This window comes from Dickeya sp. CFBP 2040 (assembly GCF_012273755.1).
Classification (GTDB): domain Bacteria; phylum Pseudomonadota; class Gammaproteobacteria; order Enterobacterales; family Enterobacteriaceae; genus Dickeya; species Dickeya poaceiphila.
Window position 1 is genome coordinate 1 of record NZ_JAAVXH010000087.1, and the last position, 115,343, is coordinate 115,343.

99 protein-coding genes (1 of these 99 running past the window's edge) are annotated in these 115,343 nt (G+C 54.4%); 38 read left to right on the forward strand and 61 right to left on the reverse strand.

All coding sequences use genetic code 11. From position 1 onward, the window contains the following. Nucleotides 1-208 precede the first annotated feature (208 nt). Entirely contained in the window at nt 209-775 is a 567-nt protein-coding gene (gene gmhB / locus Dpoa2040_RS11770) for a D-glycero-beta-D-manno-heptose 1,7-bisphosphate 7-phosphatase (protein WP_042872420.1), read from the reverse strand. A gap of 179 nt (nt 776-954) precedes the next feature. Between gmhB and metN the strand changes: the two genes are divergently transcribed. From metN to proS, 6 genes are all read left to right on the forward strand, one after another. Next, a complete protein-coding gene (gene metN / locus Dpoa2040_RS11775; RefSeq protein WP_168641362.1) occupies nt 955-1,986 on the forward strand; it encodes a methionine ABC transporter ATP-binding protein MetN in 1,032 nt (343 codons plus the stop codon). Continuing rightward, nucleotides 1,979-2,632, forward strand: coding sequence for a methionine ABC transporter permease MetI (locus tag Dpoa2040_RS11780; protein ID WP_168641363.1), 654 nt, complete (start codon nt 1,979-1,981; stop codon nt 2,630-2,632). The genes metN and Dpoa2040_RS11780 overlap by 8 nt, the downstream gene beginning before the upstream one ends. A 71-nt stretch (nt 2,633-2,703) precedes the next feature. Then, nucleotides 2,704-3,519 carry a MetQ/NlpA family lipoprotein gene (locus Dpoa2040_RS11785; RefSeq protein ID WP_042872429.1) on the forward strand — a complete coding sequence of 272 codons (816 nt, stop codon included), beginning with the start codon at nt 2,704-2,706 and terminating at the stop codon, nt 3,517-3,519. Between the two features lie 114 nt (nt 3,520-3,633). Beyond that, entirely contained in the window at nt 3,634-4,041 is a 408-nt protein-coding gene (rcsF, locus tag Dpoa2040_RS11790) for an Rcs stress response system protein RcsF (RefSeq protein WP_042872431.1), read from the forward strand. After that, nucleotides 4,038-4,745 (forward strand): tRNA (N6-threonylcarbamoyladenosine(37)-N6)-methyltransferase TrmO, encoded by a 708-nt coding sequence (gene tsaA / locus Dpoa2040_RS11795; protein WP_042872433.1) that lies wholly within the window; start codon nt 4,038-4,040, stop codon nt 4,743-4,745. Before rcsF ends, tsaA begins: the two co-directional genes overlap by 4 nt. A 116-nt stretch (nt 4,746-4,861) precedes the next feature. Further along, nucleotides 4,862-6,580: a proline--tRNA ligase gene (proS, locus tag Dpoa2040_RS11800; protein ID WP_168641364.1), complete on the forward strand. Its 1,719-nt coding sequence runs from the start codon at nt 4,862-4,864 to the stop codon at nt 6,578-6,580. A gap of 77 nt (nt 6,581-6,657) precedes the next feature. Here proS and rpoS read toward each other — a convergent pair whose 3' ends face one another. The 15 genes from rpoS to cysJ all read right to left on the reverse strand — a co-directional run bounded on the left by rpoS (nt 6,658) and on the right by cysJ (nt 22,297). Then, nucleotides 6,658-7,650, reverse strand: a complete 993-nt coding sequence (gene rpoS, locus Dpoa2040_RS11805; protein ID WP_168641365.1) for an RNA polymerase sigma factor RpoS — start codon at nt 7,648-7,650, stop codon at nt 6,658-6,660. A gap of 53 nt (nt 7,651-7,703) precedes the next feature. Next, entirely contained in the window at nt 7,704-8,951 is a 1,248-nt protein-coding gene (nlpD, locus tag Dpoa2040_RS11810) for a murein hydrolase activator NlpD (protein ID WP_168641366.1), read from the reverse strand. Between the two features lie 321 nt (nt 8,952-9,272). Next, nucleotides 9,273-9,899, reverse strand: coding sequence for a protein-L-isoaspartate(D-aspartate) O-methyltransferase (locus Dpoa2040_RS11815; RefSeq protein WP_146411078.1), 627 nt, complete (start codon nt 9,897-9,899; stop codon nt 9,273-9,275). Nucleotides 9,900-10,018: 119 nt separating this feature from the next. Beyond that, nucleotides 10,019-11,071, reverse strand: a complete 1,053-nt coding sequence (truD, locus tag Dpoa2040_RS11820; RefSeq protein ID WP_042872443.1) for a tRNA pseudouridine(13) synthase TruD — start codon at nt 11,069-11,071, stop codon at nt 10,019-10,021. Beyond that, complete coding sequence (gene ispF, locus Dpoa2040_RS11825; RefSeq protein WP_168641367.1) at nt 11,065-11,562, reverse strand: 2-C-methyl-D-erythritol 2,4-cyclodiphosphate synthase; 498 nt, start codon at nt 11,560-11,562, stop codon at nt 11,065-11,067. Before ispF ends, truD begins: the two co-directional genes overlap by 7 nt. Before the next feature lie 3 nt (nt 11,563-11,565). After that, on the reverse strand, nt 11,566-12,294 hold the full coding sequence (ispD, locus tag Dpoa2040_RS11830; RefSeq protein ID WP_042872448.1) for a 2-C-methyl-D-erythritol 4-phosphate cytidylyltransferase: 729 nt from the start codon (nt 12,292-12,294) through the stop codon (nt 11,566-11,568). A 2-nt stretch (nt 12,295-12,296) separates the two neighbouring features. Then, nucleotides 12,297-12,650 carry a cell division protein FtsB gene (gene ftsB, locus Dpoa2040_RS11835; RefSeq protein ID WP_042872450.1) on the reverse strand — a complete coding sequence of 118 codons (354 nt, stop codon included), beginning with the start codon at nt 12,648-12,650 and terminating at the stop codon, nt 12,297-12,299. A 197-nt stretch (nt 12,651-12,847) separates the two neighbouring features. Further along, nucleotides 12,848-13,192, reverse strand: coding sequence for a DUF3561 family protein (locus Dpoa2040_RS11840; protein WP_042872452.1), 345 nt, complete (start codon nt 13,190-13,192; stop codon nt 12,848-12,850). A 119-nt stretch (nt 13,193-13,311) separates the two neighbouring features. After that, nucleotides 13,312-13,926: an adenylyl-sulfate kinase gene (gene cysC, locus Dpoa2040_RS11845; protein ID WP_168641368.1), complete on the reverse strand. Its 615-nt coding sequence runs from the start codon at nt 13,924-13,926 to the stop codon at nt 13,312-13,314. Nucleotide 13,927: 1 nt separating this feature from the next. Then, entirely contained in the window at nt 13,928-15,355 is a 1,428-nt protein-coding gene (gene cysN, locus Dpoa2040_RS11850) for a sulfate adenylyltransferase subunit CysN (RefSeq protein ID WP_042872456.1), read from the reverse strand. Between the two features lie 11 nt (nt 15,356-15,366). Next, nucleotides 15,367-16,275, reverse strand: a complete 909-nt coding sequence (cysD, locus tag Dpoa2040_RS11855; RefSeq protein ID WP_042872458.1) for a sulfate adenylyltransferase subunit CysD — start codon at nt 16,273-16,275, stop codon at nt 15,367-15,369. A gap of 10 nt (nt 16,276-16,285) precedes the next feature. Next, entirely contained in the window at nt 16,286-17,707 is a 1,422-nt protein-coding gene (gene cysG, locus Dpoa2040_RS11860) for a siroheme synthase CysG (RefSeq protein WP_168641369.1), read from the reverse strand. Nucleotides 17,708-18,035: 328 nt separating this feature from the next. Next, on the reverse strand, nt 18,036-18,770 hold the full coding sequence (locus Dpoa2040_RS11865; RefSeq protein ID WP_168641370.1) for a phosphoadenylyl-sulfate reductase: 735 nt from the start codon (nt 18,768-18,770) through the stop codon (nt 18,036-18,038). 12 nt (nt 18,771-18,782) lie between these two features. Then, nucleotides 18,783-20,498 carry an assimilatory sulfite reductase (NADPH) hemoprotein subunit gene (gene cysI / locus Dpoa2040_RS11870; RefSeq protein ID WP_168641371.1) on the reverse strand — a complete coding sequence of 572 codons (1,716 nt, stop codon included), beginning with the start codon at nt 20,496-20,498 and terminating at the stop codon, nt 18,783-18,785. Further along, nucleotides 20,498-22,297, reverse strand: a complete 1,800-nt coding sequence (cysJ, locus tag Dpoa2040_RS11875; protein ID WP_168641372.1) for an NADPH-dependent assimilatory sulfite reductase flavoprotein subunit — start codon at nt 22,295-22,297, stop codon at nt 20,498-20,500. Before cysJ ends, cysI begins: the two co-directional genes overlap by 1 nt. Nucleotides 22,298-22,808: 511 nt before the next feature. Here cysJ and queD point away from each other — a divergent pair. Continuing rightward, the gene (gene queD, locus Dpoa2040_RS11880; RefSeq protein ID WP_168641373.1) at nt 22,809-23,204 is read left to right on the forward strand and encodes a 6-carboxytetrahydropterin synthase QueD; all 396 of its coding nucleotides are present in this window, start codon (nt 22,809-22,811) and stop codon (nt 23,202-23,204) included. Nucleotides 23,205-23,212: 8 nt separating this feature from the next. On the opposite strand, the gene queE is transcribed toward queD, so the two are convergent. Beyond that, nucleotides 23,213-23,884: a 7-carboxy-7-deazaguanine synthase QueE gene (queE, locus tag Dpoa2040_RS11885; RefSeq protein WP_168641374.1), complete on the reverse strand. Its 672-nt coding sequence runs from the start codon at nt 23,882-23,884 to the stop codon at nt 23,213-23,215. Nucleotides 23,885-24,061: 177 nt separating this feature from the next. Between queE and Dpoa2040_RS11890 the strand changes: the two genes are divergently transcribed. Continuing rightward, complete coding sequence (locus Dpoa2040_RS11890; protein WP_168641375.1) at nt 24,062-25,036, forward strand: MBL fold metallo-hydrolase; 975 nt, start codon at nt 24,062-24,064, stop codon at nt 25,034-25,036. Between the two features lie 179 nt (nt 25,037-25,215). Here Dpoa2040_RS11890 and eno read toward each other — a convergent pair whose 3' ends face one another. The 5 genes from eno to rlmD form a co-directional block, all read right to left on the reverse strand. Next, the gene (eno, locus tag Dpoa2040_RS11895) at nt 25,216-26,517 is read right to left on the reverse strand and encodes a phosphopyruvate hydratase (RefSeq protein WP_168641376.1); all 1,302 of its coding nucleotides are present in this window, start codon (nt 26,515-26,517) and stop codon (nt 25,216-25,218) included. A gap of 98 nt (nt 26,518-26,615) precedes the next feature. After that, the gene (pyrG, locus tag Dpoa2040_RS11900) at nt 26,616-28,253 is read right to left on the reverse strand and encodes a glutamine hydrolyzing CTP synthase (RefSeq protein WP_042872479.1); all 1,638 of its coding nucleotides are present in this window, start codon (nt 28,251-28,253) and stop codon (nt 26,616-26,618) included. Nucleotides 28,254-28,479: 226 nt separating this feature from the next. Continuing rightward, nucleotides 28,480-29,277 carry a nucleoside triphosphate pyrophosphohydrolase gene (gene mazG / locus Dpoa2040_RS11905; protein ID WP_210423918.1) on the reverse strand — a complete coding sequence of 266 codons (798 nt, stop codon included), beginning with the start codon at nt 29,275-29,277 and terminating at the stop codon, nt 28,480-28,482. A 109-nt stretch (nt 29,278-29,386) separates the two neighbouring features. Beyond that, nucleotides 29,387-31,624 carry a GTP diphosphokinase gene (gene relA / locus Dpoa2040_RS11910; protein ID WP_168641377.1) on the reverse strand — a complete coding sequence of 746 codons (2,238 nt, stop codon included), beginning with the start codon at nt 31,622-31,624 and terminating at the stop codon, nt 29,387-29,389. Nucleotides 31,625-31,633: 9 nt separating this feature from the next. Next, nucleotides 31,634-32,968 (reverse strand): 23S rRNA (uracil(1939)-C(5))-methyltransferase RlmD, encoded by a 1,335-nt coding sequence (gene rlmD, locus Dpoa2040_RS11915; RefSeq protein WP_168641378.1) that lies wholly within the window; start codon nt 32,966-32,968, stop codon nt 31,634-31,636. Nucleotides 32,969-33,028: 60 nt separating this feature from the next. On the opposite strand from rlmD, the gene barA reads away from it, so the two are divergent. Beyond that, entirely contained in the window at nt 33,029-35,788 is a 2,760-nt protein-coding gene (barA, locus tag Dpoa2040_RS11920; protein ID WP_168641379.1) for a two-component sensor histidine kinase BarA, read from the forward strand. Nucleotides 35,789-35,974: 186 nt separating this feature from the next. Here the strand turns inward: barA and Dpoa2040_RS11925 are convergent, their stop codons facing one another. The 6 genes from Dpoa2040_RS11925 to Dpoa2040_RS11950 form a co-directional block, all read right to left on the reverse strand. Beyond that, nucleotides 35,975-37,117 carry a glycerate kinase gene (locus Dpoa2040_RS11925; protein WP_168641380.1) on the reverse strand — a complete coding sequence of 381 codons (1,143 nt, stop codon included), beginning with the start codon at nt 37,115-37,117 and terminating at the stop codon, nt 35,975-35,977. A gap of 104 nt (nt 37,118-37,221) precedes the next feature. Next, on the reverse strand, nt 37,222-38,112 hold the full coding sequence (garR, locus tag Dpoa2040_RS11930; RefSeq protein ID WP_168641576.1) for a 2-hydroxy-3-oxopropionate reductase: 891 nt from the start codon (nt 38,110-38,112) through the stop codon (nt 37,222-37,224). Nucleotides 38,113-38,180: 68 nt separating this feature from the next. Further along, a complete protein-coding gene (gene garL, locus Dpoa2040_RS11935; RefSeq protein ID WP_168641381.1) occupies nt 38,181-38,951 on the reverse strand; it encodes a 2-dehydro-3-deoxyglucarate aldolase in 771 nt (256 codons plus the stop codon). 86 nt (nt 38,952-39,037) lie between these two features. Further along, a complete protein-coding gene (gene gudD, locus Dpoa2040_RS11940) occupies nt 39,038-40,378 on the reverse strand; it encodes a glucarate dehydratase (RefSeq protein ID WP_042872494.1) in 1,341 nt (446 codons plus the stop codon). A 15-nt stretch (nt 40,379-40,393) separates the two neighbouring features. After that, the gene (locus tag Dpoa2040_RS11945; protein WP_168641382.1) at nt 40,394-41,755 is read right to left on the reverse strand and encodes an enolase C-terminal domain-like protein; all 1,362 of its coding nucleotides are present in this window, start codon (nt 41,753-41,755) and stop codon (nt 40,394-40,396) included. Between the two features lie 20 nt (nt 41,756-41,775). Beyond that, entirely contained in the window at nt 41,776-43,128 is a 1,353-nt protein-coding gene (locus Dpoa2040_RS11950) for an MFS transporter (protein WP_146411075.1), read from the reverse strand. Between the two features lie 592 nt (nt 43,129-43,720). Between Dpoa2040_RS11950 and garD the strand changes: the two genes are divergently transcribed. The 4 genes from garD (at nt 43,721) to Dpoa2040_RS11970 (ending at nt 48,841) form a co-directional block, all read left to right on the forward strand. Continuing rightward, complete coding sequence (gene garD / locus Dpoa2040_RS11955; RefSeq protein ID WP_168641383.1) at nt 43,721-45,310, forward strand: galactarate dehydratase; 1,590 nt, start codon at nt 43,721-43,723, stop codon at nt 45,308-45,310. A gap of 863 nt (nt 45,311-46,173) precedes the next feature. Then, nucleotides 46,174-47,709 (forward strand): PAS domain-containing methyl-accepting chemotaxis protein, encoded by a 1,536-nt coding sequence (locus tag Dpoa2040_RS11960; RefSeq protein WP_168641384.1) that lies wholly within the window; start codon nt 46,174-46,176, stop codon nt 47,707-47,709. 159 nt (nt 47,710-47,868) lie between these two features. Further along, entirely contained in the window at nt 47,869-48,201 is a 333-nt protein-coding gene (locus tag Dpoa2040_RS11965; protein WP_042872503.1) for a FlxA-like family protein, read from the forward strand. A 277-nt stretch (nt 48,202-48,478) separates the two neighbouring features. Next, entirely contained in the window at nt 48,479-48,841 is a 363-nt protein-coding gene (locus Dpoa2040_RS11970; protein ID WP_168641385.1) for a FlxA-like family protein, read from the forward strand. 140 nt (nt 48,842-48,981) lie between these two features. Here the strand turns inward: Dpoa2040_RS11970 and Dpoa2040_RS11975 are convergent, their stop codons facing one another. The 5 genes from Dpoa2040_RS11975 to Dpoa2040_RS11995 all read right to left on the reverse strand — a co-directional run bounded on the left by Dpoa2040_RS11975 (nt 48,982) and on the right by Dpoa2040_RS11995 (nt 57,084). Beyond that, nucleotides 48,982-49,203 (reverse strand): DUF3820 family protein, encoded by a 222-nt coding sequence (locus tag Dpoa2040_RS11975; protein WP_042872507.1) that lies wholly within the window; start codon nt 49,201-49,203, stop codon nt 48,982-48,984. A gap of 5 nt (nt 49,204-49,208) precedes the next feature. Further along, on the reverse strand, nt 49,209-51,260 hold the full coding sequence (gene ligA / locus Dpoa2040_RS11980) for an NAD-dependent DNA ligase LigA (RefSeq protein WP_168641386.1): 2,052 nt from the start codon (nt 51,258-51,260) through the stop codon (nt 49,209-49,211). An 11-nt stretch (nt 51,261-51,271) separates the two neighbouring features. Then, nucleotides 51,272-52,699, reverse strand: coding sequence for a bifunctional D-glycero-beta-D-manno-heptose-7-phosphate kinase/D-glycero-beta-D-manno-heptose 1-phosphate adenylyltransferase HldE (gene hldE / locus Dpoa2040_RS11985; protein ID WP_042872509.1), 1,428 nt, complete (start codon nt 52,697-52,699; stop codon nt 51,272-51,274). A 102-nt stretch (nt 52,700-52,801) separates the two neighbouring features. Next, a complete protein-coding gene (glnE, locus tag Dpoa2040_RS11990; protein ID WP_168641387.1) occupies nt 52,802-55,651 on the reverse strand; it encodes a bifunctional [glutamate--ammonia ligase]-adenylyl-L-tyrosine phosphorylase/[glutamate--ammonia-ligase] adenylyltransferase in 2,850 nt (949 codons plus the stop codon). A 101-nt stretch (nt 55,652-55,752) separates the two neighbouring features. Next, entirely contained in the window at nt 55,753-57,084 is a 1,332-nt protein-coding gene (locus Dpoa2040_RS11995; protein WP_168641388.1) for an inorganic triphosphatase, read from the reverse strand. A gap of 316 nt (nt 57,085-57,400) precedes the next feature. On the opposite strand from Dpoa2040_RS11995, the gene Dpoa2040_RS12000 reads away from it, so the two are divergent. Together Dpoa2040_RS12000 and Dpoa2040_RS12005 are read left to right on the forward strand one after the other, a co-directional pair. Beyond that, the gene (locus tag Dpoa2040_RS12000; RefSeq protein ID WP_168641389.1) at nt 57,401-58,021 is read left to right on the forward strand and encodes a TIGR04211 family SH3 domain-containing protein; all 621 of its coding nucleotides are present in this window, start codon (nt 57,401-57,403) and stop codon (nt 58,019-58,021) included. A gap of 195 nt (nt 58,022-58,216) precedes the next feature. Then, nucleotides 58,217-59,458 (forward strand): multifunctional CCA addition/repair protein, encoded by a 1,242-nt coding sequence (locus Dpoa2040_RS12005; RefSeq protein WP_042872519.1) that lies wholly within the window; start codon nt 58,217-58,219, stop codon nt 59,456-59,458. 47 nt (nt 59,459-59,505) lie between these two features. On the opposite strand, the gene bacA is transcribed toward Dpoa2040_RS12005, so the two are convergent. Together bacA and folB are read right to left on the reverse strand one after the other, a co-directional pair. Beyond that, nucleotides 59,506-60,327, reverse strand: coding sequence for an undecaprenyl-diphosphate phosphatase (gene bacA / locus Dpoa2040_RS12010; protein WP_042872520.1), 822 nt, complete (start codon nt 60,325-60,327; stop codon nt 59,506-59,508). 166 nt (nt 60,328-60,493) lie between these two features. Further along, a complete protein-coding gene (gene folB, locus Dpoa2040_RS12015) occupies nt 60,494-60,856 on the reverse strand; it encodes a bifunctional dihydroneopterin aldolase/7,8-dihydroneopterin epimerase (protein ID WP_042872523.1) in 363 nt (120 codons plus the stop codon). A gap of 107 nt (nt 60,857-60,963) precedes the next feature. On the opposite strand from folB, the gene plsY reads away from it, so the two are divergent. Together plsY and ppa are read left to right on the forward strand one after the other, a co-directional pair. Beyond that, complete coding sequence (plsY, locus tag Dpoa2040_RS12020; RefSeq protein WP_168641390.1) at nt 60,964-61,605, forward strand: glycerol-3-phosphate 1-O-acyltransferase PlsY; 642 nt, start codon at nt 60,964-60,966, stop codon at nt 61,603-61,605. A 253-nt stretch (nt 61,606-61,858) separates the two neighbouring features. Further along, nucleotides 61,859-62,389, forward strand: coding sequence for an inorganic diphosphatase (gene ppa / locus Dpoa2040_RS12025; RefSeq protein ID WP_042872528.1), 531 nt, complete (start codon nt 61,859-61,861; stop codon nt 62,387-62,389). Nucleotides 62,390-62,635: 246 nt separating this feature from the next. On the opposite strand, the gene Dpoa2040_RS12030 is transcribed toward ppa, so the two are convergent. The 3 genes from Dpoa2040_RS12030 to Dpoa2040_RS12040 are packed head-to-tail and all read right to left on the reverse strand — an operon-like array spanning nt 62,636 to nt 68,474. Beyond that, nucleotides 62,636-62,983: a gamma-glutamylcyclotransferase gene (locus Dpoa2040_RS12030; protein ID WP_168641391.1), complete on the reverse strand. Its 348-nt coding sequence runs from the start codon at nt 62,981-62,983 to the stop codon at nt 62,636-62,638. Nucleotides 62,984-62,985: 2 nt separating this feature from the next. After that, on the reverse strand, nt 62,986-66,744 hold the full coding sequence (locus Dpoa2040_RS12035; RefSeq protein WP_168641392.1) for a translocation/assembly module TamB domain-containing protein: 3,759 nt from the start codon (nt 66,742-66,744) through the stop codon (nt 62,986-62,988). Further along, complete coding sequence (locus Dpoa2040_RS12040) at nt 66,741-68,474, reverse strand: autotransporter assembly complex family protein (RefSeq protein ID WP_227983183.1); 1,734 nt, start codon at nt 68,472-68,474, stop codon at nt 66,741-66,743. Before Dpoa2040_RS12040 ends, Dpoa2040_RS12035 begins: the two co-directional genes overlap by 4 nt. Before the next feature lie 414 nt (nt 68,475-68,888). On the opposite strand from Dpoa2040_RS12040, the gene msrA reads away from it, so the two are divergent. Together msrA and Dpoa2040_RS12050 are read left to right on the forward strand one after the other, a co-directional pair. Next, entirely contained in the window at nt 68,889-69,524 is a 636-nt protein-coding gene (msrA, locus tag Dpoa2040_RS12045; RefSeq protein ID WP_042874057.1) for a peptide-methionine (S)-S-oxide reductase MsrA, read from the forward strand. A 159-nt stretch (nt 69,525-69,683) separates the two neighbouring features. After that, nucleotides 69,684-71,000: a hemolysin family protein gene (locus Dpoa2040_RS12050; RefSeq protein WP_168641393.1), complete on the forward strand. Its 1,317-nt coding sequence runs from the start codon at nt 69,684-69,686 to the stop codon at nt 70,998-71,000. Nucleotides 71,001-71,074: 74 nt separating this feature from the next. Here the strand turns inward: Dpoa2040_RS12050 and Dpoa2040_RS12055 are convergent, their stop codons facing one another. Both Dpoa2040_RS12055 and cysQ read right to left on the reverse strand, forming a co-directional pair. Next, nucleotides 71,075-71,281, reverse strand: a complete 207-nt coding sequence (locus Dpoa2040_RS12055) for a DUF1107 domain-containing protein (RefSeq protein ID WP_042872568.1) — start codon at nt 71,279-71,281, stop codon at nt 71,075-71,077. A gap of 458 nt (nt 71,282-71,739) precedes the next feature. Next, on the reverse strand, nt 71,740-72,480 hold the full coding sequence (gene cysQ, locus Dpoa2040_RS12060; RefSeq protein WP_042872571.1) for a 3'(2'),5'-bisphosphate nucleotidase CysQ: 741 nt from the start codon (nt 72,478-72,480) through the stop codon (nt 71,740-71,742). A gap of 200 nt (nt 72,481-72,680) precedes the next feature. Between cysQ and Dpoa2040_RS12065 the strand changes: the two genes are divergently transcribed. Then, entirely contained in the window at nt 72,681-74,627 is a 1,947-nt protein-coding gene (locus Dpoa2040_RS12065) for a bifunctional 2',3'-cyclic-nucleotide 2'-phosphodiesterase/3'-nucleotidase (RefSeq protein ID WP_168641394.1), read from the forward strand. A gap of 64 nt (nt 74,628-74,691) precedes the next feature. Here Dpoa2040_RS12065 and Dpoa2040_RS12070 read toward each other — a convergent pair whose 3' ends face one another. Further along, a complete protein-coding gene (locus Dpoa2040_RS12070) occupies nt 74,692-75,045 on the reverse strand; it encodes a DUF2502 domain-containing protein (RefSeq protein WP_168641395.1) in 354 nt (117 codons plus the stop codon). Between the two features lie 316 nt (nt 75,046-75,361). Beyond that, nucleotides 75,362-75,982 carry an FKBP-type peptidyl-prolyl cis-trans isomerase gene (gene fklB / locus Dpoa2040_RS12075; protein ID WP_042872577.1) on the reverse strand — a complete coding sequence of 207 codons (621 nt, stop codon included), beginning with the start codon at nt 75,980-75,982 and terminating at the stop codon, nt 75,362-75,364. Nucleotides 75,983-76,250: 268 nt separating this feature from the next. Between fklB and Dpoa2040_RS12080 the strand changes: the two genes are divergently transcribed. Then, nucleotides 76,251-76,958 (forward strand): OapA family protein, encoded by a 708-nt coding sequence (locus tag Dpoa2040_RS12080; RefSeq protein ID WP_168641396.1) that lies wholly within the window; start codon nt 76,251-76,253, stop codon nt 76,956-76,958. Here the strand turns inward: Dpoa2040_RS12080 and Dpoa2040_RS12085 are convergent. Further along, entirely contained in the window at nt 76,942-77,313 is a 372-nt protein-coding gene (locus Dpoa2040_RS12085) for a DUF488 domain-containing protein (protein WP_168641397.1), read from the reverse strand. The genes Dpoa2040_RS12080 and Dpoa2040_RS12085 overlap by 17 nt on opposite strands. A 231-nt stretch (nt 77,314-77,544) precedes the next feature. Between Dpoa2040_RS12085 and Dpoa2040_RS12090 the strand changes: the two genes are divergently transcribed. Together Dpoa2040_RS12090 and Dpoa2040_RS12095 are read left to right on the forward strand one after the other, a co-directional pair. Then, nucleotides 77,545-78,480 carry a dihydrodipicolinate synthase family protein gene (locus Dpoa2040_RS12090; protein ID WP_042872582.1) on the forward strand — a complete coding sequence of 312 codons (936 nt, stop codon included), beginning with the start codon at nt 77,545-77,547 and terminating at the stop codon, nt 78,478-78,480. A gap of 345 nt (nt 78,481-78,825) precedes the next feature. Then, nucleotides 78,826-79,872 carry a LacI family DNA-binding transcriptional regulator gene (locus tag Dpoa2040_RS12095; RefSeq protein WP_042872583.1) on the forward strand — a complete coding sequence of 349 codons (1,047 nt, stop codon included), beginning with the start codon at nt 78,826-78,828 and terminating at the stop codon, nt 79,870-79,872. 53 nt (nt 79,873-79,925) lie between these two features. Here the strand turns inward: Dpoa2040_RS12095 and Dpoa2040_RS12100 are convergent, their stop codons facing one another. From Dpoa2040_RS12100 to yjfP, 7 genes are all read right to left on the reverse strand, one after another. Next, nucleotides 79,926-81,830 (reverse strand): methyl-accepting chemotaxis protein, encoded by a 1,905-nt coding sequence (locus tag Dpoa2040_RS12100; RefSeq protein WP_168641398.1) that lies wholly within the window; start codon nt 81,828-81,830, stop codon nt 79,926-79,928. Nucleotides 81,831-82,278: 448 nt separating this feature from the next. Continuing rightward, nucleotides 82,279-83,691, reverse strand: coding sequence for an MFS transporter (locus Dpoa2040_RS12105; protein WP_246867293.1), 1,413 nt, complete (start codon nt 83,689-83,691; stop codon nt 82,279-82,281). 769 nt (nt 83,692-84,460) lie between these two features. Next, nucleotides 84,461-84,910, reverse strand: coding sequence for a 50S ribosomal protein L9 (gene rplI / locus Dpoa2040_RS12110; RefSeq protein ID WP_042872585.1), 450 nt, complete (start codon nt 84,908-84,910; stop codon nt 84,461-84,463). 41 nt (nt 84,911-84,951) lie between these two features. Next, nucleotides 84,952-85,179 carry a 30S ribosomal protein S18 gene (gene rpsR / locus Dpoa2040_RS12115; protein ID WP_000135199.1) on the reverse strand — a complete coding sequence of 76 codons (228 nt, stop codon included), beginning with the start codon at nt 85,177-85,179 and terminating at the stop codon, nt 84,952-84,954. 4 nt (nt 85,180-85,183) lie between these two features. Next, nucleotides 85,184-85,504 carry a primosomal replication protein N gene (priB, locus tag Dpoa2040_RS12120; RefSeq protein WP_168641399.1) on the reverse strand — a complete coding sequence of 107 codons (321 nt, stop codon included), beginning with the start codon at nt 85,502-85,504 and terminating at the stop codon, nt 85,184-85,186. Nucleotides 85,505-85,509: 5 nt separating this feature from the next. Then, nucleotides 85,510-85,902, reverse strand: coding sequence for a 30S ribosomal protein S6 (gene rpsF, locus Dpoa2040_RS12125; RefSeq protein WP_042872586.1), 393 nt, complete (start codon nt 85,900-85,902; stop codon nt 85,510-85,512). Between the two features lie 206 nt (nt 85,903-86,108). Beyond that, nucleotides 86,109-86,858, reverse strand: a complete 750-nt coding sequence (gene yjfP, locus Dpoa2040_RS12130) for an esterase (RefSeq protein WP_168641400.1) — start codon at nt 86,856-86,858, stop codon at nt 86,109-86,111. Nucleotides 86,859-87,024: 166 nt separating this feature from the next. Between yjfP and Dpoa2040_RS12135 the strand changes: the two genes are divergently transcribed. The 3 genes from Dpoa2040_RS12135 (at nt 87,025) to Dpoa2040_RS12145 (ending at nt 89,813) form a co-directional block, all read left to right on the forward strand. Continuing rightward, nucleotides 87,025-88,965, forward strand: a complete 1,941-nt coding sequence (locus Dpoa2040_RS12135) for a methyl-accepting chemotaxis protein (protein WP_168641401.1) — start codon at nt 87,025-87,027, stop codon at nt 88,963-88,965. Between the two features lie 154 nt (nt 88,966-89,119). Next, on the forward strand, nt 89,120-89,488 hold the full coding sequence (bsmA, locus tag Dpoa2040_RS12140; protein ID WP_168641402.1) for a biofilm peroxide resistance protein BsmA: 369 nt from the start codon (nt 89,120-89,122) through the stop codon (nt 89,486-89,488). 49 nt (nt 89,489-89,537) lie between these two features. Beyond that, nucleotides 89,538-89,813, forward strand: a complete 276-nt coding sequence (locus Dpoa2040_RS12145) for a hypothetical protein (protein WP_042872589.1) — start codon at nt 89,538-89,540, stop codon at nt 89,811-89,813. Between the two features lie 130 nt (nt 89,814-89,943). Here Dpoa2040_RS12145 and rlmB read toward each other — a convergent pair whose 3' ends face one another. The 3 genes from rlmB to nsrR form a co-directional block, all read right to left on the reverse strand. Then, nucleotides 89,944-90,678, reverse strand: a complete 735-nt coding sequence (gene rlmB, locus Dpoa2040_RS12150; protein ID WP_042872592.1) for a 23S rRNA (guanosine(2251)-2'-O)-methyltransferase RlmB — start codon at nt 90,676-90,678, stop codon at nt 89,944-89,946. An 87-nt stretch (nt 90,679-90,765) separates the two neighbouring features. After that, nucleotides 90,766-93,240, reverse strand: coding sequence for a ribonuclease R (gene rnr / locus Dpoa2040_RS12155; protein ID WP_168641403.1), 2,475 nt, complete (start codon nt 93,238-93,240; stop codon nt 90,766-90,768). A gap of 40 nt (nt 93,241-93,280) precedes the next feature. Further along, entirely contained in the window at nt 93,281-93,706 is a 426-nt protein-coding gene (gene nsrR, locus Dpoa2040_RS12160) for a nitric oxide-sensing transcriptional repressor NsrR (protein ID WP_168641404.1), read from the reverse strand. 362 nt (nt 93,707-94,068) lie between these two features. Between nsrR and Dpoa2040_RS12165 the strand changes: the two genes are divergently transcribed. Then, the gene (locus Dpoa2040_RS12165) at nt 94,069-95,655 is read left to right on the forward strand and encodes a methyl-accepting chemotaxis protein (RefSeq protein ID WP_168641405.1); all 1,587 of its coding nucleotides are present in this window, start codon (nt 94,069-94,071) and stop codon (nt 95,653-95,655) included. Between the two features lie 84 nt (nt 95,656-95,739). On the opposite strand, the gene Dpoa2040_RS12170 is transcribed toward Dpoa2040_RS12165, so the two are convergent. Then, complete coding sequence (locus Dpoa2040_RS12170; RefSeq protein ID WP_168641406.1) at nt 95,740-95,898, reverse strand: hypothetical protein; 159 nt, start codon at nt 95,896-95,898, stop codon at nt 95,740-95,742. Nucleotides 95,899-95,937: 39 nt separating this feature from the next. Between Dpoa2040_RS12170 and Dpoa2040_RS12175 the strand changes: the two genes are divergently transcribed. The 3 genes from Dpoa2040_RS12175 to Dpoa2040_RS12185 all read left to right on the forward strand — a co-directional run bounded on the left by Dpoa2040_RS12175 (nt 95,938) and on the right by Dpoa2040_RS12185 (nt 100,666). Beyond that, nucleotides 95,938-96,879, forward strand: a complete 942-nt coding sequence (locus Dpoa2040_RS12175; protein WP_168641407.1) for a CdaR family transcriptional regulator — start codon at nt 95,938-95,940, stop codon at nt 96,877-96,879. Continuing rightward, the gene (codA, locus tag Dpoa2040_RS12180; RefSeq protein WP_168641408.1) at nt 96,876-98,123 is read left to right on the forward strand and encodes a cytosine deaminase; all 1,248 of its coding nucleotides are present in this window, start codon (nt 96,876-96,878) and stop codon (nt 98,121-98,123) included. The genes Dpoa2040_RS12175 and codA overlap by 4 nt, the downstream gene beginning before the upstream one ends. 470 nt (nt 98,124-98,593) lie before the next feature. Further along, on the forward strand, nt 98,594-100,666 hold the full coding sequence (locus Dpoa2040_RS12185) for a bifunctional diguanylate cyclase/phosphodiesterase (protein ID WP_246867294.1): 2,073 nt from the start codon (nt 98,594-98,596) through the stop codon (nt 100,664-100,666). Nucleotides 100,667-100,705: 39 nt separating this feature from the next. Here Dpoa2040_RS12185 and Dpoa2040_RS12190 read toward each other — a convergent pair whose 3' ends face one another. Continuing rightward, the gene (locus tag Dpoa2040_RS12190; RefSeq protein ID WP_168641409.1) at nt 100,706-101,728 is read right to left on the reverse strand and encodes a type IV pilus twitching motility protein PilT; all 1,023 of its coding nucleotides are present in this window, start codon (nt 101,726-101,728) and stop codon (nt 100,706-100,708) included. A gap of 22 nt (nt 101,729-101,750) precedes the next feature. Here Dpoa2040_RS12190 and Dpoa2040_RS12195 point away from each other — a divergent pair, with 22 nt between their 5' ends. Genes Dpoa2040_RS12195 through hemW form a run of 6 tightly spaced genes read left to right on the forward strand, consistent with a single transcriptional unit; the run spans nt 101,751 to nt 106,000 of the window. Continuing rightward, entirely contained in the window at nt 101,751-102,488 is a 738-nt protein-coding gene (locus Dpoa2040_RS12195) for a YggS family pyridoxal phosphate-dependent enzyme (protein ID WP_210423920.1), read from the forward strand. Nucleotides 102,489-102,521: 33 nt separating this feature from the next. Continuing rightward, entirely contained in the window at nt 102,522-103,343 is an 822-nt protein-coding gene (gene proC, locus Dpoa2040_RS12200) for a pyrroline-5-carboxylate reductase (protein WP_168641410.1), read from the forward strand. A gap of 42 nt (nt 103,344-103,385) precedes the next feature. Next, nucleotides 103,386-103,940 carry a YggT family protein gene (locus Dpoa2040_RS12205; protein WP_168641411.1) on the forward strand — a complete coding sequence of 185 codons (555 nt, stop codon included), beginning with the start codon at nt 103,386-103,388 and terminating at the stop codon, nt 103,938-103,940. Further along, complete coding sequence (yggU, locus tag Dpoa2040_RS12210) at nt 103,937-104,227, forward strand: DUF167 family protein YggU (RefSeq protein ID WP_042872605.1); 291 nt, start codon at nt 103,937-103,939, stop codon at nt 104,225-104,227. The genes Dpoa2040_RS12205 and yggU overlap by 4 nt, the downstream gene beginning before the upstream one ends. A 47-nt stretch (nt 104,228-104,274) precedes the next feature. After that, nucleotides 104,275-104,868 carry an XTP/dITP diphosphatase gene (locus Dpoa2040_RS12215; protein ID WP_168641412.1) on the forward strand — a complete coding sequence of 198 codons (594 nt, stop codon included), beginning with the start codon at nt 104,275-104,277 and terminating at the stop codon, nt 104,866-104,868. Next, entirely contained in the window at nt 104,861-106,000 is a 1,140-nt protein-coding gene (gene hemW / locus Dpoa2040_RS12220) for a radical SAM family heme chaperone HemW (protein ID WP_168641580.1), read from the forward strand. Before Dpoa2040_RS12215 ends, hemW begins: the two co-directional genes overlap by 8 nt. A 40-nt stretch (nt 106,001-106,040) precedes the next feature. Here hemW and Dpoa2040_RS12225 read toward each other — a convergent pair whose 3' ends face one another. Continuing rightward, nucleotides 106,041-107,468, reverse strand: a complete 1,428-nt coding sequence (locus Dpoa2040_RS12225; RefSeq protein WP_168641413.1) for a diguanylate cyclase — start codon at nt 107,466-107,468, stop codon at nt 106,041-106,043. A 214-nt stretch (nt 107,469-107,682) separates the two neighbouring features. Here Dpoa2040_RS12225 and Dpoa2040_RS12230 point away from each other — a divergent pair, with 214 nt between their 5' ends. Beyond that, complete coding sequence (locus Dpoa2040_RS12230) at nt 107,683-107,799, forward strand: entericidin A/B family lipoprotein (protein WP_371810655.1); 117 nt, start codon at nt 107,683-107,685, stop codon at nt 107,797-107,799. A 169-nt stretch (nt 107,800-107,968) separates the two neighbouring features. On the opposite strand, the gene Dpoa2040_RS12235 is transcribed toward Dpoa2040_RS12230, so the two are convergent. Genes Dpoa2040_RS12235 through aas form a run of 3 tightly spaced genes read right to left on the reverse strand, consistent with a single transcriptional unit; the run spans nt 107,969 to nt 111,878 of the window. Beyond that, entirely contained in the window at nt 107,969-108,424 is a 456-nt protein-coding gene (locus tag Dpoa2040_RS12235) for a GNAT family N-acetyltransferase (RefSeq protein ID WP_042872611.1), read from the reverse strand. 11 nt (nt 108,425-108,435) lie between these two features. Beyond that, nucleotides 108,436-109,683, reverse strand: a complete 1,248-nt coding sequence (gene lplT / locus Dpoa2040_RS12240) for a lysophospholipid transporter LplT (RefSeq protein ID WP_168641414.1) — start codon at nt 109,681-109,683, stop codon at nt 108,436-108,438. Next, on the reverse strand, nt 109,680-111,878 hold the full coding sequence (gene aas, locus Dpoa2040_RS12245) for a bifunctional acyl-ACP--phospholipid O-acyltransferase/long-chain-fatty-acid--ACP ligase (RefSeq protein ID WP_168641415.1): 2,199 nt from the start codon (nt 111,876-111,878) through the stop codon (nt 109,680-109,682). Before aas ends, lplT begins: the two co-directional genes overlap by 4 nt. 1,174 nt (nt 111,879-113,052) lie before the next feature. Here aas and galR point away from each other — a divergent pair. After that, nucleotides 113,053-114,063: an HTH-type transcriptional regulator GalR gene (gene galR / locus Dpoa2040_RS12250; protein WP_042872617.1), complete on the forward strand. Its 1,011-nt coding sequence runs from the start codon at nt 113,053-113,055 to the stop codon at nt 114,061-114,063. A 517-nt stretch (nt 114,064-114,580) separates the two neighbouring features. On the opposite strand, the gene Dpoa2040_RS12255 is transcribed toward galR, so the two are convergent. Continuing rightward, nucleotides 114,581-115,054, reverse strand: a complete 474-nt coding sequence (locus tag Dpoa2040_RS12255) for a GNAT family N-acetyltransferase (protein WP_168641416.1) — start codon at nt 115,052-115,054, stop codon at nt 114,581-114,583. Between the two features lie 3 nt (nt 115,055-115,057). After that, nucleotides 115,058-115,343, reverse strand: partial view of an FCD domain-containing protein gene (locus tag Dpoa2040_RS12260; RefSeq protein ID WP_042872620.1) — the 3' portion only. Its footprint extends 482 nt past the window's final position; 286 of the gene's 768 nt are visible here — the last part of the coding sequence; its start codon lies off the right edge, out of view; its stop codon occupies nt 115,058-115,060.

The following is a 115,343-nucleotide window of genomic DNA, read 5'->3' on the forward strand; positions in this document are numbered from 1 at the left end:
GCGACCGGCCCGAGCCTGCTGTCGCGAGGTGGCGTATACTACGCTTTCCTCATGAAGAGTCAACGATTATTTTCGCTTTCTCTTCCTGACACCGCGCTGCGTTGCCGCTGTTGCCGTGTCAGTGGATGCGCATTATAGGGATCCGAACGGGTTACACAACCACTTTTTCGATCTTTTTTTCCGTTCGCACGTTTTTCCACCCTTACGGCTATTTTCCATGCTGTTTTATCGTCTTAGGCAGGTCTACCAGGCTATCAATTACCCAATCAGCCAGTTTTTCACCTTCTTCAGTTACCGGCTTACCCGTTTTTACCAGGACTTTGGTTCCCACTCCTGCCGCCTGTGCCGCCTGCATATCTTCCATTTTGTCGCCTACTATATAGGAAGCAGCCATATCAATATGCAGATGACGCTGCGCGGAGAGGAACATGCCAGGCTGAGGCTTACGACAGTCACATTGTTGGCGGTACTCCCCTTCACCGGCATCAGGGTGATGCGGACAATAATAGATACCATCCAAATCAACACCACGATCGGCCAGTGACCAGTCCATCCATTCGGTAAGCTGCATGAACTGGTCTTCAGTAAACTTGCCTCTGGCAATCCCCGACTGGTTAGTTACCAGCACCAAGGCAAAGCCCATTTTTTTAAGTTCATACAGGGCATCAATCACCCCATCAATAAACTGAAACTGATCGATTTCATGGACATAGCCATGATCGACATTAATAGTACCGTCGCGGTCGAGAAAAATTGCTGGAACGCTATTCGCCACTTACCTTTGCTCCTGATGGCATAAATTGTGCTTAGTATTGCATGTTTTCATCATAAGGGAGAATGCCATCCTTGCGGGATCTTGATTGACTTAGACGTCTAGACGCCTTAACATCCCCTTCACATTGGGTCGGAACATCACGGCTCCTAATCCGGCCATCGTCATTCTTGATAAAACTTATGATTGAACTGATTAATGTTACAAAGGTTTTTCAGCAAAAGGAACGCGTCGTCACCGCGCTTGATGATGTGACATTACGTGTTCCTGCTGGCCAGATTTATGGCGTAATTGGCGCATCGGGCGCAGGTAAAAGCACCTTGATTCGTTGCGTGAATCTTCTGGAAAGACCGACTCAGGGGAAAGTACTTATCGACGGGAAAGATCTGATGAGCCTGTCGGGAAGCCAATTGACGCGTACCCGCCGCCAAATCGGGATGATTTTCCAACATTTCAATTTGTTATCTTCACGTACCGTATTCGGCAACGTGGCGCTGCCGTTAGAACTGGATAACACGCCAGCATCTGAAATCAAGCAGCGAGTGGATCAGTTGCTGGATTTGGTCGGACTGGCCGAAAAGTATGATGCCTACCCAGCCAATCTGTCTGGAGGGCAAAAACAACGCGTTGCTATTGCTCGTGCGCTGGCAAGCAATCCCAAAGTATTGCTGTGCGATGAGGCCACCAGCGCGCTGGACCCAGCCACCACGCGTTCTATTCTTGAATTACTGAAAGATATTAATCGTCGACTGGGCCTGACCATTCTACTGATTACGCATGAGATGGATGTGGTCAAGCGTATTTGTGACCAGGTGGCAGTTATCAGTGACGGAAAGCTGATTGAGCAAGATACGGTAAGCGAGGTGTTCTCACACCCGAAAACGCCGCTGGCGCAGAAGTTCATCCAGTCCACTCTACATCTGGATATTCCAGATGACTATCAGCAACGGCTATCAACGACGCCTCGTCAGGATAGCGTGCCGCTGCTGCGAATGGAATTTACCGGTCAGTCGGTTGACGCACCGTTACTGTCCGAAGTGGCCCGGAAATTCAACGTCAACAACAACATTATCAGTGCGCAGATGGATTATGCCGGCGGCGTTAAATTCGGCATCATGCTGGCCGAAATGCACGGGCAGGAAACCGACACTCAGGCAGCTATCGCATTTTTGCAGCAACATCATGTCAATATTGAGGTATTGGGTTATGTCTGAAGCCATGATCTGGTTGCTTGCCCGCGGCGTATGGGAAACCGTAGTTATGACTTTCGTTTCCGGCTTTTTCGGCTTTGTGCTGGGTTTGCCTATCGGCGTGCTTTTGTACATCACCCGGCCAGGGCAGATTATCGCCAACCCCAAGCTCTACCGCAGTATTTCCGCTCTGGTAAATATTTTCCGTTCGATCCCCTTCATTATTTTATTAGTGTGGATGATTCCGTTCACACGGATAATTGTAGGAACCGCGATTGGCTTACAGGCTGCGATTGTACCGTTGACGGTAGGTGCAGCGCCGTTTATCTCCCGTATGGTAGAAAACGCCCTGCTGGAAATTCCAACCGGATTGATTGAGGCGGCACGTGCGATGGGCGCTACCCCGATGCAGATTATCCGTAAGATTCTGCTCCCCGAAGCACTGCCCGGTCTGCTCAATGCCGCGACGATTACCTTGATTACGTTGGTAGGTTATTCAGCCATGGGCGGTGCGGTCGGTGCCGGTGGTCTGGGGCAGCTCGGCTATCAGTATGGTTATGTCGGCTATAACGCTACCGTGATGAATACCGTCCTGGTCCTGCTGGTGGTGCTGGTTTATCTCATTCAATTCGTTGGTGACAGGGCTGTTCACGCGGTTACCCACAAATAACGGGAATTATCATCGCGTCTGTTATTCTTCTATTCTTTGATGCAGGTTAAAACATTAAACAGAGGTAAAAAATGGCAATTAAATTGAAATCTCTCGCTGCGGTTGGTGCGTTGATTGGTGCGCTGGCACTGGCGGGATGCGGTCAGGAGCAAAAGAACCCTAACCACATTAAAGTCGGCGTCATCGTTGGCGCCGAACAGCAGGTGGCAGAAGTCGCGCAGAAAGTAGCCAAGGAAAAATACGGTCTGGATGTTGAACTGGTTACCTTTAATGACTACGTGCTGCCGAACGAAGCGCTGAGCAAAGGCGATATTGATCTGAACGCCTTCCAACACAAACCATATCTTGACCAACAGATCAAAGATCGCGGCTACAAGCTGGTGTCTGTCGGCAACACTTTTGTGTATCCGATCGCAGGTTACTCAAAAAAAATAAAATCACTGAATGATCTGCAAAATGGCGCTCAAATCGCCCTGCCAAACGACCCAACTAACCTTGGCCGTTCACTACTGCTGCTGCAGAAAGTGGGATTGATCAAACTGAAAGACAATGTTGGCCTGTTACCGACCGCGCTGGATGTGATTGAAAACCCGAAAAACCTGAAACTGGTCGAACTGGAAGCCCCGCAATTGCCACGTTCTCTGGATGACGACCAGATTGCTCTGGCCATCATCAATACCACCTACGCGAGCCAGATCAACCTGACCCCAACCAAAGACGGCTTGTTCGTGGAAGCAAAAGACTCGCCGTATGTTAACCTGCTGGTTGCACGTGAAGACAACAAAGACGCCGAAAACGTGAAAAAATTCGTCAAAGCTTACCAGTCTGATGAAGTAAACCAGGCGGCGCAGAAAATATTTAACGGTGGTGCAGTGAAAGGCTGGTAAGTTAATACTTACTTTCTTGCACAAACGTGATGAAAGACGGGCATCGGCCCGTCTTGTTATTTTCTGTATTGCTTGCTTCAATAACCGCTCTTTATCCAAGCTAGAGGAAAATTTATGCGTGCTGTACCTGTTCTACTGTTGGCGCTGTCGCTAACAGGATGTTCCTTGCTGCACAAGCCCGCGGCACCAGCACCCCAACCGCAAACCGCGGCAGCAATGGAAGCGCCACCGAAACCAAAACCGGTCACGCATCCGGCTCCTGCGGTTCTGTATAAAAGCGCTGAAGAACTGGTAGGCAAACCGTTCCGTGATATGGGCGAAGTATCCGGCTCATCCTGTCAATCAAGCGCGCAGGATACACCTCCCAGCATTCCATCGGCTCGTAGAAAGATGCAAACTCGCGCCACTACAATGAAAGCCAATGCCGTACTATTGCATGATTGCCAGATCATCAGCAACGCAGCAGGATGTTACCGTCAGGCTGTTTGTCAGGGCACCGCACTGAAAGTTTCCGCGCAATGAGCCAATTTTGCTTTAATCAGATCGGCGTAATTCGTTCGCCTTACAAAGAAAAATTTGCCGTCCCTCGGCAACCCGGTCTGATTAAGGATGGCGGCGGGGAGTTACATCTCCTCTCGCCCTATGACCAACCCGAAACCGTGCGCGGACTCGAAAACTTCAGCCACCTGTGGTTGCTGTTCATTTTCCACCAGACAGCCTCGGCAGGCTGGCGACCAACAGTCAGGCCACCTCGTTTGGGCGGTAATACCCGCATCGGAGTGTTTGCTACCCGTTCAACGTTTCGCCCTAACCCGATAGGTATGTCGCTGGTTGAACTCAAAGCGGTACGCACAACGCGAGATGGCGTGATACTGGAATTGGGGAGTCTGGACCTGGTGGATGGCACGCCCGTCATCGATATCAAGCCCTATTTGCCGTTTGCGGAAAGCCAGCCACAGGCGCACGCCGGTTTTGCACAGTTAGCCCCAGAAGCCGACATGCCCGTTCATTTTTCCGTGGTAGCAGAGCAACAACTGGCTGAGCAGCAATACAATCACCCTCATTTGCGACGTTTTATTACCCAAGTGTTAGCGCAAGACCCCCGCCCGGCTTACCGCAAAGGGGAAGATGACTCCAAGATTTATGCCGCACGGTTGCTGGAATTTAATGTCAAATGGCATGTAACTGATGGGCAAACAGAAGTCATCAGCCTTGATGCCGGTTAAAAAACGCGGCAGCGCCTTTTGGGGAGCCGTCCACACTGGTAAACTAAACCACTTTTTCTGCCTGAACCACGTTGTGGTTAATGCTATTTATTTGTTCTGACGGAACTCAAAACATCATGCGTACAAGTCAATACATGCTCTCCACGCTGAAGGAGACGCCCGCCGATGCCGAAGTCATCAGTCATCAGCTGATGCTGCGTGCCGGGATGATTCGTAAACTGGCCTCCGGACTCTATACCTGGCTGCCAACCGGATTACGAGTGCTAAAAAAAGTCGAAAATATCGTGCGTGAGGAAATGAACAACGCCGGTGCCATCGAAATTTCGATGCCGGTGGTTCAACCCGCCGACCTGTGGCAGGAAAGTGGCCGTTGGGAACAATATGGTCCGGAATTACTGCGCTTTGTTGACCGTGGTGACCGTCCGTTTGTGCTCGGCCCGACGCATGAAGAAGTTATCACGGACTTGATTCGTAACGAAATCAGCTCCTACAAACAGTTACCGCTGAATTTCTACCAGATCCAGACTAAATTCCGCGACGAAGTTCGCCCACGTTTTGGCGTGATGCGTGCCCGCGAGTTCCTGATGAAGGATGCTTATTCGTTCCATACCACTCAGGAATCGCTGCAGGTCACTTACGATGCCATGTACGCGGCCTACAGCAAGATTTTCAGCCGGATGGACCTCGATTTTCGTCCGGTACAGGCTGATACCGGTTCTATCGGCGGCAATGCCTCACACGAATTCCAGGTGCTGGCCAGCAGTGGTGAAGATGACATCGTGTTCTCCACTGAGTCGGATTACGCCGCCAATATTGAGCTGGCTGAAGCTGTCGCACCGGAGAATACCCGTGCGACACCAACTCAAGCCATGACGCTGGTGGATACCCCTAACGCCAAAACCATCGCCGAGCTGGTCGAACAGTTCAACGTGCCCATGGAAAAAACCGTTAAGACCCTGCTGGTGAAAGCGAGCGAAGAGAGTGGCCATAAACTGATTGCGTTGCTGGTACGTGGCGATCACGAACTAAACGAAGTCAAAGCGGAAAAACTGACGCAGGTTGCCAGCCCGTTGACCTTTGCTACCGAAGATGAAATCCGTGCCGCTGTGAAAGCAGGCCCAGGTTCACTGGGACCGGTAAATCTGCCACTACCGGTTGTCGTTGACCGAACAGTGGCGGTCATGAGCGATTTCAGCGCCGGTGCCAACATTGATGGTAAGCATTACTTCGGCATCAACTGGGAACGCGACGCTGCACTGCCGCAGGTTGCGGATATCCGCAACGTAGTAGAAGGTGATCGCAGCCCTGACGGCAAAGGTACGCTGCTTATCAAGCGCGGTATTGAAGTAGGTCACATCTTCCAACTGGGCAACAAATACTCCGAAGCGTTAAAAGCAACGGTGCAGGGCGAAGATGGCCGCAACCAAATCCTGACGATGGGTTGCTATGGCATTGGTGTCACACGCGTCATTGCCGCCGCCATTGAACAGAACCATGATGACCGCGGTATTATCTGGCCTGACGCTATTGCACCGTTCCAGGTCGCCATTCTGCCGATGAACATGCATAAGTCCTTCCGTGTACAGGAAGTAGCCGAGAACATCTATCAGCAATTACGTGCTAATGGCATTGATGTACTGCTGGATGATCGTAAAGAGCGTCCCGGCGTCATGTTTGCTGACATGGAGCTGATTGGTATTCCGCACACTATCGTGATCGGCGATCGCAATCTCGACAACGACGAAATTGAATACAAGCACCGCCGTAAAGGCGAAAAAGAGATGATCAAGACCGGCGACATCGTCGAGTTCCTGCTGTCTCAGTGTACCCGATAACAAACGAAGCGATTGCAGATATAAAAAATGGTGGGGCAACCCACCATTTTTTTGTGCCATATTAACTATTGTAGGTGTTATTCGCGGAACAGTTCTTCGATGTCCAACCCTTGTACCTGCAGGATTTCGCGCAGGCGACGCAACCCTTCCACCTGAATCTGACGAACCCGTTCACGGGTTAATCCAATTTCACGACCAACATCTTCCAGCGTTGCCGCTTCATATCCTAGTAGCCCAAAGCGGCGGGCCAGCACTTCGCGCTGTTTGGCATTCAGTTCAAACAACCACTTAACAATATTCTGCTTCATATCGTTATTCTGCGTGGTGTCTTCCGGACCATTGTCTTTCTCGTCGGCGAGAATATCCAGCAGCGCCTTTTCCGAATCTCCGCCCAGTGGCGTATCTACCGAGGTGATACGTTCATTAAGGCGCAGCATACGGTTAACGTCATCCACCGGCTTATCCAACCGTTCAGCAATCTCCTCCGCACTAGGCTCATGGTCAAGCTTATGAGACAGCTCACGTGCAGTACGCAGATATACGTTGAGTTCTTTGACGATATGGATAGGTAAGCGGATGGTGCGGGTTTGGTTCATGATGGCCCGTTCAATGGTCTGACGGATCCACCAGGTGGCGTAAGTTGAAAAACGGAACCCACGTTCAGGGTCAAATTTCTCAACGGCGCGAATCAGACCGAGGTTCCCCTCTTCAATCAGGTCCAGCAGCGCCAGTCCTCGATTGTTGTAGCGACGGGCGATCTTCACCACCAGCCGCAGGTTACTCTCGATCATACGGCGGCGAGAAGAAACATCGCCGCGTAGCGCCCGGCGGGCAAAATAGACTTCCTCTTCAGCGGTCAGCAGAGGCGAGTAGCCGATTTCTCCCAAATAGAGCTGAGTGGCATCCAGCACGCGCTGTGCAGTTCCTTGCGAGAGCAATTCCTCATCGAGTAGATCGCTATCGACGGTTTCTTCCTCTGCCAGCGCTTTGTCGTCAAAAACGTCGACTCCATTCTCATCAAATTCAGCATCTTCATGCAACTCGTTAACTTTCAGCGTATTTTGGCTCATAAGTGGCTCCTACCCGTGATCCCTTGGCAGAATACCGAAATACTCTGCCCGATTTATCGCTGCGGAAGAAAACGCAGCGGGTTTACGGATTTCCCCTTGTAACGAATTTCAAAATGCAAGCGTACTGAACTGGTTCCGGTGCTACCCATGGTAGCGATTTGTTGACCCGCCTTTACCTCTTGTTGTTCCCGGACCAGCATGGTTTCGTTATGGGCATAGGCGCTCAGGTAATCATCATTATGTTTGATGATGATCAGATTACCGTAACCGCGTAACGCATTACCCGCATACACTACGCGCCCGGATGCGGTAGCGACAACGGATTGCCCACGTGAGCCGGCGATATCAATCCCTTTATTTCCCCCCTCTGAGGCTGAGAAACTATCTATGACTTTCCCATCTGTAGGCCAACGCCAACTAGCAATTGCCGTGTTGGTCTGCGTCGGTTCGGTGGCTGGAAGCGTAGCTGCCGCCCCTGCCGCAGGCAGCATCTTACCGCCCGCATTCTGTTTACCCGAATCGTCAGAATACGCATTAGTTGGTTGAGAATCAACCTGCGTAGTTTGCATTTGTGCTGAAGACGATGGCGACACAACGCCAGCTGCGGCCGCATTCGCTGGCAACATATGACCGCTACTGCTGGCCGTATTATTACCTGATAGCATACGACCGCCGCCAGAAGCTTTGGCGGCATTTTCAGGCAGCATGTGACCACTGCTGCTGGACGGACTGCTTGTCACCGGCGTTACCGGCACAGATGATGTCGTCGACGTCGGCGTACCGGCAATCGCCATGCCCTGCGTACTGCTTCCGGCATTCATATTACTGCCGAGATTCAACGTCTGGCCGACATTCAGGCTGTAAGGCTCCTGAATATTGTTGCGCTGCGCCAATTCGCGGTAGTCATTACCCGTAATCCAGGCGATATAGAACAACGTGTCTCCACGCTTTACGGTGTAGTTATTGCCGGTATAGCTCCCTTTGGGAATGCTGTTATAACTGCGGTTATAGACAATTTTGCCTTCGCGGTTGGTGATCTGCGCCTCACTGACTGGGTGGCTAATACCCGCCGAAGGAACGATTTGTGTTGTGTTGTTCACGTTATTGTTCACGCTGCCCACGCTGGAAATGCGCGGCGGCGGAGAATAGGCGGTCGTACTGCCCGAACGGCTTACCCCGCCGTTATCTCCTACGCTGCTGATCGGGGCTGCCTGATTATTGTCGTTTGCACAACCAGCCAATCCCAGAGTAATAACCGAACACACAGCGATCTGACGCCAGTTCACGATTTGGCTTCCCATGCGCCAAATTCCCCCTATAACCAAAAATAACGAAATCTGTCCGGTCCCGACGTTAATTGCCGTTCAGGCCCCCTGATGAAAACTGGCGATCATGCGGGACAAGGAAAGAAAAAGCGACCACCGCTCATGTTCTTCGTTGACGCAAACAGGCGATACCGCACCGAATCTGTCTGGCAGTCATGCCGTACCACAGGGTTAATACACGGACAACGACGGGACACAGCCTATCAATATCAATCCGTTATCACCATAAGACAGTTGTATTGAAATTTTAAAGACGGATGTTTTACCAGCGAATACATTACCGCGAGTGCAACGGTATCAAGCCAGTTCACCTTTGACCAGCGGAACAAACCGAACCGTTTCCACCGTCTGGACGATAAATTCGCCATTGCGGTGCAAAACCACCTGTAATGTTTGCTGCTGCTCACCGACCGGCAACACCATAATGCCGCCCTCATCCAGTTGCGCCATCAGTGCGCCAGGAATCTCCGGTGGTGCCGCCGTGACAATAATGGCATCGAACGGCCCTTTGGATGCCCAGCCTTGCCAGCCGTCGCCATGCCGGGTGGAGATATTGTGCAGATCCAGTTGTTTGAGGCGTCTTTTTGCCTGCCATTGTAGGCCCTTAATGCGCTCAACCGAGAACACATGCCGCACCAGATGCGCCAGAATTGCTGTCTGATAACCGGACCCGGTGCCAATTTCCAGTACACGGGACACCGGCGTCAAGCGTAACAACTCGGTCATTCTGGCTACGGTATAGGGTTGAGAAATGGTTTGTCCGGAGCCTATCGGCAGGGCGACGTTATCATAGGCTTTGTGCTCGAACGCCTCGTCAACAAAGCGTTCGCGGGGAACCGAAGCCATAGCCTGCAACAGGCGTTCGTCCTGAATTCCCTGCTGACGCAGCTGTACCAGCAGCGTTTGCACGCGTTTATTCACCATCCCTTGCCAGCTCCAGCGTTAGCACACTTCATCAACTCGCTCCGTCCTCCGATAGCAAAGAAAACCGACCGTCTATGTCAGAATAACTCAAGCGTCTGAAACCGAACACTTAGCGACTGTCAGGCCGACCACGCATCTTCCTGCGGCACAGCAAGCAACAGTTCGCGCACCACGCTGGTGGCAAAACACCCTGCTGGCAGCCAAAAGTGTAATTCAAGCGTGGCATCATCCAGCCATGACCAGCGCATCTCTTGCGGATACAGCATGATAGCGCGGCGGGCACTTTCCACCCGTTCGCGGCTCAACAATGACAACAGCAGCGTCTGCTCCTGCAAGCATTGTTGCTCGAACGCCAGCGCCTGATCTTGCACGCCTGGCTGCCCCTGCCCCGGCAACGCGGCGGTAATCTGCAACTCACCCGCCGTCACACGCGATTGCACCTCGGCCAGCTCTTGCGGCTGAGCCACAAACCAGCTACCGCGGCCCGTCAGTTGCAACGCATCACCTGCCAACACCTGCGTTGCGCCATAAGCCGCCAGACGCGCGCTGGTCATGAGATTAAATAACTCACTGCGAACCGCGGAAAGGTAGAAGCTGCGCTTGCTACGATCCTTGACCCGAATGTCGTCATTCGCCCAGCGCCGGGCTTGTTCCAGATTATTGCCGTCGCGGCCAAAACGCTGGCTGCCAAAATAATTCGGCACGCCTCCAGCCGCTATCAGCGCCAGACGGGTTTCGACCTCGGCACGGTCACTAATTTCACGCAGTACCAGCCTAAAATGGTTGCCTCGCAGCGCGCCAATACGCAGTTTACGTCGATGGCGCTGCGCTTCAAGAATTTCACACCCTTCAAGCGCCAATGCTGACCATACCGGTTCCGCTTTGCCTGGCAAATGGAGACAAAACCACTGTTCGGTTACCGCATGACGATCTTTCAACCCGGCGTAACTGACTGAACGCGCCGGAATCCCGGCAAATTTCGCCAGTGCCTCGGCCACAAACGTCGTATTGCAGTTTCGTTTGCGAAGGTGCACCAGCACATGTTCACCATCGCCATCCGCGGTAAATCCCAGATCTTCAGCGACAAAAAAATCATCCGGCGACGCCTTTAACACGCCCGTAGCAACAGGCTCACCATGTAACCAAAACAGTGATTCACGCGCCATTACCATGCCACCACGCCAGCAACATCACTCTTCACCAGCAGCACCACCGCTTCACAGGCAATCCCTTCGCCACGACCCGTAAAGCCTAACTGTTCCGTCGTGGTCGCTTTCACGTTAACGTCATCCATGTGCGCTTGCAGGTCTTCGGCAATATTGACGCGCATCTGCGGGATATGCGGCGCCATTTTCGGTGCCTGAGCGATGATAGTGACATCAAGGTTGCCCAGTTGGTAACCTTTATCGGTAATGCGCCGCCAGGCCTCACGCAACAGCTCGCGGCTGTCGATACCGCGGTAAGCCGGGTCGGTATCGGGAAACAGTTTTCCGATATCGCCCATCGCCGCCGCCCCCAGCAGCGCGTCGGTAACCGCATGAAGCACAACATCACCATCGGAATGCGCCAGCAAGCCTCGCTCATAGGGAATACGGACTCCACCGATCACCAGCGGACCTTCGCCGCCAAACTTATGCACGTCAAAACCGTGACCGATACGCATCACTCAGGCTCCTTTATTTTGGTGTTGATAATGATCCGGCTGACGCGTCAGGTAAAACTCCGCCAGCGCCAGATCTTCCGGACGTGTGACTTTAATATTGTCTGCCCGCCCAGGGACAATCTGCGGTCGATAACCGCAATATTCTAACGCCGACGCTTCGTCGGTAATGGTTGCTCCCTCACGCAATGCTCGCTCCAGACACCCCCGCAACAGCGCCAGCGGGAACAGTTGCGGTGTCAGGGCGTGCCATAACGCTTCGCGCTCTACCGTATGGTCAATCACACCATCACGGCTTCGTTTCATAGTATCACGCACTGGCGCAGCCAAAATGCCGCCAACCTCACTCAGGCTGGTCAAGGTCAGCAAACGCGCCAGATCATCCTGATGTAAACAGGGTCGTGCCGCGTCATGCACCAATACCCAATCAGCCTGCTGCACATGCTTCAGACCAGCCAGCACCGAGTCAGCCCGTTGACTACCGCCTACCACCACCTGAATATGAGGATCGGCGGCCAGAGGCAACGTGGGGAAATAGGGATCATCGGCGCTGATAGCGATCACCACCCGCCGAATACGCGGGTGGCACAGCAACGCTGCGACCGTGTGTTCAAGAATGGTTTTACTGCCGATGGAAAGATACTGTTTGGGGCGGTCGCTTTGCATCCGGCTGCCGTTACCCGCCGCCGGCAAGACAGCAACCACCTCAGCCAAAGACTGATTCAGAATAGACATACCTAACGAGACATCGATGATGGAGTGGAAGAAGCTGAGGACGACGATGTCGATGACGCGCTTGCGCCAATACGGCGATCCGCCTGATCGGCCACCAAACGATAAAAGCTTTCACCGGGTTTGGTCATGCCCAATTCGTTGCGCGCCCGTTCCTCAATAGCTTCCTGACCGCCGTTGAGATCGTCTATTTCCGCAAATAGCTGTTCGTTACGGGATTTCAGTTTGACGTTGTTGGCCTGTTGTACTGCCACGTCATCCTTCACCCGCACATAATCATGAACACCGTTTTTCCCCAGCCAGAGCGAATATTGCAACCAACCGAGAATAATCAACAATAACAGCGAAAGTTTTCCCATCCAGCCCCCTGAAAAGCCGCCTAATCATCCCATAACTTTGGTCAGGACTCCACCTTCACCAACAGCATTACTTTGGCAAAGAAAAGTCAGGCACAGGCCAGGCTGTGTTGGAAAACACGAATAACGTATAAAAAATAGATTCAATTAAAAATAATCTGAAATCAGTGTCGCAAGAATCAACACATAGCGAGGTACGGCTACCATCCGGTAATGAGCAAGAATACCAGCCAAAACACGCCTGGAATGGTGACAGCGCAGCATACCATCATCCACACCACATGGTGTGGCAACAGCACGCGAAACAGCATACCGATCAATACCGAAAGGGGCATTAGCGCCAGAAAAAAAGGCCAGGTGTAGAGCATTAGCAACAGTGTGGAGTTCAGACCATAAAACACAAATGGCAGGGAAAATGCCAGCCAGTAAAAACAAAAGCCAGCCAGCGCACCCACTAGCGGACTGAAAGATCCAGGGGATGAATCTTCCTCTTCGTCATAACCAGTTTGTGTTCTGCTATTAGCTAATGGCGTCACACTCTGCATCATCGTTCCTGCTTTACCCCCGCACTGGGTAAACATTGGGCCTGAAAATGCCCCTTCACTACAAACCAGCAGCGGGAAAAAGACGTTTGTACCGCGCCGATGAAGGGGCTAGCTGAGGCTTAGATGATAGCTCGACCATGCAGCATATCTAATAATTCGGCAACTAAATTTGTTACCAATTGTTGACCATCCAGATGTAATTCCGGCAGTTCCGGTGCCTCATAAACTGCATCAATACCAGTGAAGTTGCGCAACTCACCGGCACGGGCTTTTCTGTACAATCCCTTGGGGTCACGGGCTTCACAAATAGCCAGCGGCGTATCAACGAAAACTTCAAGAAACTGCCCTTGCCCAAGCCGTTCCCGCACCATCTGCCGTTCAGCACGGTGTGGAGAGATAAAGGCGGTTAATACAACCAACCCGGCATCGACCATCAAACGGGCGACTTCTCCCACCCGGCGGATGTTCTCCCGCCGGTCATCATCACTGAACCTCAAGTCCCGGCACAGACCATGCCTGACGTTATCGCCATCAAGCAAATAGGTGCTGACGCCGCGGGCAAACAACGCCTGCTCCAGCGCCCCGGCCAGCGTAGACTTACCTGAACCGGACAGCCCGGTAAACCACACCACCACGCCACGGTGCCCATGCTGGCGTTCTCGATCTTCGCGGGCTATGGCATGGTCATGCCACACCACATTTTCATCGACCGATAGGGAGTGCGCTTGCGTCACGTTACTTTCCTCCCAGCAGGTCGCGCGCACCCCAATGCGGGAAGTGACGACGAATCAACGCATTCAGCTCCAGTTCAAACTCACTATAATTAGCGGTTTCCTGCACAAGCTGTTCGACGGGTTCACGCACCAGTCCGGCACCAACCGTCACGTTACTCAGACGATCAATAAAAATCATGCCGCCGGTAACCGCGTTCTGCTGATATTTGTCCAATACCAGTGGTTCATCAAAGGTAAGCTCCACCAGACCAATGCCGTTAAGCGGCAGCGATTCAGCGACCCGCTGAGTCAGGGTATTAATTTCCACCTGATAGTCGATGTTCTCCACGCGCGCACGCGTTTTCTTACCCGCAATCTTAATATCGTAGCTCTGTCCCGGCACCATCGGCTGCTCCGCCATCCAGACCACATCGACCTTCGCGTTGCGAACCGGCTGGAGCGTTTCCTCACTACAAACCACCAGATCACCCCGGCTGATATCGACGTCGCTGGACAAGACCAACGTTACGGCTTCGCCAGCCTGCGCCTGTTGCAGGTCGCAATCAAAGGTGACGATGCGACTGACGCTGGACTCAACGCCAGAAGGCAGCACCTTCACACGCTGCCCGACCCGTACTACGCCAGATGCCACCGTACCGGCATAACCGCGAAAATCAAGATTCGGGCGGTTGACATACTGCACCGGGAAACGCATGGGCTGGCTCAAACCGCGCGAAGAAACATTGACTGTTTCCAGTACCTCCAGCAGCGTCGGGCCGTGATACCAACTCATGGTATGGCTTGGCGTGGCAACATTGTCGCCATCCAGTGCGGAAATCGGCACAAAAGTGATATCCAGCTCTGTCGGCAACTGACTGGCAAAGTCCAGATAATCTTGTTTGAACTGGTCAAAAACCGCCTGTTGGTATCCCACCAGATCCATCTTATTGACCGCCACCACCAGATGACGAATACCCAACAGCGTGGCGATAAAGCTATGGCGGCGGGTCTGATCCAGCACGCCTTTACGGGCGTCGATCAACAGAATCGCCAGTTCGCAGGTAGACGCGCCGGTCGCCATATTACGGGTGTACTGCTCATGCCCCGGCGTATCCGCGATAATGAATTTACGTTTTTCAGTAGAAAAATAACGGTAGGCAACATCAATGGTAATACCCTGCTCGCGCTCTGCTTGCAGGCCATCCACCAACAGCGCCAGATCCAGCTTTTCACCCTGGGTGCCAAGCCGCTTGCTGTCGTTATGCAGTGTGGAAAGCTGATCTTCGTAGATCTGACGCGTATCGTGCAGCAGCCGACCAATCAGAGTGCTCTTGCCATCGTCAACGCTGCCGCAGGTCAGAAAGCGCAGCAGACTTTTGTTCTGCTGTGCGTGAAGATAAGCCTCAACGCCGCCCTGATCGGCAATCTGTTTTGCAATACTATGATTCATGTGACGATTCCTCAGAAATACCCTTGACGCTTTTTCAGTTCCATCGAACCGGCCTGATCGCGGTCAATCACCCGTCCCTGACGCTCGCTGGTGGTTGAAACCAGCATCTCTTCAATGATTTCCGGCAACGTCTGCGCCAGTGACTCCACCGCGCCGGTCAGCGGCCAACAACCGAGCGTACGAAAACGCACCATACGCCGTGAGATAGCCTCGCCCGGCTGTAAAACAATGCGGTCGTCGTCCACCATCAGCAACATGCCGTCGCGCTCCAGCACCGGGCGCTCCGCTGCCAGATACAGCGGCACAATGTCGATATTTTCCAGATAGATGTACTGCCAGATATCCAGTTCGGTCCAGTTGGATAGCGGGAACACACGGATGCTCTCACCCTTGTTAATCTGGCCGTTATAGTTATTCCACAGTTCCGGGCGCTGATTTTTTGGGTCCCAGCGATGAAAGCGATCACGGAAAGAATAGATACGCTCTTTAGCGCGGGATTTTTCCTCGTCACGGCGGGCACCGCCAAACGCGGCGTCAAACCCGTACTTATCCAGCGCTTGTTTCAACCCTTCGGTTTTCATGATGTCGGTATGCTTAGCACTGCCGTGCACAAACGGGTTCATCCCCATCGCAACCCCTTCCGGGTTGCGATGCACCAACAATTCGCAGCCATAGGCTTTGGCGGTCCGATCACGGAATTGGTACATTTCGCGGAATTTCCAGCCAGTATCCACATGCAGCAGCGGGAACGGCAGCGTACCAGGAAAAAACGCTTTACGAGCCAAATGCAGCATCACGGAGGAGTCTTTACCGATGGAGTACAGCATCACCGGATTGCTGAATTCCGCCGCCACCTCACGAATAATATGAATACTTTCTGCTTCAAGCTGCTTTAAATGCGTGAGTCTTTTCTCGTCCATAACCTTAACCTTAAGCCAGATTTACCACGGCAGAGCGCGCGTCAGTCGGCGTCATCCGCACTTGTTCACCAAACCAGGCAATGTGTTGATGCAAATTCACCACTTCGCCAATCACCAGCAGCGCTGGCGACGGAGCCTGCTGCGCCAGTTGTTCCAGTTCCGACAGGGTACCGGTCAGCACCTGTTGATCCTGTCGCGTACCACGGCCAATGACCGCCACCGGCGTATGCGGCGCCCGGCCATGTGCAATCAGTTGCCGGCTGATTTCCGCCGACTTCACCGTCCCCATGTAAATTGCCAATGTCTGTCGGCCACGTGCCAGCGTTGACCAGTCCAGTTCATCGCCATCAGGCCGGCAGTGTCCGGTGATAAATATCACGCTCTGGGCATAATCCCGGTGCGTCAGCGGAATGCCGGCATACGCCGTTGCGCCAGCCGCCGCCGTAATTCCCGGCACCACCTGAAACGGAATGCCTGCCTGCGCCACCTGTTGCAACTCCTCACCGCCGCGACCAAAAATAAACGGATCACCGCCTTTTAGCCGCACCACCCGTTTACCTTCCTGCGCCAGCGTCACCAGCAGCGCATTAATGTCCTCTTGCGGCAGTAGATGTGCACTGGCGCGTTTACCGACGCAAATCCGCTCCGCATCACGCCGCACCAGATCCAGCACGTCATCGCTGACCAGATGATCGTAAAGCACCACATCTGCCTGCTGAATGACCTGCAAACCGCGCAATGTCAGCAGACCGGCATCGCCCGGTCCGGCTCCCACCAACGCCACTTCACCCTGTCGGGCATCAGGCTGCGTCAGTTGCAGCGTCAGTTCCTGTTCAGCCTCAGCGAGTTGCCCGGCAGCAACCAGACTGGAAAAACGACCAGTAAAAATGCGTTCCCAAAAGCGACGGCGCTCCGTTACCGACACCAGCCGCTGCTTAATGCGGCCACGCCATTTTCCGGCCAGCTCCGCCATCTGCCCCAGGCGGGTAGGCAGCAACGCCTCCAGTTTTTCCCGCAGCAAACGCGCCAGCACCGGCGCCTGACCGCCGGACGAAATCGCCACCATCAGCGGCGAGCGGTCAATCAGCGACGGGAAAATAAATGAGCACTTAGGCTGATCATCCACCACATTGACCAGTAACTGCCGTTGATTGGCTTGCTCGAATACAGTGGCGTTCAGCACCCCATCATCCGTCGCCGCAATCACCAGAAACACGTTATCCAGCAGCGCAGGCGAAAAATCCTGCGCAACCCATGCCAGTTGCCCGGCTTGATACAGCGCATGAAGCGGCTCGCACAATGACCGTGCCGCCACCCGGACATCAGCCCCGGCACGCAGCAGCAGATCAATTTTGCGGGTCGCCACCTCACCGCCACCGACGACCAGCACAGGACGCTGCCGGAGATCGGCGAATATAGGGAGATAGTTCACAGATGCCTTTACTAAGCTAAAAATTTTATAAAGCGACTATAAAACGTGAGAAGAAAGGTTATGAAATGCCGAATTAGCATGATTAGTTCCGTAATGGAATAACAAATGGGGTGTGAAAGAATAAAAATACTTAATAACGCCTTTTATGACTCTTTTTACCCTTCACGTTCGCTCTGCCTTATTTCTGGCAGAGCGAAGTCAGCACGCAGGCGATGAACACGCTGCACGGGTAGCCAGCCAACTACCAGCAGCAACGTTCAACGATAACCAGGTGACTGACACGCCGCTGTTTGCAACCTCTATATGTCGTTATGCATTGACTGGCAACTCACCCCTCATGCAGCCCACATTCACGTTTCAGGCCGAAAAAGCGGGTGTCTTCCTCGCTCATGCCCGGTTCCCATTTACGGGTGGTGTGGATATCGCCGACTGACAGGTAGCCTTGTTCCCACAGAGGGTGGTAGCTCAACCCGTTGGCTTTCAGGTACTGGTACACCGTGCGGTTATCCCAATCTATGATCGGCAAAAATTTGAATACGCCACGCCGGATAGCCAGCACCGGCAAGCCTTCACGACTCCCTGACTGTTCACGACGCAGGCCAGCAAACCAGGTGCCGGCCTGTAATTCCTGTAACGCCCGGTTCATCGGTTCGACTTTATTGATCTGGTTGTACTGTTCCAGTCCTTCCAACCCCTGTTCCCACAATTTGCCGTAGCGCGCCTCCTGCCAGGCAGGCGACTGCGCGGCACGGTAAACATGCAGGTTAAGGTTCAACTGTTCGGTTAATTGATCAATGAACTGATAAGTTTCCGGAAACAGATAACCGGTATCGGTAAGGATAACCGGGATATCCGACCGTTGCCGGGTCACCAGATGCAGACACACCGCCGCCTGAATGCCGAAACTGGAAGACAGTGCGAACTCACCCGGCAGGTTTTCCAGTGCCCAGCTAACACGCTCCTTGGCAGACAGGCTTTCCAGCTGTTGGTTAACTTCCGCCAGCGCGGCGGTCTGTTCCGTTTGGGGCAAGGCGCGTAACGCCTCCAGATTCAACCTCGGCATCACTCTCTCCTGTCAGTCGTAAAAATCAACAGCGGGGTCCAGCACCGGTTTAATGATGCCGACACGGATGGCAAAATCGCCAAACCCTTCGCCGTTCTCGCGTTCACTGGCCCAACGCGCGACCAGTTGGTCGATCTCCGCCAGAATCTCTTTTTCGGTGATATTCTCCCGATACATGCGTGGAATACGTGTACCTTCACGATTACCGCCGATATGCAGGTTATAACGACCGATGGCTTTACCCACCAGACCGATTTCCGCCAGCATGGCGCGACCGCAACCGTTGGGGCAGCCCGTCACACGCAACACGATATGGTCATCACCCACGCCGTGTTTCTGCATAATGCCTTCCACCTGTGTGACAAACTCCGGCAGGAAGCGCTCCGCCTCCGCCATCGCCAGCGGACAGGTCGGCAGCGAAACACAAGCCATCGAGTTCTGCCGTTGCTCGGTGAGGCTATCGCCGATCAAACCGTACTGACGCGCCAGCGCCTCGATTTTGGCTTTGTCACGAGCGGCAACGCCTGCCACGATCAGGTTCTGGTTAGCGGTCAGCCGGAAATCGCCTTTGTGGATTTTGGCGATTTCCGCCATGCCGGTTTTCAACGGACGCCCCGGATAATCCAGAATGCGTCCATTTTCAATGAACAGGGTCAGATGCCATTGATTATCGATCCCCTTCACCCAACCGATGCGATCACCGCGACTGGTGAACACGTACGGACGAACCGCGTCAAACGTGATGCCGGCACGACGCTCCACTTCCTGTTTGAAGGTATCGACGCCTACCCGCTCCAACGTGTATTTAGTCTTGGCGTTCTTACGGTTGGTACGGTTGCCCCAATCGCGCTGGGTGGTGACTACCGCCTCAGCTACGGCCAGCGTGTGAGTCAATGGAACATAGCCCAATTCACTGGCCGTACGCGGATAGGTTGCCTTGTCGCCATGCGCGATGGAGAGGCCACCGCCCACCAGCACATTAAAACCAACCAGTTGACCGTTATCGGAAATGGCAACAAAGTTTAAATCGTTAGCGTGCAGATCCACATCATTCTGCGGCGGAATCACCACCGTGGTCTTGAACTTACGCGGCAGATAGGTCGGCCCCAGAATCGGTTCTTCGTCGGTTGTGGCGACCTTTTCCTGATCCAGCCACACTTCGGCGTAAGCGCGGGTACGTGGCAACAGATGTTCGGAAATTTTCTTCGCCCACTCATAGGCCTGCTGATGCAGCACCGACTCCACCGGGTTGGAAGTACAGAGCACGTTGCGGTTAACGTCATTGGCGGTTGCCAGCGAATCCAGTCCCACTTCATGCAGCAACTGATGAGCCGATTTCAGATCACTTTTCAGAATGCCATGAAACTGAAACGTCTGGCGGTTAGTGATACGGATACTGCCGTACAGCGTTTTGTCACCCGCAAATCTGTCGATAGCCAGCCACTGCTGCGGCGTCATGACGCCCCCCGGCAGGCGGCAGCGCAGCATCATGGCGTGACGCGGCTCCAGTTTTTGTTCGGCGCGTTCGGCACGAATATCACGGTCATCCTGCTGGTACATGCCGTGAAAACGAATCAGCAGAAAGTTGTCGCCGTTAAAGCCGCCGGTCAGACCGTCGCTCAAATCTTCTGTAATCGTACCGCGCAGGTAATGGCTTTCCCGCTTCATGCGTTCGGCATCCGCCAGTTTACCCTCGACCACCAGCGGACCAGAATATCTTTCGCTCATTAGTACACATCTCTCTGATAACGCCGCTCAAGACGCAGCTCGCTTAAAAACTCATCCGCCTGTTCGGCATCCATACCGCCATGTTCAACCGCAACAGCCAGCAATGCTTTTTCTACATCTTTCGCCATGCGATTGGCGTCACCACAAACATAAATATGGGCGCCATCCTGAATCCAGCGCCACACTTGCGCGCCTTTTTCTCGGATCTTGTCTTGTACATAAACTTTATGTTCCTGATCGCGCGACCAGGCCAGATCAATCTGAGTCAGCAGCCCATCCTTGACGTAACGCTGCCATTCCACCTGATAAAGGAAATCTTCAGTAAAGTGCGGGTTACCGAAGAACAGCCAGTTTTTACCACCAGCACCGTCAGCCTCACGCTGCTGCATAAACGCCCGGAATGGCGCGATGCCGGTACCAGGGCCAATCATAATCACCGGCGTATCAGGGTTGGCAGGCAGGCGGAAATTGTCATTGTGCTCAATGAACACGCGAACCTCACCGTCTTCTTCCAGATGATCGGCCAGATAACCTGACGCGCCGCCGCTACGTGCACGGCCTTCATACTCATAACGCACCACGCCGACGGTGACATGCACTTCGCTGCCCACATCATCCTGCGAAGAGGCAATGGAGTAGAGACGCGGCGTCAGCGGACGCAACAATCCGATGAGCTGTTCCGGTGTCAGTTCCACCGGCGCTTCACGCACCATATCCACCAGTGGAGTACGTTGGGCGTACTGTTGCAAGGCAGTTTTATCCGCCACCAGCCCAAGCAGCGTCTCGTTACGAGACAACGCCGCATAGCTGGCGACAATCGGCGCCGTATTCTGCGTCAGTTCAAAATGGCGTTGCAGCGCCTCGGCCAACGGCAACGTTTCACCGCCTACGGCAACCGGCTCATCGCCTTTCAGCCACAACAACCCCAGCAATTCCTGTACCAGTTCTGGTGAGTTCTCATACCACACGCCCAGCGCGTCCCCTGGCTGATAATGCAGACCGGAATCCCCCAAATCGATTTCGATATGGCGGACATCTTTCTGCGAGTTGCGGCCAGTAATTTTCTGGTTGGTTAACAACGAGGCGGTATAGGGTGCATCTTTGTGATACGGGCTGGCAGTACTCACGTTAACCTGACCGCTGGCAGCAGCCTGCACCGCCGTTTGACTGGCGAAACGCCCCTTCAGCGCCTCGACCACCTGACGTCGCCACTGTTCCGCCAGAGGCTGGAACTCCACATCGGCATCAACGCGCTCCAGCAAGCGCTCAGCGCCTAATTCAGCCAGACGACCATCAAAATCTTTACCTGCCTTGCTGAAGAACTCGTAAGAGGTATCGCCCAGACCAAATACTGCAAACGCCACTCCGGCCAGCGACGGCGCTTTTTTCGAGAACAGGAACTTGTGCAGTGCTACCGCCTCTTCCGGCGGCTCACCCTCGCCTTGCGTCGAGGTGACGATCAACAGCAGTTTTTCCTGTGCGACCTGCTTGAACTTGTAGTCACCGGCATTCACCAGCGTCACCGGCAGGTTAGCCGCCAGCAGGTCGTCACGTACCTGCTCCGCCACACGGCGTGCGTTACCTGTCTGAGAAGCGGAAATCAACGTAATGGCAGCGGGTGGCGCAGCTTGCGGCGCCGGTGCGGCCAGCGCACCGGGCTGTTGCTGAATCACACCCCAGAAATAGCCGGACAACCAGGCCAGTTGCGTCGGTGAAAGATCACCCGTTGCTGCCTGAAGACGTGAAAGTTGCTCCGCACTCAACGGGAGCAGCGGAGTCGGAGAAGCCGGGGTTGTCATTGTCGTGTCGGTATCCTTGTTCTGGCCACGGGCGCGAATGCCGGGTTGCCGCAATAGCCAATTTCATAAAATAGAAAGTTATACCCTAAATAATTCGAGTTGCGGGAAGATGGCCAGTGAATGAATCCCGATGAGCTTACTCAGGTAAGTGATTCGGGTGAACGAGCGCAGCCAGCGCACCTGCAACTTGAAGTATGGCGGGTATAGATGGGATATAAGGTAACCATCCCTATCTTAACAATTAAAGACATGATGGACATATTTAATAACCAAAACGACTAAATGGTTTTTTTGATAATACTTATTGTTTTAAGTGTTATCGAATGCAATGTAGAACATTGATTAGGTGATCATTTCTCTACTCAGCTTGATTCCGGTTAATCAGTGCTGCCCACACCAACGTTTGCTTCGAGACAGATAGCAAAAGCGGTTTGGGTTGTCAGGAAACGTGCGTCACACCCCACTTTCCGGTAGTATGCGACGGTTTTTTGTATGATATGAGAGCATCACCATGCCCACCACACTGTTTAAAGACTTCCAGTTTGAAGCCGCACACCGGCTTCCCCACGTGCCGGATGGCCATAAATGCGGCCGTCTGCATGGTCATTCGTTCATGGTTCGTCTGGAAATTACCGGTGAGGTTGATCCCTATACCGGCTGGGTGATGGACTTCGCTGAGCTGAAAGCTGCGTTCAAACCCACCTGGGAACAGCTGGATCATCACTACCTTAACGACATTCCAGGGCTGGAAAACCCCACCAGCGAAGTGCTGGCGCGTTGGATCTGGCAGCAACTCAAACCGACACTGCCGCTGTTGAGCGCGGTAACCGTCAAAGAAACCTGCACTGCTGGCTGCGTCTACCGCGGTGAGGGCGACTTAGCAGCAGCCAGCACCGCTATCAGATGAACGCGCCGTCAGGCAATATTGAGGTATTTGTGGGTCTGCATCGATAAGCGCCAGTTGCGAGCGATGCAGGTTTCAATACACAGCCGAGTGGCGTCGTCCTTCTGGCTTATCGGTTGTAAGGCCACAACCCGCTCTTTGTCGTCATCCAACCGTGCCAGCAAGGCATCCAGCGCCTCGATATCCCGCTCACGCGCCACCGGATGCTTGATTTCATCCGCACGCTGCAACGCCTGATCCAACACCACCAAACCGCCGCGCATATTCACTTTGGGGGAAACCGTCACCCAGCAGCGGGATGAACAACGCACCTCATGGGTGCCGCTGGTTTCAATTTGGGTGCTGAATCCCTGCTGTTCGAGCGCCTGCGTCAGCGCAGTGAGATCATGGATACAAGGCTCGCCGCCGGTAATCACCACGTGTCTGGCGCTGTACCCTTGTAAACTCATCTGCTGCAATAATTCCTCAATGCTGGCACTGCACCAGGCATCGCTTTCCCCGTTTTTCACCAAAACTTCTGTCAGCGATATCTGCCGCTCCGATAGCATGTCCCAGGTATGTTTGGTATCGCACCAACTGCACCCCACCGGGCAGCCCTGTAAACGGAGAAACACCGCCGGGACGCCGGTAAAAAAACCCTCGCCCTGCAAGGTCTGGAATATTTCGTTAATCGGGTAACGCATTATGATTGATTATTCCTTCTAGCCAAACCGCCATTATCGCCGATAGTGGATGTCATGCCAAACCGACGGGTGCGATAGCAAAAAAGAACACTCGCTGAATATTTGTGCCCGCGCCGCTCACGGTTAATAATCAACAAGCCATACAACCATAACTCAATTCAAATAAGGAAATGTGAGATGACGTTCTTAAAACCCGTTGCTGTTTTCTGTTTGTCATTATCTCTGGCCCCGGCGTTTGCCCATGCTGAAGCTGTCGCACAGGTCAAAACTCAGCCCGGCTATTATCGCCTCATGGTCGGGCAGTATGAAGTGACCGCACTGTCCGACGGCACCAATACGATGCCGATGGACAAGCTGCTCACCCGTACCCCACGGGAGAAAATTATCAGCCTGCTGGATGCCAGCTACCTGAAGCCACAGGTGGAAACGTCGATTAATGCGTTTCTGATCAACACCGGCAACAACCTGATTCTGGTCGATAGCGGCACTGGCGCACTGGGCGGTAAAACCACCGGCAAGACGCTGACCAACCTGAAAGCGGCTGGATACAAACCGGAGCAGGTCGATTCCGTACTGATCACGCATCTGCACGCCGATCATTTCGGTGGGCTGGTCAGCAACGGCCAGTTGATTTATCCCAACGCCACGATTTACGTGAATCAGAAAGACACCGACTTCTGGCTGAGTCCAGACAATCTGAAAAAAGCGCCGCAAGACAAAAAAGCCGGGTTTGAACGGGTGCAGGAAGTCTTCCGCCATATCCGCGAGGCGGGCAAACTGAAGACCTTTACCGATCACCAGTCGCTACCAGCCAGTATTACCGCGGTGCCTACGCCAGGCCACACTCCTGGACATACCGCTTTTCTGGTAAACAGCAATGGTCAGAAAATCCTGTTGTGGGGTGACATCGTGCACGCCGAAGCGGTGCAAATGCCGCTGCCGGACACCGCTATCGCGTTTGACTCCGACAGTGATCAGGCTGTTCGCACCCGCGATGCGTTGCTGAAAGAAACAGTGAAACAAGGGTACTGGGTAGCGGGTGCACACCTGCCGTTCCCCGGTATCGGTCACGTCGCGCTACAACACGACGCCAGCGGCAAAACCAACGGCTATCGCTGGTTACCGGTCAATTACAGCCTGTCCGGGTTGTGAGAATGGGTCAGGAAGCTACAGGCGATTCGTACATCAAGTGATTCAGCCACGTCCGAATCCCACACGGTAGAGTACCGCTCTACGCCCCACCCAACAGGCAAAAAAAAAATCCGGAAGCGAGAACGCTTCCGGATAGCAGAGGTGATTTCCGGCGAGTCAACTCACCGGGTGGCAGGCGATTAAGCCTGACCTTTCACTTCTTTCAGACCATTGAACGGTGCAGCGTCACCCAGCGCTTCTTCGATACGAATCAGCTGGTTGTACTTGGCAACGCGGTCAGAACGGCTCATAGAACCGGTTTTGATCTGGCCAGCCGCAGTACCTACCGCCAGGTCAGCGATGGTGGCATCTTCGGTTTCACCGGAACGGTGAGAAATAACGGCAGTGTAGCCCGCGTCTTTCGCCATCTTGATAGCAGCCAGCGTTTCAGTCAGAGAACCGATCTGGTTGAACTTGATCAGGATAGAGTTGGCGATGCCTTTCTCGATACCTTCTTTCAGGATCTTGGTGTTGGTTACGAACAGGTCGTCACCCACCAGCTGGATTTTGTTGCCCAGCACGTTGGTCTGGTAAGCAAAACCATCCCAGTCAGATTCGTCCAGACCGTCTTCGATAGACACGATCGGGAACTCTTTGGTCAGACCTTCCAGGTAGTGAGTGAACTCTTGAGAAGTGAAGGTTTTGCCTTCGCCTTTCAGCTCGTAGTTACCGGTTTCTTTGTTGAAGAATTCGGAAGCCGCACAGTCCATCGCCAGAGTAACGTCTTTACCCAGTACATAACCGGCGTTTTTCACCGCTTCAGCGATAACCGCCAGCGCGTCGGCGTTGGAACCCAGGTTCGGCGCGTAGCCGCCTTCGTCGCCTACAGCGGTGTTCATGCCTTTGGCTTTCAGTACTTTTGCCAGGTGATGGAACACTTCAGAACCCATACGGATGGCTTCTTTAACGGTTTTAGCGCCAACCGGCTGAATCATGAATTCCTGAATATCGACGTTGTTGTCGGCGTGCTCACCACCGTTAATGATGTTCATCATCGGCAGCGGCATGGAGTATTTGCCTGGGGTGCCGTTCAGCTCAGCGATGTGGGCATACAGCGGCAGACCTTTTGACGCCGCAGCCGCTTTAGCGTTAGCCAGAGAAACCGCCAGAATGGCGTTGGCGCCGAAGTTGGATTTATTCTCAGTACCGTCGAGATCGATCATGATCTTGTCGATAGCAGCCTGATCCCTAGCGTCTTTGCCCAGAATAGCCTGTGCAATCGGACCGTTTACCGCAGCAACGGCTTTGGTGACGCCTTTGCCCAGGAAACGGGACTTGTCGCCGTCACGCAGTTCCAGCGCTTCGCGGGAACCGGTGGATGCGCCTGACGGTGCAGCAGCCAAACCAACGAAACCGCCTTCCAGATGAACTTCTGCTTCAACGGTCGGGTTTCCGCGTGAGTCGATGATTTCACGGCCAATGACTTTAACGATTTTGGACATCAGATTTTCCTCTAGTCACAAGTTTAACTAAAACCTCAGACAGCAACGCGCGATCACAGGACCGCGCGTTGCTGCAAAACTCCGGCACCGGTAAGACCTTACTTCACCTGACGTTTCTGGTACGCCCCAGCGGCTTTCACGAAGCCGGCGAACAGCGGGTGCCCGTCGCGTGGCGTGGAGGTGAATTCCGGATGGAACTGACAGGCCACAAACCACGGATGATCAGGGAATTCGATAATCTCTACCAGCTTGCGATCAGCGGAAACACCAGCAACACGTAATCCCGCCGCTTCAATCTGTTTCAATAACATATTGTTGACTTCATAACGGTGACGATGACGTTCAATGATCGTCGGTTCACCGTACATCTGACGCACCAGGCTGCCTTCAGTCAGATGGCACTGCTGCCCGCCTACGCGCATGGTACCGCCAAGATCGCTCTCTTCGCTGCGCACCTCGACGTTACCGTCGGCATCACGCCATTCGGTAATCAGCGCGACCACCGGGTACTTACAGTCTGGCACAAACTCGGTAGAGTTGGCGCCTTCCATACCGGCGACATGACGAGCGAACTCCATCAGCGCTACCTGCATCCCCAGACAGATGCCGAGGTACGGGATGTTGTTCTCGCGGGCATAGCGCACCGCCATGATTTTCCCTTCCACCCCGCGGTAGCCAAACCCACCCGGCACCAGAATCGCGTCCAACCCTTTCAGCACATCGACGCCGCGTGTTTCTACATCCTGCGAATCAATGAGCTTGATATTAACCGTCAAACGGTTTTTCAGACCACCGTGCTTCAGCGCTTCAATCACTGATTTGTAAGCATCCGGCAATTCTACATACTTGCCGACCATGCCGATGGTCACTTCGCCGCCTGGATTGGCCTCTTCATAAATAACCTGTTCCCATTCTGACAGGTTTGCTTCCGGGCAATTCAAGCTGAATCGTTTACAAATATAATCATCAAGCCCCTGAGATTTCAATAGCGCTGGAATTTTATAAATGGAATCAATGTCCTTAAGCGAGATAACGGCTTTTTCCGGCACGTTGCAGAATAGCGCAATTTTTGCGCGTTCGTTAGCCGGCACCGTGCGGTCGGAACGGCAGATCAACACATCAGGCTGGATACCGATAGACAGCAGTTCTTTCACCGAGTGCTGGGTCGGCTTGGTTTTCACTTCGCCTGCCGCCGCCATGTAAGGCACCAGCGTCAGATGCATGAACAGGGTGTGTTCGCGGCCCACTTCCACCGCCATCTGCCGAATCGCTTCAAGGAACGGCAGCGACTCAATGTCGCCAACCGTACCGCCGATTTCCACCAGCACCACGTCATGGCCTTCACCGCCTTCGATAATACGTTCTTTAATAGCATTGGTGATGTGTGGAATAACCTGAATAGTCGCACCCAGATAGTCGCCCCGGCGCTCCTTGCGCAGAACGTCAGAGTAAATGCGTCCGGTGGTAAAGTTATTGCGGCGCGTCATCTTTGTACGAATAAAGCGCTCATAGTGACCCAAGTCGAGATCGGTTTCGGCGCCATCTTCGGTAACGAATACTTCACCGTGCTGTGTCGGGCTCATCGTGCCCGGATCCACATTGATATACGGGTCCAGTTTCATGATGGTCACGTTGAGGCCACGGGCTTCGAGAATAGCCGCGAGGGAGGCTGCGGCAATGCCTTTACCCAGAGAGGATACGACCCCGCCGGTCACAAAAATATAATTAGTTGTCATGCTGAACCTGAAAGTTTAGGTTTAAGGACGATGGAAAGACCAGGACGGGAAAGTAGTATACCCGAACCTGGGAGACGCCACAAATGATCGTTTTCACCTTTGTGACGTTGACAGGCTCCGGCTCATCAGGTGTCTCCCGCCTGAGCGGGAGGCGATATTCTATTTTTAAATTATAAAGATAGTGATAAAAACCGCATAAAATCACGATTTCATTCAGAAAATATGTTTAGTGCTTTTTTTCTGATGCTTTTACCTGTTGCCAGGCGGCTTCCATCTCTTCAAGCGTAGCTTCGTTCAGGGTTTTGCCTTGCGCAGCAATCCGTTGCTCCACGTGCTGGAAACGGCGGGTAAACTTGCGGTTTGCCTGCTGCAACGCCGTTTCCGCTTTATGCCCCAGATGACGCGACAGATTGACCGCAGCAAACAGCATATCGCCGATCTCCTCGCCCAGTTTTTCCGGGTCGATCACCGCCTGCTGTGCTTCGGCCATCACCTCGTCGATCTCTTCATACAGCTTATCCACCACCGGACCAAGCGTGGTCCAATCGAAACCGACCGCGGCACAGCGCTGCTGGATTTTATGCGCCTGCATCAGCGCAGGCAGCGCCTGCGGAATATCATCCAGTTGCGAATGGCGGTCTTTTTCTGCCCGCTCCTGCGCCTTGGTCTGCTCCCAGTTAGCCAGCACCGCCGCACTATCAGACAAGGTAGCACCGCCAAAAATATGCGGATGACGGCGCTCCAGCTTATCGCTGATGGCATCACACACATCAGAGAAATCAAACAGCCCTTGCTCTTGCGCCATACGGGCATAAAACACCACCTGAAACAACAGGTCGCCCAGTTCACTACGCAGGTCTTCAAAATCCTTACGGCTGATGGCGTCGAGTACCTCGTAGGTTTCTTCCAGCGTGTAAGGGGCGATGGTGTCAAACGTCTGTTCGCGATCCCACGGGCAACCGGTTTGCGGGTCACGCAATTGCTGCATGATGTGGAGTAACCGTTCGATGGCGGATGAATTCATAATAATCCTGCTAATGACATGACAAAGGCGGGGCCAGCCCGCCTTACGGTGGTAACAACAATGGTGATAACAACAATGGTGGTCACAACAATGGTGGTCACAACATCAATCAATTGCCCTGCAAGCGCCGGGCGTCAATCACATCCGGCAGTTGATTGAGCTTAGCCAGCACCCGGCCCAACACCTGAAGGTTGTAGATTTCGATGTCCATGTCGATGGTAGCGAGTTGCTGTTTCACGTCGCTGCGGCTGGATACTCCCAACACATTGACCTTTTCGTTGGCCAGAATGGTGGTGATATCACGCAGCAGGCCGCTGCGGTCATTGGCGGTAACGCGCACTACCAGCGAGTAGCCGCTGGAGTAGCTTTCACCCCATACCGCTTCGACAATCCGCTCCGGCGCGTGACTGCGCAGGTCATCAAGCTGTTCGCAATCGGCACGGTGAATAGAAATGCCGCGCCCACGGGTGATGAAACCGATGATGTCATCCCCCGGAATCGGCTGACAGCAACGCGCGATGTGATGCATCAGGTTGCCAACCCCTTCTACTACCACCCGGCCATTGTCTTTGGCGCTGACGCGCTGAGCCGGCTGCTGAGACTTTTGCGTCAACTGGCGCAGTGCTTCACGATCCTGCTCTTCCGCACTCGGCTGATTCACCTTCGACTGCAGGAAGTTCACTAACTGATTGAGACGGATATCGCCGCCGCCAATGCCCGCCAGCAATTCATCCATCGAGTTGATGTTGTAACGCGGCAACAGCAGTTTTTCCGCCATCTTCAGGCTCACGCCGAGATGCGCCAGTTCATCATCCAGAATCTGTTTGCCCGCCAGAATATTCTTGTCCCTGTCCTGCTTGCGGAACCAGTTGTGGATTTTTGACCGCCCACGGCTGGTAGTGATATAGCCCAGATTAGGGTTCAGCCAGTCACGGCTGGGGTTCGGCTGCTTCTGGGTGATGACCTCGATCTGGTCGCCCATCTGCAACTGATAGGTAAAGGGCACGATACGTCCGCCCACTTTGGCGCCGATGCAACGGTGGCCAATATCGCTGTGGATGTGATAAGCAAAATCCAGCGGCGTGGAGCCAGTCGGCAAATCCACCACATCGCCCTTAGGCGTAAACACGTAGACGCGGTCGTCGAATACCTGACTGCGTACTTCGTCGAGCATTTCGTCCGAGTCGGCCATTTCTTCCTGCCAGGCCAGCAATTTGCGCAGCCAGGCGATACGCTCTTCGTAACCGGAACGCCCGCTGGTGGCGGCACCTTCCTTGTATTTCCAGTGTGCGGCAACGCCAAGTTCTGCATCTTCATGCATCTGCCGGGTACGAATCTGAATTTCCAGCGTTTTGCCGCCCGGTCCCAACACCACGGTGTGAATCGACTGATAACCATTGGGTTTGGGGTTGGCGACATAGTCGTCAAATTCATCCGGCAGGTGGCGATAGTGGGTATGCACAATCCCAAGCGCGGCGTAGCAATCCTGCAACCGATCCACCACGATGCGTACCGCCCGTACGTCGAACAATTCATCGAACGACAGCGATTTTTTCTGCATCTTGCGCCAGATGCTGTAAATATGCTTGGGACGGCCATAGACATCGGCTTTAAGCCCCTCGGCTGCCATCGAGGCGCGCAGGTTTTTAACGAAGTCGTCAATGTACTGCTCACGGTCGATACGCCGTTCATGCAGCAGTTTAGCGATACGCTTGTACTCATCCGGGTGCAAATAACGGAAGCAAAAATCTTCCAGCTCCCACTTCAGCTGGCCGATGCCCAGCCGGTTAGCCAGCGGCGCATAGATATTGGTACACTCTTTAGCCGCCAGTACGCGCTCCTCTTCCGGCGCGTCTTTCACTTCGCGCAGGTGGGCGATACGCTCAGCGAGCTTTATCACCACGCAGCGAAAGTCTTCCACCATCGCCAGCAGCATACGGCGGATATTGTCCACCTGTTCAGACGCCATCGAGTCGTGCTGAGTGGCTTTAAGCTGGCGAATCGCATCCATATCGCGCACGCCATGCACCAGATTGACGATATTTTTGCCGAAGGTTTCCCGCAGCGTATCCTCATCAACCACATTAGCGTTCGCCAGCGGGAACAGCATCGCCGCGCGCATACTGTCGTTATCCATACTCAGGGTAGAGAGGATTTCCACCATCTCAATACCGCGCCACAACAGCAGCATCGCATCCGGGTGGCCTTGCGTTTTTTCTTCGCAGTAGCGCCAGGTATCGACGAGGCGTTCGCACGATGTTTTACTGGCGATACCCAGTGAGGCAATCCACGCGTCCGGCACGAACTTGCCTTCGGTATTCAAATGCGCACTTCTTACCGCAACCATAATTTCTCCCTACTTTACCGAGCCATCGGAACCAAGCAAAAACAGTGCCATTGACTCAAGATGTCCGGTATGTGGAAACATATCCAACATGGTCAGCCGTTCCAGACGATACCCGGCGGCCATCAACACCTTGCTATCCCTCGCCAGGGTGGTGGGGTTACAGGATATATACACCACCCGCCGGGGAGCCAGTTTCACAATCTGCGGCATCACACCCGGTGCGCCGGCACGCGCCGGATCAAGTAATACTTTATCAAATCCCATTGATGCCCACGGTTGCCGGGTGACGTCCTCTTCGAGGTTATGATGATAAAATGTGACCTGGGTCAACCCGTTACGCCGGGCATTCTCCTGCCCTTTATCCACCAGCGCCGCCACGCCTTCAACGCCGACCACATTGCCAGCACGCTGCGCCAGCGGCAGGGTAAAGTTGCCCATGCCGCAGAACAGATCGAGAACCCTGTCCTGCGGCTGCACGTCCAGCCACGTTAACGCCTGCTCTACCATCCGCTGGTTGATCTCGTCATTAACCTGGATAAAATCCCGTGGGCTGAACGCCAGCGATAACCCGGCAACACGATACGACGGCAGGTCGCCGTGCAGGCATTCCAGCGCATCAGCGTCTGATGCTGCAAACAGCGCCACGCCGTGCAATGCGGCAAACGCTGTCAGCGCCTGTCGGTCGGCGTCACGCAACGGTTCCAGATGGCGCAAAATGACCACTGGTCCTTGCTCGGCTAGCACCAGTTCGACGTGTCCGAGCCGCCGTACGGCCTGCAATTGTCCAAGGCAATCGCGCAAAGGCGCTATCAGCTCCTCAAGTTCCGGTCGCAGAATCGGACAGGCGCTGATGTCCACCAAATCGTGCGATCCTGCCTGCCGATAGCCCAGCTGTAATCGGCGCGTTTTTGCCTGATAGTATAATGCAAGGCGCGCGCGACGGCGGTAGCCATAAGCCGAGCCATCGATAATCGCGGGTTCCGGCACGGTTTCGCCGGTTTCCCGCGTCATCAGGTGTTTCAGCGCGGCGGCTTTGCTGCGATGCTGTAATGGCTGGCTGGCGTGTTGCTGTTGGCAACCGCCGCACACGGAAAAATGGGGGCAGCGCGGCACCACGCGCTCTTCACTGGTCGTCAGCAAGCGTCGCAGTCTGGCATGGGCAAACTGGCGTTTCTCTTGCGTCAACTGCACGTCGGCCTGCTCACCTGGCAACACGCCGGGAATGAATACCGTTTTCCCTTGATGACGGGCGACGCCTTGTCCGAATAGGTCCAGATCATTCACCGTCACGGTAAGGGTTTGCCGGGTCGTCACGCGCCGGTTTGGAGAGTAGAATTGCGCCATAAGTGTGCTGTCATTGATTTAATGGAATAGTCGGCTTTAATTGTCCCACATTGGAACCCCATGACCAAATACAGTCTGCGCGCACGTATGATGATACTGATTCTGGCCCCAACGATGCTGATCGGGCTGCTGCTCAGTAGTTTTTTCGTCATCCACCGCTATAACCAGTTGCAGGAACAGTTGGCCGATGCCGGTGCCAGCATCATTAAACCGCTGGCTATCAACAGCGCCTACGCCTTGACCCAGCGCCAGCCGGATTCGCTACGCCAATTGGTCAACATACTGCATCGTCATCATTCCGGTATTGTGCGTACCATCAGCGTATTTGATGCTCGCAACCAACTGATTATCACCAGCAATCCCAACAACCCCGATGGTCACTTGTTGCAGATAGCACCGGGCAATCCACTGCCCACTACGCTACGGCTACAAGACGAGGGAGAGCGGCTGGTGTTGCAGATGCCAATCGAAAACGAAGGCACGCTCACCACCAATACCCTGGTCAGCCGACAGGCGCCGATGGGTTATGTGGCGGTTGAACTGGATTTGACCACTATTCGGTTGCAGCAATACCGGGAAATGTTCATGGCGGCGATACTGTTGCTGTGTTGTATGGGAGTAGCGATGCTGCTGGCTTATCGCCTGATGCGCGATGTGACTATCCCCATCCGCAACATGGTGGAAACGGTGGACCGCATCCGTCGCGGCCAACTGGACAGCCGGGTGGAAGGCCATATGCTGGGCGAGCTGGATATGCTGAAAAACGGCATCAACTCGATGGCGATGTCGCTCACCGCTTATCACGAGGAGATGCAGCAAAACATCGATCAGGCGACGTATGACCTGCGCGAAACGTTGGAACAGATGGAGATCCAGAACGTCGAGTTGGATCTGGCTAAAAAGCGGGCGCAGGAAGCCGCACGCATCAAATCCGAGTTTCTGGCCAATATGTCCCACGAACTGCGCACGCCGCTTAACGGCGTCATTGGTTTCACCCGCCAGACGCTGAAAACCCAACTGACGACCACTCAGAAAGATTATCTGCAAACCATTGAGCGTTCCGCCAATAATCTGCTCAACATCATCAATGACGTGCTGGACTTTTCCAAACTGGAGGCAGGGAAACTGGTGCTGGAGAATATCCCGTTCTCTTTGCACAACACGCTGGATGAAGTGATTATGCTGCTGGCGCATACCGCCCACGAAAAAGGGCTGGAACTGACGCTGAACATTCAAAACGACGTGCCGGAACAGTTCGTCGGCGATCCGCTACGTTTGCAGCAAATCATTACTAACCTGCTGGGTAACGCGATTAAATTTACCGAGCAGGGCAACATTGATATCCGCATCGAAAAACGCAAACAAGAAAACCTGCAGGTGCTGCTGGAAATCCAGATTAAAGATACCGGCATTGGTATCGCCGAAGCGCAACAGACCCAACTGTTTCAAGCGTTCCGTCAGGCAGATACCAGTATTTCACGCCAACACGGCGGCACCGGTCTGGGGCTGGTGATTACCCAGCGGCTGGTGCGGGAAATGGGCGGGGATATCAGTTTCCACAGTAAGCTGAATCAGGGCACGACGTTCTGGTGCACCCTTACCCTGCAGTTGAATCCGCATGTACTGGAACCTGACTATCCTTTTGAAGGCTTGCGGGGTAAACAACTGGCCTACGTGGAAGCCAACCCGGCGGCGGCACAGGCAACGCTGGATATTCTGGTGCATACGCCGCTCACCGTCAGCTACAGCCCGACGCCGGAGCAGTTACCGGAACGCACCTTCGATATCCTGCTAATCGGCGTACCGCTTCACTACCGCAATACCTTGCTGGATTTCACACCGTTGATTCGTGACTTCTGCCGTCTGGCATCCTGTGTGATTCTGGCGCTACCCAGCATGGCAGAGATGGAAGCGGAACAGTTAAAGGCGCTCGGCATCCATGCCAGCCTGAGCAAACCCATCACTGCACCGCGGCTGTTGTCGATGCTGCAAGATAACAATTTGTTCAGTCAGGACGATGACGAACTTACGCCGTCACCCGTCGTATCGCTTGATCGTTTACCACTTAGCGTGATGGCGGTAGACGATAATCCGGCCAATCTGAAATTAATTGGCACCCTGCTGGAAGAACAGGTCGAGAACATCATCTTGTGTGAGAGTGGCGCTGATGCCATCGCTCGTGCGCAGGAAACCCCGTTGGATATCATCCTGATGGATATTCAAATGCCCGGCATGGACGGCCTGCAAGCCAGCGAGCATATTCGCCGGTTGCCGCAACATGCGCACACCCCCATCGTGGCGGTGACCGCGCATACCATGAATGGCGAACGGGAAATCCTGCTGCAATCAGGTATGGATGATTACTTGGCCAAACCGATTGACGAACAGATGCTGCGTCAGACGCTGCTCAACCATACCGGTAAATCACAATGTGAATTGCCCGAATTACCGCCTGCCATCATCGCGCACTCACCGTTATCACTGGATTGGGACCTGGCGCTACGGCAAGCTGCCAGCAAACCGGATCTGGCGCGCGACCTGCTGGTGATGTTGCTGGATTTTCTGCCGGATGTGCGCCAGCAGGTCAATGCGGTGCTGGCTGGTAATACGCCGGACAATCTGATCGACATCATTCACAAACTGCATGGCAGTTGCAGCTACAGCGGCGTACCGCGCCTCAAACAGATTTGTCATTATCTCGAACAATCGCTGCGTAAAGGTTTGCCAGTTGAAGAGCTGGAACCGGAATGGCTGGAATTGCTGGATGAAATAGCGAATGTGGAAAAGGCGGCGCGCAAACAGCTGGAAACGTCACTCTGAAGTTTCAAAACATAAACCTAAAATTTCAAAACATAAACCTGAAATTTCAGCCTGAAACGCCGTGTGGCGATGAAAAAACCAGCAATATCATCAGGCAGGCGGATGCACGCAAAGGCAGCGCCTGCCGGTTGGTGGGTCAGCCGTCATGCCGACGGACAGTCGTCATGCTGACAGAAAATAGCTTGATCAGGCCATCGCCTGCGCCAGTTTGATGGTGGCGGCAATATTGCGCGCCGTCATTCTTACGTTGTCGGCAGCGTTATCCAGTGCCTCCTCCAGCGAGCAGATGTTATAGAGCACGCTGAATACGGCATCAAGCCCATGGTGGTGTACCACGCCCACATCAGCCGTCAGGCTGCCGGCAATGCCGATCACCGGTTTGTGGTAACGTTTGGCGACAGACGCCACGCCAATCGGCACTTTGCCGTGGATGGTCTGGCTGTCGATACGGCCTTCGCCAGTGATCACCAGCGATGCGTCCCGGACCAGTTCATCCAGTCCCAACGCCTCGGTGACAATCTCAATACCGCGGCGTAATTCCGCGCCGCAGAACGCCAGCAACGCCGCACCCATGCCGCCAGCCGCGCCTGCGCCCGGCACCTGCTCGACATCGATGTCTAAATCGTGGCGGATGATCCCCGCATAATGCTGCAATGCCTGATCCAGCTGTTCCACCATCGCTTCACTCGCGCCTTTTTGCGGACCGAATACCGCGGACGCCCCCAGTCTGCCGGTCAGCGGATTGGTGACATCGCACGCCACCTCAAACCGACACTGCCGAACGCGTGGGTCCAGTGAGCAGGTATCAATGTGCGCCAGCCGCGCCAGCTCCGCGCCGCCAAACCCTATCGGCTGCCTGGCGTCATCCAGCAACTGTACGCCCAGCGCCTGCACCATCCCCGCACCGCCATCATTGGTGGCGCTGCCGCCGATGCCGATAATGCAATGGCGAACGCCATGGTCCAGCGCGCTGCGAATCAACTCGCCGGTGCCATAGCTGGTGGTCAACAGCGGATTACGCAGGTGCGGCGGCACACGCTCCAACCCGCTGGCGGCCGCCATTTCGATGAACGCCGTTTTTTCATCCCCTGACAGCCCGAAAAAGGCGTCGATATCATCGCCTAGCGGACCGGTGACGTTCACTCTGATGATTTTACCGCGGGTTGCCGCCACCATGGCCTCCACGGTTCCCTCTCCCCCATCAGCGACCGGCAGTTTTACGTAGCTGGCCTCAGGGAATACTTCCCGGAAACCAGCCTCAATCTGCGTCGCCACTTCCTGGGCAGATAAGCTCTCTTTGTAAGAATCCGGTGCGATAACTATTTTCATAAACGACTCGCGTCATCAACTACCCGCGCTGCAGAACCGGCGCTAGTCAAAAATGTTCCGTCAACCGGGCGGCGATGCGCCTGACGCCGACGCCGCCCTATCGACTACCGAGTGACTTCCACTTTCGCCAGCTTCTCATAATAACGAGCCAGCGCACTGTGATCGGCACCACCCAGATCATCGGCTTTCAGCGCCTGCATCATTTCCATCACCGCAGCGGTCAGCGGCAGTTGTGCCCCGATGCCGTGAGAGGTATCCAGTGCGTTAGCCAAATCTTTAATGTGGAGATCGATACGGAAACCGGGTTTGAAGTTGCGGTCCATTACCATCGGCGCTTTGGCATCCAGCACGGTGCTGCCTGCCAGACCACCACGAATCGCCTGATATACCAGATCCGGATTCACGCCGGCTTTGGTTGCCAGCACCAGTGCTTCGGACATAGCAGCGATATTCAGCGCCACAATGACCTGATTTGCCAGCTTGGTAACGTTGCCTGCGCCGATATCACCAGTGTGCACCACCGAGCCGGCCATCGCCTTCATCACCTCATAGCAACGGTCAAACACCGCTTTATCGCCGCCCACCATCACCGACAAGGTACCGTCGATGGCTTTCGGCTCGCCGCCGCTGACCGGCGCGTCCAGCATATCGACGCCTTTTTCCGCCAGTGCGGCAGCAATTTCACGGCTGGCCAGCGGCGCGATGGAACTCATGTCGATAACGACCGTACCTTTGCGTGCGCCTTCGATCACACCGTTTTCGCCCAGCACCACTTCTTTCACGTGAGGTGAGTTCGGCAGCATGGTAATGACGATATCGCTCTGTTCTGCAACCGCTTTCGGTGTGGCCGCCGAGGTGGCGCCCGTGGCAATCACTTCAGCGACTGCTTCGCTATTTCTGTCCAGCACCACCAATGAATAACCCGCTTTAATCAGGTTTTTACTCATCGGTTTTCCCATGATGCCCAGTCCAATAAAACCAATTTTCATTGCAATAACCTCGTTGTCCATTCAGTGACATGGTCAGATATGTTGATGGCCGATGTGGCCCTGATTCATCCGAATTACTTTTTAAATTTGTCGCACAATGCCTGCGTAGCGCCGCGGAACACCCCCAGATCGCTACCGACCGCGACAAAACGCGCGCCCCATTCCAGATAACGACGGGCATCCGCTTCCACCGGCGCCAGAATGCCACTCGGTTTGCCGTGGGCAGCCGCACGTTCAAAAATGTGACGAATCACTTTCTGCACTTCCGGATGGTTAGGCTGGCCCAGGTACCCCAACGCCGCCGACAGGTCACCCGGACCGACGAAAATGCCATCAACGCCATCAACCGCGGCAATCGCATCCAGATTGTCCACCCCTTCCTGGGTTTCTATCTGCACCAGCACAGTGATGTTGTCGTTAATGGTGGCAAAATAGTTCGGCTCGGTGCCGTAGGCATTGCTGCGATGACCGACCGACACGCCGCGAATACCCGCTGGCGGATAACGCGTTGACGCCACGGCGCGAACCGCCTCTTCTTCGGTTTCCACAAAAGGGATCAGGAAGTTGTAAAAACCGATATCCAGCAAACGCTTGATAATCACCGGCTCATTACAAGGCGGACGCACCACCGGCGCGCTGTGGCTGCCTTTGAGCGCCATCAGTTGTGGAATAAAGGTGTTGATGTCGTTCGGCGCGTGCTCGCCGTCCAGTACCAGCCAGTCGAACCCTGCCAGCCCCAATACCTCGGTAGAAATCGGATTAGCCAGCGCACACCAGCAACCGATCAGGGTGTTTCCCTGGCGTAAATTCTGGCGAAATGGGTTAGGCAACAGTGGCGTCTTCATGTTTTGTCCTTACTCTTTATCGCACCGCCCCGGATGAAGCGGCACTCTTCATTAACGACCTACGATAATTAACCAACAACGATGGATTAACGAACCAGACAAGGGCGCTTGTTATCAAACGTCCAGTTAGGGATCAGGTACTGCATCCCAACGGCGTCGTTACGTGCGCCCAGCCCCATGTTTTTATACAGCTCATGGGCCTTCATCACCTGTTCCATATCCAGCTCGACGCCCAGTCCCGGTTTCTTCGGTACTTCGACCATACCGCCGACAATCTGCAACGGCGCTTTGGTCAGACGCTGGTTGCCCTCCTGCCAAATCCAGTGCGTATCAATGGCAGTAATACGGCCCGGCGCTGCCGCAGCCACGTGGGTGAACATCGCCAGTGAAATATCAAAGTGGTTATTGGAGTGAGAACCCCAGGTCAGGCCCCATTCATGGCACATCTGTGCTACGCGCACCGAACCCTGCATGGTCCAGAAGTGCGGGTCCGCCAGCGGGATATCCACCGATTGCAGGGAAATGGTGTGCCCCATCTGACGCCAGTCGGTGGCGATCATGTTGGTGGCAGTGGGCAGCCCGGTGGCGCGGCGGAACTCGGCCATCACTTCACGGCCAGAAAAACCCTGCTCAGCGCCGCATGGGTCCTCAGCGTAAGCCAGCACGCCGCGCAGTTGTTTGCCCAGACGAATCGCCTCTTCCAGCGACCAGGCACCGTTCGGGTCGAGCGTAATGCGCGCTTGTGGGAAGCGTTTAGCCAGCGCGGTAACCGCTTCAGCCTCTTCGCTGCCCGCCAGCACGCCGCCTTTGAGTTTGAAATCGTTGAAGCCGTATTTCTCGTACGCGGCTTCTGCCAGACGCACCACCGTTTCCGGCGTCAGCGCTTCTTCGTGGCGCAGGCGATACCAGTCGCATTGCTCATCCGGCTGGCTCTGGTACGGCAGGTCAGTTTTGTTGCGATCACCGATGTAGAACAGATAACCGAGCATTTCTACCGCATCACGCTGCTGACCATCGCCTAACAACGCGGCCACCGGTACGTTCAGGAACTGCCCCAGCAAATCCAGCATCGCGGCTTCAATGCCGGTCACCACATGAATGGTGGTGCGCAGGTCGAAGGTTTGCAGACCACGACCAGAGGCATCGCGGTCGGCAAACTGGTTGCGTACCGCCGTCATCACATTTTTATATTCACCCAGCGTTTTGCCGACCACCAGCGCAGCGGCATCTTCCAGCGTCTGACGAATTTTCTCACCGCCAGGAATTTCCCCCACACCGGTATGACCCGCGTTATCCTTGAGTATCACGATATTACGGGTGAAGTACGGCGCGTGCGCCCCGCTGAGGTTCAGCAACATGCTGTCGTGCCCGGCAACAGGAATCACCTGCATACTGGTAATAACCGGGGTGGAACTTTGCGACGTCATGGTAGTTTCCTTCTGTTAAAACGTTGAATTCTTAGGTAATTCACGTCCGAATACCGGGCGTTTGCGATCAAATGTCCAGCCGGGGATCAGGTACTGCATCGCTGCGGCGTCATTGCGTGCGCCGCTCGGCAGTTTTTTATGCAGTTCATGGGCTTTCATTACCTGTTCCATATCCAGCTCAATGCCCAGTCCCGGCCGTTCCGGCACCTTGATGTTGCCGTTAACGATTTGCAGCGGCTCTTTAGTCAGGTGCTGTCCTTCCTGCCAGATCCAGTGCGTGTCGATAGCGGTCGGCTTGCCGGGTGCCGCCGCGCCCACATGGGTGAACATCGCCAGCGAAATGTCGAAGTGGTTATTAGAGTGACAACCCCAGGTCAGGCCCCATTCGTCACACAGTTGCGCCACCCGCACCGCGCCGTGCATGGTCCAGAAATGCGGGTCCGCCAGCGGTATATCCACCGCCTGCAACATCACCGCGTGGTTCATCTCGCGCCAGTTGGTGGCAATCATGTTGGTGGCGACCGGCAGCCCGGTGGCACGGCGGAACTCCGCCATCACTTCACGGCCAGAGAAGCCCTGCTCCGCGCCACAGGGGTCTTCGGCGTAAGTCAGCACACCGTTCAGGCCTTTGCATAAGCGGATCGCTTCATCGAGCAACCAAGCGCCATTCGGGTCTACCGTGATGCGGGCATCCGGGAAGCGCTTTTTCAACGCCTTCACGGTGTCGATTTCCAGTTCGCCCGGCAGCACGCCGCCTTTCAGCTTGAAGTCTTTAAAACCGTAGCGATCAGCCGCCGCTTCCGCCAGTCGCACCACGGCATCGCTGTTCATTGCCTGCTGGTGACGCAGGTGATACCACGGGTGTTTACCCTGTTCGCCTTCCAGATAAGGCAAATCGGTTTTAGTACGATCGCCGATATAGAACAGGTAGCCCAGTACCGTGACTTCATCACGCTGTTTACCCGGCCCCAGCAATTCGGCGACAGGCACATTCAGGTGCTGCCCCAGCAAGTCCAGCAGGGCGGCTTCCAATGCGGCGACAGCGTTGACCCGCAATTCGAATGTCCAGGCGCCTTTGCCGAACGAGTCGAAATCCGAAGACTGGTTGCCTTTGTGAACCTGATGTACCAGATGGTTCATACGCGCCACCTGCGCCCCTACCACCTGAGGGATCGCCGCCGTCAGCGTGTTGTAAATCACCTCGCCGCCCGGCGCCTCTCCCACGCCGGTGTGGCCGGCGTTATCTGTCAACATCACGATATTGCGGGTGAAATAGGCCCCGTGAGCACCGCCAATATTGAGCAACATGCTGTCATAACCCGCGACGGGGATGACTTTCATGTCGGTAATGACGGGGGTATCTTGCGTACTGTTCATGTGCTCGTCCTTACTCTTCATCACTGGGGTTTATAAGGTTTCAGTTCGATACGTTTGATGTCCTGCACGATGAACAGGAAGCTCAGAATAGCGACGAACGCATGAACGCCCACATATACCAGCCCGCCATTAAAGGAGCCGGTCACACCGACGATATAGCCGATGGCAATCGGCGTAACGATGCCGGAGATATTGCCGAACATATTGAACAGACCGCCGCTCAAGCCGCTGATTTCTTTCGGCGCGGTATCCGCCATCACCGCCCAGCCCAGCGCACCAATACCTTTACCGAAGAACGCCGCCGCCATCACCGCAATCACCACCCATTCCGTGGTGACGTAGTTACAAATCACCATCGACATGGACAGCAGCATTCCCAGCACAATCGGCGTTTTACGGGCAAGGGTGAGTGACTGGGTACGGCGCATCAGGTAATCGGAAATCACCCCGCCCAGCACGCCGCCGACAAATCCGCAAATGGCTGGGATCGACGCAACAAAACCGGCTTTCAGAATCGACATGCCGCGCGCCTGCACCAGATACACCGGGAACCAGGTAATAAAGAAGTAAGTCAGCGCATTGATGCAGTATTGACCGAGATAGACGCCCATCATCATGCGGGAAGTCAGCAATTGTTTAATCTGGTGCCATTTCTCGCCGCGAGCGACCGATTTTTTCGTCGCTAATGCATCCATATTGACCAGTGCGCCGCCCGCTTCGATGTACTCCAGTTCAGCCTTATTCACGCCGGGATGATCTTTCGGGTCATGAATGACCTTCTGCCACAGGAAAGCGATGATGATGCCAAGCCCCCCCATAAACCAGAACACATGTGCCCAACCCACTTCATGCGTCAGCCAACCCATAATGGGCGCAAAGATAACGGTGGCGAAGTACTGTGCGGAGTTGAAAATGGCGACCGCGGTGCCACGCTCCTGCGCCGGGAACCAGGCCGCCACAATACGGCTGTTACCGGGGAAAGATGGGGATTCGCACAATCCCACCATGAAACGCAGCATAAACAACGAAATCACGATGGCTGAGCCGTGGAAAATATCTACAAACCCTTGCAGCAGGGTAAACAACGACCAGGAGAAGATGCTCCAGAAGTAGACGCGCTTGGAACCAAAGCGGTCTAGCAGCCAGCCGCCGGGAATTTGACCTATCACATAAGCCCAGGAAAATGCAGAGAAGATATAGCCCATGCCCACTGCATCAAGACCAATATCTTTGGACATGGCGGAACCGGCGATGGAAATCGTAGAGCGGTCGCCATAATTGAATGACGTGACGATAAACAGTATCACGACAATCCAGTAACGGGCGTTGGTTTTCTTTTGTAATACGCCGGCTGCTGTGCTGACGGTATTCATGATGAACTCCTACTTTTAGATAGCGGTTAGCTCATTCATTCCAAATAACCACACTTGCGTAGGGTTGAGTTACCAGAATGAAATCAAGAGTCGGTAATGGTTTGAAACTTGAGCAAAGAAAAAGCAGAACAGCAAAAATAAACCACGAGACCTCTTCGACTTCTGGGAGTGATTATAAAGGGCGCGTCTGCACGCCTCACTGGACAAGCGCCCAACAATCACCACTATCAACAACACGAGTTGCAGCAATCGCCCAATCATTTGGGAGTCATTTCACGAAAACACCGGCTTTTGCCACTTCAGTCACAAAGCGCGACGGTCAGAATAAGGAGGGAATAAGTCAACGGACGGAATAATGTGACAGGTCTCACTGCCTATTGTTTCTTCGCCAGAGAAATTAAGCACAGCGCGTCAGGATGTCAGTCAATTGCATAATGCATGGCGGCAGAAAGCCCACCTATACTGATGCCGAGCAAAGTCATTATTAGCAGCGACAGTGAAAATAAACCGCACGTTATAGCTTTAACCAATTTATAGCTTTAACCAATTTATAGCTTTAACCAATTTATAGCTTTAACCAGCGTTATAACTCATGAAGGTTAGCACCATGTCAGATAATACAACAACGGGTGTGGCCGATGAACGGCCGCTTTATATCAAGGTTCATGAGTCTGACAATGTTGCCATTGTCGTCAACAATAATGGTCTGAAAGCCGGTACCCGATTCAGTTGCGGTCTGGAACTGAAAGAACACGTACCGCAAGGCCACAAGGTCGCATTACGCGATATCGCCCTCGGAGCGCCTATCGTCCGTTATGGCGAAATCATCGGCTACGCCCTCAGGGACATCGTCCGCGGCAGTTGGATCGATGAATCGCTGGTGGAATTGCCCACGGCGCCGGCGCTGGAAACGCTGCCGCTGGCAACCAGGGTTCCGCCAACACTACCGCCGCTGGAAGGGTATACCTTCGAAGGCTACCGTAATCCGGACGGTAGCGTCGGCACCAAAAACCTGCTCGGCATTACTACCAGCGTCCACTGCGTTGCCGGTGTGGTGGATTATGTCGTCAACCTGATAGAGCGTGACCTACTGCCCCGTTATCCTAACGTAGACGGCGTAGTCGCGCTGAACCATCTGTATGGCTGCGGTGTGGCGATCAATGCCCCAGCCGCCGTTGTGCCTATCCGCACCATCCACAATCTGGCGCTCAATCCGAATTTCGGCGGCGAAGTGCTGGTGGTCGGGCTGGGCTGCGAAAAACTCCAGCCAGAACGCCTGCTGCAAGGCACGCCGGATGTACAGGCCATTTCGCTGGACGATACCAGTATTGTGCGATTGCAAGATGAACACCATATCGGTTTCAAATCGATGGTGGACGATATTCTGGCTATGGCAGATAAGCATCTGCAACAGCTCAACCGCCGCACGCGCGAAACGGTGCCGGCATCTGAACTGGTAGTCGGTATGCAATGTGGCGGCAGCGACGCGTTTTCCGGTGTGACCGCCAACCCGGCGGTAGGATTCGCGTCTGATCTGCTGGTGCGTTGCGGCGCTACGGTGATGTTTTCCGAAGTCACCGAAGTACGCGACGCCATTCATCTACTCACGCCACGTACCATCAATGAAGAGGTAGGGAAACGTCTGCTGGAAGAGATGGCCTGGTATGACGACTATCTGGACAGCGGCAAGACTGACCGCAGCGCTAACCCATCGCCCGGCAACAAAAAAGGTGGGCTGGCGAATGTGGTGGAAAAAGCCTTGGGGTCTATTGCTAAATCCGGCACCAGCGCCATCGTCGAAGTGCTGTCGCCAGGTCAACGTCCGACCAAACGCGGGCTGATTTACGCAGCCACGCCAGCCAGCGACTTTGTGTGCGGTACGCAGCAACTGGCTTCCGGCATCACTGTTCAGGTGTTCACCACCGGGCGCGGCACCCCTTACGGGCTGAAAGCGGTGCCGGTCATCAAGATGGCGACCCGTACGGCGCTGGCGGAACGCTGGCATGACCTGATGGATATCAACGCCGGCACCATCGCTACCGGCGAAGCAACCATTGAAGATGTGGGCTGGCAGTTATTCCATTTTATTCTGGATATCGCCAGCGGCAGGAAAAAAACCTGGTCTGATCAATGGGGTTTACACAACGCACTGTCGGTGTTTAACCCGGCACCGGTTACCTGATACACGCATTATTCGTTAGCCACGCATTCGCCACTGGATGAAACATCCAGTGGCGAATGTTTTTACACTATTTTTCACCCGCCACTTTCCACCTATTACTGTTTAAAGCAATGACATTAATTCGACATATACCCGTCATACTTCAAGTTACAGGTGCATTGGCTGCGCTCAGTCACCCGAATCACTTACCTGAGTAAGCTCATCGGGATTCCTTCCCTTGCCGCCTTCCTGAAACTCGAATTATTTAGGGTATATAACTCACGTGAATTTATTTTCGATAGAAAAATAACTTTCCGTCTCTTTTATTACATCATCATTTAATTTTATTTAATAAGTCGCCTTATTTCCTTCTATTTTTCAGAACGACATTCTTGTCAGCTATGTTAACAAAACGTTCTTATTGTAATGACATCATTAAGGAAAAACCGAACAATAATTAACAAATAAAGAGTAGTTAAAAAAAATGCTGTTCAAAAAATGATTTGATTGACAACACAAAGACCCAAAGCATAAATTCCCCACCTGAAAAAAAAAGAATAAGTTTGCTCAGGGATGCTTTGCAATTTGAAGCGCCCTTTTTTCGTATCTTTTAACCTTGAGTTAAAAAATAAAAACGATGATTTAACACACCTCCAGACTCTACCCCATCAGGTGTAATGTCGCAGCCAGCATGGACATTGACAGCACGTCCCCCCCGAACGTACAGCGTACGTGAGGATGTTGAGCACTGTCCTGCACTAAAATGGCAAGCAAAATAACCTTGTGGGATAAGTTCTGAATTTGTGTGATTAATCAGGCCGTGCTCACACCCTGGCCCTTCTCTACATCACTGACATAACTGACACACAGCATCGGGGTTTTCAATGCGGGTTAATACACCTATTACACAACAAGAATACCTGTTGGATGACGGCACTACATTAATGTCAACCACGGATGTTAAAAGCAACATCACTTATGCCAACTCCGCGTTTATTCGCGTCAGTGGATTTGATGAGCACGAACTGATGGGAACCCCCCACAATATTGTGCGTCATCCGGATATGCCCACCGAAGCCTTCGCCGACATGTGGTACACGCTGCAACAAGGCGACAGTTGGACCGGACTGGTCAAAAACCGTCGCAAAAACGGCGATCATTACTGGGTACGCGCCAACGTCACGCCGGTCTATCACCATAATCAACTCACCGGCTATATTTCGGTACGCAATACCCCCAAGGCAGAAGAAATTCGCGCTGTTGAACCGCTGTATGAAGCAGTACAGAATAAACAAGCTCGTCATCTAGGGTTTTACAAAGGGCTGGTAGTCCGAACCGGGCTGTTCTCGGTTTTGTCGCTGTTCCAGCGGTTATCGGTACGCTGGCGCTTACGACTGGCCGTATTGCTCGGCGGTTTAATGCCGCTGGCTCTCATCCTGCTGGGCATTGGCACAACAACATCGCTCATCTCGATTCTGCTGTTGATGGTAGTACTCGACCAGTTTCTGCAACAACAAATCGCCAATCCGCTGCGTTTGATCCTGGGTCAGGCACAACAGGTCGTATCTGGTCGCCGGGCAGACAGTATCCATCTCAACCGGGTGGATGAAGTTGGGCTGCTGTTACGGGTGGTCAACCAATTCGGCCTCAACCTGCATTCACTGGTGGATGATGTCAGCACACAGGTGGCTGGCATCAACAGCATCAGCCAACAACTGGCCGATGGCAACCATGATCTGAGCACACGCACCGAGGAAACCTCCGCTAATCTGCAGCAGACAGCAGCGGCTATCGAACAGATTACCGTAGCAGTACAACAAAGCGCAGACACCGCCACACAAGCCACCCAGATGGCGCAACATGCCAGCCAGTCCGCTGGCGAAGGCGGCGATATCATGGCCGAGGCCGTGGATATGATGGACTCCATTTCAAACGCCAGCCGAAAAATCGTCGATATCATCGGCGTTATCGACAGCATCGCCTTTCAGACCAACATTCTGGCACTCAATGCGGCGGTAGAAGCAGCGCGTGCCGGCGTAGAAGGGCGTGGTTTTGCCGTTGTGGCGGCGGAAGTTCGCAATCTGGCGCAGCATTCCGCGTCTGCTGCCCGCGAAATCAAAACCTTGATCGACGCCAACATGACCAGCGTTGAAACGGGTAGCGCACTGGTAGACAAAGCAGGCAAACATATTCAGGACATCGTCAACGATGTGCAGCAAGTGGCAAGCATGATCAGCGAGATCAGCAACGCCACTCGTGAGCAAACTGCAGCGTTGTCACTGATCAACGGTTCTATCGCCCAAATTGAGCAGATGACCGCCGGTAATACCGAGATGGTTGATCAATCAGCGGAATTCGCCACCAACCTCAGCAGACAGGCGGTGCGGCTAACCGACGCCATTAATGTTTATGGGAAATAATATCAGGCATAAAGATACAATTCCTTACCCCATCACTCAGGACAATAGAGTAGCCAGAACGCACTTTTTGGTTAATAATCACTCATAATATCGTGCCGGGTGCCGATAATAGAGATAGCAGGGATAGTCCCCTGCCCAGACTACTAATCAGGAGGATGTATGCTGAGTCCAATTACCAGCTCTGCGTTTGCAGTGATGCCGGTGCCAGCATCCACCAGCGTCGAAACCAACACGGAACAGAAGGTTTCTGAGCGTAATCTGCAAAACCTGAAAGCCGATGAGGCATCGGGTGAAAGCACCAAGAAGCAGCAGGAAACCACGATTAATGGACAGCAGCAATCGATGCAGGCTCAGATTGTTGTGATGCAGGGGCAGATTGCACAACTGCAAAACCAGCAGGTGCCGCCACCGCAAGAAAGCAAACCGATGATCAGACCGGTTGAAGGCGTTAACCGTCCGTCAGCTGAACATGCTATCGACATCTACATCTGATAGGTTAAGTTCGAAAACTCAGCCCACTGGCAACCCGGTGGGCTGTTTTTTTGGTAAGTAACAAAACAACAGCATAGCAATCCCTTATCTTTGCTGAGTACCCAACAGGGAAAGGCTAAAACACGTTGGCAGTTTGGTTGATATCTATCATCTGAGAAACCATTACCATCCGGACATATTTGTATCCACTTCGTCAGGAAATCGAAAAACCTATAAGGCTATCGCGGTGCGATGCCGATAACAGTGTAGCCATTATGGCTATTTTCAGGAGGAGTTTATGGCAGGTTCTATCGGCTCAGCAACATCGGCCGTTTCTGCATCATCAGGCAGCAGTAATAGCGCCAATGTTGATCAGCAGATTTCCCAGTTAAACAAGGAAATTCAATCGCTGACCAAACAAGCGACCAAGCTGACTCAGCAGATGACAGAAACAAAAACGGATGAAGAGCGCCAGTTGCTGGAGCAACAGCAAAAGATGATTCAGGCGCAAATCCAACAAATTCAGGCACAAATCCAACAGTTGCAACAGCAGAAAACACAACAGGCTCAGCAGTCAGGTACCTCTGCAATTCAGTCGTCTACGCCCAAAGAAGGCGTCAACATGCCGACGGATGAAAACAGCGTTAATATTTACATCTAATTTTTTCGCTGTCTGAATATTGTCTGGTATGAATAAAAGCATCATGTATCCTGATGATTCATGATGCTTTTTTATTTGCTAAAAACGGTGCCAGCACCGGCGAATTACCAGCACCATCAATACCTGTCAGGTTACTGATATCAAGGTGTTGGGCGGCGCAGCGGCTTCACCAGCCCTTGTAACCCTTCCATCTTGATAGTCAGCGTAATCTGCATCAGTTCACCTAACCGCCCTGCCGGAAATTCGCCCTTGCGGGCGAACCACAAGAGGTACTCTTCCGGTAAGTCGATCAGCATACGGCCTTTATATTTGCCAAATGGCATCGGCGTATTGGCTATCGCCAGCAGATCCTCTTTTTGCATTACCTTTACCCCAGCAGACGCATCATCTCCGCTTCATCAATGACCTCAATACCCAGTTCCTGTGCTTTGGTCAGCTTGGAACCCGCCGCTTCGCCAGCGATGACCAGATTGGTTTTCTTCGACACACTGCCACTCACCTTCGCCCCTAGCGCCGTGAGGCGATCTTTGGCTTCATCACGAGACAGCACACTCAGCGAGCCAGTCAATACCACTGTTTTACCGGCAAACGGACTGTTTGACGCCTCAACATCCACTATTACCGGGTCTGGCCAGTGAATACCGACATCATCGCCAATCAATTCCTGAATCACCTGCTGATTGTGCGCCTCATCAAGAAAGTTGCGCACATGCGTCGCAACTACAATGCCGACATCCTGCACTTGTTGCAACGCTTCCAGATCGGCGGCTTGCAACGCGTCCAGCGTACCGAAATGCGCCGCCAGATTCGCCGCCGTCGCCTCACCCACATCCCGGATACCTAACGCATACAAGAAACGAGCAAACGTGGTGGACTTGGCTTTGCTCAGCGCATTCACCAGATTCTGCGCCGACTTCGACCCCATGCGATCCAGTCGTGTAAGAATACCGATATCCAGACGAAACAAATCCGCGGGTGTCTTGACGTACTCTTTCTCTACCAACTGGTCGATGATCTTATCGCCCATGCCTTCGACATCCAGCGCACGACGAGAAACAAAGTGCTTCAGCGCTTCTTTACGCTGCGCGCCGCAGAACAGGCCGCCAGTACAGCGAGCAACGGCCTCGCCTTCGACCCTCTCCACATCAGACCCGCACACCGGGCATTGAGGCGGAAACACCACCGGGCGGGCATCCGCCGGGCGCTCAGACAGCACGACGCTCACTATCTGCGGAATCACGTCCCCTGCGCGACGAACGGCAACCCGATCGCCAATCTGAACCCCCAGACGTTCGATTTCATCCGCATTGTGCAGCGTGGCGTTACTCACCACCACGCCAGCGACGGTCACCGGCTCCAGCCGCGCCACCGGCGTAATCGCACCGGTACGGCCAACCTGAAACTCAACGTCTCGCAACCAGGTCAATTGCTCCTGAGCCGGAAACTTGAATGCCACCGCCCAGCGCGGCGCACGCGCCACAAAGCCCAGCCGCTCCTGCAACGCCAGCTCGTTGACTTTGATCACCACACCATCGATATCGAACCCCAGCGTTTCGCGCTCGTGCTCCACCTGACGGTAGAAGTCCAGCACCGCATCACTGCCGGTGCACAGACGAATGCGTTCACTGACCGGCAGCCCCCATTCACGGAACTGCATCAGCCGCTGCCAGTGGGTATCCGGCAGGGTTCCGCCTTCCACCACCCCAACGCCATAGCACAGGAAGGTCAAGGGGCGAGTGGCGGTGATACGTGGGTCCAACTGACGCAACGAACCGGCAGCAGCATTACGCGGGTTAGCGAATACCTTGCCGCCGGTACGACGCGCGTCCGCATTCAGGGCTTCGAACCCCTTGTGTTTCATGAACACTTCACCGCGTACTTCCAGCCGCGCTGGAATATTATCGCCGTGCAGGCGTAACGGAATCGCGCCGATGGTACGAATATTGGCGGTAATATTCTCGCCGGTCGTGCCGTCGCCGCGTGTCGCGGCGCGTACCAGCACACCATTTTCATACAGCAGGCTGACCGCCAGCCCATCAAGCTTTAACTCGCAGCAAAACGTCAGTTCGCCATCGTTTTTCAACCGATCATTGATGCGCTTGCAGAATGCCAGAAAACTGGCCTCGTCAAAGACGTTATCCAGCGACAGCATCGGCACGTCATGCGCTACCGTATCAAACGCATCCAGCGGTGCAGCGCCGACTCGCTGGGTCGGCGAATCGGGCGTCACCAGTTCAGGATGCGCCTGCTCCAACATTTTCAGCGCATTCATCAGGTTGTCGTATTCTGCGTCGGGAATTTCCGGCGCATCATCGACGTGGTATTTGTATTCGTGATAGCGCAGTTGGGCGCGCAGCGCCTCAATCTGCACCGAAACAGTAGCGATATCGTCAGCAGGCTTAGACTCATTTTCCAGCATAAGCGTGCCCGTTAATCTCTGGCTTTGATGGTGTTGATGATATTGGTGGTCGAACAACCGTCTTCAAAGTTTAGCACCCGCACCTCGCCGCCATTGGCCCAGACCTCTTTACTGCCGGCAATGTCTTCTGGCTTGTAGTCACCGCCCTTCACCAGAATATCCGGCAACACCTCGCTAATCAGGCGCTGTGGTGTGTCTTCTTCAAACGCCACCACCCAGTCCACCGCTTCCAGCGCACCCAGCACAATCATCCGCTGTGTCAACGGGTTAACCGGACGACTCGGCCCTTTCAGGCGTTTGGTGGAGTCATCACTGTTTACCGCTACAATCAGGCGATCACCCAGACGGCGCGCATTAGCCAGATAGGAAACGTGCCCGGCGTGTAAAATATCAAAACACCCATTGGTCATGACGACCTTTTCGCCACGCTGACGCGCCAGCGCCACCGCACCTTTCAGTTGTGCTTCAGTCATCACGCCAAAACCGGTATCAGCACGACCACGAATAGCGTTTTCCAGCTCAATCGGCGTTACCGTGGAGGTACCGAGTTTTCCGACCACAACACCAGCCGCCGCGTTAGCGAGGAAGCAGGCTTCCTCCATCGGCTTGCCCGCCGCCAGCGCCGCCGCCAGCACGCCAATCACGGTATCGCCCGCACCGGTAACGTCATACACTTCCTGCGCCTGCGTCGGCAGGTGCAACGGCGCTTTGCCCGGTTGTAGTAGCGTCATCCCCTGCTCAGAGCGAGTCACCAGCAGCGCAGAGAGACTCAGCTCTGCCAGCAGTTTCATACCGCGTTCCACCAGATCATTTTCATCTTTACAGCGCCCGGCCACCGCTTCGAACTCCGACAGGTTTGGCGTCAGCAGCGTCGCACCGCGATAGCGGTTAAAATCGGTGCCTTTCGGGTCAATCAACACCGGCACACCAGCCGCTCTGGCCGTCTGGATCATGGTCTGTACATGCACCAGTGCGCCTTTAGCGTAATCAGACAGCACCAACGCGCCGATCTTCGGCAATGCCTGCTGGATGCGGTCGATCATCGGCTGCGGATCTACGCTGTCGAACCCTTCTTCAAAGTCGAGGCGGATCAGTTGCTGGTTGCGCGACAACACACGCAGCTTGGTAATGGTGGGATGAGTGGGAACGGAAACGAAGTCGCACTTGACGTTCACTTCGTTGAGTTTGGCGCTCAGGGCGCGGGCGGCATCATCAATACCGGTCAACCCCACCAAACGCGACCCTGCGCCCAGCGCGGCGATATTCATTGCCACGTTGGCCGCACCGCCGGGACGTTCTTCGATGGTATCCACCTTAACCACCGGCACTGGCGCTTCCGGCGAAATACGGCTGGTTGGGCCGTACCAGTAGCGGTCCAGCATTACGTCACCCACAACCAGAACACCGGCGTGGCGAAAATCAGGTAGCGTTACTTTCATTCCCTGGCTCCAAAAACAGGTTCATTTTTAACGCGCGCTATACTATCACACTCAACTACCACACTCACCGGGTAGCCAGCAGCGCCGATTGCGCAGCACGCCTCATTCCAGCCACTTCTTCCAACTCTGTTGTATCTGCTGCCGCTCATTGCTGAAACACGCCTGGCCGACCCGGCCAGGCAACTCCTGCAACGCCAAATGGTGGATTTCATCGCGCAAGGTAATGTAGGCCAGCCGTAGCGCCTCTGCCTCGTCGTCATCCATCACGCCATGACGAGCCAGCAATTCCAGAATACGCACGTTATCGGACCAGCGTGTCAACCGCGGCTCCTGCGCCGAGTAACGCAACACCAGATACTGCGCGATGAATTCGATATCGGTAATGCCGCCAGCATCGGCCTTGATGTCAAAACCCGCGTCTTTGCTGGCGTGATGCTGGCGCATCTTTTCCCGCATTTCCCGGACTTCAGTACGCAGCGCGTCACCGTCTCGCTCACGGCATAAAATTCGCTGTCGAATCTCTTCAAACTGCTGCTGAATGGCGGGTTCGCCATACACGACCCGCGCACGAACCAGCGCCTGATGTTCCCAGGTCCAGGCTTCGTTGCGCTGATAATCATCGAACGCCGCCACGGTGCTTACCAACATGCCCGCCGCTCCCGATGGACGTAAACGGGCATCGACCTCGTACAAAATGCCGGACGAGGTACGGGTGCTGAACAGATGCATCACACGCTGCGCCAGCCGCAAATAAAACTGACGACCATCGATGCTGCGTTCGCCATCAGTCACCACGTTATCCGGACAATCAATCAGAAACACCAAATCAAGGTCGGAACTGTAGCCCAACTCCCAGCCGCCCAGCTTGCCGTACCCCACCACGGCGAACCCACGCCCGGATTGAGCGTGCAGATGAGCCGGCTGGCCGTAACGTGCGACCATCTGGTTCCACGCCTGCTGCACTACGGCAGCGATGATAGCTTCCGCCAGATAAGTTAAGTGATCGCTCACTTTCATCACGGGCAGCGCGCCGACAATATCTGCCGCAGCAATACGCAGATGCTGTGCCTGCTTGAACTGGCGCAATGCCTCCAGTTGCTGCTCTTCATCGTCTTCCGGCACCCGCATCAGGTATTGACGCAATTCATCGGTATAGGCATCCAGCGCGATGGGTTGATACAGACTAGCGGGGTCCAGTAACTCATCCAGCAGCAACGGGTAACGCGCCAGTTGACTGGCAATCATTGGCGATACGGCGCACAGCCGGATCAGTTGCGTCAGCGCCGGGCGCGACTCCAGCAACAGTTCCAGATAGGTGGTGCGGGTCACAATACCCAGCAACAGCGGCGTCAACCGCGCGACGATAACATCGGCATTAGCATGGTTGCAGGCTTGCGCCAGCAATGCCGGCATCAATTGGTCAAGCACATCGCGGCCACGCGGCCCGATAGTGCGACGGGATAAATCGGCACGAAAATCGGCCACCCGCGTCAGCAAACGCTCACATACTTCTGAAGTCAGTTCCGGTGACAACGCCGACAGATCGGCACTCTCCAGACCATCCTGCCACAGACTGCCGTAATGGCTGTGCTCCGGGGTTTCGCTGCCATCAGGCGCATCATCGCCAATCAACTCATGGAACACCGCACGCACCGCCTGCATCTGCTGATGTAAGCGTTCACTTAGTTGCGACCAGTCGTCACAGCACATCCCCCACGCCAGCCGCGCCTGATTAAGCGCGTCTTCCGGCAGGGTTTGCGTTTGTTCATCGGCAATGGATTGCAGCAGGTTCTCCAGCCGACGTAAAAACAGATACGCCTCGCGCAACTGGGCTGCCTGCGCCGGGGTCAATAGCCCCAGCTCGCCCACCTGCTCCAGCGTCGGCAACAGAGAGCGCCCCTGCAACGCAGGCTCACGACCACCGCGAATCAGTTGAAATACCTGAGTGATGAACTCCACTTCGCGGATACCGCCCGCCCCCAGCTTGATATTATTGCGCAGGTCGCGCCGCCGCACTTCGCGGGCGATCATACTCTTCATGTTGCGCAGCGACTGAATAACGCTGAAATCGATGTAACGGCGAAACACGAATGGCCGTAACATGCGGATCAGCTCCTGGCTGTAATGGTCGTCATCGCCGCCCATCAACCGGGCTTTGACCATCGCATACCGTTCCCAGTCACGCCCTTGTTCCTGATAATAGTCTTCCAGCGCAGCAAAGCTCATCACCAACGGACCACTGTCGCCAAATGGCCGCAGGCGCATGTCCACCCGATAAACAAAACCGTCCATCGTCGGCTGGTCCAACGCCTTGATCAGCCGCTGGCCGAGACGGGTGAAGAACTGGGCGTTATCCAGTTCGCGGCGGCCACCGCGGGTATGACCATTTTCCGGGTAGGCGAAAATCAAATCGATGTCCGAGGAAAAATTGAGTTCCCCGCCGCCCAGTTTTCCCATCCCCAAAATCAACAACGGCTGTGGTTCGCCCGCTTCATTACACGGCGTGCCCCACTCGCGGCAACAGGCGTCATACAGCCACTGACGGGCAGCGACGATCAGCGCCTCCGCCAGTACGCTCAATTGCTGCAATGTCTCGTCAGTAGTACTGAGCTGCAACCATTGCCCCCAGGCGATGCGTGTCAGAATGCGGCGGCGGAACAGCCGCAACGCCTTCATTAACGCGGCCTCATCGCTAACCTCGTTCAACGCCTGAGACAACCCATCGGCGTACTGTCGCCATTCTTCAGGCTGCGGGGGGGACTGGGTTATCTCCTGCCGCCATTGCGGACAACGCGCCAATGACTCGCTGACAAATTCACTGCAAGCCAGCACTGCCGCAGCACTATCAGCCATCGGCGTTGGATCAGCCCCCAATAAGCGATCTATCTCGTGGCGTGCCTGCTCAGTAAGCGGTTCAGAGAGCGGAAATAATGATGCGGAATGACAGGTCATGGCGTTATCCTTGCACAGCTGCCCCGTCAGGCAGCCCAATACGAGTTGAACCGGGGAGCGACGGTTCCAGTACCGATGCCCCCGAATAGCGATAATCCGGACTATTGGCCGCTGTGCAGCCAGAACGGCGGCTGAGCGAGCGCCTGTTTACGGCAAAGCTCCAGAGCATTTGGTATGCCCTGGCCAGCGGACAACGCCTCAATCAGTTGCATCAGTTCGCGCCATGGCTGCAGATAACGAATGGCTTCCGCTTGCGGATAGCTTCCCCCCAGCAGCAAAAAGGTATACACCCCACGCTGCAAGCGCGGCAATTGCTGGGTGTAATGCAAAGCATCCAGCGCATGACTGAATACGGCTTTTAATTCAGCCAACGCACGGCTCATCATGATGTCGGCAAAACGCTTCCAGGAGCTTTGTAAGCGCATCAGTTCGCGGTTGTCCATGTAGCCGCGCCAGCCATGCCTTACCAGCCACGAGGTCAGAATCAGTTTGCCCTTCAGGTAATCGGCGCTATAGCAGAGCGTATCTGCCGCTTGCGTACGCTCGATACCCGCTTCAAGATGGGTCAGCGCCGCACGAAACTCTGTGGTCACCTTGCGTGGCACCACGCCGCCTACCAGCACCAGCAATTCCCGCATCATGGCGCCAGCCTCCAGCAACGCCGGGCGCGCGGCGGCATCACCACGCACCCATAGCTCTTCATGGTACTGCCAATGGCTGAGCGCATGTTCCAGCCCGGCAGCAATCCCCTGATCGAGCGTCATTTTCGGCTCCACCGACAAAAACGTCAGCTCGCAGCGAGGCCGAACCGGATTACCTTTCGCCAGATGATAGCCGCGGGCCGCTTTACTCAGGCTCCCTTGCCGCAATCCACCAAGATCAGACAGTTCATTAGCAAACGCCAGCAGATCCTCAGTACGGCCATTTTTCAGCTCCAACTCCAGTTCACACAACGGTTCAACCCATTCGCCCGCGCTGATTTGGCCCTGATCAAAAGCAATTTCAATCAGGCTTTGATGGTGAGACACCACCCAGGCTTCACGCTGAAAATCAGTGCTGAACAGCGGCTGCAACGCCTGAGCCAGCGCCTCAATGTCGCACCCTTCGGGCCAAATCTCCGCCGGCAACAGATGAAGATTCAAATGCGGCCCAGGCAGTTCCACGTTGTATTCCGGGTGTTGATGTAACCCACCCACGACTTTCCCCGCGGTTTTCACCGTCATCTCATAGCGGCCATTTTCGCCCCGGATGCGTAGCCCAATGCCATGCTGGCGCAGGTATCCATCAGCCGTTTCGTAATAACTATTCGCCAGTTGATGGGTATGCAGATGGTTGCTGTGCCCCACATCGCTCTGCCAGTTTTTCAGCCCTTGTCTGATCGCCGCCACCGCGTCAGGGTGAACAATAAATTTTAATTCAATTTCTTCGCTCATCGTCTTGCACTACCAGATATTGCAGAAATGTCGCCAGTAAATAACATTTTATCGCAGGTTGCCACTGTTACGGCATGGCGGCGCGTTTACCCTGCGAAGGCGCTCGCAAAGCCTGTGCAATCGGTGTTCTTTCGCAGCGGAATACGCCTTGCCTTTTTCACCTCGAATTCACCATGAAGCGTTAAGCAACACATTGATTGCTCAATCAAGATTGAGTAATCAAGAGTAAGACTGTTCTCATTCAGGTTTAGTAACGTCATCGTCAGACTGGGCGCGCTAACTGCATAATCTCTGCGAACTTAATATATTGAATATGATGAATAAATTAACTTTACTCTTCACTGCCATCCTGGGGTTGTCCACTACCCTGGGTCTCCATGCGCAAGAAAAACGCTATATATCCGACGAGCTTGTCACCTACACCCGCAGTGGGCCGGGCAATCAATACCGTATCGTCGGCACCCTGAACGCGGGCGAAGCCGTCGAGCTTATCAGCACCGATGACAGCGCGGGTTACGCCCAGATTCGTGACGACAAAGGCCGCACCAGTTGGATTGCGCTTGATCAACTTCGTCAGACCCCCAGCCTGAAAACCCGTGTCCCGGAACTGGAGAATCAAGTCAAAAACCTGACGGACAAGCTCAACAACGTTGATCAGGACTGGAAACAGCGCACCGCCGACCTGCGCCAAAAAGTCGCTACCCATGACAGCACTGTCGAGGCGTTACAAAAAGAAAATCAGGTGCTGAAAACCCAACTGGACGTCGCGCAAAAAAAACTTGAAGTAGCCAACCTGCAACTGGACGACAAACAGCGTACGCTGATCATGCAGTGGTTCATGTACGGCGGCGGCGTGGCGGGTGCGGGTCTGGTGTTGGGTTTGCTGCTGCCGCACCTGTTGCCCCGACGCAAAAAGAATGAACGCTGGATGGGGTAATCCCTGAATGCCACATCACTGGTTGCCCCAATGCCCGATTGTCTTCGAGGTCGTGTCTGAGATTGTGTTCGAGAGGATGTTCATCAACAATAACCAAAATTAGAGTTAACCATAACCAGATTACGGTTAACTCTAACTTGGCTACGACTGGTGATTATACCAGTTATTGACACAGTTTAGCATCGGGAGCCGGGTTTGAAGATTTATCTTGTAGGGGGCGCAGTGCGTGACGGTCTGTTGGGCAGGCTCGTCACTGAACGTGACTGGGTCGTGGTCGGCGCTACGCCGGAAATGCTGTTGCAACAAGGCTACCAACAGGTTGGACGGGATTTCCCGGTCTTCCTGCACCCGGAAACCAAAGAAGAGTATGCGCTCGCACGCACTGAACGTAAATCCGGCAATGGGTATACCGGGTTTATCTGTCAGGCCACACCGGACATTACGCTGGAAGAAGATTTACAACGGCGCGATCTGACTATCAACGCTATCGCCCAGGATGAAGACGGGCAGTTGTTCGACCCATACGGCGGTCAGCATGATTTGCAAAACCGGCTCCTGCGCCATGTCTCCGAGGCTTTCAGCGAAGACCCGCTCCGGGTATTGCGAGTCGCGCGTTTCGCCGCCCGCTACGCCCACCTCGGTTTTCAAATTGCCGAAGCAACCCTGAACCTGATGCAGGCCATGACCCGTAACGGCGAACTGGATTTCCTGACGCCGGAACGGGTGTGGAAAGAAACGGAAAAAGCGCTCGGCACCGAGAACCCTCAGGTCTATTTTCAGGTACTGCGCGACTGTGGCGCGCTGGCAGTCCTGTTTCCTGAAGTGGATCGCCTTTATGGCGTACCGGCCCCTGCTACATGGCATCCGGAAATCGACACCGGCATTCATGTGATGATGAGTCTGGCGATGGCCGCCCGTCTCAGCCCAGCGATAGATGTCCGCTTCGCAACGCTGTGTCATGATCTCGGCAAAGGCTTGACGCCACCGGAAGTCTGGCCGCGCCACCACGGCCACGGTCTGGCCGGCGTGGCGCTGGTGGAAGCTTTGTGCCAGCGGTTACGAATACCTAATGCCTTGCGCGATCTGGCCTGTCTGGTGGCCGAATACCATGACCTGATTCACACTGTACAAGTGCTACAGCCCAAAACCCTGCTCAAACTGTTTGATGCTATTGACGTCTGGCGTAAACCCTATCGGCTGGAGCAGTTGATCCTCACCAGCGAAGCAGACGCACGTGGACGCGCCGGACTGGAACAACAACCCTATCCGCAGGGCGACTATCTGCGCGAAGCCTTCGCTGTCGCCAGCCAGATAACCAGCGCAGACGTGGTGGCAGCCGGGTTCAAACATGCCGCGATCAGAGAAGAGTTGCAGCGCCGTCGCCACACCGCACTGGAGGAATGGAAAGCCCGGCGCGCCGACGCTACCGGGCTATAATCATCATGCGATTATCGTCGGGATACCTTGAGTGATCGCGACGATAATTACATCAGCACCAGCCACACCAAGGCTGCAACGATGAAGCGATAAATAGCAAACGGCACAAAAGAGACGCGTTTAATCAATTGCAGGAAGGTCTTAATCGCGATCATCGCCACGACAAACGCGGTCACAAAACCAGTAGCAAACATCGGCAGGTCAGATAGCGACAGAAAATGCCAGCTTTTGTACAAATCCAACGCGCTCGCGCCAAGCATGATCGGCACAGCAAGAATAAAGGAGAACTCGGAAGCGGCATAACGATCAACCCCAACCAACATCCCGCCAGAAATGGTCGCGCCGGAACGTGAGAAACCCGGCCACAACGCCAGACACTGAAAACAGCCAATCAGGAATGCCTGAACATAGCTGATGTCATCCAACCCTTCCGCTTTAGGTTTTTTGGGCTTGAGCCATTCCGCCAGCAGCAGCAGCACGCCACCGGCCACCAGCGCATAAGTGACCGTCACCGGATTAAACAGCGATTTGATGGCATCATGCAACACCAACCCCAACACTACGGCGGGGATCATCGCCAGCACAATGTGCGCCAACGTCAGATGCCCCTTTCCGCGCCCTTCATGCTGCGGAGCCTGACCAAAATGAATGCCAATCAACCCAAACATCCGTCGCCAGAACACCACCACCACAGCCAGAATCGACCCCAACTGAATAATGACCTCAAAGGTCTTGGCGGTGTCTCCATCAAATCCCAACCAGTGACCGACGATAATCATATGCCCGGTGGATGACACCGGTAAAAATTCGGTGAGCCCTTCCACCACCCCAAGAATGAACGCCACCAGCAACGAATGCAGATCCGCCATCGACCGTAAACCCCCCACCTGCAACATAAAAAAGCGGCCTTGCTATCAGCAAGCCGCAACGTGTAAAGCGCATCAAATAATGCCCTCTTAAGGACATAATTTAAAATAGAGATATTATCTTTTAATTACTTTAAGAAGGGTCTGTGTTTAATCATCGCAGCCCAACTCACGCCAACGGACGAACACCGCGCTCAATCACCACACCCACGCTACGGGCCTGCGCCACTGCGCCAGGCTTGCTGACCTTCAGCCGCAACCAGGGGATGCCGAAACGTTGCATCAGACTGGTTGCCACCTCTTCCGCCACCCGCTCCACCAGCGCAAAACGACCACCTTCGACCAGTTCAATCACCGCGTCACTAACGTCGGCATAGCTCAGGCAATCCGTTACGTTATCGCTGGCGGCTGCCGGACGATTGTCCCAGGCCATTTCGATATCGAACATCAATTTCTGCTGGATGGTTTGTTCCCAGTCATAAACACCGATAGTGGTGATTACGCTAAGCTCTTCAATAAAAACGATGTCCATCACGTCATCCCCTGTTTTTACCGCCGCCGGATACCACTTCCGGCAGAAAGTGCGTATTATCCACAGATACTGAACTTAAAACGACCTTTATTGAACGGAAGCCGTTTATGAGTGTTATCGCGCCCGGAATGATTCTCGTCGCGTATCTGTGTGGCTCGATCTCCAGTGCGATTCTGATTTGCCGCATCGCTGGTTTGCCCGATCCGCGCGAACAAGGCTCCGGCAACCCCGGTGCCACCAATGTGTTGCGCATTGGCGGTAAAACAGCTGCCGCCGCCGTATTGGTTTTCGATGTCCTCAAGGGGATGCTGCCGGTGTGGGGCGCTTACGCGTTGGGTAGTTCACCGCTCTATCTCGGCCTGACCGCTATCGCCGCCTGTCTGGGACATATCTACCCGATATTCTTTGGCTTCCGTGGCGGCAAAGGGGTCGCCACAGCGTTTGGCGCGATTGCACCTATCGGTTGGGACTTAACCGGGTTGATGACCGGCACCTGGCTGCTGACCGTGTTGCTAAGCGGCTATTCCTCGCTGGGCGCGATTATCAGCGCGCTGATTGCGCCGTTCTATGTCTGGTGGTTCAAACCCCAGTTCACCTTTCCGGTAGCCATGCTCTCCTGTCTGGTGCTGATGCGCCATCACGATAATATTCAGCGGCTGTGGCGCGGCCAGGAAAGCAAAATCTGGAAAAAACTGCGCCGTAAACGTCATCCAACTAATGATACGCCAGACCAGCACGACGCCTCCTGAAGATACCTGGAGATCAAGGTAAACGTAGCGGCTCCGACGGGTCGTTGCCCCTGCCAAACAACAGAATTCAAGCGTCAGGTTTATCCGAATCCCGCCGATGGTTGTTTAACCAGATTAATGCGTTGCTTATTATTCATTGGGAGGGCGGCAATCCAGCGTGCGATGCAACCCAGCCTAAAAAACCACGACTTTCGCCATCAGTTGGCTATAATGAGCGCCACTCCATTCTGGTTTGAATAAGAAGGAAACCGACATGAGTTTGAATACCGTACCGGCGGGTAAAGACCTCCCGGAAGATATTTATGTAGTGATCGAAATCCCTGCCAACGCTGATCCGATCAAGTACGAAGTGGATAAAGAAACCGGCGCGCTGTTCGTAGACCGCTTCATGTCTACCGCCATGTTCTACCCGTGCAACTATGGCTACATCAACCACACACTGTCACTGGACGGTGACCCGGTTGATGTGCTGGTGCCGACGCCGTATCCGTTGCAACCTGGCTCGGTGATCCGCTGCCGTCCGGTTGGCGTACTGAAAATGACCGACGAATCCGGTGAAGATGCCAAAGTGGTTGCGGTACCGCACACCAAACTGAGCAAAGAGTACGATCACATCAAAGACGTGAACGACCTGCCGGAACTGCTGCGCGCACAGATCGGTCATTTCTTCGAGCACTACAAAGATCTGGAAAAAGGCAAGTGGGTGAAAGTGGACGGCTGGGCTGATGCCGCCGCCGCGAAAGCCGAAATCCTGTCTTCTTTCGAACGCGCCAAAAATAAATAAGACGCGCTGAAAAAGACGTCTTTAGCGCCTTCACCGTCATAGTGAACGCCGCCTCAACAACACCGCCGCTGGCGGTGTTGTTGTTTAATGGATTTTCGCTTGTCCGGTGCTTTAAATAACGCGGTATAAAAATAAAAAAACAGTGACTATTTTTCAGGAAAAATAATCCCGGTTGCTGACAACAGTAACCGGGATTATTTATACCCGTCATATTTCACGTTGCTGGTGCGTTGTTCAAATATAAGATTATGGTTCTTCCTGACGCTGTACCCAATCGCCGCTGACGATGCGATGCAGACCAGCGACCGGGCGCTGATACAGGTAGATCCAGGCGCTGCCGTAAGGCGTGGCGATCAGCTCACGCGAATAGGCCCCCCCTCTGAGCTTCAATTCATCCAGTTCAGTCAGAATAGAAGAACTGATGCGGTACACTTCGCAGTAAATATCTCCCTCACCTGCAACCGCTGCCGGATAGTGCCCCAGATCGTATAATTGATACCCTTCGAGCCGGTGATCGCCTAGCCACTGAGCGTTAGTCATCCAATGACTGTTTCCCTGCTTGCGCCGTAAACTGCCGTAGACAATAATTCGCATTGCTAAAACTCAAACTGATAGAGCACATCCAGCGCCTGATTTACACCAGACACCGCCTCCAGATATAGCTTCGGCATTAAGCGGTAACGTAAGGTTAACGTTGCCAATGAATCGAACAGGCCGACACCATATTTAACCTGCAGGCCTGGCAGGACGTAACCACTGACAACAACCTGCGATTTGTCGCCAACTCCCTGTGTATCCAGAGCTAAATTGCTTACGCCAAAGGCCTCGCCAATTTTACCCACAACTTGACCACTTTGTGCAACCCCTAAACCAATCAGAGCCGATGTCATCATCGAACTATCCGTTCCTCTGCTATTTAGCCCCTGGCCACGCAACAGATAAGATAACGCTTCCTGCTGAGATAAGGCCGGTTCGGAGAACACCTCAAGCTTAGGCGTGGTGGCGCTACCGGTTATCCGCACACCGGCGATGACGCCATCTGCGGTATTGTCCGGATTCCGAATCGCTTCAATATCCAGTAGCGGCAACGTCGGCGGACCGGAGAACAGCAGTTGCCCCTTACGCACTTGCAGATCCTGTCCGTACGCCTTAAAACGTCCTTCCGGCATCGAAATCTGGCCGTTCAACCCAAGCCCTTGTTTATCCTGCGTGACGTTCAGATCACCGCGCAAACGGGCGTTCAGACCATAGGCATTGAGCCAGACATCATCGCCCACCCGCACGATCAGGTTGCTGACGATGGGAATCGTGCTGGCAGTAGTCGATACCGGCTGACGCCGTGCATCCAGAATGACCTCATCCGGTGACACATCCACTGCGCTGGCTGGCATTTCATGCACCACGATCCGCGCCCAGGGAACGGTCACGGTGCCGTTAAGCGTCAGTAACTGCGGCGTCGCCTCAAACACGATATCCGGCGACACATCCAGCCGCGCCATCGGCGGCACCGTCACCCGCATACGATCACCGTTGACGGCAACCCGTGCACGCCAGGCCTCAGGCACCGACCAGTCGGCGTTCCCCGCCAGATTGAGCTGCCCCTTCGTGGTACGAAACACCCCCTGCAAGGTAGATGACATACCGTTGAACGATAGCGCCAGCCGCCCACTGGTCAGGTCCACCGGTAGCCCGTTACCATCCACATCAAGGTTATCCAGCGTCAGTTGCCCGAACACCTGCGGGCGTTGCAGATCGCCCCCCAGCCGTAGATCGGCATTCGCAGTCCCGGCAGCTTTCTCGTTCTGGCGCAGAATTGGCCGCAGCAGGTCGAGCGACAAGGCGCTTAGCGTCACCGTACCACTCAGGTTACGGCGTCGTTGCGGGTCGGTAATTTGCACATCGCCGCGAAAACGGCCATTCCCCTGAATCCCTATCAGCCATGTCAACCACGCCTGACCTTGCTGCAACCCGGCGTCCAGCGTCAGGGTATCAAAAGCCACCGGCAGCGTACCGCCCTGTACCTGTTGACGGATGGTCACGCCATTGCCGGTCAGCGTGACACGGGCTTGTGGCAAACCGCTGTTTGCCTGCCAGTTGACCTGTGCGTTGCCGGTAATCGAACCACTGACCGCCGTCTGCTGGCCGATAAAAGGTTTCAGCATCGCCAGATTGAGCCGGTTTAGATTGACGCTCGCTTTGCCGCTACTTCCCGCCTCAATCGGTTGCGGTACGCACAGCTCAGCATCGGGGTTACGCCAGCAATGTGCGCCTATCGTCGCTTTCTGTGCCGCGACCTGGTAAACCAGCGACATTGCTGGCGCCAGCCGCCACTCACCGACCGGGGTATCAAACCGGGTATCGCTAAGCTCTCCCTGCCAGCGCTGCTGCCCGCGGTCAAAATGGCCGCTCAACAACAGCTGGCCGCCCACTGGCTCGCCGCTCATGGTCACACGTAACTGGTGCTGATTTTCATCGCCGGTCGCACGCATAGTGAGCGATGCCAGATGCAGTTTCCCCTGTGTTAATTGCTGCACCTGCAATGTCAGCGTGCCGTGCACCTGCGTATCTACCTGCACATCGCTATTGAGTGTCAGTTTGCCAAGGTTCAGTTCCTGCCAGCGCAACGCCGTGGCGTTCATTTCCGCCTGCAGTTGCGGTGTCTCTCGTTTACCCTCCAGCCGCAGTTTCCCCATCACCTGCCCGCCCAGACCGGGCAAAATCCCATTCAGGGATGGCGCATTGATATCACCGTTCAGCCGCCACTGATCTTTCAATTCACCCTGTAACGTCAGTTGGTTACGCCCTAACACCAGCGTAACGCCCGGAATGGACCACTGGCCGATGGCGTTACCGCTCAACGCCCCTTTCGCCACCAATTTGCTCTGCCGTATTTGTCCGTCCAGCGCCAGTTGGGGTACATCCAGTTGCCATGACGCTCCCGCCAGCGTGCCGCGCGTGGTCAACGTCCCCTCCAGCCGCACCGGCCATTGCGGCCACTGCTGTGCGGTATTGATGCCTTTCAGGGTCAGGTTACTGTTCCAACTGATCGCATCGCGCCAGTCCAGTTGGCCGGTGATATCCGCCGTGCCTTGCAAAGCAGACAGCTGCAATCGCGCCAGCGAGAATTGCTGCTCATTGCCGCGGCCTTCCAGCATCAACGTACCGGGCGGTAACGCGCTGCCGCGAATATCGCCCTGTAACAACAGCGAATAATCTATAGCTTTACCGCCGATATTCAGTCGCACATCGTTGAACTGATACTGGGCATCGCCGGTCAGCGGCCAATGCAACTGCGGGCTGCGCAAGCTTATGTTAAGCGGCAAGCCCGGCTCGGCCAGCGCGGTCTGAATATCTATCTGTGCCCGCTGTGGGCCGGACAGATTCACCGCCAACCGTAACTGCTGGCGCAAGCCGCCTTCCGCTGTCAGTCGCACGCGTTCGCCCTTGAGCAAATCACTGTTCACGATGCCGTTAACGTTAAGCGTCACCGGCCAGTCGCCCGACAGGACCGCGTTGCCATGGGCATACAGCGCACCCAGCGGTGATTGCACCGTGAGTTGTTGCAGCGTTAACGTCTGCTGCCGGGTGGTAGCTTGCAACTGAAAACGGGAAACGGTTACCGGCTGAGTGCCCTGAACCATCACCCAAGACTCGCCGCGTAAATCGGCAATGGTGAGATCCAGCGGCAAGGTAAACTCAGGCATCGCTGGCAACAGCGGTGCAGCAAACAGGGCGCGCAACATTTCGCCCAACGGTTGAGGCTTGTCAGTCTCAGCAGGCGGAGCAGGTAGCGTTTTCGTTGCGGCGGGCAACGCCACGGTAAGACCCGACACCAACGTCGGCAACAGCGTCAGTGACCGTCCTTGCCAGTTCAGGCCGGCTTGCAGCAATGACAACGACACCCCGGCACCATCGACCATGATGCGGCTATCGTTCAGATTGATATGACGCAACGCCACCGCCACGGGCGCGCGGATCTCAGTCACCGGCGCGGCTTGTGTTGCCGCTTCAGGTTGGGCTGGCGGCAGTTCATGAGTCGAGATCGCAACCGACAGCCCCTGCAACGACAGATCGTCAATACATAGCTGACTGTGCCACAGGCAATCCGGCGCCAGCGCCAGATGCAGACGGTCCGCCTGCACGGTGACGCCGGGCATCTGATAGCGTATTGTTTTCAGCGTTAAATTCCGCCAGCCGCCGTCAACCGCCCCTAATTCCAGCCCCGGCACCCAACGCACTGCGGCACTGAGCAACAGATGTAGCCCCGGTGTCGTCGTCACCAGCAACACCGCCGCCAACAACAGCGCCAGCGCACCAGTCATCAGACCCATTCCGGCTTTTTTCATCCTGCTCATAACTCCGGCCCCAGCCCGATATAAAACTGCACGTCGTGTTTGTCGTTATCGCCAATTGGCCGGGCGATATCCAGCTTGATCGGTCCTACCGGCGACGCCCAACGTACGCCGACGCCAGCGCCGGTCTTCAGGTTGGTACGCACCAGATCGTTGACGGCTTCGCCGCTATCGACAAACACCGCCCCCCACCACTTTCCGGTGACGTTGTACTGGTATTCCAGCGAACCGGTCGCCAGTTTTGACGCGCCGGTGAGTTTGCCGTCGCTGTCGCGTGGAGAAATGGATTTGTACTTATAGCCGCGGATGCTGCGATCGCCCCCGGCAAAGAAGCGCAACGACGGGGGGACACGGGAGAAGCTGCCGGTTTCGATCCAGCCCAGATTGGCGCGCGCCACGAAGCGGTGTTTTTCCGCCAGCGTTCGAATCCAGACGTTCTGCGCCTGAAACACCGAAAAATCAATATCCGAACCCCACAGGGTATTGGAAACATCCACCGAATAACGCTGGGTGTCGCCCCAGTCAGGCATCAACCCGCCTCGTTGCCGGGTACGGTTGAAACTAAGACCGGGATAAATCAGCATGGTGGTATGGGTAACATTAGCCTGGGTAAAGTGATCCATCGTCCAGTGCAGGTTAATGGCACGCTGCCAGCCGCTGGACAACTCCCAGTAACGCGCCAGATTAAACGACGCCGAATCAGACTGGGTATCATTGAGATCTTCGCGTTTGAAGCCCCCCTGCACCAAATAGTATTGCTCCAGCGGACTTTTCAGCAGCGGAATTTTGTAGCTGAGATCCAATTGCTGCTCCGGTGCAGACAGGCTCAAGCTACTTTCCATGCTATGACCGTACGTATTGACCCAGGGTCTTTTCCAGGTGGCTTTTAGCCGTGGCCCAACATCAGTAGCGTAACCGACCCCGGTTTCTATACTGTTGCGGGTGCGCGGTGTCAGTAGCGCCTCCAACGGCAGGACTTTACTGCTACGACCTTGAGCGAAATCAGGCGACACGACTGCCGAGTTGAACCAGCCGGTGGCGGACAAACGCCGGTTAAACTCCCCCAATTGCTCTGCCGTGTATACGTCGCCCTCCTGAAACGGCACCAAATGCTGCAAATAAGCCGACTGGATTTGGGACCCACGAAAGTTAACCTTGCCGAAGCGGTAACGTGTGCCGCTGTCGTAATCAATGTTCCACCATGCCTGATGCGTAGATGGCATCACGTCCAGCTGGCTTTTGTTGAAGTGACTGTCGAAATAGCCTTTGCGCATCGACAACGTATTGAGTTCGCTTTTGAAATCATCGTAAGCGCCATGATTCAGGCGGCTGCCCACCACGGGCCGGCGCTGTTGCACCAGCTTTTGATAATCAGCATCTTGCTCAGCCCCACCGCGAATGGCGATGCTGGAACCGGCAATGTTCACCGGCTCCCCTGGCGTGACGGTCACCTTTAGTACCGGCCTGCCACGCCCCTGCGCGGGAATAAACGCAAAACGGATCTCCGGATCGTAGTAACCCAGCGCCCGCAGACCTTTGCGAATGGCGTCATCAACCCGTGAGCGAAACCGGCCATCGGCGTTGACTTCATCCGGAGTGATAGTCGAAAGACGGGCACGGACATTCTTCTGCAACTCGCCTTCCAGCCCAAGCAGTTGCAGACGCACGTTCGAGGCGGCCAGCGCCGACGACGCCAGCAGCAGGCCCCCCGCGCCTACCCCCCGGCAGAGCACAGTGCCAGCGCAGAAAAATGTGTTTTTTATCCTGATAAAAAGAGTCACTTAACGTCCCGATAGTGTCAGCATAATCGACGTATTTTCTGATAAACCACAGACAGGTATACCTGCAACGGTGCTATTCACTATGAATGTTAACGAGTTAACGATAGAGGTTAACGCGTTAACTATAGATAGTGGTTGCCATACCGACAATGCTATCACTCCCCACAACCAGCCCTCGCGCATAATGGCATCGCCCCGGTCAGTTGATGGATTTCCCCGCTACAAGCACGTGTGATTGCCCAATCGCATCCTGTATCAACACCGTTGTCATATTGCTGTGCTATTCCGCCATAAAGACAGAGCGCATTAACTCGGTTATGCTCTGAAAATGACGAATTACCGGGTGATAATCAGGAGCCAAACGTGATAGCGAATTTTGACAAGACGCAGCTAATCGGCCAGTCAGATGCCTTGCCGGGACGCACAACGCCGATGCCGGTCGCCCGCCTGCACGCGGTAAACCAGCACTCCATGACCCATGTGCCGGACCACATGGAGGTAGCGCTCTTCGCCATGGGTTGTTTCTGGGGCGTGGAACGTCTGTTTTGGCAACAACCCGGCGTATACAGCACCGCCTCCGGATATTGCGGTGGCTACACCCCTAACCCCACGTATCGGGAAGTCTGTAGCGGCAAGACCGGCCATGCGGAAGCGGTACGGGTGGTGTTTGACCCTGCGGTGATAAGTTACGCCCGGTTATTGCAGTTGTTCTGGGAGAACCATAACCCGGCACAAGGTATGCGACAGGGCAACGACATCGGTACGCAATACCGTTCTGCTATCTATGTAACACCAGAGCAGGAAAGCGCCGCGAAAGCCAGTTACCAGCGTTACCAACAGGCCATGCGCGAGGCAGGTGATAACCGCAGCATCACCACGGAAATTCAGCCTGTCGGGCCGTTTTATTACGCCGAAGACGAACACCAGCAATACCTGCACAAAAACCCGCATGGCTATTGCGGGCTGGGCGGTATCGGCGTTTGTCTGCCGCCACAGGGCTGAGGCTGGCAGCAGTTTGATCGCGCCTGCTATACTGTGCAGCCACAGGACCGGTTTCCGGTCCTTTTTGCGGCGCAGCCGCGCCCATATGCGGTGCCACAGCACCCATAATGTCATTCCCTTTCAGAGGTTCGCCGTCCGCGACGACTTGGCGAAAAAACTATGTTAAACAGTCTGTTAATTATTTTATGTCTTATCGCCATCAGTGCGTTTTTCTCGCTGTCTGAAATTTCTCTGGCCGCTTCACGCAAGATAAAATTGAAACTGATGGCCGACGAGGGAGACCTGAACGCCGCGTTGGTGCTGAAATTTCAGGAAACGCCAGGCATCTTCTTCACCGTAATCCAGATAGGTCTCAACGCCGTCGCCATTCTGGCCGGTATCATCGGCGATGCGGCGTTCTCACCCTACTTCGAAATGCTGTTTGCCAGCTTTTTGCCACAGGACATGATCGTCCGCGCCAGTTTTATCTGCTCATTTGTGCTGGTTACCAGCCTGTTTATCCTGTTTGGCGACCTGACGCCGAAGCGCATTGGTATGATTGCCCCGGAAGCGATTGCCGTTCGGATCATCAACCCCATGCGCTTCTGCCTGCTGGTGTTCCGCCCGCTGGTGTGGTTATTCAATGGTCTGGCAAACCTGATTTTTCGGCTGTTTAAATTGCCGATGGTGCGCAAAGAAGACATTACCCCCGACGACATCTATGCGGTGGTGGAAGCCGGAGCATTGGCCGGCGTGCTGCGCAAACAAGAGCATGAGCTGATCGAAAACGTGTTCGAGCTGGAGTCGCGCACCGTACCATCTTCCATGACGTCGCGCGAAAGCGTGGTCTATTTCGACCTGCATGAAGATGAAACGCAGATCAAAGAGAAAATCGCACACCAGCCGCACTCCAAGTTTCTGGTGTGTAATGGCACCATCGACCAGATTGTCGGTTACGTGGATTCCAAAGATTTGCTAAACCGGGTGCTGGGCAACCAGAGTCTGGAACTAACCAGCGGCGTCCAGATTCGTCCGGCGCTGATCGTGCCGGATACCCTGACGCTGTCAGAAGCGCTGGAAAGCTTCAAAACCGCGGGTGAAGATTTTGCCGTCATTCTCAATGAGTACGCACTGGTGGTGGGGATCATCACCCTCAACGACGTGATGACCACGCTGATGGGCGATCTGGTTGGTCAGGGGCTGGAAGAGCAGATTGTCGCCCGTGACGAGAACTCCTGGCTTATCGAGGGCGGCACGCCGATAGACGATGTGATGCGCGCACTCAGCATTGACGAGTTTCCGCATTCCGACAACTATGAAACCATCGGCGGGTTTATGATGTACACGCTGCGCAAGATCCCCAAACGTACCGATTTTGTTCGCTACGCCGGGTATAAATTCGAAGTGGTGGATATCGACAGCTACAAAATTGACCAGTTGCTGGTCACTCGATTGGAAGAAAAAGGGATGGTCAACGCCGAAACGCCTGCGGCATAAGCCAGTTCAGAATTGAACGCCTCAAGTAACAACGGCCCGTAGTGGGCCGTTTTCCTGTCGCAGGGGCGGTTCCATCAACCCAGATCAGCCTGCAACTTCAGTACCTGACGGTTGACTTCGGACATCACCACCAGATGTTGTTTATCCTGTGTTTTGGGCAACAGGATACGCCCCTGATCAAACTCAAAAGCGCCAATACCCTTAATGTAAAGTCTTCCCCGAAACAGGATTTTCACATACTTGGCCACTTTTAGGGGATTGTACCGCTCGAAGATCCTCATCGTCTTCCTCTCCTCCCGTTTTTTCCGCCGCACCTCCCCAACCCTAATGAGAGCCGGATGACACTCAGCGCAGCAATCACGTACAACTGATTAGTGCTCTTATTCTGCAGTTAGTTCCCGCGATGACAGAATTATTTACGGCAATTACATAATTTTACAGAACAGACTAATGCCATAATTTTTAAATCAGTATAAACCTTCAAGTTATTGCCGTATGTGCGATATGCCGCAAACTCGAACATGCCATGGCGAACGCATTAAAGGCCGCCAATCTAGCGTGAGAATGTGACCAAAAAACGACAGTTCATCGTAAGTCGTGTTAAAGATGAAGGCATGGAGGGAGGAATAACGGCAGGCGACCCGCCTGCCGTCGATAACATCAGGAAAAGTCTGGCCGACGCATCACGACCAGCAGAGCGATATATCAGAACATAAACATCTACATCAGAACATACACATCAGAATAGCGACACGCGGAACCCCGGATTCAGGAAAGATTCACGCGGCAAATAGGAGAGCGTGCGCCCGCACCAGTCATGCACCTGTGCGCCAGCAGCCAGCGCCACCGCGTGTCCGGCGGCGGTGTCCCAGATATTGGTCGGCCCGAACCGCGGATAGAGCTGCGCTTTACCTTCCGCCACCAGACAGAATTTCAGCGACGAACCGACGGATACGGTCTGGTGTTCCCCCAACTGGCGCAGATAATCATCCAGCTCTGCATCAGCGTGGGATCGGCTCACGACCACCAGCGGTGGCCTGGCATCTTTGACCCGAATGGGGCGACGCGTCCCTTTCTCTTCCTTCCAGGCTTTGCCGTCCGCCGCCGCGTACATCACGCCGGTTACCGGCACGTATACCACCCCCAGCACCGGCTGGCCGTTATCAATCAACGCGATATTAACGGTAAATTCGCCGTTGCGATTAAGAAATTCTTTCGTGCCATCCAGCGGATCTACCAGCCAGTAACGCTGCCAGTGCTGACGTTCGGACCACGCCTGCGGATCTTCTTCTGATAACATCGGAATATCGGGAGATAGTTCAGCCAGCCCACGCGCAATTACCCGGTGTGCCGCCAGGTCAGCCGCTGTTACCGGCGAGTCATCTTTTTTATGCGCCACATTCAAGGGTTGTTGACCGTTATATACCTGCATGATGGCATCGCCTGCCTCACGCGCCAGTTGGCAGATCTGCTCTAACATCGTTTCACCTCGTTATACTCACAGGCCCTTTTTATCTCTATACCCGGAATTCTATGCCATGCTTCACACTTCAGGCTGATATTTAACACGATATTCATCAAAATCTGCGATATACATTCTGGCCCCGTCGCCAGTCAACGCACGACTACCTGACTGTGCAGGCGTCGTCATGCCAATACCTCGTCACAGGAGCGACTTTTATGAAGCATAAGCTGGTGCTGAGCCTGCTTGCGATGGCTATCACTACCGCTACCCAGGCAGCCACCGTCGATTTACGGGTGCTGGAAACTACCGATCTCCACAGCAATATGATGGACTACGATTACTATAAAGACAGTCCAACGGATAAATTCGGACTGGTCCGTACCGCCAGCCTGATTCAGGCCGCCCGTGGGCAGGTCATCAACAGCGTACTGGTGGACAACGGCGACATTATTCAGGGCAGCCCACTGGGCGACTACATGGCGGCCAAAGGGTTGCATAAGGGCGATGTGCACCCGGTCTACCTGGCGATGAACACGCTGGATTATTCGGTCGGCAATATCGGCAACCACGAATTCAACTATGGGCTGGATTACCTGCATAATGCGTTGTCTGGTGCCCATTTCCCTTACATCAACGCCAATGTGCTGGACGCCAAAACCGGTAAGCCGCTGTTTACGCCGTACCTGATCGAAAAGAAAATCGTGAAAGACCGGGATGGCGCATCCCACGAACTGCGCATCGGTTATATCGGTTTCGTGCCGCCGCAAATCATGGTGTGGGATAAAGCTAACCTGAGCGGTAAAGTCACCGTGGCGGATATCACCGAAACCGCAAAAAAATGGGTGCCAGAGCTGCGAAAACAAGGGGCGGATATGGTGATTGCCATTGCGCATTCCGGCCTGTCGGCAGAGCCATACAAAGCGATGGCGGAAAACTCGGTCTACTACTTAAGCCAGATCCCCGGCATTAATGCCATTATGTTCGGCCATGCCCACGCGGTGTTCCCAGGCAAGGATTTCGCCAGCATCCACGGCGCCGATATCGCCAAAGGCACGCTGAACGGCATTCCCGCCGTCATGCCCGGCCAGTGGGGTGATCACCTTGGGGTCGTCGATCTGGTACTGAATAACGACAGCGGCCAGTGGAAAGTCACTGAAGGTAAAGCAGAAGCCCGCCCGATCTTCGACAAAGCCCAGAAGAAATCACTGGCGGCGGAAGATGCGCAACTGGTTAACGTACTGGCGGACGCCCATCAGAAAACCCGTGAATTTGTCAGCCAGCCTATCGGTAAATCTTCTGACAACATGTACAGCTACCTGTCGCTGATTCAGGACGACCCAACAGTCCAGATAGTCAATAATGCGCAGAAAGCTTACGTCGAGCACTTTATTCAGGGCGACCCGGATTTGGCGGAACTTCCGGTGCTCTCTGCCGCCGCGCCATTCAAGGCGGGTGGTCGCAAGAATGACCCGGCGAGTTACGTGGAAGTGGAGAAAGGCCAGTTGACCTTCCGTAACGCCGCCGATCTTTACCTCTACCCCAACACGCTGGTGGTGGTGAAAGTTAAGGGCGAACAAGTGCGGGAATGGCTGGAATGCTCCGCCGGTCAGTTCAACCAGATTGACGTGCAAAAACGCGAACCACAATCGCTTATTAACTGGGACGGCTTTCGTACCTACAACTTTGACGTTATCGACGGCGTAAACTATCAGATAGATGTCACTCAGCCCGCCCGCTATGACGGCGAGTGTCAGTTGATCAACAGTCATGCGCATCGCATTAAGGATCTGACCTTTAAAGGCAAACCTATCGATCCGCAGGCTACGTTCCTTGTCGCCACTAATAACTACCGTGCCTACGGTGAGAAATTTGCCGGCACCGGTGAAAAACAGGTCGCGTTCGCGTCACCGGATGAAAACCGCGCAGTACTGGCCGCCTATATCAGTTCTGAAACCCAAAAAGCCGGCGAGGTCACCCCATCAGCAGACAACAACTGGCGTCTGGCGAAGATTGTCAGCGATATTCCGCTGGATATCCGGGTGGAAACCTCACCGTCGCCAAAGGCGGCAACCTTCATCAAGGAAAAATCGCAGTACCCGATGACACAGGTGGGTAACGACGATATCGGATTCGCCGTATACCGTCTGGATCTGCAAAAATAATCCCCTCACCAAACCGCGCTTGTCCGGCGCGGTTTTTTATTTTAGGTTCGCTATCAATCACGGTTTACCAGCGCGGGCCGTCGCCGTGGTGGTGAGGTCCCCACCCCCATCCCCGACCATAACCGCGTGGCTCAGCAGGAAGGACATAAACCGGCTGTGGTTCAACCACCACAACACGTGGCGGGGGTGGCGGTGCATAGTCGTAGTAATAAACCTGGCGGACATGATGGGGCCGACGATACCAGCTGTCTGGATCACACCATCGATTGCCGTCCCAGTAATAGCCACGAGCATCACGATCACCAATGTGGAGATACACACCCGGCAGCGCCAAACTCAGGCTATTAGCCTGTGCAGCAGGCATCGCCGACAGCAGCACGCCCGTCATGATGGCACCCAATAAAAGTGGCTTAATCATTTTGTTAACCTCTGATTCACCGCAATGCGGCGGATGACTCACTTATACGGCGCGCCACCCTCAAATCGCCATCAGAAAATGGCTAAATATTAATAACTTCAGGAAAGCAATTCGGGTTTTAGCACCGTTGGCGAAATTCAGTCTAACGAGACAATCGTCAGCCTACATTTACAAGGTGTATCGAACCGTTACACAACACAAGATTCGCCTGCCAACATGGGTGAATAGCTGATGAAAAACCATGGAGCTGGCGCGACCCGCGCCTGAAAACTCAGAGGAAAACATGCCGGGTCACGAGTGAACCCGGCGGAGAAACTTACAGAATTTCCAGCAGTTCCACTTCAAAAATCAGCGTGCTGAACGGCGGGATAGACGCGCCTGCGCCACGTTCGCCATACGCCAGATTCTGAGGAATATAGAGTTCCCACGTTGAACCGACCGGCATCAACGTCAGTGCTTCGATCCAGCCGGGAATAACGCCGCTGACCGGGAATTCCGCCGGCTGACCGCGTTGTACCGAGCTGTCGAACACGGTACCGTCAATCAAACGACCAGTATAGTGAACCCGAACCCGATCCTGTCGTGCCGGAATCGCGCCTTCACCTTGCGTCAGAACACGGAACTGCAGGCCGGATTCGGTGCTGTTGACACCCTCTTTAGCGGCGTTAGCCTCCAGAAAACGCAGCCCTTCAGCCGCCTGCTCACGCTGACGCTCACGACGCACAGCATCTGCCCGCTCATGAACTTCGCGCAACGCGCGATGTACCACATCAACCGGCACCGCAGGCGCTTTTCCTTCCAGTGCATCGCACAGACCTGCCAGCAACGCATCAGGAATCAACCCTTGCAGACCGGACTCCTGCAGTTGTTGACCAATCTGCAGGCCAATACCGTAGCTTGCCTGTGCTTCGACGCTGTCATAAGAAGGCGTAGTCATGAATGTTCCTTTTAATCTGTAAAATAAGAAATCAATGAAAAGAAGAAATCTGTGAAATAAGAAATCTGTAAAAGTGACAAAGCGCAGCATAACAGCGAGTCGATTGGGGGTAAAACAATCTGTCGCAATCTCACAACCTTATCGATTCAAAACGCTTACGTTTACAGCGCTGACGCCGAATGACGATGGCCTTAACTGGTTATCTGTCGTCAATTGCCGATATAATTAGGTTGTTTTCACCTTTAATACGGTTCTAAGAGAGGTCACCATGGGCAGAATCGCGCCCAGGAGAAAGCAATCCACCTGGAATCCCCCGACGCAGTGGCAGTCCTGCATGAACTGGTTAGCCCAGTGGCGCCAACGTAAGGAGAGTCCCGGTGAGCCGGAAGAACGCATAGACGAGGCACAAACGCTTACCACGGCCACAGCATTGCGCCACCTGGGTCGCTGCGGACAATCATCCTGGCTACGCCTGTGGCATCTGCCGGATGATTTCAGTTGGATGGAACCACTGCCCTATTTTCACCGTCGTTGCATTCTGCTCTTGCTATGTATGCTGTTGCTGGTGCTGCTGTGGCCGGTTTCGCCACCAGCGTCCACGCCGTCCCGTCAGGTAGAGGTACCACTCAGCTCACAGACCGCGCCGATACAGGCGCAACTGGTGGACCCTCCGGCCACCGCCAGCCAGACGCCGCCCCCGGCGACGTCTGGCATCCACTGGCAATCCTATCAGATCGCCCCCGGCCAGACGTTGGCCCAGCTATTTCGAGACAACAATCTTCCCGTCAACGATGTCTTCGCCATGGCGCAGGTAGAGGGGCAAAGCAAGCCGCTTAGCAATCTGCGGGCCGGGCAGAAAGTTCAGTTGCAGCTTAATATGCAAGGCATGGTGAGCCAGCTTGAAATCGATACCCCGGATGGCCAGCAGGTACAATTCTCCCGTCAGCAAGACGGCTCTTTTATCCGCGTTCGCTAAGCGTTACCTGTTCTATCAGAAAATCACGCAAGACTATCGCATGATTCCGCTCCCTATCACGGCTGCCATACAGCAGGGTGATAGATTGCCCCTGACGCAGTAACGCCACCAACGGCTGCCACGCCGTGTGCTGACGCAACTGCGCACGGTACATCCCAACAAAGGTTTCCCATTGCAGCGAATTGGCGTGAAACCAGCGCCGCAATTCATGATCCGGCGCCACCGCTTTAAGCCAGATGACGCCGGTCAGGCGGCTTTTAGCGACACCGCGCGGCCATAGCCGGTCAACCAGAAAAACCGCATTTTCAACAGGCGGTTGTACGTCATAGACGCGCATTAATCGTATCAGTGCCATTATGCCTTCCTCCTTGCTTATCCACCCTTTGAGCATACTCGCTGCACGGCGCCGCGTCGCCGCCACCGTCCCGTCCACACACGGGGACATGTTGCTGAATAGATCCCAGATCTAATCTCTCGCAAATAATCCTTGACAGGATCTGCTGGTTTGGTAAAAACTGCAAACGTTCCCGCAAACGTTTCATTTGCGATGTACTTGAAAGTACCCTACAGAAAAAAAGAGGACATTATGAAAGACATCAATATCGATTTACGTGGCCTGAACCCAGCACCGATCACACCTTTCACCCGCGACGGGGCGGTGGATTACGCAGCTTGTAAAAAACTGGGAAGTTGGCTGGCAAGCATTGACGGCGTGAAAAGCCTGACCGTGCTGGGCCACGCCGGGGAAGGTACCTTCCTGTCGCAAGACGAGCAGATGAAAGTCATTGAAGCCTTTGCCGAAGCAGTGAACGGCGCTATCCCGATTATCGCAGGCATTACCCTGGAAGGAACCGCAGTAGCGGCGGAAGAAGCCAAACGTGCCGTCAAAGCGGGTGCGTCTGCTGGGTTGCTGTACCCTTCCCACGGTTGGCTGCGTTTCGGTTATCAGAAAGGTGCGCCACAGGACAAATATCGCCATGTGTATGAGGAAAGCGGTCTGCCGCTTATCCTGTTCCAGTATCCAGATGCGACCAAATGTACCTACAACCTGGAGACAATGCTGGATATCGCAGCGCAGCCCGGCGTCTTTGCGATGAAGAACGGGGTGAGAAACATGCGCCGCTGGGATACTGAAATTCCGGTCATTCGCCGCGAACGCCCTGATTTGCAAATCCTGAGTTGCCATGACGAATACCTGCTGTCAACGGTATTTGATGTGGATGGCTTCCTGGTCGGTTATGGCAATATTGCGCCGGAGCTGCTGGTGGAAATGATTAAAGCAGGCAAAGCGAAAGACTACGCCGCTGCACGCGCTATCCATGACCGCCTGCTGCCAGTCACGAAGAGCGTGTACCATCGCGGCTCGCATATGGAAGGGACAGTGGCGCTGAAACATGCGCTGGTAGCACGGGGCATTCTGGATCACGCAACGGTACGCTCACCGTTGATGCCGCTCGAAGCGGGCGCAGCAGAGGAAATCATGGCCGCTATCCGCGCGGCTGAGCTACCTCGCGTTGGCTGATGCTCTCCATCACCATGTGGATGCCCGCCGCTACCCGGTGTGGGCATCCACATATTCTGACACAATGAGGGCAACCCGCTTTCGTGACGCCGTATTTCACTTCGCACACAGTCCCTGATGTCATGCATCCCTTCATCCAGCGCGTCTCTCATCCAGTGAATTTCATAGCGCTATCTGCGGCACAATGCCAAAAATATGGCTAATTCACAGGTGCCATTACATAATAAATAGGCATTAACACAGCCGTTTCCCTGGCTGCTTACGCCATCCGCACCACGCGGATAACCCCAGACACCCGGAGTCTGATCGGGGAGACTCCCCTACTGACTTAATACTAAGGACGACATGGATTCAAACGCATTTTCGCAACCTGGTGCAAACCGGAAGTTGAGCAATAAACCGGTAACACTGCAGGACGTAGCAACAGCAGCCGGTGTGAGTGTGTCTACCGTGTCGCGCGTACTGGATGAACGTCTGCCCCCTTCGCGCAGTAAAGCCGCAGAACGGGTGCGGCAGGTGGCGCAAGAGCTGGGATACCGACGAGATATCATGGCATCCAGTCTGCGTCGTGGCGGCACAGGGACTATCGGCGTACTGGTGCCACGCTTAAGCGATATGGTCATGGCTCTGTTGTATGAAGCCATTTTTCGCGCCGCAGAACGGCACGGCTATTTCACTATCGTTGCCACCTGCGGCGATGATCCGGCCCAGGAAAAACAGGCCGTAGAATCGTTGCTTGACCGCCGTGTTGATGGCCTGATTCTGGCTACCAGCCGACTTGACGACCAATTACCCGCTGAGTTGCGTCAGCAGAATATTTCCCACGTATTGGTACTGCGCACCGACGGCATCAGTCCTTCGGCGATTGGTAATGATGAGCAAGGCGGTTATCTGGCCACCCGCCATTTGATTGATTTAGGCCATCGGGATATCGGTCTGATTGCTGGTCCTCATTTCACCTCAGGTGCGCGTGATCGCCGCCTGGGATTTCAGCGTGCTATGCAAGAAGCAGGATTGCCAATACGCCCCGAATGGATTCGTGAGTCAGGCTTTGGTATTGAATCAGGAGAAAAGGAAGGGTTGGCACTGCTCACGCCGACAAACCGCCCCAGCGCCATTTTTGCGATCAATGACGATCTGGCGATAGGCGTCATGGCTGCCGCACACCGTGTCGGCCTGGCAATTGGTCAGGATCTGTCGCTGGTAGGATATAACGATATTCCGCTGGTAGCGCGCCTGCCGGTGCCGCTTTCGTCGGTGCATGTGCCGTTGGATCATGTCGCCTCACTGGCAGTGGATCTGTTGCTTTCACCTCCACATGGCGATGCGCCCATCAGTCGGGTGATTCCCAGCCTGATCCCCCGCAGCTCCAGCACCCCTTTCAGGCGCTGACTCACTAAAAAAACAGGCCGCTCTGTTAACCAGAGCGGCCAGAGCGGATTGCGTTACGATAACAACCGACGCGCCGACACCAGCGCCGCAGGGCGACCATAGTCTGATTCCGCATCATCATCACTGCCTTCAGGCAGATGGAAGACCGCAATCAATTCAGCCAGACGCGCCACTTGCTCTTCCAGCGCATGTGCCGCTAACGAGGATTCACTGACCATGGAGGCATTCTGCTGGATGGTCGAATCCATTTCGGTCACAGCGCTACCGATCTGCGAAATACCACGGCTCTGTTCATCAGACGCGATAGCGATTTCGCTCATCAGGTTATTGACCGAGTTTACCGACTCGACGATTTCATCCATAGTCGCGCCCGCTTTCGTCACCAGCTCCGCCCCCACATCCACACGGGAAACCGACTCAGAAATCAGCGCTTCAATCTCTTTGGCCGCCTGAGAACTGCGCTGCGCCAAACTGCGCACTTCGCTGGCGACAACCGCAAATCCACGGCCTTGCTCCCCGGCACGAGCCGCCTCCACAGCGGCGTTCAACGCCAGGATATTGGTCTGAAACGCGATGCTATTAATGACGGAAGTAATATCGGAAATTTTCTTGGAACTGCCGGAAATATCGGACATAGTGCGAATCACCTGCCGGATAATATCGCCGCCCTGATTAGCAATATTGGATGCCTGACTGGTAATCTGGCTGGCATGGCGAGCGTTATCGGCATTGTTTTTCACCGTTGAGGTCAGCTGTTCCATACTGGCTGCCGTTTCCACAATCGCACTGGATTGCTGTTCCGTTCTCGATGAAAGATCATTATTACCTGAAGCGATAGCCGTCGATGCGCCTGCTACACGATGGACGCTGTGGCGAATATCCGCCACCAGTTTGCGCAATCGTAATGTCATATCCATCATGGCGCTTGTCAGCATTCCCAGTTCGTCGTTACGTTCAATCGTCACTGAGGTAGACAAATCGCCATCAGCAATAGTTTCCGCCAGTTTCAGGTTGGACATAATAGGGCGGGTGATCTGTCGGGTTATCGACCAGGAAATCAGCAAACCGAACAATACGGCAACCCCACCGAGGGTTATCATCTGCAATACTGAGCTGTTAACGATCACGCTATTTTTTGCATCTATATTGTTGACAATGCTGGCAATATCTGCAGTGATTTTATCCCCCGTAGCACGAAATTTCGTATCAACAGTCTTCAGGTTGGTCAGGTTGTCAAAATACTGTTTGCCGACCCGACCATAACTGTCGATATAGGCAGCGGCATCGGCCAGCCTGGCTTTTCGCTCACCATCAAGCGCGCTGGCAAGATCGGCCTGCGCTTTCAGCGCCTCATCATAATTACGTTGCTGCGCTTTTAGCGAATCTGCATTACCTACCCGCTGTAGTACCTGTGTACTGGCGCTCAGTTTAGCGATTGCCAACAACATCGCATCGCGCTTTGCCAGCAAGCCAGTCTCATCCGGCTTCAGCACTACACTGCCGATAGCCTGAGTCAGTTGATTCCCTCCACTCAGCGCATCAATAGCATTATTCGTCTCCCTGACTTTATTTAATGCCGCCTTCTCCACATCCAGATCCTGCCAGTACTGCTTCATGTCCTGATCCAGACTGTTCATATAAGCAGAATATTCATCGCCCCATGATAACGCCTTGGTTTTATTAATACTCTCAACTATCTGGTTGTTATAATTCACCAGATTATTAAGATTGGACTCGTCAAAGGAAAAGAAATATTTAATTCTCGCGATTTTCGACTGATCAAGGTAATGGTTCATCTCATTCATGATCGTCGTCTTTATATAGAGATCACGGATAGTAAAAAAACGAACCGCAGCAAATCCTGAGGCGATAATCACCAACATGAGAACGACCGAAAATCCCCCATATAACTTATGAGACACTTTCATTCTATTCATTAGCTTATTAATAAAACCCATATCTATCCCACCCTTGACGACCAGAAAAAAAATTACGTTATATTGTCGTATTATCGGTAACGGTTTTGGTGCATTGAATATGCTGTACTCGTTTTGCTTAGGGCACGACAAAATTACATTTTTCGTCAAAAAAAACACAGAAACGTGACGAACCTAACAAACATCACATTTTATTAATGCTCATAACTTCAATTAATTAGAAAGCAATGGCGTCTATATATTCCTCTACCGTATCTTATCTTTATTATTGTCATTGGGTGCCTGAAACGCTATTCATAAAATCAATCATCTTATGCAGATAACTATCCTTAATCGCATTGTCTTAGCAACAGACAGTAGGTATGGCAAAACTACCACTGCCAATTTCTCCATATAGAATCAGCCCGATTAACGATCAGTCACTGATGGGTTTGCCCCGCAGACACGGGGCAAACGAGATCAGGAGCCGCTATGGCGATAATTCCTCCAGGACCTTTCCTTTGGTTTCAATCGCGTACAGCAGCGTTACCACACCCCCGATCAAGGCTATCAGCGCGAAGGCGACAAACACATACCGAATACCAAAATCACTGACGATGATACCGACTAACATAGGTCCGACGGCGGAACCTGCTCGCAGCCATGCGCTACCAAGCCCGGTGCCGATGGCGCGTAACCGCGTCGGATAAAGTTCTGAAGAGTAGAGATACAAAGAGAAGGTGACGGTTTGTAATATGGCGTATGCCGCCGTCGCACAAACCAGAATCTGCATCGGACTGGTCGCTCCCAGCCCGGTCAGCGTAACCAGAGGAATGATCGCCAATAGGAATGCTGCTGCATACCAGGGCTTACGCCCTACTTTATCAATCGACAACGCGCAGACAATCGAGGCCAACACACCAAACGCCGATGTCGTCCAGCCATACGCCAGTGCGGTTTCAATCGGTAATCCAAACACCTTTTTATACAGCGTTGGCAACCAGGTCACCAGACCATTATTGATGGTATATCCACACACCCACAGTGCCCAAATGGTAAACGTACGCTTGCGGTAAATACCATGAAACAATTCACGCCACCCTTGCCGGGCAACAGCTTTCTCCTCAGTTTGGCGAACCACCGGTTCAGGCAGCGTGCCGCCATGGCGAATCACTTCATCCTCAAGTTTTTTTACCACGGCGTCCGCTTCGGCCAGGCGTCCCCTGGAAGCCAGCCAGCGAGGTGACTCCGGCATAAACCAGCGTAACGGCACCGTGATGATGGATGGAATCAGCCCCACGATAAACATCGCCTTCCAGCCATAAATCGGCACCAGAAAATACCCAGCGATGCCCGCAAACATCATGCCTATTGGGAAAATGACTTCATACAACAGAAAGAATCGCCCACGCTTTTTGGCACCGACGAATTCATTGATATAGGAACTGGCGACCGGCACTTCAGCGCCAATACCCACGCCTTGCAGGAAACGGAATACCATCATTGAGGTACCGCTCCAGGCAAACAGGCAGGATGCATCCATTATCACAAACAGGATAATCGTTATCTTTAATACGCCGAGACGACCAATTTTTTCGGCCAGAGAACCAAAAAATACGGCTCCGACTAATTGCCCGACATAGCTGGCGGCGATAATCATTCCAATATCCGTCGCATTCAATCCCCATTCTGCCGCCAGTTGCGGCATGGCAAATGCGATTGCCAGTACAGTATAAGCATCAAAGAAGGTTGAAAGACCAACTACTACACGAATTGTCATCAACTGGCGGGTAATCGGCATTCGTTCAAGGCGGGCAACCAATTCAGCCGATGTTGTGCCCCCAGAGGCAACAGTACTGACGGCACCACTCATCGCGCCGACACTCATGTCATGCGTTGACATAGGTTTTTCTCCAGAAAGGATGGTGAGGATGTGCTGTGGGTTACCCATTCAGGAAAAGACTTCTCGCTATTTCCCTGACCGGCTTAATGATGTTCAGCACGCTGTAACAGTTACGGTGAGGCTGTTTAGTTCGCCGTATAACCGTCAGGTCTTCCTCTTACCCCCTTTGTTCTGGTAACAAACGCACCATGGCGTGATGCCGCCGGTTTTACACCGGCGCTACCGTTTCCTCTCATGCGTAAACTGCCGCAGCATAAGCCCATCGCTATATTGATGTTTTTCATCGTGTCCTCTTTCTTCTGTAGGGTTTTTTTAATACATTCTTTTTATAAAACGTTTGCAGGAACGTTTGCATATTTTTCCGATGAAGGGCGTATCACTGTCAAGAAGACGATGAAAATTTCAGCATGGAGTGTGATGAGTATCGCCACCTGACATTTATTCGACGTCGCTTTTCAGGTGAAAAAAATATATGTGAATAACATCACAGAAAATTATTAAGCAGAAAAAACACAGCGATGAAATTAATTAAATATTTAAATATCAATAAAATAGAGTAAAAAATCAGAGAAAGGCAGCTGAATAGCCCTACCTTTATACTGGAAATAGGTGCTGATGATCTTTCCAGTGAATGGCTAATAGCGATGAGAGAGTACAAAGATGATGGTGATACAAAAATGATGATAGTGCAGAAATGATGATAGTGCAGAAATGCAAAACGCTGGCACAAGGCCAGCGTTTTACGCGTTATCATGCAGCGAAGTAAAAATTACTCAGCAACAACGACAACGTTCAGCTTAGCGAATACGTCGCTGTGCAGCTGGAAGCTCACTTCGTGCTCACCCAGTGTGCGCAGAACGCCGTTCGGCAGACGAACTTCGCTTTTCGCTACTTCAACACCCGCAGCAGTCACCGCATCAGCGATGTCACGAGTACCGATAGAACCGAACAGTTTACCTTCGTCACCCGCTTTAGAAGCGATGGTCACGGAAGCCAGCGTGTTAACTTTCTCAGCGCGGGCTTCAGCAGCAGCCAGAACGTCAGCCAGTTTGGCTTCCAGTTCAGCGCGACGGGCTTCGAAGAACTCAACGTTTTTCTTGGTTGCCGGCACGGCTTTGCCCTGCGGAACCAGGAAGTTACGAGCGTAGCCCGCTTTAACGTTAACCTGATCACCCAGGCTGCCCAGGTTTGCTACTTTATCCAGCAGAATAACTTGCATTACCTTATCCTCTCAAAGTCTCGTTAATGGACAGTGGCCGATTACTGATGACGATCAGTGTACGGCAACAAAGACAGGTAGCGCGCACGCTTGATAGCGCGGGCCAGTTGACGCTGGTATTTTGCACGGGTGCCAGTGATGCGGCTCGGTACAATTTTACCACTTTCAGTGATGTAGTTTTTCAGCGTTGCGATGTCTTTATAGTCAATCTCTTGAACGCCTTCCGCGGTGAAACGGCAGAACTTGCGACGACGGAAATAACGTGCCATTTGGCTAGTCTCCAGAATCAATCAATTCAATCTGCTCGGCATGTAACACCAATTTACTGAGGCCATTGCGCCCTTGGTGGCAACTGATGAACCCCTGAACCCTGAGTTGCATACCGACCGTTATACTGTGGGTAAATGCTTGTGACGGGTGTCCACTGACAATCACGGGCACACGGCACCATGCTTGTCGGCTAAGTCCGGCCTCTTCCTGCACTGAACGGTGCTCAAGCACAAACTGACAGTGAGGAATACCCGACGGACTGATTTTTCGAATGGGTGTCTTGCACACCGTGCCAGACAATTCCAGCCGATTGGCCGTCACCACAACAATTACTCTTCAGAATCCCCAACTTCAGCATCATCATCAGCTTCAGCGTATTCGTCACGACGCTCACGGCGTTCGTCTTTCGCTTTCACCATCGGAGATGCTTCAGTTACCGCGTGTTTAACGCGCATAACCATGCTGCGGATAACGGCGTCGTTGAAGCGGAAGTTAGTTTCCAGCTCATCGATCACTTCCTGCGGCGCTTCAACGTTCATCAGAACGTAGTGAGCTTTGTGCAGTTTGTTGATCGGGTAAGCCAGCTGACGGCGGCCCCAGTCTTCCAGACGGTGGATCTTGCCTTCTGCACCAGTGATGGCACCAGTGTAACGCTCGATCATGCCCGGAACCTGTTCGCTCTGGTCAGGATGAACCATAAAAACGATTTCGTAATGACGCATCGAATTGCTCCTTACGGATTATTCAGCCTCCTGTCAGGGTCAGCCGTGGCCCATGGAAGCAAGGAACGTGTTGTGTACGGCTGAAAAAATGACGCGTAATTATAATGACCACCATATGGGAAAACAAGCCATATTGCTGATTTCCGGCATGAGAAAACCGGAAAACCAGAGCGAATCGGCTGCCGGTGGGCCTGATAGAGAAAAAATCACAGTGTTCGAGAGAAAAAATCCACACAGGCTTCCAGAGCGGTCGGGGTAATCTTGTGACCAATGCCAGCCTCGGTCAGATAAGTCAGGTGCTGTTGTAACTGACGGGCGCTCAGTTCCCGGTACAATCGTTCACTCTCCTGCGCCGGTACCAGTTCATCCGCCAGACCGTGCCAGAGCAACAGGGGTCGGTCGGCAAGCTTATCCAACTGATGGCGCACATCATAGGGCGCGACCCGTTCAGCCAGCGCTTGCAACTGCGCCTGCGCTTGCGGTTCATCCGACATTACCGGCGGAAACAGCGTCTGCGACAGCGACGAAAAATAGCCGGAACCCATAAAACACGCGACCGAGCGCAGCCAGGGGTATTGCGTCATCGCAGCCAGTGCCGTCATCCCGCCCATCGACGCGCCACATATTCCGACTCTATCACCGTCAATCAGCCCATGTTCACGGCACCAGACCCGATACCCTGGCAACTCCTGCACATTATTCAGCAAAATATCCCAAAAACAGCGCCAGCGCCGCGCGTCATCGCCGTCAAACCGTGCGCCATGCATCAATGCGTCCGGTGCGATAACACGAAACCCAGCCTTCGCCAGCGCATAGGCAAAATACGAGTAGACCTCCTTCGACGAGGTATAGCCATGAAAAAAGAAAATGGTCGGTAATGGCCGCATTCTGCAACCAGATGGAAAAGCATGTAGCACCTCTATTCCTGAAACATTCTCACTTCCCATCTCTACCATCATCGTCTCCTTTTTCTCACCACCCGACAGATAACCCACACGACAACTTGCAATGACTTTAATCAAATTAATTACAAAAACATCAATTAGTGTAAAATTCTGCGCTTTTTTGTCGTTAACGGCATTAATCAACCCCCAATCATGTCCCACAGTAAAGAGAATCATCATGCAGCTTGCTTTTAGACGCTGGAGCCTCGGTGTCAAACTTTCGGTCATTGCCTCCCTGAGTGTGGCAGTGCTGTTTCTTGCTTTCAGCCTCAGTCTGACGCGCTCAGCAGGCGATAAGCTGGAATCCTTGACAATGCATGACATGGAAAGTCAGGTCACCGGTATTACGGATATGATAGCCATGTACGACACGAGCCTGCGGGCCAGCGTCAACAACTACACCAATCTGTTTGCCAGCTTTCTTCCTTCTCGTTTCACCGTAGATAATCAGGCGCGTTTACCCATCAGCGGCACCACCGCGCCGACACTGAAGTCCGGTGATACCATTCTCAATATGAATACCGCCGTTACCGACGATTTCTTCAACCGTACCGGCGCTATCTCCACCATTTTCGTGCGCGATGGCGACGACTTCGTACGCATCACCACATCGCTAAAAAAAGAGGACGGCTCACGCGCCATCGGCACCAAACTGGATCGCACCAGTCCGGCGTTTACCTCAGTCTCCGGCAACAACGCTTTTAGCGGGTTGGCGGTACTGTTCGGCAAACAATATATCACCCAGTACCAACCGGTTACCGACGCCAGCGGTAACGTCATCGCCATTCTGTTCGTCGGGATTGATATCAGCAAAGAATTTGCCCTAATGCAAAAACGCATTCTGGATAAGCAAATTGGCGATACCGGCCATTTTATCGTACTCAACAAGGCAGACGCCGCAGCCGGCACCTATCTGGTACACCCGACGCTGATCGGGCAAAAACCGAACTGGTCCGGCGATGTACTGCAACGGGTGTTGAAAAATGACAGCGGCAGTCTGGAATACGCCGATAACAGCCTGAACGGCGATGATCGTACCCAGGTGATGGTGTACCGCAGCGTACCGCAATGGAAATGGGTTGTCGTCGGCACCATCAGCAAAGCCAGCCTGCTTGCGGAAATCACCACTATCCGCAATCTGTTTTTAGGTGGTGGTATCGCGCTGGTAGCACTGTTTGCCCTGTTCTTTGTCTATCTCATCCGCCGCTGGTTAAGCCGGCCATTGGATGAAGTGGTTAACGTGGCGGAACAGTTCGCCGCCGGGAATCTACAGGCTACGCTTACCACCCAGAGTCAGGATGAAGTAGGCAGGTTGGTAGACGCCATCAACGGTATGGGACACGGCCTGACCCGGCTGGTGTCGCAGGTGCGCGATGCTGAGCAGGAGATCGCCGTCGGTACTGATGCGCTGGCCGAAGACAGCGGTAATATCAGCGAGCAGATTTCTCGTCAGGCCAGCAGTGTGGAAGAAACCTCAGCGACGATGGAACAGTTGGCATCAACAGTGAAACAAAATGCCGACAACGTTTCCGCCGCCAAAAATCTGGCGGCGCAAAGCGCCAGCGCCGCGCAAAATGGCAGCAAAACCGTGGCGGACTCGGTGGAAACCATGAGTGAAATCAAACGCTCATCGCAGAAGATAGCCGACATCACCACCACTATTGAGTCCATCGCATTTCAGACTAACATTCTGGCGCTCAACGCCGCCGTGGAAGCCTCTCGCGCTGGCGAGCACGGCAAGGGCTTCGCCGTAGTCGCCGCCGAGGTACGCTCGCTGGCCCAGCGCAGCGCTTCAGCGGTGAAGGAAATCGAAGCGCTGATTGCCGAATCTTTGCATCAGATCGAAACCGGCTACCATTTCTCGGAAAAAACCCGCACGGTCATGGACGATTTGCTGCAACGCAGCCAGCAGGTCAGCACAATCGTCAACGATATTGATCTCGCCTCACGCGAACAAGCGCTGGGAATCGAGCAGGTTAATGTGGCTATCAGCCAGATTGGACAAGCGATTCACCAGAACGCTTCGCTGGTACAAAACTCGGTAAACACGGCCCAAGGGCTACGTGAGAAAGGCCACCATCTGAGCGATGTCGTCAGCGTGTTCGCCATCCAGCATTGATCGTTTCAGGCACGGATCGTTTCAAACCTCCGCTGGCTAGCGGCGGAGGTTTGCCGTAGTGCGTTTTCCCCTTTACACGCCAGCGGTATCTCTCTTTTCCTCAAGCGGTTACACTACCTGTACTTTCACACTGAACTGAGTGGAGCATTGCATTATGGCTCGCCTATCATGGCTGTTTAGTCCGACGCTCTGGCGCAAGGTGTTGTTAAGCACCACGCTGTCGATGTTACTCAGCAGTTGCGCGTTGCTGGCTGGCAAACCGGTTCCGCCGCCACCCCCCGCAAAACAGGCAGTCGAAGTCTCCAGAGAGCAAAGCTATCTACTGCAAAAGACCGGGTCTGTCTCGGTCACTGTATACGGCAGCCTGGATGATGCGGTACAGGAAATACAGCATCAGGCCAACGCACGTGGTATGCCTTACTACCGGGTCGTCAGCCTGACAGAAAACGAACATGTGCTGCGGAATAGCTGGCACGGTTATGCGGTCTTCTATCGGCCATTGCCAACCGCGCCACGACCATGAACCGCTCAGACAAAATCAGTACCACTACAGCAAGATTGAGAGGATAAGGATGAAAACAAAGATTGCCGCCATCGCGTTGTTACTGCTGACCAGCGGCTTTAGCGGTGCGGTCGCGGCTTCGGAGTATCCGTGCCGCAGCCCGGAATGGAATGCCTGGATAGAATCGCTGGTCAACACACGCGAACTGCTGGGTAATGTCGATATCGGGTCGTTGGTGTGGCAGCAGGCGGTAGAAAGCCGTTTACCTGCCTCGTCCTGGCCATCGCGCAATTCGGTACTATGGTGCGCGGCGGTAGAACAGAAAATCGCCAGCCTGAAGAAATAACGCCTGTCTTCACCCGATAGCACTTCATCTGATAGCACTTCATCCGATAGCAACAGGGCAACCCGTGACGGTTGCCCTGTTGCCGGATATCTCCCCGGTGTCGGTTTCTTTTAGCGCACGCACGCCACCGTTACACCAAACGCTGACGCACCGCCTCAAACAGGCAGACGCCGGTGGCGACCGAGACATTCAGCGACGACACACTACCCGCCATTGGAATGCTGATCAGCTCATCGCAATGCTCACGGGTCAGGCGACGCATTCCTTCGCCTTCAGCCCCCATCACCAACGCCAGTGGGCCAGTCAGTTTACTTTGATACAAGGTATGATCCGCTTCGCCCGCCGTACCGACGATCCAGACGTTTTGTTCCTGCAAGAAACGCAGCGTGCGCGCCAGATTGGTGACGCGGATCAGCGGCACCGTTTCCGCTGCGCCGCAGGCGACTTTCTTCGCGGTGGCATTCAGTTGGGCGGAACGATCACGCGGCACAATCACTGCGTGAACCCCCGCCGCGTCAGCACTACGCAGGCAGGCACCCAGATTGTGCGGGTCGGTCACCCCATCCAGCACCAGCAGGAACGGAGTATCCAACGATGCCAGCAGCCCCGGCAGGTCGTTTTCCTGATACTGTCTGCCTTCTTTCACCCTGGCGACAATGCCCTGATGCACCGCGCCATCCACCTTATCATCCAGCCACTGGCGGCTGGCAACCTGCACCGCGATGCCGTTGGCTTCCAGTTCGGTGATCAGCGGTTGCAGGCGGCGGTCTTCACGCCCTTTTAGGATGAACACGTCCAGAAAACGTTGGGGATCTTGTTCCAGCAGCGCTTTCACCGCATGGATGCCGTAAATAATTTCGCTCATTACTACTCTTTAATAATACGCTTCAAACAGGTTAAGGCAGCCAACCCGGCTGCCCATGATACACATACAACGGTCAGGCGACCTGCGTCACTCTGCCGGTTTCGTCTTTTTGCTGGCGCGCTTAGCGCGAGTGGCCGCCGCAATCTTACGCGTTTTTTCAGCGTTCTTTTGCGATTTTGCCGCCTTCTTTTTACCGCCGGTTTTCGCCTTACCTTTATCCTTGCTGGCAGGCTGGCGTTTTTTACCGTCGCCTTCAGGGCGGAACGCGCTATCCGGCTCAAAGTTGGCGCGCTGGCCGGTGCGCCGACGACGCGGTGGCTTCGCGCCTGCATCGCTGCCTTTCTTCACCCGATCACGCGCGGTTTTGCCTGCACCACGCACCTTACGGGTGGAAGAGATCAACGCAAAATCAATCTTGCGTTCATCCATGTGTACCGCTTCAACACGGATTTCCACCTCGTCCCCCAGTCGATAAGTCTGACCACGGGATTCGCCGATCAAACGCTGGCCGACGTTGTCATAGCGATAATAATCGTTATCCAGCGTGGAGACGTGCACCAGACCATCGATAAACAGGTCATTGAGGCGTACGAAGAAACCAAAACCGGTGACGCTGGAGATAATGCCGGTAAAGGTTTCCCCAACATGATCCTGCATGAAGTCACACTTCAGCCAGTCGGCCACATCACGCGTGGCTTCGTCGGCCCGGCGTTCCGTCATCGAGCAGTGCTCGCCCAGTTGTAACATCTCGTTGAAATCGGCGTGCCAGCCACCGCTGTGAGTCCAGCGGGCTTTACGGTCGCTCAACAGATACTTAATGGCACGGTGCAGCGACAGGTCCGGATAACGCCGGATAGGCGAGGTAAAGTGTGCATACGAGGTCAGCGCCAGCCCAAAGTGACCGCGGTTTTCCGGGTCGTAGATAGCCTGCTTCATTGAGCGCAGCAGCATAGTCTGCAACATTTCATGATCGGGCCGCTCAGCGATGGAATTCATCAGTTCGGCATAATCTTTCGGCTGCGGTTTCATGCCGCCGTTCAGCGTCAGCCCCAGCTCGCCAAGCACGCTGCGCAGCGCCAGCACATGGTCTTCGCTGGGCTGGTCATGCACACGGAACAACGCCGGCTCTTCGCTCTTCTCGACAAACTTCGCCGCCGAGATATTCGCCAGAATCATGCACTCTTCAATCAGCTTGTGCGCATCGTTACGCACCACCGCTTCCACCCGTTCGATGCGACGTTCAGCGTTAAAGATGAATTTGGCTTCTTCGGTTTCAAATGCGATACCGCCACGCACCTCACGCGCATGTTCCAGCACCTTATACATCCGGTGCAGCTCTTCCAGCGGCGCCACCAGCGGCTGGTAATGCTCGCGCAACGCGTCGTCGCCCTGCAAAATATTCCACACCTTGGTGTAGGTGAGACGGGCATGAGAACTCATCACCGCTTCATAGAATTGGTAGCCGGACAATTTGCCCTGCGCGGAAACGGTCATTTCACACACCATACACAGGCGATCTACCTGTGGGTTGAGCGAACATAGCCCGTTGGAAAGCACTTCCGGCAGCATCGGCACCACCTGCGACGGGAAGTAAACCGAGGTACCGCGCGCGCGGGCCTCATGGTCCAACGCCGTACCAGGACGCACATAGTAGCTGACGTCAGCGATAGCCACCCACAGTCGCCAGCCGCCGCCGCGTTTCTTCTCACAGTACACGGCGTCGTCAAAATCGCGCGCGTCTTCACCGTCAATGGTGACCAGCGGCAGTTTACGTAAATCGACCCGGCCTTGTTTGGCGTCTTCCGGCACCTCTTCCGTCAGGTCGCTCACCTGCTCTTCCACTTTGGGCGGCCAACTATGCGGGATCTCATGGGTGCGTAGCGCGATGTCTACCACAAGCCCGGTCCCCATGTTATCGCCGAGAATCTCCACTATCTTGCCGATAGCCTTGGTGCGGCGGGTCGCACGTTGGGTCAGATCCACTACCACCACCGACCCCATACGGGCACCGGCGATAAATTCCGGCGGAATCAGGATGTCAAAACTCAGGCGGCTGTCGTCCGGCACCACAAAACCGGTGCCGGCTTCGGTGAAGTAACGCCCGACTATCTGGCTGTTGCGCGGCTCCAGTACGCGTACGATGCGCCCTTCCCGACGTCCCCGGCGGTCTTCCCCCAGCGACTGAGCCAGCACCACATCGCCATGAATCACGGTTTTCATTTGTTCGGCGGACAGGTAAAGGTCATCTTTACGCCCTTCCACCCGCAGAAAACCATAGCCATCACGATGACCAATCACCATACCGCGCAGCAAATCCAGTTTTTCCGGCAGCGCGTAACACTGGCGGCGAGTAAACACCAGTTGTCCATCACGCTCCATGGCACGTAACCGACGACGCAACCCTTCCAGTTGTTCATCGCTGGTCAGTTGTAGATCAGAAGCCAACTCCTCGCGGCTGATAGGCGTATCTCGTTTTGCCAGATGCTCCAGAATGTACTCGCGGCTGGGGATAGGGAATTCGTATTTTTCTGCTTCACGTTCCAGAAACGGATCTTGTGACATTGCGGTTCCTCCGTTGTCATCAGCAGTTGGCTGAACAGGCTTAATCAACCAGAAGTAATTTATAGAGGGGCGGATTTTCTTCCACCATATCGGCGAGCGTATAATTATCCAGTTCTTTCAGGAAATTCTGTACCGCCTGATGCAAGGCTTGCTTTAAACGGCAGGCGGGGGTGATATGACAAAACTCCTTGCTACAGTTAACCAGAGAGAGCGGCTCCAATTCCCGCACCACATCGCCAATGCGGATAGCAGACGGATCGCGTCCCAATCGGATGCCGCCATTTTTACCGCGTACGGCCATAACCAACCCGGCATGACTCAGTTGATTGATTATCTTCACCATATGATTGCGTGACACGCCATACACTTCAGTGACTTCTGAAATGCTGGTCATTTTGCCCTCCGGCAGTGACGCCATATAAATCAGCGCTCGCAAACCATAATCTGTAAAACTTGTTAACTGCACAGAAACCTCGGAAACCTTGCCGGATATTCATTCGACTGCCCCGGAAAACGCGGACCAGAACTGGGATGGCGCTCGCCAGCCAAGGCATCGGCCCATTATGTTCATTTTTTATCAGCAGATGATAAACCAGTGATCAGCGCCGGGCGAATTTATTTAGCGCCATTTGATCTTCCCTAAAGATTAATTCCCCGAATATATATATTTCTATTCACAAAATATAAGAGAATCTCACTTTTTAACGAACTATTTCATCTGCTATGTTCTGAACAAAATTACCCCTACAGCACCTTAACGTACGGCGAGCCATAAACAGGCTTTGTCAGTGGTTTTTTGTTCTCTGCACACACATAGGAAATGGAACCATGCGTTTAAAAAATATCTCCATCCGTACCGGTCTGCTGACGCTGCTGGCCGTTATCACCCTGTTATTACTGCTGGTCAGCGGTATGGGGATTCAGGCTATCAATAAGAGCCGCGCTTCCCTGACGTCGCTCAACCAGATCCAGGGTGAACAGTTGGGCGCGTTGATGAATGGTTATAACCTGACGTTACGTGCCAGAGCGTCCGCTACGCTGGCGGTACGTAAAATAGAAATCGGGTTGCTGGACGTAGGCGCCAAAGAAACGGATAAATTGGACAGCTACGTACAACAATCCGACAAGGAAATTCGCCAGTTCAGCAGTGTGGAAACCACGAGCGAACCAGAACAGAAACTGGCGCAACAGGTGTTGAAAAGTTATCAGGATTACCTGAACCAGGGGCTAAAACCGATGTTAGACGCCCTGAAAAGACAGTACACCGACGAATATTACACCTTGCTGGAAAACAATCTGACCCCGCTTAGCGATGCGTTTGATAAATCCATCCAGAATTTCCGCAGCTACTCCCAACAACTCTCCGCACAACACATCCAACAGGCCAATAGCAACGAACAGTTAATGCTGATGCTGATCGGGTTTGCCTGTTTGTTATCTTTGCTGCTGGTGCTGCTGGGTTGGTTGGCATTGCGCCACATGCTGCTCAAACCGCTGGACAACGCTATTGAGCAACTGGAGCACGTGGCTTCCGGTGATTTGACCCGCCGCGTTACGCCTGCGGGCAACAATGAACTGGGGCGGCTGAACGATGCCATCGAGCGTATGCAACTGGCGTTGCTGAATTCAGTCGGTCAGGTACGTGACGCCAGTTATCAGATTGATCAAGGCAGTCGTGAACTATTCAGCGGTAACCGCCATCTGGCAGAACGCACCGAGGAGTCGGTCGCGGCGCTGGAGCAGACAGCCGCCAGCCTGGAAGAACTGAGTGCGACGGTTAAACGCAATGCCGATAACGCTGAACTGGCCCACCAGTTGACCAATCAGGTTTCCGACACCACGGATCGCGGCAATGAATCCGTTAACTATGTGGTGGAGAAAATGCGTGAAATCGCCACCAGCGCCAAACGCATCAGCGATATTCTCGGCGTTATCGACGGCATTGCCTTCCAGACCAACATTCTGGCGCTCAACGCCGCCGTGGAAGCCGCCCGCGCCGGTGAGCAGGGCAAAGGTTTTGCCGTGGTCGCAGGCGAAGTGCGGAATCTGGCGCAGCACAGCGCCCAGGCCGCCAAAGAGATCCGCACGCTGATTCTGGACTCTCAGTCCCATGTGTCGCAAGGGCTGGATCTGGCGGCCAAAGCGGGTGAAACCATGGACGACGTAGCGGAAGAGATCAACCGCATCACCAGCCTGATGAAAGAGATCTCCTACGCCTCTCAGGAACAGCATCGCGGCATTGAACAGGTGAATATCGCCTTCACCCAGATTGACAAAGTAGCCCAGCAGAATGCTTCGCTGGTCAAGGCATCGACCGACACTACCCAATCGCTGGAAGAGCAGTCTCGCCAGTTGGTGCAGGCAATGGCGATGTTCCGTATTAAAGAGCATACGCCTCTGCTGCAAACACGCTGATTCCCCCTCTGCTTCGGCAGTGGCCATCACGGCCACTGCCGTTTCTTAGTCTTAGCGCCCCGTCTTCTCGATCGTCCGACAGCGTCACACTTGCGGTACATAACACAGCACAACGCACAGCAAACGGGCATGACATGCCATATTTTGACGCCAAATCATGCAGCCTGCACAGGATTGCCCCCCCATCACCGCACCGCCGCTCACAGCAAAACCGGCACGTTTCTTGCTGCGTTTCACAGACATTGCCGTTTCCCCTATCGGGACAAAGTCAGAGGGATCATCATGTCGGCATCTCATCACAGGAAGGTGTTTTATCGTCATAGCGAAAGCGACCGGGATAAATGGCGCAGCGATATTCTGCTCCAGTTGCTGACCAGCGACTCACTGGATCTGCCGCTTATTTATCTGCGCGCCGCCCGGTTGCAATGGCCGCTGGACCAGCCGCACCGGGTGATAGCATGGCGCTTATGCGACATAGCCTCCTTGTTTTCTTCACCTCATGACGCTTGCCCGGAAGCACAAACTTACCCAGAAGCACAACTGCATGGGGCGCACCAGCAGTTGCAGCAACAGCTACAGGAACTAATGCCCGACGCCCTGCCGCCGGTCACGCTCGGTGATCTATGGCTTACGGTGTTACAGGCCAACAGTCCGCTGCTGCAACAACAGCATCATGGGCTTGCGGCATTCCGCCAGGCCGTCAACGCCGATATCGCGCCACTGACGTTGCACGGCGGGATATCCGGCCCGGTCAGCACGGCCTCGCACTACCGGCGCGGACTCAACGAAGCCAGACAAGCGCTGAACGCCGCTGCGGCTATGCGGCCTGAAACCGGCTTGTGCGACTACACTGAACTAGGGGTGCTGCAATTGCTGAACGCCGTCAACGACCCGGCATTGCTCACCCGATTTATGCACAACATACTGGACAATCTGATGGAAAATAGCCGCAAATCACCTTATTTGCTGATTGAAACGCTGGATGCGGTATTGCAGGAAAACAGCAATCTGCTCAAAGCCGCCGAGCGACTGGACATCCATCGCAATACACTGCATCAACGTCTGCAACGTATTGAACAGCTGTCGGGCAGCAGCCTGAATGACCCGTTGTTTCGCCTCAGCGCTACCGTTGCACTGTTAATCTGGCGACTGTCCGGTTCACCGACGCAGGAAACCGCCATACCGCTGTTCAATATCCTCCCACAGGAACAGGAGTCGTTATGAAGATTATCAACGCTGCGTTGCGTCATCAGGCTGGGTTTTACACGCTGCAACTTCACAACGGCCTGATTGCTGCGATAGATGTCCAACCCACTATGCTGCCCACCACGCCGGACGCCATTGATGCCGCCGGGCAACTGGTCATCCCACCGCTGGTAGAGCCGCACATTCATCTTGATGCCGTCCTGACCGCAGGCGAGCCGGAATGGAACATGAGTGGCACGCTGTTTGAAGGGATTGAGCGCTGGAGCCAGCGCAAAGCCACGATTACCCGCGAAGACACCCGGCGTCGTGCTCATACGGCGATCGGTATGCTGCGCGACCACGGCATCCAGCACGTTCGCACTCATGTCGATGTTACCGATCCATCGCTGGCGGCGCTGGAAGCGATGCTGGACGTCAAAGACGAAGTAAAAGATCTGATCGACCTGCAAATCGTCGCTTTTCCGCAAGAGGGCATCGACTCATACCCGGAAGGCCGCCAGTTGATGGAGCGCGCCATCACGCTGGGTGCCGACGTGGTCGGTGGCATTCCTCATTTTGAAAACACCCGCGAACAAGGGGTCAGCTCGGTGAAGTTTCTGATGGATCTGGCGGAGCGTACCGGTTGTCTGGTCGATGTACATTGCGACGAAACCGACGATCCACACTCACGTTTTCTGGAGGTGCTGGCAGAGGAGGCGCGGGTGCGGGATATGGGAGCGCGCGTCACCGCCAGCCACACCGTAGCCATGGGGTCTTATGACAACGCTTACTGCTCAAAACTGTTCCGTCTGCTACGGCGTTCGGGCATTAGCTTCGTGTCGTGTCCAACCGAAAGCATCCACCTGCAAGGCCGATTCGACAGCTTCCCCAAACGCCGCGGCGTCACCAGGGTAGCCGAACTGGACCGCGCCGGCATGAACGTCTGCTTCGGACAGGATTCCATCAAAGATCCATGGTATCCGCTCGGCAACGGCAACATTCTGCGTATTCTCGACGCCGGGCTACATATCTGCCACATGATGGGGTACCAGGACCTGCAACGCTGTCTTGATTTCGTCACCGACAACAGCGCCAAGGCACTGCATCTGGGCGAACGCTATGGTCTCGCCGTTGGCCGCCCGGCCAACCTACTGATTCTGGATGCGGAAAACGACTACGACGCCGTGCAGCGTCAGGCTAAAGCGCGGTTGTCCATCCGCCACGGGCGTATCATCATGCAGCGCGACCCTGAACGCGTACGCTATCCCTCCATGCTGCAATAACCACCTGCCGCAATAGCGCAAAATAGCCGCTATAGCGCAATAAACGGGAAAGACACGATTGGGTGATGGAAAATCATCACCCTTTTCCAAGAAGATACATTGACCACACGCGTAGGCAGCCCACCGTACATCATCTTCTGTTTTTCTCTAAACCCACTTTTTTTCCTTAATTCAATACAGACTTCTCAGAAGTTGCTGTCAGTGGTCGATAATTTCTCTGTCAGGACAGTTTCTGCAAAATGAGCTAAAAGAAAATGAATGAGACAAACACCTTCATCGAAACGGAACGACGGCAGCGCTTATGGCCAGTTTGATGCATACAGAAAGATTCACATTAAAAATAATAAATTAACCACAAGACGCAGCGTACAAACCAGACTCGCGTACCATCCATCGGCTGGCGGCATGGCAACACGATTACCCGTCAGTCAACACGGTTTGTCACAAAAGCAGCATCAATGATGAGGTGAATGATGACAGGTTATCCATGGAATTCAGAAAGTCTGTTTCAGGCCATTCTTGACCGCTGCCCGGTAGGTATTGCCGTTATCAATTACGACGGAAATTATGTCACCGTCAACCCAGCCTATAGCGCCATCTATGGGTATACCCAGGAAGAAATGATTAACCACTCCTTTACCATGGTTTTTCCAGAGTCCGCCCGCGAATCCGTACTGGCTCGTCATCAGTTATTTCTGAATGAAGGCAGCACGCTGGGGGGAGAATGGACTGTGGTTCGCCATGATGGTGCCGTTATTACTGTTTGGTCAGAATCCGTCCCTTTTGCGCAGCATGGGCACAGGGCGGACCGACTGGTATACGTGCTTGATATTACCGAGCGTCAAAAAGCACGAGAACAGATGAAGATTGCCGCCACAGTCTATGAAAGCAGTCAGGAAGCCATCATCGTTATTGGTACCAATAATCAAGTGATTGCCATCAACCCAGCGTTCACCCACCTGACCGGGTATAGCCCAGCCGAAATAGTCGGGCAACCTTCGCACATGTTTAGATCCGACCAGCACGATGACGATTTCTATAACGCCATGGGGCGTACCTTGAACGAAGAAGGGTTGTGGATCGGTGAAATGTGGGATCGCAAAAAAGATGGCACTCCCTACCTCAAAGAGCTGACGATTAATGTAGTCAAAGACGCAGCAGGCACGCCGTTAAGTTATGTCGGCATGTTTTCCGACATCACACAGCGCAAAAAGCAGGAGGAACTGATCTGGCGACAGGCCAACTATGACGCGGTGACCACGCTGCCAAACCGGCATATGTTTCAGGATAAGCTTGAGCGAGCGGTTGAATGCGCTAAACGTACCGGACGCCCAATGGCACTGATGCTGATTGACCTTGACCATTTCAAATCGGTCAATGACAGCCTGGGACACAGTGCCGGCGATGCGCTGCTCTTTGCGGTTTCAAACCGCATTACCGATTATATTCAGGGGGCTGATACTATCGCCCGTTTGGGGGGCGACGAATTTGCGATCATCTTGTCTGATCTGCTCCGCACCGATGATTGCGAACGTATAGCCAAAACCCTGTTGGAACATCTGGCACGCCCGTTCAATATCGACGGAGAAAGCATGTTGGTTTCAGCGAGCATCGGTATTGCCTTATTTCCCAACGATAGCGACACGTTGGAAGGGTTGTTCAAAAATGCCGATCAGGCCATGTATGCCGCCAAAGGAGCCGGGCGCAACTGTTTTAATTACTACACTCCTGCCTTACAACAGGCGGCACGCGCCCGTTTACGTCTGACCAACGATTTGCGTGATGCCATCCAGTGCGACCAATTCGAAGTGTATTACCAACCCATCATCGAACTGGCAAGCAACAACGTAGTCAAAGCCGAAGCGCTGGTGCGCTGGCATCATCCCACACGCGGTATGGTCAGCCCGGCGGAGTTTATTCCTCTTGCCGAGGATACCGGCCTGATTGTGCCACTCGGTGACTGGGTCGCCCGGCAGGCCATCACCCAACTGGCACAGTGGCGTAAAACATTCGACCCGAATTTCCAAATCGCCATCAACCAGTCACCAATCCAATTGCGCAGCAAAGACTTCTCTGACATGAGCTGGGTCCAGGAACTGGAGCGACACGGGCTGGACGGAAGCGCCGTGATCATCGAAATCACAGAAGGTTTGCTGTTGAATGCCGAACTGCGGGTCAACAACAACCTGCATCTGTTTCGTGACACCGGCATCCAGATCGCCATTGATGATTTCGGGACCGGGTATTCCTCACTCGCCTATCTCAGAAAATTCGACATTGATTGCCTGAAAATTGATCGCTCCTTTGTTGAGGATATCGATGGTGTCGGGTTTGAACTCTGTGTGGCGATTATCGCCATGGCGCACAGCCTTGGCCTCAAAGTGGTGGCGGAAGGGATTGAAACACAGCAACAGTGCGACACCCTCGCCCGCATCGGTTGCGACTATGCTCAGGGTTTTCTGTTTTCGCGCCCGGTGCCCGCTCCTGAGTTTACGGCGATGCTACAAACCATAGCCGACACTGCTGTGGCGAAGTCGGACTAAACACCGCAACACGCCAAGCCGAGAGATGAGCTGATGCCTTTATGATGATGCGCCGTCAGGCGCATCCTCCGGCAACACGCCTTCCCGATACCGCTGCTGATAGCTCTGCTCAAAGGTTTGCATCCCCACCTGACTGCCGGTTTGCAGCACACTGGTCAACTGGTGAGTTTTGCCTTCGCGGATCAGGTTGCTGACCGCGGGCGTAGCAGTCAGTACCTCAAACAGTGCCACGCGTCCGCCTTGCACCCCCGGTACTAATTTCTGCGCCACCACCGCCTGCAAACTCGCAGCCAGTTGCGCACGCACAAACGCTTTCTCCTCGGCAGGGAACACATCGACTAACCGATCCACCGCCTGTACAGCCCGCCGGGTATGCAGCGTAGCCAGTACCAGGTGACCGGTTTCCGCCGCCGTCAGCGCCAGTCGAATCGTCTCGCTGTCGCGCAGCTCACCGAGCAACAGCACGTCCGGGTCTTCACGCAACGCGGCTCGCAACGCACTGGCGAACCCTTCGCTGTGACGGCCCATTTCCCGCTGTTGGATCAGGCAGCGCGTGCTGGTATGCAGGAACTCTATCGGGTCTTCCAGCGTAATGATGTGGCAAGCACGGCGTTGATTAAGTTCGGCTATCATCGCTGCCAGCGTGGTGGATTTACCGCTGCCGGTCGCCCCCGTCACCAGAATCAGGCCATCGGTGCAGGTGACCAGATCCGCTATCACCGGCGGCGCACCCAGCGCCTGCAAATCAGGCTGATGTTGCGGGATCAAGCGTAGTGCTGCCGACAAACCGTGACGCTGCATAAACAGGTTTGCCCGTAACCGCTGACCTTCCGGCAGCGTCAGCGCACAGTCGGTCTGCCCGTATTGGCGCAGTTGCTGATCGCAGGCCGGGTCCAGCCAACTGCGGCACCACTGCTCCAGCTCAGCGTTGTGCAACGGCGGCTGGGCGACATCCGTCACCAGTTGACCGTCGATACGCCACACCGGCGGGTGACCGCTACACAGGTGCAGATCGGATACATTCTGTTTTACACTAGCGCTCACCCATTCACTCACATCCATTGATTGGCCTCCTTAAATCACTATGACGATGACACCGGTAGCGACGATATCGACAGTTCAGCAAAATCTACAGGACGTCCGGCAGAAAATCTCAGCGGCGGCGCAACGTTGTGGCCGTGCTTCAGAAGAGATTACATTGCTTGCCGTCAGCAAAACCAAACCTGTGAGCGCGCTCGAAGAAGCTATTGCAGCCGGACAACGGGCGTTTGGCGAAAACTATGTACAGGAAGGCGTGGATAAGATCCTTCATTTTCAGGCCGCCCAGCCGGATACCGTGTTGGAATGGCATTTTATCGGGCCGTTGCAGTCGAATAAGAGCCGCCTGGTGGCAGAGCATTTCGACTGGTGTCACACCATCGACCGACTGCGCATCGCCCAGCGACTGAACGAACAGCGCCCGGCACATCTGCCGCCGCTCAACGTGCTGTTACAGGTCAATATCAGTCAGGAAGCGAGCAAGTCCGGCATGATGGCCAGCGACCTGCCGGAACTGGCAGCCAGCGTGGCGCGGTTGCCGAATCTGCGGCTACGTGGGTTGATGGCGATCCCCGCACCGGAAACGGATCACACCCGTCAACTGGCGGTATTTCGTCAAATGACCGAACTTTTTCTGCAACTGAAAGTGGATTATGGCACTTTGGATACCTTGTCGATGGGAATGACCGACGACATGGCCGCCGCTATTGAAGCAGGCAGCACACTGGTGCGGATCGGCACCGCGATTTTTGGCGCACGTGATTACCACTCACCCACCAGTTAACCTTAACGGACAGATAAGAACAGCGAGAATCTGATGGAACACCGTAAAATAGCCTTTATCGGCGCGGGCAATATGGCGCAGGCGATCATCGCCGGTCTGATGGCAGGCGGTTATCCGGCCAGCCACATCAGCGTCAGCGCACCGTCCGCCACCCACCGGGACACACTGGCCGCCCGCTATGGCATTACCAGCCTGAGCGACAATGTCGCCTGCGCCCGTGATGCCGCGGTTGTGGTGCTGGCGGTTAAACCGCAACTGATGGCCGAGGTTTGCGGGGAGCTGGCACAGCAGGTAGATTTCAGCGGTAAACTGGTGCTGTCAATCGCCGCCGGCGTCAGCGTCGCCCGGTTCCGCCAGTTATTGGGCGCATCGCTCAATATCGTACGTATTATGCCCAATACCCCGTCGCTGGTGGGCCAAGGCATGAGCGGTCTGTACGCGCCAGCCGAGGTTAGCGAAACTGATCGCGCGTTTGCCGCCGACCTGATGAACAGCGTTGGTAAGCTGTGTTGGGTCGCCGACGAGCCGCACATTAATGGCGTGATTGCTGCTGCCGGCAGCGCCCCCGCCTATTTTTTCCTGTTTATGGAAGCCATGCAGCAGGAAGCGATTCGTCAGGGATTCGACGCCAATACCGCCCGCCTGCTGGTGCAACAGGCGGCCAGCGGCGCGGCGGCGCTGGTGGAGGCAAGCCCGGATACGCCATTATCGACATTGCGGGAAAATGTGACTTCTAAAGGCGGCACCACCGCCGAGGCGCTACGCGTGTTCAACGAACGCCAGTTGGGACAGATTGTCGCTGATGCCATGCAGGCCGCCGTGCACCGTGCAAGAGAAATGGAATCGCTGTTTTGATGCCATCTGAAACATGACTTTAAATGAAGGAATGACTGTCTCATGCTTACCCTGACTTTTCTGGTCAAGACCCTGATTGACCTGTACGTAATGGTGTTGCTGCTGCGTATCTGGATGCAGTGGGCGCGCAGTGATTTTTACAACCCACTGGCCCAGTTCGTGGTGAAACTCACCCAACCGATCATCGGCCCGTTGCGCCGCATTATTCCGTCGCTGGGTCCGATAGACAGCGCCTCGCTGCTGCTGGCGTTTCTGCTTACCACGCTGAAATACCCGTTATTGTTGCTGATTCAGGTCGGCTCGCTGTCGCTCAGCCCGATCAACCTGCTGGTCGGACTACTGGCGCTGATTAAATCCGCCGGTTATCTGGTGTTCTGGGTCGTGATTGTCCGCTCGCTGATGAGCTGGGTCAGCCAGGGCCGCAGCCCGGTAGACTACATGCTGTATCAGTTGACCGAACCGCTGACAGGACCGTTGCGCCGCATTCTGCCATCAGCCGGCGGGTTGGATTTCTCGCCGATGATCGTCATTTTAGTGCTGTACCTGTTGAACTATCTCGGCATGGACTTTTTTCCGGGGCTGTGGTTCCTGCTGTGAGTGCCGTCAGTCGCTGTGAAGACGGGCTGGTGATTCGGCTGTATATTCAGCCGAAAGCCAGCCGGGACCAGATTATCGGGTTGCATGGCGACGAACTCAAAGTCGCCATCACCGCACCGCCGGTAGACGGCCAGGCCAACGCCCACCTGATCAAATTTCTTGCCAAACAGTTCCGTGTCGCCAAAAGCATGGTGACCATCGAAAAAGGGGAGCTTGGGCGCCACAAACAGATTAGAATCGTCAACCCGCAAGCCATCCCGACCGATGTCGCGGGCCTCATCGTCTGAGCCTATTCCCTGAACCAACACCCTGAAACAGATTGCAGGAACAACAGATGCAAAACGTGGTTTTAGCCACCGGCAATGCCGGTAAAGTGCGTGAACTCGCCGGTCTGCTGGCGGATTTCGGTCTTGACGTGGTGGCGCAAACCACGCTGGGCGTCGATTCCGCCGAAGAAACCGGTTTGACCTTTATCGAAAACGCCATTCTGAAAGCACGCCACGCCGCACGTGAAACCGGCCTGCCCGCCATCGCCGATGATTCGGGGCTGGCGGTCAACGCATTGGGTGGCGCACCGGGCATCTATTCCGCCCGCTATGCCGGGGAAGACGCCAGTGACCGGCAGAATCTGGACAAACTGCTGGTGGCGCTGGATAACGTACCGGACGAGCAGCGTCAGGCCAGCTTCCACTGCGTACTGGTGTATCTGCGCCATGCCGACGACCCCACGCCGCTGGTGTGCCATGGCAGTTGGCAGGGCATCATCACCCGTGCGCCTGTCGGCGAAGGCGGCTTCGGCTATGACCCGGTGTTCTTCGTGCCGCAACTCGGCAAAACCGCCGCAGAACTCAGCCGTGAAGAGAAAAACGCTCACTCCCACCGTGGTCAGGCGCTGCGCCAGTTACTGGATGCGCTGCGACATGCTTAATCTGCCGCCGCTCAGCCTGTACATCCACATTCCCTGGTGCGTGCAAAAGTGCCCTTACTGCGACTTCAACTCCCACGCGCTCAAAGGCGAGGTGCCGCACGACGATTATGTGGCACACCTGCTGGCGGATCTGGATGCTGACCTGCTTCTGGCGGGTGGTCGCCCCCTGCACAGCATTTTTATTGGCGGCGGCACACCAAGCCTGCTCAGCGCCGGGGCGATGCAACACGTGCTGGACGGCGTACGGGCGCGGTTACCACTAACGCCGGATGCGGAAATCACCATGGAAGCCAATCCCGGTACGGTGGAAGCCGACCGGTTTAGCGGCTACCAGCGGGCGGGCGTTAACCGAATATCCATCGGCGTACAGAGTTTCAGCCCGGATAAGCTAACGCGGCTGGGCCGCATCCACGGCCCGGAAGAGGCCAAACGCGCCGCTCGTCTGGCTGCTGGTCTGGGGTTACGCAGTTTCAATCTGGACCTGATGCACGGGCTGCCGGAACAATCGCTGGATGAAGCGCTGGACGATTTGCGTCAGGCGATAGCGCTCAACCCGCCGCACCTGTCCTGGTATCAGCTCACCATCGAGCCGAATACGCTGTTTGGCTCCAGGCCGCCAGTGCTGCCGGACGACGACGCACTGTGGGATATTTTCGAGCAAGGCCACCATTTGCTGAGCGACGCCGGCTATCAGCAGTATGAGACATCGGCCTACGCCAAACCGGGTTACCAGTGCCAGCATAATCTCAACTACTGGCGCTTCGGTGATTATCTGGGCATTGGATGCGGTGCACACGGCAAAATCACCTTCGCCGACGGCGCTATCGTGCGCACGGTGAAAACCCGCCACCCGCGAGGCTATATGCAGGGAAACTATCTGCAACAACGCAGCGAAGTCGCGCTGGCCGACCGGCCCTTCGAATTCTTTATGAACCGCTTGCGGCTGTTGGAACCCGCGCCGCGTACCGAGTTTACTGCCTACACCGGACTGCCGGAAAGCGTCATCAGAACACAACTGGATGCCGCGCTGGCGCAAGGTTACCTGACGGAAACCGGGCAGCACTGGCAGGTGACCGAGCACGGTAAGCTGTTTCTCAACTCGCTGCTGGAGCTATTTCTGGCGGAAGAATAAAAAGAGTGACCCGCTATGTTTGTCACAACGCTTATGTTTGTCACAACGCTTGCGGGTGAGCCGTTATCAGGCTGGCACAGCCTTCTGGTTCCGGCTCGCCTGCGCCCTCCACCCGATTGCGGCCCAAATGCTTAGCACGGTAAAGCGCCTGATCAGCATCATTGCTTAACTGCGTGATGCTGCAACCATCGCGGCCCGGCCTTGCTACCGCAACGCCAATGCTCACCGTCACCACCCCCTGTGACGACGCGCTATGAGGAATCGCCATCGACTCGACGGCCTGACGGCAGCGCTCCGCCAGCGACAACGCCAGTTGGTAGTCAGTTTGCGGCAATACCACAATAAACTCTTCGCCACCATAACGCCCCAGCAAGCATTCTGGTGATGGCAGTTGATCCGCCAGCGTTTTTACGACCGACTTAATGCAGGCATCACCCTGGCTATGGCCGTAGCTATCGTTGAAGCGCTTGAAGCGATCAATATCTATCATCAGTAACGACAAGGGCTGCCGGGTAGGCTCATGCTGTAGCCATAGTTGTTGATAACGTTCATCGACATAACGACGATTAGCAATACCCGTCAGAAAGTCGGTCTGTGCCAATACCTGCAACAATGTCTCGGACTGTTTGAGATCGGTAATATCAAGCATCGAACCATAAAACACGATGCCGTCGTCTTCCGGGTAAGGCGTTACCGCTTCGGCATGAATCCAGCGTATCTCGCCGTTTTCGGTACGGATGCGAAAATCACTGCGCCAGCTATGGTGCCGACCATCGTCACTGGCGTAATGATCGACGATATGCTCAAGATCTTCTTGCAGAATCATGTCTTGCAGCGGATGGCCGGGGCCGAACGGTAGGGCGGTCATTTCCTGCGGCGTCAGGCCCAACACACGGTCGGATACCGGGCTACAGTAGACAAATCGCAACTCATCGTCACGAATAAGAAACGTGTAGAGCACCGCCGGAACGCGTTGCAACAGCAGATTCATCATTTTTTGCTGTTGCTGTAGCTGCTCCAGCAACCGTTTACGTTCGGTAATATCAGTAATAATACTGAGGTAGCCCAGTAACGTCCCTTCAGGCAAGCGGACCTCATGAAAGCTCAACTCCCCCCAGAACGTCTCGCCATTTTTTTTCCGGTAACACCATGCAGAAAATTGCCGGTTATCGCGTAGCAGTTCTTGTGGCGACAGTTGACCCATTTCGCCCTGACGCAGCACTACCGTACTGGCATCACAACCGAGGACCTCGCTGGCGAGAAAACCAAACAACCGCTCTGCTCCCGAATTGAACAGCGTTATCTGATTATCCGGATCAGTGGAAATAATCGCCGCCTGCGTTGGGGCATTCATCAGCAACGAACTACAGGCCGATACAATTTGTCCGGCGCCCTCGATTGCAGGTATCGTTTGTTGTCGATGTTTTCTTGACCAAAACGCGTTTAACCAGCGAAACAGACCAGACATGACGCTCCTTGTAACTGAATAAACCGAACCGACATCCAACATCCTACGGCAGGGATACCATCAACCTGCCCGCAAACGCGGTTCAGCACAACTATCTAAGCTAACAGACTGACAAAGCATTGAATCGAAACTTGAGATTATGACAAAGTAAACACAGGATTTTCCCTATCCAGAATAAAACTCCACATCAAGGTAAACTACCATGAAAATTGTTATGTTACTGATCGCAACCGCCTTCATGGCAACCACGCTGAGCGGATGCAACACTGCTCGCGGCTTTGGTCAGGACATTCAGAAGCTAGGCAGCACCATTTCCCATTCCGCCAGTTGACTAACGCCAGACCAAACCAGCCCGACGACAGCCTGACCGAGGGCTGCGGCACACCATAGGCCAGCAGCGCCGCAACCGAACACTATGCCGCTGTACTCATGCTTCTGTACTACCTGCTTCTGTACTGCCTGCTTCTGTACTGCCTGCTACTGTACAACCTGCCGCCGCACTATCCCGCCGTTCGCATCGGTACATGGGGAATACCATCCTCATCATAACCGTCGCCACAGACCACAAAACCAAATTGCTGGTAGAAATGCTGCAAATGCGCCTGCGCGGAAAGATATTGCGCCCGCCCCGGCCAGTGTCGGGCGCAGACTGCTTGCGAATGCATCAATAACTGGTGCCCAAGCCGCTGACCACGTATCTCAGGGGCAACGACCACCCGGCCAATAGTCACGACATCTTGTCGATCATGAGGCGCCAGCAGCCGCGCGCAGGCCATTAATCTGCCGTTTTGCCAGGCCGTCACATGGCGATTGCCATCGACCAGATCCAGCCCATCCAAGTCCTGATAAACGCATTGCTGTTCCACCACAAACACCTGGTTGCGCAGGCGCAAAATGTCATACAACGCGTACGGATTCAGGTCTTTCACACCCCAGTCATGCCAAATCAGACTCATCGCTACTCCCGTTATTCACGCTCATCGGACGTATCCATGGCCGCAGATGTTGGCCGACGCCGCCGCTGAGTCACCTGCACCCAAACCCACAGTCCGGCAATCGCCAGTGCAAACAGCACGCCAAAGCCAACGCCTATCGCCAGTACCGGCACACCGAGCTTCACCGCCAGCGAGTAGAGCGCCAGCATCAACAACATGGCACCGTTTTCACCTAAATTCTGCACGGCAATAGCGTTACCTGCACCCACGCTTTCCCGACCGCGTTCCTGCAACAGCGCATTAAGCGGCACGATGAAAAAGCCGCCCAACGCCCCCAGCGCCAACAGGCAGGCGTAAGCACTCAGCAAATTATGCTGCAGGGTGAATACCCCCACCATAACGCCGATCAATACCCCGGCGGGCAAACAACGCCGCACGGTTTTCAGCATCACCAGTTTGCCCGCAGCGGCTGCGCCGACCACAATCCCCACCGCCACCATGGCGTTGAGCAGCGTCGGCGTCGAATTATCGTTGATACCCAGCGCCAGCGGCACCCACAGCACCAACAGGAAACGCAGCGTCACGCCCGCCCCCCAAAACATGCTGGTGCCGACCAGCGAAAAACGGGTTTCACCGTTGCGCCACAGTACACGGCAGGCGTCAAAGAATGATCGGGTCATGCGTACCGGACGCCAGGAAGCACCAGGGCGAGCGGCTGCCAATCGCGGAACCAGCAGGTTGGCGACCAGCGCGATGCCATAAGCCAGCGCACACACCGCCAGCGCACCATAGATGTGCCAGTCAGCCAGAACACCGCCGAATACCGAACCGATAAGAATGGCCGCGATGGTAGAGGCTTCCATCAGACCGTTGGCTTTCACCAACTGATCGCCACGGGTGATTTCGCCCAAAATACCGTACTTAGCCGGGGAATAGGCCGCTGCGCCCACCCCCACCAGCGTGTAGCCCAAAAACGGATTGCCCCCTAAGCAGATCAGCAACGCGCCGAGCAGTTTCAGGGCGTTGGCAAGCATCATCACCCGCCCTTTAGCGAAACTATCGGCGAACTGACCGACAAACGGCGCCAGTACAATATAGGCGGCGACAAACCCCATTTGCAGGAAGGGATGGCTCCAGTCGGGATACGCCAGCGATTTCACCAGCGCCAGCGTAGCGAACAGCAGCGCATTATCGCCGAAGGCGGAGAAAAACTGCGCGACCATCACCGCATTCATACCGCGGGAAAACAGCGACGACGAGGAAGACATCTGGTGACTCATGCATCATGCTCCGGTTGTGCGTCCGCAACGTCTTGCGCCGCATCGGCAGGCTGTTCCGCCAGTTGACGCAGCATAACGAAGTCCGGCTTGCCGCTGCCTAACAGCGGCAGATCTTTCAGATAACGAATATCGCGCGGCACCGCCAATTCCGGCACGCCGCTTACTCGCGCTTGCGTCAACAGGCGGTCGCGGGTCAGCGTAGCGTCGGTGGTAAACAGCACCAGCGCTTCTCCTTTGCTGCTGTCGCTGCGGGCGCTGGCAGCGTGTTGCGCCTGTGGCGACACCTGATTCGCCAGTTGCTCCACACTCTCCAGCGACACCATTTCTCCGGCCAGTTTGGCGAAACGCTTAACACGGCCAAGGATGGTGCAGAAACCCTGTTCATCAAAATCGACAATATCACCGGTGTCGTACCAGTTCGCTTCACGCCCCCCTTGTTCATTCTCCGCGGCGGGTGGTTCCAGCTCACCGGGGTTTTCCACCCGCAGATAGCCGCTCATCACGTTCGGCCCACGCAATTGCAGACGACCGCCGTGGTGGATACCCGGCACCGGAATCAATCTCGACTCCATGCCCGGCAGCAGTCGGCCAACGGAATGCAGTTTACAGGCCATCGGTACGTTGATAGCGACCACCGGCGCACACTCAGTCACACCGTAGCCTTCCAGAATGCGAATGCCGAATTTGTCCTGCCACAGGGTTCGCACCTGTTCAGACAGCTTTTCCGCACCGGCCACCACGTAACGCAGGCGGGCGAAATCATACGGGTGGGCGAAGCGCGCATAGTGCCCAAGAAAGGTGGAGGTACCGAACAGCACCGTGCAGTTACGGTCATACACCAGTTCCGGCACAATGCGGTAATGCAGTGGGCTTGGATAGAGGAATACCCGCGCGCCGGTCATCAGCGGCGTCAGCAGCCCGACTGTCAGCCCAAAGGCGTGGAACAGCGGCAATGCCGACATGAAACGGTCGCGCGGCGTGAAATCGGCCACGGTGCGAATCTGCTCTACGTTGGCCATCACACTGTTATGGGAGTGCACCACCCCTTTCGGGTGGCCTTCCGAACCAGAGGTGAACAGAATTACCGCCGCGTCGTCCGGCTGTTGCGGCTGCATAGCGCGCTTTGGTAACAACAGGTGGAACAAAATCCACAGTTTGTCCGACAGCGTGACGGTATTTTTCAAATCTTCCAGATAGACCCAGTTAGCCTCTTTCACCTGCTGTGGCAGGTGGGTCAGTTTGCCTTTCTCCAGAAACTGCCGCGAGGTGACGATGGTTTTGATCCGCGCTGCGATCATCGCGCTTTGAATCCCTTTCACCCCGGCAGTGTAATTCAGCATCGCCGGCACACGGCTACTGAGCGAGGCACCGAGAATCGCGGCGGCGGTAACCGTCGTATTGGGCAGCAACAACCCGACATGCTCACGCTCGCCGGTAAAGCGCTGCAGAATGCGCGCCACCCCAAGCGATTTTTTCAGCAAACCATGGTAGCTATCTTCGTTCAGGTTGATGTCTTCAATACAGGGCGAGTGGTAGCCATAACGATCACAGGCAGCCAGAAACGCCTGATACAACGTATGGCGCGGACGCACCGCCATACGTGCGTCCATCATGATGCGGTGCAGCGCCTCGCCGGCCAGTTCGCGGCGCTCACGCGACGACGGCGCTACCGGCATCGGTAACCGGGTTGGCGGCAGAAAGTGCAGAGAAAACCGAGGAAACAGCCGGCGGCGCAACACCCCACCCAGGCGGCCAAAATGGGTAAACTCCGGCCCTTCGATACGCACCGGCACCACCGCTGCGCCGGAACGGGCAGCGACGAACGCCGCCCCGCTGTAAATCTTCATCAGTGAACCGGTCACTGTGATACGCCCTTCCGGAAATACCACCACCGGGCGCCCCTGTTCCACCAGTCGAATCAACTGCTTGATAGCCAGAGGTTTGGTTGGGTCCAGCGGTAGAAAATCGACGTACGGCTTTAACAAACGCATCAGCCAATGTTCGGCAATACGAGAATAGACGGCAAACACCAGTTTGTTTTGCACCGGCAGAAACAGCGCCATCAACACGCCATCAAGGAATGAAACGTGGTTTGGGGTAATCAATACCCTCGACTGCTGGAAACTGCTTTCATCACCCGTGATCTGGATGCGATACAGGTGTTTCAGTATCCAGCGTAAAAAGGTATAAATCATCCCACCTCCCTAATTGTAAACAACAATGTATTGTAAACAACAATGCAGCCCGGTCTGGACTCACATGCCGCTCATTGTTCATGATCACCCCTGCGATCATTCACATTCACCACCGGAATAACCGCAATATCGGGACGACGCACACACCGCAACGACACATCATGTTAAAGGGTTCAACAATACCATAAACCGCATCAACACTAGTGATGAAAACGCTAACACAGCAACGAAGAAGGCGAGTAAAAAACAGCCCAAAATCATTAGGCTGCCGTGTAAAAAGAGCGGGTGGGTAATGGCTTCGCCCGACTGCATTATCCAGCGTGACGCCTTCTATACCCTAAATAATTCGAGTTGCAGCCAACACACCTGCGACTTGAAGTATGACGGGTATATTACTCATCGGGAAAAAACATCAGGTGGGCAATTAAAGATGGTGATTATTTTTGCTATTCTTATTCAGTGATATCTGAAAATAATATTGAGCGATATTTGGTATCTAATAAATCAATTGCGTCATTTGTTTTATATTACCTATATTATCGTCAAATTCAGTATTAGAAATTATCGAGCAAACAAACGACAAACGTAAGCCTCCGGCAACACCACCAAAACCACATTTTATCTTTTTAATCAAGGTCTTTTAGGGAAATGGGATTTATTTTTTATTAGTGACAAGCGTATTATTTTTAATCCTACAAGTCGCAAGCAAAAAAAAACCTACGCATCCGCGTAGGTCGGTGAAATTTTAATGGTTCAATGTGGAGAACACATCGATTGTCACCCATCAATACCTCTGGGACTTGTTACTTTAAAGAGAGTCCCCCTGAATCACTAGCTCATAATCGAAAGATAAACGCTCTAAGTGCAACCAACTGTAAAATTCTCGAATGAGCTGTAATAAAGCGGTGAAAAAGCAACGATAGCTCACTCAACATACGCCAGTATGCAAATCAGCGCATTAGATGAAAAAACCGGATTAACTTATCCAACCATTACTGGCAACGACTTTGTCACATTTCCCTGCGCGATTGTGACAGTTTAATGACAGACAGCAACGCACCAGCGCTGAAAGTTGCGATCCCCGCCTCTTGCGGTCGTGGCCTAATTCCGTGACACTCAGACAGTCACTCGATTCAGCGCACCATTTTTACACCAGGAACCACAGGAAACTTCCATGGCCACCATTAAGGACGTCGCCAGGCTGGCGGGTGTGTCGGTCGCCACCGTATCACGCGTCATCAATGATTCGCCCAAAGCCAGCGAACAAGCGCGCAGCGCCGTACTGCAAGCCATGCAGCAGTTGCAATACCATCCGAATGCCAACGCCCGTGCGCTGGCCCAGCAGTCAACCGAAACACTGGGGTTGGTGGTATCCGACGTGTCCGACCCGTTTTTCGGCACCATGGTCAAGGCGGTGGAGCAGGAAGCCTACCGTACCGGTAACTTCCTGTTGATTGGCAATGGTTATCATATGGCGCACAAAGAGCGTCAGGCCATCGAACAGCTAATTCGTCACCGCTGTGCGGCGCTGGTGGTTCACGCCAAGGCGCTACCGGATGAAGAGCTGGCGCAGTTGATGGAACAGATTCCGGGTATGGTGCTGATTAATCGTATTATGCCGGGGTATGAAGCGCGTTGCGTGGCGCTGGATAACCGCTACGGCGCCTGGCTGGCGACCCGTCATTTAATCCTGCAAGGGCATCGTCAAATCGGCATTTTATGTTCCAACCATGCCATTTCCGACGCCGATGACCGTCTGGCTGGCTACCGGGATGCACTGGCCGAACATAATATTACGCTGAATGAACAGTTGATTGCCTACGGCGAGCCGGACGAAAGCGGCGGTGAAGCAGCAATGACCACGCTGCTGGAGCGTGGCCGGCCAGTCACTGCGCTGACCTGCTACAACGACCCAATGGCTGCCGGCGCGCTGGCGGTACTGAGTGATAACGATATTCAGGTGCCGCGAGATATGTCGCTGATCGGCTTCGATGATGTACTGTTATCGCGTTACCTGCGCCCGCGACTGACCACCATCCGTTATCCGATTACCGCCATGGCGACGCAGGCAGCGCAAATTGCGCTGGCGCTGGCCAACGACACGCCATTGCCCAATGCCATCAACCTGTTCAATCCCACGTTGATTCGACGGCATTCCGTCGCCAGTTTGAATAATGGGCACTAATGGTGCGTCAGGGCTGTTAACAAACAGCCGCATTGTCTCACTAATAATGGATTTATGTCTGGTTGGTGAATGGTTTCGTGCGGGATAAACCGTGTCGTTTCTTTGCTATTTCATCGCACGCACGACAAGGAGAGGTGCAAGCGCCACCTCTCCTTGACCACTGGCTAGCGGCTAAATTATGAACCCTGACGGGTTCACCCTTGCGGGCCAGCGCAAGCGCTGTTCCATTTTGCGTTGCAAAATGGTGTGCCGCTAACGCGGTGCCTTCGACGCTCGTCTTCGCTGTTCGGGCCGCCCGTGACGCGGTTACTCGCCCCATTCCTGGGGCTCGCCCTACGGGCCAGCGTCAACGCTGTTCAAAAACGCTCCCGGCGTTTTTGTCCTGCGCGGCACGGGCTTTCGCCGCGTCCATGCGGCTCACCCGGCGAAGCCGTTCGTCTCAGCACAGTTTTTGACGCCGATAAACCGATTACCTGAACCTTAATCTGCTTGCTGATAGCTCCGCAAACCACTCGGATTAACTTAATGAGCGGTGGTACAGCCGCACGGTTTTATCGGGGTAATCCGGCGCATCGCCGATGTAACGCCAGCCGTGACGTTCGTAGTAACCGCTGAAACCAGCGTACAGGTAGAGAGAGTCAAAACCGCAATCACGGCTGAATTCGATGACAAAACGCTGAAGTTCGGCGCCCAGACCACGGTCGCGGTAGCGCTCGTCTACATACAGCGCCGCCAGCCACGGGGTTAAATCCTGACGGCTTATCAAATCGCAGCGCCACAACCCGACCGTGCCCACCAGTTGGTCGCCCTCCAGCGCCACAAACGTCAGCGGCAGCGCGTTTTTATCCATGCTGTGATGGACTATGCTGGCAAAAAAATCCCGACTCAGCCCGTCGCCAAACGCCTGCCACAGCCAATCGATGACCTGCGCCTCACAATGCGGATAATCCGCCAGAAAGCCAATGGTTGGCTTAATTTCCATCATCGTCATACGTCAGACCAGTTTTCCCTGAAAAATCGGCACTGAATCGAACAGATAGCCGTCAAACTCCGGCGCTTGTGCGTCGGAAATCTCCATCAGAGTGGTTTTAACGTTTTCCAGATGCTGCCACATCGCCTGATACGACCCGCTGACATCACGACGACGCAGCGCCGCCAGTATCGTCTGATGGTCCGCCAGCCATTTCAGCCGGTAACCATGGTTGCCGACATGGCTGTAAAGCTGCTGCCAGATAGGGCTTTCATCCCGGCAGGACCAGATATTGCTGACGGTTTCCAGC

Coding starts and splice junctions, on each gene's coding strand:
- metN (WP_168641362.1), top strand. CDS start 955: ATGATTGAACTGATTAATGTTACAAAGGTTTTTCAGCAAAAGGAACGC.
- Dpoa2040_RS11780 (WP_168641363.1), top strand. CDS start 1,979: ATGTCTGAAGCCATGATCTGGTTGCTTGCCCGCGGCGTATGGGAAACC.
- Dpoa2040_RS11785 (WP_042872429.1), top strand. CDS start 2,704: ATGGCAATTAAATTGAAATCTCTCGCTGCGGTTGGTGCGTTGATTGGT.
- rcsF (WP_042872431.1), top strand. CDS start 3,634: ATGCGTGCTGTACCTGTTCTACTGTTGGCGCTGTCGCTAACAGGATGT.
- tsaA (WP_042872433.1), top strand. CDS start 4,038: ATGAGCCAATTTTGCTTTAATCAGATCGGCGTAATTCGTTCGCCTTAC.
- proS (WP_168641364.1), top strand. CDS start 4,862: ATGCGTACAAGTCAATACATGCTCTCCACGCTGAAGGAGACGCCCGCC.
- rpoS (WP_168641365.1), bottom strand. CDS start 7,650: ATGAGCCAAAATACGCTGAAAGTTAACGAGTTGCATGAAGATGCTGAA.
- nlpD (WP_168641366.1), bottom strand. CDS start 8,951: ATGGGAAGCCAAATCGTGAACTGGCGTCAGATCGCTGTGTGTTCGGTT.
- Dpoa2040_RS11815 (WP_146411078.1), bottom strand. CDS start 9,899: ATGGTGAATAAACGCGTGCAAACGCTGCTGGTACAGCTGCGTCAGCAG.
- truD (WP_042872443.1), bottom strand. CDS start 11,071: ATGGTAATGGCGCGTGAATCACTGTTTTGGTTACATGGTGAGCCTGTT.
- ispF (WP_168641367.1), bottom strand. CDS start 11,562: ATGCGTATCGGTCACGGTTTTGACGTGCATAAGTTTGGCGGCGAAGGT.
- ispD (WP_042872448.1), bottom strand. CDS start 12,294: ATGTCTATTCTGAATCAGTCTTTGGCTGAGGTGGTTGCTGTCTTGCCG.
- ftsB (WP_042872450.1), bottom strand. CDS start 12,650: ATGGGAAAACTTTCGCTGTTATTGTTGATTATTCTCGGTTGGTTGCAA.
- Dpoa2040_RS11840 (WP_042872452.1), bottom strand. CDS start 13,192: ATGCAGAGTGTGACGCCATTAGCTAATAGCAGAACACAAACTGGTTAT.
- cysN (WP_042872456.1), bottom strand. CDS start 15,355: ATGAATCATAGTATTGCAAAACAGATTGCCGATCAGGGCGGCGTTGAG.
- cysD (WP_042872458.1), bottom strand. CDS start 16,275: ATGGACGAGAAAAGACTCACGCATTTAAAGCAGCTTGAAGCAGAAAGT.
- Dpoa2040_RS11865 (WP_168641370.1), bottom strand. CDS start 18,770: ATGCCGAGGTTGAATCTGGAGGCGTTACGCGCCTTGCCCCAAACGGAA.
- cysI (WP_168641371.1), bottom strand. CDS start 20,498: ATGAGCGAAAGATATTCTGGTCCGCTGGTGGTCGAGGGTAAACTGGCG.
- cysJ (WP_168641372.1), bottom strand. CDS start 22,297: ATGACAACCCCGGCTTCTCCGACTCCGCTGCTCCCGTTGAGTGCGGAG.
- queD (WP_168641373.1), top strand. CDS start 22,809: ATGCCCACCACACTGTTTAAAGACTTCCAGTTTGAAGCCGCACACCGG.
- queE (WP_168641374.1), bottom strand. CDS start 23,884: ATGCGTTACCCGATTAACGAAATATTCCAGACCTTGCAGGGCGAGGGT.
- Dpoa2040_RS11890 (WP_168641375.1), top strand. CDS start 24,062: ATGACGTTCTTAAAACCCGTTGCTGTTTTCTGTTTGTCATTATCTCTG.
- eno (WP_168641376.1), bottom strand. CDS start 26,517: ATGTCCAAAATCGTTAAAGTCATTGGCCGTGAAATCATCGACTCACGC.
- pyrG (WP_042872479.1), bottom strand. CDS start 28,253: ATGACAACTAATTATATTTTTGTGACCGGCGGGGTCGTATCCTCTCTG.
- mazG (WP_210423918.1), bottom strand. CDS start 29,277: ATGAATTCATCCGCCATCGAACGGTTACTCCACATCATGCAGCAATTG.
- relA (WP_168641377.1), bottom strand. CDS start 31,624: ATGGTTGCGGTAAGAAGTGCGCATTTGAATACCGAAGGCAAGTTCGTG.
- rlmD (WP_168641378.1), bottom strand. CDS start 32,968: ATGGCGCAATTCTACTCTCCAAACCGGCGCGTGACGACCCGGCAAACC.
- barA (WP_168641379.1), top strand. CDS start 33,029: ATGACCAAATACAGTCTGCGCGCACGTATGATGATACTGATTCTGGCC.
- Dpoa2040_RS11925 (WP_168641380.1), bottom strand. CDS start 37,117: ATGAAAATAGTTATCGCACCGGATTCTTACAAAGAGAGCTTATCTGCC.
- garL (WP_168641381.1), bottom strand. CDS start 38,951: ATGAAGACGCCACTGTTGCCTAACCCATTTCGCCAGAATTTACGCCAG.
- gudD (WP_042872494.1), bottom strand. CDS start 40,378: ATGACGTCGCAAAGTTCCACCCCGGTTATTACCAGTATGCAGGTGATT.
- Dpoa2040_RS11945 (WP_168641382.1), bottom strand. CDS start 41,755: ATGAACAGTACGCAAGATACCCCCGTCATTACCGACATGAAAGTCATC.
- Dpoa2040_RS11950 (WP_146411075.1), bottom strand. CDS start 43,128: ATGAATACCGTCAGCACAGCAGCCGGCGTATTACAAAAGAAAACCAAC.
- garD (WP_168641383.1), top strand. CDS start 43,721: ATGAAGGTTAGCACCATGTCAGATAATACAACAACGGGTGTGGCCGAT.
- Dpoa2040_RS11960 (WP_168641384.1), top strand. CDS start 46,174: ATGCGGGTTAATACACCTATTACACAACAAGAATACCTGTTGGATGAC.
- Dpoa2040_RS11965 (WP_042872503.1), top strand. CDS start 47,869: ATGCTGAGTCCAATTACCAGCTCTGCGTTTGCAGTGATGCCGGTGCCA.
- Dpoa2040_RS11970 (WP_168641385.1), top strand. CDS start 48,479: ATGGCAGGTTCTATCGGCTCAGCAACATCGGCCGTTTCTGCATCATCA.
- Dpoa2040_RS11975 (WP_042872507.1), bottom strand. CDS start 49,203: ATGCAAAAAGAGGATCTGCTGGCGATAGCCAATACGCCGATGCCATTT.
- ligA (WP_168641386.1), bottom strand. CDS start 51,260: ATGCTGGAAAATGAGTCTAAGCCTGCTGACGATATCGCTACTGTTTCG.
- hldE (WP_042872509.1), bottom strand. CDS start 52,699: ATGAAAGTAACGCTACCTGATTTTCGCCACGCCGGTGTTCTGGTTGTG.
- glnE (WP_168641387.1), bottom strand. CDS start 55,651: ATGACCTGTCATTCCGCATCATTATTTCCGCTCTCTGAACCGCTTACT.
- Dpoa2040_RS11995 (WP_168641388.1), bottom strand. CDS start 57,084: ATGAGCGAAGAAATTGAATTAAAATTTATTGTTCACCCTGACGCGGTG.
- Dpoa2040_RS12000 (WP_168641389.1), top strand. CDS start 57,401: ATGAATAAATTAACTTTACTCTTCACTGCCATCCTGGGGTTGTCCACT.
- bacA (WP_042872520.1), bottom strand. CDS start 60,327: ATGGCGGATCTGCATTCGTTGCTGGTGGCGTTCATTCTTGGGGTGGTG.
- folB (WP_042872523.1), bottom strand. CDS start 60,856: ATGGACATCGTTTTTATTGAAGAGCTTAGCGTAATCACCACTATCGGT.
- plsY (WP_168641390.1), top strand. CDS start 60,964: ATGAGTGTTATCGCGCCCGGAATGATTCTCGTCGCGTATCTGTGTGGC.
- ppa (WP_042872528.1), top strand. CDS start 61,859: ATGAGTTTGAATACCGTACCGGCGGGTAAAGACCTCCCGGAAGATATT.
- Dpoa2040_RS12030 (WP_168641391.1), bottom strand. CDS start 62,983: ATGCGAATTATTGTCTACGGCAGTTTACGGCGCAAGCAGGGAAACAGT.
- Dpoa2040_RS12035 (WP_168641392.1), bottom strand. CDS start 66,744: ATGAGCAGGATGAAAAAAGCCGGAATGGGTCTGATGACTGGTGCGCTG.
- Dpoa2040_RS12050 (WP_168641393.1), top strand. CDS start 69,684: ATGTTAAACAGTCTGTTAATTATTTTATGTCTTATCGCCATCAGTGCG.
- Dpoa2040_RS12055 (WP_042872568.1), bottom strand. CDS start 71,281: ATGAGGATCTTCGAGCGGTACAATCCCCTAAAAGTGGCCAAGTATGTG.
- cysQ (WP_042872571.1), bottom strand. CDS start 72,480: ATGTTAGAGCAGATCTGCCAACTGGCGCGTGAGGCAGGCGATGCCATC.
- Dpoa2040_RS12065 (WP_168641394.1), top strand. CDS start 72,681: ATGAAGCATAAGCTGGTGCTGAGCCTGCTTGCGATGGCTATCACTACC.
- Dpoa2040_RS12070 (WP_168641395.1), bottom strand. CDS start 75,045: ATGATTAAGCCACTTTTATTGGGTGCCATCATGACGGGCGTGCTGCTG.
- fklB (WP_042872577.1), bottom strand. CDS start 75,982: ATGACTACGCCTTCTTATGACAGCGTCGAAGCACAGGCAAGCTACGGT.
- Dpoa2040_RS12080 (WP_168641396.1), top strand. CDS start 76,251: ATGGGCAGAATCGCGCCCAGGAGAAAGCAATCCACCTGGAATCCCCCG.
- Dpoa2040_RS12085 (WP_168641397.1), bottom strand. CDS start 77,313: ATGGCACTGATACGATTAATGCGCGTCTATGACGTACAACCGCCTGTT.
- Dpoa2040_RS12090 (WP_042872582.1), top strand. CDS start 77,545: ATGAAAGACATCAATATCGATTTACGTGGCCTGAACCCAGCACCGATC.
- Dpoa2040_RS12095 (WP_042872583.1), top strand. CDS start 78,826: ATGGATTCAAACGCATTTTCGCAACCTGGTGCAAACCGGAAGTTGAGC.
- Dpoa2040_RS12100 (WP_168641398.1), bottom strand. CDS start 81,830: ATGGGTTTTATTAATAAGCTAATGAATAGAATGAAAGTGTCTCATAAG.
- Dpoa2040_RS12105 (WP_246867293.1), bottom strand. CDS start 83,691: ATGTCAACGCATGACATGAGTGTCGGCGCGATGAGTGGTGCCGTCAGT.
- rplI (WP_042872585.1), bottom strand. CDS start 84,910: ATGCAAGTTATTCTGCTGGATAAAGTAGCAAACCTGGGCAGCCTGGGT.
- rpsR (WP_000135199.1), bottom strand. CDS start 85,179: ATGGCACGTTATTTCCGTCGTCGCAAGTTCTGCCGTTTCACCGCGGAA.
- rpsF (WP_042872586.1), bottom strand. CDS start 85,902: ATGCGTCATTACGAAATCGTTTTTATGGTTCATCCTGACCAGAGCGAA.
- yjfP (WP_168641400.1), bottom strand. CDS start 86,858: ATGGTAGAGATGGGAAGTGAGAATGTTTCAGGAATAGAGGTGCTACAT.
- Dpoa2040_RS12135 (WP_168641401.1), top strand. CDS start 87,025: ATGCAGCTTGCTTTTAGACGCTGGAGCCTCGGTGTCAAACTTTCGGTC.
- bsmA (WP_168641402.1), top strand. CDS start 89,120: ATGGCTCGCCTATCATGGCTGTTTAGTCCGACGCTCTGGCGCAAGGTG.
- Dpoa2040_RS12145 (WP_042872589.1), top strand. CDS start 89,538: ATGAAAACAAAGATTGCCGCCATCGCGTTGTTACTGCTGACCAGCGGC.
- rlmB (WP_042872592.1), bottom strand. CDS start 90,678: ATGAGCGAAATTATTTACGGCATCCATGCGGTGAAAGCGCTGCTGGAA.
- rnr (WP_168641403.1), bottom strand. CDS start 93,240: ATGTCACAAGATCCGTTTCTGGAACGTGAAGCAGAAAAATACGAATTC.
- Dpoa2040_RS12165 (WP_168641405.1), top strand. CDS start 94,069: ATGCGTTTAAAAAATATCTCCATCCGTACCGGTCTGCTGACGCTGCTG.
- Dpoa2040_RS12170 (WP_168641406.1), bottom strand. CDS start 95,898: ATGTCTGTGAAACGCAGCAAGAAACGTGCCGGTTTTGCTGTGAGCGGC.
- Dpoa2040_RS12175 (WP_168641407.1), top strand. CDS start 95,938: ATGTCGGCATCTCATCACAGGAAGGTGTTTTATCGTCATAGCGAAAGC.
- codA (WP_168641408.1), top strand. CDS start 96,876: ATGAAGATTATCAACGCTGCGTTGCGTCATCAGGCTGGGTTTTACACG.
- Dpoa2040_RS12185 (WP_246867294.1), top strand. CDS start 98,594: ATGATGACAGGTTATCCATGGAATTCAGAAAGTCTGTTTCAGGCCATT.
- Dpoa2040_RS12190 (WP_168641409.1), bottom strand. CDS start 101,728: ATGGATGTGAGTGAATGGGTGAGCGCTAGTGTAAAACAGAATGTATCC.
- Dpoa2040_RS12195 (WP_210423920.1), top strand. CDS start 101,751: ATGACGATGACACCGGTAGCGACGATATCGACAGTTCAGCAAAATCTA.
- proC (WP_168641410.1), top strand. CDS start 102,522: ATGGAACACCGTAAAATAGCCTTTATCGGCGCGGGCAATATGGCGCAG.
- Dpoa2040_RS12205 (WP_168641411.1), top strand. CDS start 103,386: ATGCTTACCCTGACTTTTCTGGTCAAGACCCTGATTGACCTGTACGTA.
- Dpoa2040_RS12215 (WP_168641412.1), top strand. CDS start 104,275: ATGCAAAACGTGGTTTTAGCCACCGGCAATGCCGGTAAAGTGCGTGAA.
- hemW (WP_168641580.1), top strand. CDS start 104,861: ATGCTTAATCTGCCGCCGCTCAGCCTGTACATCCACATTCCCTGGTGC.
- Dpoa2040_RS12225 (WP_168641413.1), bottom strand. CDS start 107,468: ATGTCTGGTCTGTTTCGCTGGTTAAACGCGTTTTGGTCAAGAAAACAT.
- Dpoa2040_RS12230 (WP_371810655.1), top strand. CDS start 107,683: ATGTTACTGATCGCAACCGCCTTCATGGCAACCACGCTGAGCGGATGC.
- Dpoa2040_RS12235 (WP_042872611.1), bottom strand. CDS start 108,424: ATGAGTCTGATTTGGCATGACTGGGGTGTGAAAGACCTGAATCCGTAC.
- lplT (WP_168641414.1), bottom strand. CDS start 109,683: ATGAGTCACCAGATGTCTTCCTCGTCGTCGCTGTTTTCCCGCGGTATG.
- aas (WP_168641415.1), bottom strand. CDS start 111,878: ATGATTTATACCTTTTTACGCTGGATACTGAAACACCTGTATCGCATC.
- galR (WP_042872617.1), top strand. CDS start 113,053: ATGGCCACCATTAAGGACGTCGCCAGGCTGGCGGGTGTGTCGGTCGCC.
- Dpoa2040_RS12255 (WP_168641416.1), bottom strand. CDS start 115,054: ATGACGATGATGGAAATTAAGCCAACCATTGGCTTTCTGGCGGATTAT.